The sequence below is a fragment of the Oleiharenicola lentus genome (assembly GCF_004118375.1).
Classification (GTDB): Bacteria; Verrucomicrobiota; Verrucomicrobiia; order Opitutales; family Opitutaceae; genus Lacunisphaera; species Lacunisphaera lenta.
This window is the reverse complement of sequence record NZ_SDHX01000001.1, coordinates 2,637,193-2,752,535: the sequence shown is the minus strand read 5'-3', so window position 1 is coordinate 2,752,535 and position 115,343 is coordinate 2,637,193. Positions and strand designations below refer to the sequence as shown.

Genomic DNA, 115,343 nt, shown 5'->3' with positions numbered 1-115,343 from the left:
CGCGTTTGCCCTCGGTGCCCGGCGCGCCGTCGGTCCAAATGGGGACGACTTCAGATGCGGTCGCAGAAGCCGGGAGGGAAATTGCGACTGCTTGGAACAGAAGGAGGGCGGAAGTGAGACGTTTCATGATTGGGGAGGACCGGTCAGGCGGATTCGAGGGCACCGGCAAAGGGGCCGGTGCTGTCGCCGAATTCCTTCACGGGGCAGCCGGCTGCCTGGAGCATGGAGACATAGACGTTGGCCAGCGGCGTGTGTTTTTCGGCGAACACATGGCGACCGGGTTGGAAGGCGCCGCCGCCGTGGCCCGCGACGACACAGGGCATGTTCATCTGATTGTGATTGCGACCATCGCTCACGTCGGAGCCGTAGGCGATGAGGCAGTTGTCGAGGAGCGAGGCGCCGTCGTCGCCGTCGGGTGTGGCCTTGAGCTTGGCGACGAAGCGGGCGAATTCCTCGGCCATGAAACGGTCGATCTTCTGGATGTCCGCCTCCAGGCCCGTGCTGTGGGTCAGCTGGTGATGACCGGAGGTGAGGCCGAGGTGTTCGTAGACCTGGTTCGTCTGTCCGTCGGCGAGCATCAGCGTGGCCACACGGGTCGCATCGGTCTGGAAGGAGAGGGCCATCAGGTCATACATGATGCGCATGTGATGGACCACGTTCTCGGGATCACCGGGCGGACGCAGGGAGAGCGGCACCGGAATCGGGGGCAGGTTGGCGACCTTGTCGATGTAGAGTTCCACCTCGCGGACGCTGGTGAAATATTCGTCGAGCTTGCGCCGGTCGGTGGACCCGACCGTGCGGAGGAGTGACTTGGCCTCCGTGCCGACAAAATCGAGGACGCTCTGGCGCTTGGCGGCGCGCTGGCGGAAAGCGTCGCCTTCAGGACCGGCGACTCCGAACAGGCGGTCGAAGGCGCGGCGCGGGTTGATCTCGACACCGCAGGGTTGGGTCGGCGAGCGCCAGGAGATGTTGGAGAGGTAGACGCAGCTGTAGCCGTTGTCGCAGCGGCCTTCCTGTTTGCCCTCTTCGACGCCGAGCTCAATCGACGGCAGGCGGGTTTCCGCGCCGATGTGGCGGGCGGCGACCTGATCGGCGGAGACGCCGATGTAGATGTCGTTGCCGTTGGTTTTGCGGGCGGATGCGGCTGTAAGGAAGCTGGAAGTGCCACGCGCGTGGGCTCCGGCGACGTCCTCGACCTTCGTGGCCGCTTCCCGCTGCGCGAGATTGGAGACGAAGAGCACGTCGTCGCGCACGGCCTGCAAGGGCGCGTTGGAGACGTTGAGAGAGAAGTCGCGGCCGGTGCCGCAGATTTCCCAGCCCTCCTTGACCACGCCGTTGGGATAGAAGAGCCAGCCCAGGCGCACCGGGCGGCGGCGGGCGGCGGCGGTGGCGGCGCGGGCGACCGAGCCGAAGCCGGTCGGGATCATGGCTTCGAGCAGCGGGAGCGCCATGAGGGCGCCAGTGCTGCGGAGAAAATGGCGGCGGGACAGGGGTTTCATGGGTTCAGGGGTGGGTGGCGGTAAGGGGGGGATGCACGGGATCACCGCGGGTGAGACGGAAAGGACGGCTAAGGACAGCCTCGGTCACGATATCCAGGATGCGGTGGTCACCGGCCTGGGTGCGGGCGAGGATCTCGTCGACAGCGACGCGGTCGTAGAATTCGAGGCCGCGGCCGAGCGCGAAGGTCAGGAGCTTCTGGGTGAAGCACCGGACGAAATCCTCGTCGCGCTCCTGGAGCAGGCCGAGGAGTTCCAAGGGGCCGTCGAACTTGTTTCCGTCGGGCAGAACGCCGCTCGCGTTGATCGGTGCGCCCGCGTCGGTGGTGCGCCAGCGGCCGATGGCGTCGAAGTTCTCGAGGCCGAGACCGATGGGGTCCATGGTGGCGTGGCAGGAGGCGCAAGTCTGGTTGGTGCGGTGGAGTTCGAGCTGTTCGCGGAGAGGCAGGGCCGCGCTGTTGGCGACCGCTTCCTCCAGCTGCGGGACGTTGGCTGGCGGGGGAGGTGGCTCGTCGCCCAGGATCGCCTCAAGAATCCAGTTGCCGCGCTTGGTGGGCGAGGTGCGGTTTGGGTAGGAGGTGAGCATGAGGATGCTCGGTTGGGTCAGCAGCCCGCGGCGCGGCAGGCCCTCGAGGGAGACGCGGCGGAAACTGCGGTCCTTTTCCTTCTTTTCAGCCTCGGCCAGAGGCAGGCCGTAGAGTTCGGCCAGCGCGTCGTTGACGAAGGTGTGGTCGGCGCGGAGGAGATCTTGGACGCTGCGGTTCTCCGCGATGATGGAGCCGATGAAGAGGAGTGTCTCCTGCTCGACGTCGGCACGAAGATCCTCGGTGAAGACGGGAAAGCGGGCCTTGTCGATGGACAGGGTGCGGAGCTTGCGGAGGTCGAGCCACTGGCGGAAGAAGCCTTCCTTGAAGGCGACGGCCCGCGGGTCCGCGAGCAGGCGCGCGACCTGGGCGCGAAGCACATCGTCGTTGTCCAGCCGGCCCTCGGCCGCGAGGGCAAAGAGCGTGTCGTCCGGCATGCTATTCCACAGGAAGTAGGAGAGGCGCGAGGCGAGGGCGTAGTCGCCGACGGGACGAATGCGGTCGGGGGCGGTAGCATCGGGGCCAAGCTCAAGGCGGTAGAGGAAATGCGGCGAGACGAGGATGGCCTGCAGGGCGCCGTCGAGGGCCGACTCGAACGACTCGCCGTTGGCCAGGAGCGATTCCATCAGGCCCACGAACGATTCGATTTCACCCGGGGCGGCGGGGCGACGGAAAGCACGCGGCAGCAGTTCGGCCAAGATTTCCCGGGCGGCGGCGGCGGGCGGACGGTCCGGACCGGGGCGGATTTCAATCAAGCGGCGGTGCAGCGGGCTGAGCGCGGAGCGGTCAACGGCATGGGGTCCGGTCATGCGAGCTTCCTTGACGCCGAGCCGCGGCGGGTCGGCAATCCAGGCATCGCGTGCCTCGCCGGTGAGGGTGGCGGGGGTGCCGAGCTTAAAGGTCACTTGATGCGGCCCCATACCGAGGGGGAACCGGTTCGTGGTGTAGGTTTTCCAGTCGGTGGAACTGAGACCTTGGGCGATATGCAGGGTGTCCACCAGCTGACCATCCACCCAGACCTCGAGCGGCACGATCGGCTCGGAGTCGCCGGGCTGGAAGGCGTTGGGAAATTGGGGCCAGCCGTTCAGTTCGTCGATCTGCCTGGCTTTGAAAACCGAATCGGGCATGAGCCCCCAGGCGCGGATCGATAGTTCGTAGGTGCCCGGTAGCGGCGTCTCATACTCGACGGACATCCAGCCCTTTTGATCCAGCACGACGCCGGCATCGCTGCTTTTAACGACCTTGATGCGGTCGAAGAAGACGCCTTGCTCGTTGCGATTCATTTCCAGGCGCCGGCCGGTGTTGAGCAGGAAGTCGCTGACGGTTTCGGCGGCCTCGAGGAAGAGCTGGAGACGCAGGGGCGATACACTGTGGACGTCGCCGATGTTGTCGAAGCCGTAGCCCACATCGTCGCCTGGAAAGGTGTTGGCGACCGACAGCCTGATGCCGAAAAGATCGTGAATGGTGTTGTCGTATTCGGTGCGGTTGAACCGGCGGGCGGTGACGCGTCCGCTGTCCACCGGCTTGGAGAGATCGATGTGGGTCAGGCGTTGCCTGAGATGCGAGACAACTTCGGCGCGTTCTTCCGGGGTGGGCTGGTCCTCCCGATCGGGCGGCATCGCGCCGGCGCGGAGCTGGCGGTGGACCAGTTCCCAGATCCGGCGGCCGTCGTGATCGGCGCGGCCGACATCGACAAGGTCCTCCAGATTGATGTCACCCTTGCGCGTGTCGGTGTTGTGGCAATCGAAGCAGTAGTTGTCCAAGAACGGCTGGATAACCTGCGAGTAAGCCAGCGGATCAGGGGTTGAAGGCGCGTTGGCGCCGGCCGCTGCCGGAAGACAAACGGACAGCAACAGGCCGGCCAGAAGGGCGTGGGCGGAGCGTGGGTTCACGACAGGGGGCGGAGGGGGGGCCGAAAGGGGTGAGATAAGAGAATCAACCGGCGTGGGTGTTTCCATGCGCCGGTCGTGTTTTCGTAATACAACGCGGCAGGGGGATGGCAGTGGCCGATCGTCGCGGGGGCTCCGGTTTTCCCGGCGGCGATCCGGGGTAAGCACGAAGGAAGACGAATGAGGGGCAGATTCCGGATGTGTTACCGTCCTAGCTTGGACGCGGTTGTCAGGGAGGGGATCGCGACCAAGATCGGGGCATGCGTTTCATCATTTCCCTGATTTCACTGGGAGTTACCGGGCTGATCGTGCCGGGGATCGCCTCGCCGACGGCAAAGGGCAGCCGCGACATGAACATCCTTATGATCATGGTGGAGGATTGGTCGGCCTTCGCGATTGGGGCGTATGGCAATTCGGTCGTGCAGACGCCCAACATTGACCGGCTGGCGAAAGAGGGCGTGCGGTTTGACCGGGCTTACTGCCAAGGCACGGTGTGCAACCCCTCACGGGCCTCGCTGGTGACGGGGCTGCGGCCGGACTCGACCCGGGTCTATGGCAACGGCGAAGCGATGGACCGAGTCGTGCCCGCCGACGCACCCTCGCTGGCGCGGGTGTTGAAGGCGCGCGACGGCGCGTGGCTGGGCAACATTGGCAAGCTCGTGCACCGGTGGGACGAGGCACAGCGCTTCGGGGTGGGTTTCGATCTCAACGAATACACGCACCACTACGACATCCTGGAAAACTTTGCCGGAGAGCAGCGTCCGGTGCCTGCTCCGCCCGGCGTGTCGGTGTGGGCGGAGGATGAGGCGCTGTTGCTGCCCGAACCGCACGGCACGCGGTTGCGCGAACTGCAGGCGGAGCGCGAGGCGCGCAAGGCCGCCGGCGAGGCAGACACCTGGGAGCTACGCAAGCGCTTCCAGCAGTATCATGCCGAGATGATCGGTTACTCGGGCCTACCGGAGGAAGAGATGGAGGATGGCCGCATCGCCCGGCGCACGGTGGACCTGCTCGGTCAGCTCGCCCGCCGGCAAGACGGGAAACCCTTTTTCCTGTCGGTGGGCTTCTACGCCACGCACACACCCCTGCTCGCGCCGAAGCAGTATGTGGACCTCTACGATCCCGCCGCGATGGAGCTGTCGCCCGCGCAGCCGGAGAAGGACGTCGGTGTGCCCGCCGTCGCGCGGCGCATGGGGCGCAACTACGATATTTTCAACGGCCTGTATCCGCAGTTTGCCCAGACGCCCGAACGGGAGCGCGAGGCGCTGGCGGCCTACTATGCCTGTGCGACCTACGTGGACGCGCAGATCGGTCTCGTGCTCGAAGGGCTGGAGGCGGCGGGACTGGCAGACAACACGATCGTGGTGTTCTTCTCCGACCATGGATTCCAACTCGGCGAGCATGGGATGTGGAGCAAGTTCAGCCTGTTCGAGCAATCCTCGCGCGTGCCGCTGATCGTGCGGATGCCCGGCGCCGCCGGCAACGGCCGGGTCACCGACGCGATGGTCGAGCTGGTGGACGTGCTGCCCACGCTGGCCGAGTGGTGGGGATTGCCCCGCGATCCGCGCTGGGAAGGCGACAGTTTCGCCCCGCTCGTGCAGCAGCCCGCCCAGCCTTGGAAAGAAGCGGTGTTTGCCACGATCCCGATCAGCGGCCTGGGCCGCATGGTGCGGACGCCCGGCTGGCGATACAGCGAATGGCGCAAAGATACGGGCCTGCCCGGGAAATCGGCGCCGGTGGCCCGCGAACTCTACGACCTGCGGAAAGACCCCTTGGAACAGATCAACCTCGCCGAGGACCCCGCCCACGCCCCGCAAGCCGCGGCCATGGCCGCCCGTCTGCAAGCCGGTTGGCTAGCGGCTCGCCCGCCGGGCAAAGGGAGGTGAGAGCAGGGGGGAGTGCGGGAGAGTGCTCATACCCAATTCGCGCAGAGCAGCCCCCTACTTCCCTTTCTCAGTCTTCGCGTAATTGGGTTTCGCATTCGTGCCATGGTGCGGGGAGCCAGTAGCGAGCAGCGGGTGTGTTACTGTCATCAGTCGAGGCGGTTTCGGTTCGAGTGAACCAAGTCACATTCGGTCGATTTCACCCCGCTCATGGACGGCCCGGAGGCCAGCCGTGACAAACGCCACCCGCTCCGGTGAATCAGTGCTCCATGACACCCATCGTCCTCGAAATCAACCGCCGCACCTACTCGGTGGATATGCCGGAGAGCATGCCGTTGCTGTGGGTGCTGCGCGACAAGCTCGACCTGACGGGAACGAAGTTCGGGTGCGGCAAGGGCCTGTGCGGGACCTGCACGGTCATGATCGACGGTGTCGCGATGCGTTCCTGCACATTGCCGGCCGCCGCTGCCGCCGGGATGAGCATCACCACCATCGAGGGGCTTGATCCCGCCGGGCAACATCCTGTGCAACGGGCCTGGCATGAACTCGACGTGCCGCAGTGCGGCTACTGCCAAGGCGGACAAATGCTTTGCGCGGCCTCGTTGCTCAAACAGAACCCCCGGCCCGACGATATCGCGATCGATGCCGCGCTGGCCGGGAACATTTGCCGGTGCGGCACCTATCCGCGGATTCGCAGCGCCGTCAAACTGGCCGCCGACTACACGGCGACAGCGGGAGGGACCGCCTCATGAATCCCGTGCCCCTCTCTCGTCGCGCGTTTCTCAAAGTCAGTTCGCTCGCCTCCGGTGCCTTCCTCATCGGTCTCGGTGCTCCGCACGAGGCCCGGGCCGAGGCGCCGGCCACCGATCAGCCGTGGACGCCCAATCTCTACCTCCGCATCGACCCGAGTGGCCGGATAACCATCGTGAGCAAGAATCCCGAGACCGGACAGGGAGTCAAAACCTCCCTGCCCATGATCGTGGCGGAATGCCTCAACGCCGATTGGACCACCGTGCAGGTCGAGCAGGCGCCGTTGGATGATCGCTATGGTCGCCAACTGGTCGCCGCCAGCGGATCGACGCCGGATGGATGGGACGACCTGCGCGTCGCCGGCACCGCCGCTTGCCAGATGCTGATCGCCGCCGCCGCCGAAAAATGGGGAGTGCCCGTGAACGAGTGTTCGGCGGAAAACAGTCAGGTCATTCACTCCGGCTCGGGACGCAGCCTGGGCTACGGCGAGCTCGCGAGCCTCGCCGCGAAGCAGGCGGTGCCCGAGGTGGGCACGCTCCGGCTGAAAAGCCGCCCCGACGAATTCAAGCTGCTGGGGAAGTTCGTGCGCGGCATCGACAATCCGAAAATCCTCACCGGCCAGCCGCTCTACGGGAGCGACGTTCGGCTCCCGGGGATGCTTTACGCGGTTTACCTGAAATGCCCGGCTTTTGGCGGGAAGGTGCGATCGGCAAACCTCGACGCGCTCAAGCGGGAGGGCGGCGTGCACGACGCCTTCGTGGTTGAGGGCACGAGTGATCTGAAGGGCCTGCTCCCCGGCGTGGCCATTGTGGCTGACACGTGGTGGCAGGCCGAGGCTGCGCGGCAAAAAGCGGTCGTCGCGTGGGACAGCCCGAATCAGGATTCATCCGCGGGCTACGCCGACCAGGCCGCCGCGCTGAAGGATGCGGCGCAAAGCACGCTTCAGCGCGAGGACGGCGATGTCGTGCGGACGCTGGAGCGGGCGCATCGCGTGGTCGAGGGCAGCTACCATTATCCGTTCATCGCCCATGCGACGATGGAGCCGCAAAACTGCACCGCGCATCTGGACAGTGCGGGCAACCTGGAACTGTGGGCACCGACCCAGAATCCGCTGGAGGGCCGCAAGCTCATCGCCGAGACCCTCGCGATTCCCGCCGATCGGATACGGGTCAATGTCACGCGGTCGGGCGGCGGATTTGGCCGGCGCCTGAGCGTTGATTACATGGTCGAAGCCGCGGCAATCACCCAGAAAATTCGCCGGCCGGTTCAGTTGCATTGGACGCGGGAGGACGACATCCAGCACGACTTCTACCGTCCCGCCGCGTGGCATCACTTCAAGGCGGGGCTCGACCAACAGGGCCGGTTGCTCGCGTGGGATCATCACTTCGTAACCTTCAGCCGGGAAGGGAATCTCGCTCCCGCGGCATGGTTCGCCAAGGATTACTATCCGGCAAGCCTGACCCCGAATTTCCGTCTGCGTCAGTCGATGATTCCCTGCTCCGTGCCCACGGGCCCCTGGCGTGCTCCCGGGCACTCCGCCCACTGTTGGGCCCACCAGAGTTTTTTCGACGAGCTCGCCCAGGCCGCGGCGCTCGATCCCGTGCAATTCCGGCTGCAACTCCTCGAGCAGGCCTATGGCAAACCCCCGCTGGACCTCGAGCGCACCCGCAACACCCTGAAGGCGGCGAGCAAGCTGGCCGGCTGGGGCCGCACTCTTGGCGCCGGCCGCGGGCTGGGCGTGGCGTTTCATTACGATCACGATGGCTACATGACCTACGTCGCGGAGGTCTCGAGCGACCGACCGGGGCAGATCAAGGTTGAGAAAGTTTATGCCGGAATCGACGTCGGACCGATTCTCAACCGTAGCGGCGCGGATCACCAGGTCGTAGGCTGCGTGATGGATGCGCTCAGCGCCGCGCAGGGCGAGATAACCTTCGCGGAAGGGCGGACGCAGCAGAGCAATTTCCACGATTATCCCCTCTTGCGCATCGACCAGGCTCCGGAGGTGGAGATCACCTACCTGCAGGGGGTCGAACGCCCGGCAGGTCTCGGGGAGATCATCGCGGCCGTGACCCCGGCCATCACCAACGCCATCTTTGCCGCGACGGGGATCCGGGTTCGTCAGCTGCCGCTGAAGGCTTCGGGCATCACCGTATCGTCGTTGCGGATTTAGAGTGAGTCTTCAAATCCTCGAAGCGGGTCAGATTTTGTCGCGAAGGTGATTTCGCTGCCGCAAAATTTACTGGATGCGGCTCCGGCTGATCGAAATGGATGTCGCCCAATTCCCCACCCCCCCGCCCTGCGGACATCCCTCTTCCTAGAGGGAATTTTAAGATCGGTTGATTGGATCCCCTCTTGATCCGGAACCATGTAATTGAATGAAGGGCCGCCGCTTGTCGGCGGGCCATTTCAGGAGCGAAAACCGGCCCGGCGACAAGCGCCGGCCCTACAATCGATCTCATGATAGCCTCTTCGCTCAGGAACGCTTTCCAACTGCATGGTTCGGGCTTGAGAGAGGATTCCGGTAACGTTGTCCGGGGACCGGCCGGAGCGGCGTGGCGCGGTTACGGGGCGCCGGGGGTGAGCTCTTCGATCCGGATGTTGCGGTAGAACAGCTCGGCGCCTTCGGCTAGGAGCAAGATGAGGCCGCGGTCGTAGGGGGCGAATGCTTGGACTGATTTCTAAATCCAGGCCGACCGCTTGGACGGTACCGCGGCGTGTGCGGTCAACTAGTCGACTGTCCTTTTGAGATGGAAAGGATTCCCATGTTACGGTGATATGATAAAGTTCGTGAGTCGCCTGCACTGTCCCGCAAGCCTCTTTCCCATGCGAGCCACACCTGTTAGCACCTTAGGTCGTGTGCTGGTTTCGGCCACGAGTATGGTCATCGCCGGGAGTGAACTGCCCGCCGCTGCTGAAACCAGGGCGCCGGTTGAGGGGGTTTTTGCCTGGGCTAATCCAATCACTGACGGCCTCAACCGTTACGGCCAGAAGGATGTCCATATCCTGGCCGACGCCGGCAACTGGTATCTGGTGGCTACGGAGATGCGTGTGCCAGCACAGGAGAAGCGTGGGCTAGTACTTTATCGTTCTCCGGACCTGGTGCATTGGCGGGAGGTGTCGCTGCTTTTTGACCGGGAGACCATTCCGGCGGATTCGTGGTATCGCGACGAATGGCTGGCGCCGGAGATCCATCAGATCAACGGCAAGTATTTCGCGCTCTTTCACTGCCGGAACAACCGGCAGCGGCCTTACCGGCTGCCAGGTTTCGGTTTGGCTGTGGCCGACCATATAGAGGGACCTTACCGCAACCTCACGCCGGACCGGCCGCTCTATTGGGGAAACAACACCAACCTCTTCGCCGCCCCGGACGGCCGCATTCATCTCTATTGGGATCGCGACGGACGGATCTATTCCGCCGAGCTTGATCCCGAGAAGGGGTCGCTGAAGACGGAACCAGGGGAAATCCTCGGACCGGCTACACTGGGCAAACAGTTCCGCTTTCTGGACGCGCCGTTTGTGACGGAACGGAACGGACGATACTACATGATCACCTCTTCCTTCTACGCTGGTTACATCATCCGGGTGCGCTACCTGACAGCGTCATCGGCCGACGGCCCCTGGACGATGGCTGCGGAACCGCTGCTGACCTTTATCGAGAGTGAGGCGGACTCGACTCTCCGCATGCCATATCCGCCGGGATACTCATTCGCCCCGCCGACCCAGGTGATCTTTCATCACCAGATATTCCGCGGACCAGGCGGCCTGGACTACTTAGCCTATCACAGCTCGGAGAAATACTCCGAGCCGCACCTGGTCATTGAGCCAATCAAGTTTGACGGCGCCGGTGGCCTGGTGGTTCCGGCGCCCAAGCAGCCCCAGCACAGCGTTTCCCTCCCATGACGCGAATTCCCCTGCTTACTCTCGGACTGATGCTGGGTGGATACACGGCCGCGGCCGCCGGCGTCATGGTTTACCCTGTCCCGCCCAACGTGTATCCCGGTGACAAGTTCATCGCGCCGTCGCATCAATACAAAGTCGAGGTGCTCCAAAATGGCCGAATGCAGGAATCGTTTGTGTATCTGATGCATGCGCAGCACTACACAAACAAGAGTGAGACCGCCTCGTTCACCGGCTTTGACTTCACGGGCCGGGTCACGGTGCGGGTTACGCGACTGACGGAGGACATCGGGTTCTGCCAGGTATTGCCGCGCTCGCGAGGCATTGCGGTCCGCCTGGCGGGCCGCACGGTCGAATTTGAACTGGACCGGCCGGGTCAGTTTTCGGTCGAGTTCGAGCGGGGACTGAGGATCCGGCATCCGCTGTTCATCTTTGCCAATCCACCCGACGTAGACGTGCCGCGGCCGGATGACCCACGCGTCACGTGGTTCGGTCCGGGCGTGCACGAGATCGGAGAGAAATTCGTGATTCCCTCCGGGCAAACCGTGTATCTGGCCGGAGGGGCATACGTGAAAGGTCAATTCTTCTCGGAGAACGCGCAGAAGATCACCATTCGCGGCCGTGGTATTCTCTCCGGGGAACAATTTCCCGTGCGGACGGCCCATTACATGATCACGTTCCGCAACGTGGAGCAGGCGCTCGTTGAGGGCATCACGCTGATCCATCCGCCCACCCACAACATCCGCCTGACCGGGCGCGACCATGTGGTCCGCAATGTGAAGCTGTTCGGCTGGCATTTCAGCACCGACGGTGCCTCGACCGGGTCCGACGGTATGATCGAGGACTCGTTCATGCATGTGAACGACGACTCCATCATGCTCTATGAAAACAACACCTCGGCCCGGCGCTGCGTCATCTGGCAGATGGAGAACGGGGCGCCATTTCAGTTCGGCTGGGGCGGGGAGGAGGACCGGTCTGGGCACCATGCGTCGGATATCGATGTCATCCGCGTCGAATCAGAATGGGACAACGAGAACGAAGCAGTCTTTTGCGCCATTCACGGGGGCGGCGGCACCAAGTCCGATTACCTCTTCGAGAACATCCGCATCGACAACGCGGACTGGCGGATGTTCAGCATCATAACAAAGCCCAACCGCTGGGGCCAGTGGAATCCGGAGGCAGGCGCGATTCGCCGGGTGGTCTTCCGCAACATCGAGTTCTACGGCACGCCGCGTATCGCCAGTCTCATCATGGGTCACGACGAGAAGCATCCGGTCACGGACGTTACCTTCGACAACGTGATCGTGGGCGGGAAGAAGCTCGCGGGCGCTGATCCGGACGTGATCGCGGTCGATCCCGAGACCACGCGCAACATTGTGTTCAAGTAGGCCGCCTCGCGGACCGGGTGGGAACATACGCCCCGACCGAACCGGCTACCGGTGGGCTTATTGCAAGCGCGCCGGGATCATGGCCTGTCAGTGCGAGGTTCCCGCCTTAGTGGGAGGAAAAGTAGTTCATCCGTTTCGAAAGGCTCAAGACGTTCGCTAAACCCATCTATGGGCCCACTGTACTGACCAATGACGAACCACTCAGCTCCTGAGCCTAAGGCGATGGGGCTCAAGGCACGCGCCAGTCGATGGTGCGCGCGTGAGGCGAATACCAGGGACGCGCCGTGATTTTGCCGGACTGATGGCGGCCGAGAATGCGCACGATCTTGGTTTGACCGGGTAGGAGGTCGAAATAATTGTCGTCGAAAAACCAGCCGAACTCGTCGCCCCCGGCGTCGCCGCTGAGCTCAATGGAGCGGGCGAATTTGTCGGTCGTGAGTTCGAGCGAGCCATCGGGAAGTAGGCGCATCTCAAGCGTGGCGGCGGGGAACGCGACATTGCGTTCGATATCAGCGAGCGCGACGGTGCGGGCGAGTTCGCGCCCATCGGCCGTGGTGAGAGTGGCGGACAAAATGTGCTCGCGACGAAAGGAACCGATGCCGGCCTGGTCGAGCCGCACGACGACTTGGGAGCGGCCCGGCGCCAGTTGCACCGGGCGCGTGATCGTCTTACGAACCCGATTCTGTTCGAGGTGGAAGAGCTCGATGCTGATGGTGCCGCTGACGGGTGAGGGACTGTCGTTGACGGCCCATAACCAGACGTAAGTGCCGATCTCGAAGGACAGCATCACGGGCGCGAAAGCGCGGCGCAGCCCATAATAAGCGTGATAGGGTTCGAGGAAGTAGTCGACCTTGCCGCTGTAGATCTGAGGCCAAGAGTCGTTGAATTTCCAGACGAGGTAGCCTCCGCATCGGCGCCGGTCGGTGGGGTCGTCGGCTGCGCGGCCCCGGCGTTGGCGTTCGACGGTCTCGGTGTAATACTGCGATTCGGCCATGCCGAGTCGGTGTACGAGCGAGGCGGCGTCGGTGGCGTCATAATATTGCTCGATGGGTCCCGTTTTTTTCCAGCTAAAGCTGGTGGTATATTTCAGCCACTCCTGCGGGAAGGGATAAACGGTGCCGGGCTTGAAGAGGGCAGAGTAGCCGGCGGGCCAGACGTCCGCGGGATGCATCATACGTTTGACGGTGGCGAGAGTGGGTGCGGCGATGCGCGTGTCCTCGCTCGCGAAGTTCAGATAATCGTAGCCAGGCACGTACCAGAGATTTGTATAGCCATGGGTGTTGATTTGCTGCGGGTCGTTGGGATCAATGCCGCCATAGGGCGAGGTCGGCTGGAAATAGCGGTCGGGATCGAGACGTCGGCATAGTTCCCCGACCTCCTCGGCAGTGGCCTGGCCGGGCCAAGGACCGCGGTCCTCAAGCTTGCCGTTGTATTCGGGGTGATGCCACAGGGCGTTTTCGTTGCCGCCACACCATGAGAGGATCGACGGATGATGCTGGAGGCGTTTGAGCATGAACTCGGCATCAGCCAGGCTTTGGGCGCGGTTGGTCGGACTGGGCCCGAGCGGCAGCGAGGGGAAATCTTGCCAGATCAGGAAGCCGCGGGTGTCGGCCAGTTCGTAGAACTCATCTCGCGGCGGCTCGACGACTCCCCAAACCCGGAACGCATTAAAGTGGGCGTTCTCAGCGAGGGCGAACAGGCGGTCGGCGCGAGTGGGATCCCACACGGCGGTGTGGCAATCGGGCGTGACCCAGCAGCCACCCCAGAGGCGGACCGGCACGTTGTTCACCACGAAGTGCAGGGGCGAGGATTGGGTGATGCGTCGGAAGCCGACCTTCTTGCGCACCACTTGATGATCGTGCCCATCGACGACGAGAGCTGTTTCCACGGTGTAGAGCGGCTGGTCGCCATACCCGCGGGGCCACCACAATCGCGGCTGGGCAATGGACAACAGCAGCTGGACGGTGAAGTTCCCCTCGGGATCGACCGTGATCGCAGTTGATTGGGTGTCGAGCGTTTGGCCACTGGCATCGAGCAGGCGCGTGGTGACTTGGGTGGGGCGGGCGCCAGTCACGCCACTGACGTCGACGGTCAGACGTCCATGCTGGAGGGTTTCGTCCACCGAGGCTGCGACGATGGTTTCAGAGAGTTCGGAGCCTTCGGTTGTTTGCAAGGCGATGCGGTCAAACACGCCGACCCGCGACAGGAGTTGGTCGGGGCCGAGATAGTTGAGATAGTTTTGATCCGAGCGGCGGACCGGCTGGCCGCGATATTGGCTGAGTGGCTTCAGTTTGCCGTCGGCGGGCGCGAACACCGAGCGGAAATGTAGGACGAGAGTGTTATCTTTTTGCAGGTGACCGGCCAACGGGAGGCGGTGGGCGACAAACATGTTCTGGGTCTCCGCGATTTTTTTGCCGTTGAGCCAAATGGCCACGATCGTATCGAGGCCATCGAAGCGCAGATACGCCGGCGAAGCTGGATCCGGAGCGGTGAAGCGCGTGGCGTAGACCCAATCGCGCTCAGCCACCCAAGCGCAGGCAGCGGTTTTACCGGGCAGCCAGGGAGCTTCGATCTGCTTATGGTCGAGCAACACTTCGTGGACCATGCGGGGCATCTGGTTAACGGAGAGCCAATCGGCGCCTTGTCCGGTGGCCGCTTCGGTGAGCAGCGCGATGGGGACCTCACCGCCGGGAGCGAGCGACTTTATCCGCCAACCGGCCGAGAGTTCGGTGGTGGTCCATGCGGCTTTGGCGGCCATACAGTGAAAAAACAGCAGACCGGCGAGAAGAGCCAGCCGGCCGGGGTGAAGAAGCGGGGAGTTGATAGTCATGGCGTTTGCCCTGGAGAGGCTTAATTGGCGATCAACCGCACCAATTCGACGCCGGTGTCCTTGCCGAGATTGCGGGAGTATTGTTTGTCTACCGGATTGTTCCAATGTTCATGGACACCGAGGCTATTCAAAGGCATGCCGTCGGCCTCGGGATCGTAAACGACGCCGGAGGGCGGATGATCGGCGAGAGCGGCTTCGTGCAGGTAGCCGTCGATGTTGCCGTTAAAGCTCGGGTTGGGCTTGCCATCGGGCTGCATGGTGAGGTTGGGCTCGGTGGTGATCAGGTCGAGGGCGACCGAATCAAGCGCCACGGGATCGCAGGAGGCGAGCACGCTGGAAAACCAGCGGTTGCCGAGAGTCTGCCATCGAACAACCGTCGTGATGGTGCCCTGGTTGGGCGAGGTATAGAGGCCCTCGGCCAGATAGAGGATGGTCTTGCCATCGACGTCCTTGTGGCCGAGGAGCGGCACGAGGCCGTTGTAGTGGCCGTGCGAGTAAGGTGTCGGGTAGTCCCAGATGGCGAAGCTGTGGAGGATGTCAGGGGTGAAGCGCTTGCGCTGGGCGTTGTAGACGGAGCCGAAGTGATTCTTGAATGACAGGGTGAGGCCAAATACGCGGTGGGGGCGCACGACGCAGTAGTCGATGAGGTAATCGGCCTGCGTGTAGACCTTGGGCAGATAGAGGTCGGTTTTTTCGATCGTGCCGTCGGCGTGGGGAATCTGGAAGTTCACGGGCACGGTCAAGTCGGGCTCGGCCAGGATGCGGCGTGCGGTGGTGCCTTCGCGGTCGGCCACGACGATGTCCTGGTAGTCGGGTCGGACGTCCGCGCGGATCTGGGATAGGAGCATATCCTTGATGGGGCGGGAGGGATCAGTGATGACGATGCAGTTACCCGGGATGCCGGCGTGCTCGATGAGCTGCTGCATCAAGGCGTAGGTCATGTGGGGGCTCGGAAAACCGGCGTTGGTCCACTCGCCCGGCTTTTCGTCGGGATTCATGTTGACCTTGATCGTGACCATTTCGCCCGGCCGGTATCCGCGATCCCCGCGACCGTGGGTTCGGTTGTAGTAGCGGAACAGTTGCTCCCAAGCGGCGGTGTCGGTGGACGCGCCGGTGAGGGTGCGCAGTGTGTCGGAGAGCATGCGCTCGACGATGGGCTGGTCGATGTTGGGGGCTTCCCACCATTTGCCCGTGACGCCGTCCCATTTGGTGGCCTTGAAATCCTGCGCCCAGACAACGCGTCCGGGGTAGAGCCCCCGGCCGATTCCCATGGGTTGATTGGGGCCTTCGGGCGAAGTGAAAACCTGAGCATACGTCGGGAAGGCTTTTTGGCCAGGACGTTCGGCGGGCAACTGCGCCCAGGTGATGCAGGGAACGATAAGAGTCGCCAAGGTGAGACCACAGAGGCGGCGCCGAATGGATGGAGGGAGGCGAAGGCTGCGGTGCATGGGGATATGGGCCGAAATTACCCCCAGCGATGAGGTATCGCTGTGGGCCGAAGCAGTCGGAGATGCCCAGGCGTGGCTGAGGTCGGCGTCCTACCTCTATGTTCCAGCGTGACAAACCGGTGGTCAGCGGCACAACACCGGCCAAGTATGACGTAACATTGGCGGATGCCCCGGTCTCCGGATAATTGCAATATGACCGGAGTGCATGGCCCGGCTGATGCTTCGGCTCCCTCGTCTTGCTGAAGGTTTACCAGGCCATCTGATGGACGCTTTGGCCTCATGCGCGCTATTGAGACAAAATGAGCTGGCACGAAATCAGTGAATGCCAATGGGGACGCTTACGGCCGCTCAATCCGGTCCGCCGCTGGCAATGCCGAGTGCCCCGTCCGGCAGAATGCGAATGGCGCGGGGAATTTCAGCGGCCTGATGCCCATGCCGCCCTCGGTTAGCGCAGCACGCCGCAGTCTTTCAGCTGCCGCGTGTCTCCCGCGGCGCGTCCGGGCTGAGCTCTTCGATCCGGATGTTTCGGTAGAACAGCTCGGCGCCTTCGGCCTGGAGCAGGATGGGACCGCGGTCGAGGGGAACCCATTGCTTGCGGGCCTCGTCCCAATGCCTCATGTCGCGTGCCTCGTTGACGAGCTGGCCGTTGACGAAGAACCGGGCCTGATCGCCGCGAACTTCGACCACCACTGTGTTCCATCCAGGGGTTTCCCAGCAATAGGCGCGGTGGAAGCGGGCGAAGCGCGGCTGGCGGCCGCCGCGGGTCTCGATTTTGCCGCGCGGGGAATGATTGCGGATGACGTCCTGCACGGGGGAGCTGGCTTGGGCGCCGACGATCCAGAGGTCGCCGGTATCGCCTTCCTGAATCTGGCATTCGACGCTGTCGGGCCACATTGTCACGGGGCCGTGGAGATGAAACATGATGCCGGCATCGCGCACCATGTCGAAGCGTGGGTGAAACTTGTTCTCGCCCCACTTGTATTCCATACTCAGCCGGTAGTGACTATACGTTTGCTCCGTCACGAGCCCCGCGTAGGGCTGTTTACTACCGTGCTTCTGGGTCGGATACACATGGATAAGTCCGTCGTGGACGACGAAAATGTCCTGTTGGTCGAGGAAGCCCTGGTCGGCGACGGCGACTTTCCACCCATTGAGGTTATGGCCGTTGAAGAGGGATTGGGGCTCGGCCCGGACGGCGGGGAGGAGGGCGAGGCAGAGTGCGGCGAGTGGGATGGGAAGTTTCATGGGGTGGTTGTGTTGGACGGTTGTTGAGGACCGGAATCGGGAGATCAGTAGGACTGTTTCGGCCTGGCTGAGCAGCGACTCGTTCAGCGTCACGCCGAAGTCAGGCGCGGCGGGGGGCATGGCAGTGGTCGTTGCCGATCTGGCAGCCGTCCGTGATCATCACCTCGATGGTCGGGGTGCCGGCGTCGTGTTCGGCGCCGTTTGAGTGCGGGAGGACGTGGCTGAGGTGGATCATGACATGCCGGACTTGGTTGCACCCCCAGTTGTGCGGCGATGCAGGCGCCCTGGTCTGGGAGGTTCAGCGGGTCCCGAACTTGTAGAGAGTCGATGTGCGATACTCCTTGCCGGGCCGCAGGATGGTGGAGGGGAAGGTTGGTTGATTCGGGGAATCGGGATAATGCTGGGTCTCAAGGCAGAAGCCGTTGCGATAGTGATAGGGTCGGCCGCTCTTCCCGACCTTGGAGGAGTCGAGGAAGTTGCCGCTGTAGAATTGCAGGCCCGGTTCCTCGGTCCAGACCTCGAGGGTGCGGCCGGAGAGCGGCTCGAACACAGTCGCGGCGAGGGCCAGGGCGCCATTCTGGGAATCGAGCACCCAGTTGTGATCGTAGCCTCCGCCGAATTTCAACTGTTCATCTCCGGCCTGGTCGATGCGTTCGCCGATGGCGTGGGGCGTGGTGAAATCGAAGGGTGTGTCCGCGACCGGCGCCAACGTGCCGGTCGGGATCAATCCCGCGTTCACTGAAGTCGTGTGTGCGGCCTTGATTGTGAGAACGTGGCCGAGAATGTCACCGCGCCCCTCACCCTTCAGATTGAAGTAGGAGTGCTGCGTGAGATTGACCGGGGTCGCCTCGTCGGTTGTGGCCAGGTAGTCGATCCGCAGCGTGTTGTCATTGCCGAGGGTGTAGGTGACGGTGACCTCGAGGTTGCCGGGGTAGCCTTCCTCGCCGTTGGCGCTGCGGTAGCGCAGGCGGAGGGACGGGACGTTTCCGGCGATGGCCGGTGTGGCGGACCAGAGCACCTTATCGAAGCCGACCTTGCCGCCGTGCAGGTGGCAGGGAATGTCCGCGGGAGCATTGTTGGTGGCTAGCGAGTAGGTGCGCCCGTCGAGGGAAAATTTCCCGTTGGCGATCCGGTTGCCGTAGCGGCCGACGATGGCGCCAAAATAGGGCGTGGCCTTCACGTAGTCTTCCAGCGAGTTGTAGCCGAGCACCACGTCGTCGAGCCGGCCGGCGCGATCAGGTGTGAAGAGGCGCACGATGATCGCGCCGTAGTCGGTGATGTCGGCCCGGATGCCGTGGGCATTGACGAGCGAATAGAGGGTGGCTTCTTGGCCGTCGGGCAGGCGCCCAAACGTCGTGGTGGTGATCGCAGCCGGCGCGGCAGCGTTCGCGTGAAGCGCAGTGAGACCAAGCAAGGCGATCGGCAGGAAGATTCGGAGTTTCATGGGTATTGGGGGAGGGGCGGAGTTGCCTGAAGCGACGATCAGCGCCGGCCGTCAGCGGCGCGGGCGCGGCGGAGTAGTTCCTCGTGGAGGGCGCGGGCCTGGGCGCGGAACTTGTCCTCGTTGGCCTGCTCGCGGGCGGCGGTGTTGGTGCCGTCGGCGGGAATGTCGGCGAGGGTGACTCCCATGGTCCCGAGCAGGACCCAGTAGGTCGCGGAGTCGGAATGATCGACGCTGCCGTTGACAAACTTGCCCTCGGCGAAAATCCGGCCGAGGCGGCTGACCTTGAAGGCCTCGTAGTATTCCGCGCCGCGCGGCGCGCCGCCGACGATGCCGTGCTGCCCGATGGCGCCGCATTCGCGGTAGTCGATCCGGCCGGCGGCGGCGGTTTGCTTCAGGAAGGCGCAGGCGGCGGCGTCCTCGCGGCAGTTGGCGACGTGCTCGGGATTTTCCGGCGTGCCCTGGTGCAGGGGGGAATTGGTCCAATGGGCGATGAAGCGGAGTTTTTTCAGCACGTCGGCGCGACCGGTGGCGAGGCAGTGGTTGACGAGGATGGCGGGCTCGGTGGTCGAGCCCCAGATGAGGACGTTGATCAGGCCGCCAGCGGGTTCGCGCGCCGCCACGTCGAAGAGGGCGCGCACGGTGGGATAGGCGTTGAGCGAAGCGTAGGTCCTGGCAGGGTCGTAGCGCTCGGCGGATTCCTTGATGGAGGATTGGGTGAAGGTGATGTCGGCGGGAAACCCGCCGCCGAGGTTGGCGTTGAGATTGGCGACCTCGGCGCGATAGGCGTCGCCGATGAAGCGATCGGCCCACGCCGCCTGGTCGGGCGTGGTGGCGTGCTCGGGACGATGGGTGCTCGCGACGATGATGGCGCGGGTGTCGAATTCGTTCGCCAGCAGGAGGTAGCCGGCCATGGCGGAGATGTCGTCCGGGTCGTTGACGGTGCCCATGTGGTTTTTGCCCGGGATGGTTTTGTCGGACATGTCGGTGTAGATCCAGACAACAGGTTTGGGCACGTCGCCGAATGTCGTGGCGGCGGCCAGGAGGAGTCCAGAGGCGAGCAGGACGAAGGAGGATTTCATGAGAAGGCGTTGCTTGGGGCTGATTTCAAGCGAGGCGCGTGTGCCTCAGGGTGAAAAACCAGCGGCTCGGGCCAGATTATCGGGAAACCGGGTGATGGGGCGGAGCTTGATGTCGCGGTAGTAAACCTCGGCGCCCTCGGACTGGATCTGGATCTGGCCGGAGGAGAGCGAACCTGACTGGTTCACGCGGATATTTTCGATCGCCATGACGACGTGGCCGTTGACGAGGTGGATGGCGCGGTGGCCGACGGTGTAGATCTCGAGCGTGCTCCATTCGCCGTGGGGGCTCTCGTGGTCAGCCGAGCGTTGGACACGGCCGAGGGGACGGAGGGGCTGGGTGGGATCCCAGATGCCCTTGGGGTCGTATTGGGCCTTCACTTCAAGGTCGCGGTAGCGGACGTCGCCGCCGGTGCCCGCGAGCATGAAGAGATCGCCGAAGTCCTTTTCCTGAACCTGAAACTCGACGCACCGTTTCCAGACGTTCCAGAAAGCGCCGTGCGGGCCGGTGCAGTGGTAGAGCAGGCCGGAGTCGCGGCGGAGATTTTCGCGGGGCGGCCATTTCTTTTCACCCCAGCGGACCTGGCAGGAGAAGTGATAGTCGCCGTAACTGGCGAGGGTGGTGAGACCGCCGTAGATTTCTCCGGTGATCTTCAGGACGAGCTGACCGTCCTGCTCGATGACGGAGAAGACTTTCTTGGGATCGTGGTTGAGGCCGAGGGGTGTGCCCTTGGTGACGTTGTCCGACTGCGGCGTATCCGACGGCAGGCCGGTGACGCTGGAGTGGGGGACGCCGATCCAGACCTCCCACCGGGAGAGTTGGGCATCGAGCAGCTGTTGCCAGGCGGGGGCGTCAGCCGCCCGGAGCAAAGCAGTCAGGACGGAGGAGAGCAGGAGCAGGCAGGTGGGGAGGGAGCGGTGCATGGGGTCAGGGTTGGAATTTTTGGACCTCTTCCGGACCGGGGGAGGCGTAGCGGGGATCCTTGGCGCGAACGCTCACTTCGCCGTCTGGGGCGATGGTGACGTCAAGCGGGACTAGCGTGGTGCCTTGGCGGTTAAGGGTGTAGGCGTTGTCGGAGAACTCCGCGTGGGCCTGCTCATCGGCGATCGGGGGCACATTGGCGTTGTAGAAGGCGGTGCACCACCAGCGGCCCTGTTTGTCTTGGAACGGCGTGCCATGGCCGAGGAAGCGGCCGGCGAAACGGCGCGGGCCGTAGGGTCCGGTGAGTTTATCGGCGGTGGCGTAGTAGAGGTTGTAGGTGCCTTTGCGCATCTGGTCGGTGGACCAGGCGGTGCCAAACCAGACATATTTGGTTCCGATTTTTATGATGTAGGAACCCTCATGGCCCATCCTGCGATCGCTGGGTGCCAGATTGATCTGTGGGCCGGCGTAGCCGCTGAGGTCGGGCTTGAGGGGCTGCAGGGAAAGGACGCCCCAGACAAGCCAGGGCGTGCCATCCTCATGCACGAAGATCGAGGGATCGTGGCGACCGCCGAAGCTTGCGCCCATCGGCTCGTCCAGCGGTGTGTTCAGTTCGGGACCGGCGGTGCGCAGGAGGTTGGCGAAGCCGTTGTTGGTGGTGTGGACGACGGCCCAGCGATCACCGACCCGATGCAGTTCGGGCGCCCACACGAGCAGCTTTCCAGCACGGTGTTTGACGGGTTGGGAAAGATTGATCCACGACGAGTCTTCGAATCGCCACAGGCGGGGCAGGGGCTCCCAGTTGGCGAGGTCAAGACTCCGCCAGAGATAGATGCCGACGATGCCATCCATGCCGGCTTCGAGCGTGGTGCCTGTGAGGTAATACCAACCGTCGGGCTGAAGGGTGATGAAAGGGTCGCGGATCCAATTATCGTGGATGTGGACGGCGCGGTCGTGGCTCTCGAGAGCCTCACGGAGAGCGGTTGGATCCAGACTGGCGGCAGCCCGGATGGGTGCGAACAGAGTGAGCAGAAAGGTGACGAGAGCTAGTTGGCGAGCGAACGAATTCATGGATTTACGAGGGGGATTTTTGACGACCCGGGGAGTGGTCCATCCTAGTGTTGGGGAAATGACTGAGCTTCGTCGGGTCCGGGATTGCGGTAGCGGGGATCCTTGGCGCGAATTAATGGTTCGCCGTCTTCGAGGAGTCGGACCTCAAGCGGCACGAGCGTAACCCCCTGCTCGTTGATGGTCTGGGCGTTATCCGCCAGATCGCGTGTCTCGATGTTGTCGTCGGACACGGGTGGCACATTTGCGTTGTAGAAGGCGGTGCACCACCAGCGGCCCTGTTTGTCTTGGAACGGCGTGCCGTGACCGAGGAAGCGGCCCGCAAATTGGCGCGGACCGTAGGGGCCCAAGGGGTGGTCGGCGGTGCAGTAGTAGAGATTGTAGGTGCCTTTACGCAGCTGGTCGGTGGACCAGGCGGTGCCGAAGTGAACGTATTTGTTGCCGATCTTGCGCAGGGTGGCTCCTTCGTGACCGATCCGGCGGTCGGAAGGATCGATGCGCACGGGTGCGCGCGCGAAGTCGGAGAAGTCGGGCAGTAGGGGTGCGATCCAAGTGTTGCCCCAGAGTAGGTAGATGGTGCCGTCGTAATCCTGAAAGAGGGACGGGTCGTGGCGTCCGCGCATTTTGTCTTTCAGCGGATGGGCGAAGGGACCCGCGAAACCGGGGCCGGCGGCGATGGCGAGGTTGGCTCCTTGGTTAATGGGTGTGGGACTGGTGTGGACGATCATCCACTTGCCTTGGAGGAAGTGGACCTCAGGGGCCCAGAGGCGCCAGTCCTTGGCCGGCACGGTGGCGAAGGCCGCCGACTCAACTTTTGGCCAGTAGCCGTCCGTGAGCGCGAAGGGCGAGGGCAATTCGTCCCAGTGGAGCAAGTCGTCGCTTTTCCAGAGGCGGACGGTGGTGCCGACAATTGCGGGAACGGTGGTGCCGGTGATATCCGGCCTGTCGAGGCCGCTGTTGTAGCGGTCTACCGGCCAGCGAGGATCGCCCTGGTTCGCGGTGGTGCCGGTGAGGTAGTAGGCACCGTCGGGTCCGGTGGTGACATAGGGATCGCGCATCCACACATCAAGGACGTGGATGGCGCGGTCGTTAGCGTCGATGGCGGCGCGAAGCGAAGCGGGATCATGTGGGGCCGAAAGCAATGGGCCCGCGACAAGCACAAACGGTAGCAGGACTCGGGGGAAAGCCGGCATCGGTAAGGCCACGACATGCTGCGAGGTGTGCCGCGGCAAACAGGCCGCCGTATTGCCGTAATGCGTGCCCCGCTCCTGCTGCGATCCCCCCTGCAACCGCCGTCTGTAGCAGACTGCAAGCCAGCCGAATGATCGTGGGAGACACCCAGCAAAAGGCCCGACCGACCGGAACCACCGGAGAGTCGGGCCTCGGGCACACCCGTTCCAACAAGAACGGCGCCGCGTCGAACCATTCAGGTGTGGAATGATATCAACCGTTGATTGCAGCCCCGGCGCTTGATGCCGGGGCCGCGAGCCGCACGAACAATCCATTTATTCGCGCTGAATTTCTAAGCGCAGTTTCAGAACTCCAGAGTGTTGGTGATGGACCAAGTCTGGGGCTCGGCGATGCGCACGGAATCATAGGTGCCATCGATCTGGGCGCTGATCGGGATGAGTTCGTTGCCGACGCCGATGCTGCGGACATTGAGCTGAATCCGCCAGGTCATGTTTTGACCAATCTTTCGCCGGTAGCCGACCCATGCGTCGTAGTTGGTCTCGGCCGGCCCGAAGTAGGGGCTGGTGACATCGTATTGGGCGGACCCATCGGCGAGGATCGTGACCGGGTAGCCGATCGCGACTTTGTCCTGCCAGCGGATAGCACCGCCAATGTTCAAACCGCTCAAGCGTCCACTGCTGAAGGTGTAGTTGTTCACCAGGTTGAAACGCCATTTCCGGACTTCGGGGTTGGAAGAGCCGTCGAGCAGGATCTGCTTCTGCACATTGGCCTTAATCGTGCCCCATTGATTGCCGAGCGTGGAGGTGCTCGTCACCGAGTCAGGCAGTGCCGCGGCTGAGCCACCCCAGACAGGATCAAGAATAGTGATCATCTTCTGATAGCTGGAGGCCGTGTTACTGAGCACCGCCTGCTGCCGCGCCGCATTGAGAGCAATCCGCCAGTTTTTCGTCGGATTGTAGGTGAGATCATACTCGGTGCCGGTGGCAACGGTGTCCGAGGTCTGGGCCACGATGTCGATGCGGTCGTCGTGATTGACGATCGTCGTGCCGTTGGGACCGGGGGCGAAGGAAAACGTGAAGGTCTCCATGAGTTGCTTGGCATCCGCCCCCTGCTGCCATTGTGTCCAGGCACTGAGGGCAGCGGCCGGTGCGACGGCTTGGTAAGCGGCGTTGGAATTCAACTCGATTTGGTCGTCGAGCCGGCGGACAAGTTGATTCGTGAGCTCACGGAACGCGGTATTGGTGGAAAGAGCGGAACTCGTTTCGTATTTGGTCGCCCGAAGATCGAGCCTGCCATCCAGCAGCGTGAGGATGATGCCGTATTCCTTCGTCGTACCGGTGGGGGGCGAGATGCTCTGGTTGAAGAGGTCGACGCGCTGGCCGCTGACCTTGAAGTTGTCCGACTTGTTGTAAGTCAGCGAAAGGTTGGCGCCCCAAGGCAGCTTGCCGCGCAAGAAGGGAGGTTCGTGAAGGACCGCGCCATAATTAAAGGAAGAGGCCGAACTGTCGATCCTGAGCCGGTTAGGCCAGGCGGCATCGGTCAGAATGCGAAGGCCGCTCGCTGGATCGATCGGCGGGGCGCCGGCGTCGAAGGTCTTGAACGCGTCGTTGCGCCAGCCGAGGGTGCTGACGAGGGTGTTGTCCCACCAGTAGCTGTTGGCGACAAAGACCGTGGACTTGATGTCTTCACCGTTACGACTGGTAAAGGTGGCGTTGTTGCTGAGATCGTATTTCGTTCCTTGGATCACGCTGAAGGTGCGGGTTTGCCAAGGGGCGAGAGCCACCGGAGAGGTGGGTGGCGTTTGATAAAAGAGGGTGGTGAGATTTTGGATGCCATCGAGTCCGTTATGCACCCGGATGCTTTGCACTCCGGCATTCACGGGACTGGAGGCTCCGACCAAACTGGGGCCGACGTAGGTCAGGCGCTGGATGGTGCGGTTGCTGCCGACGTCGATGGTCCGGGGATCGTTCAGGCTGTCGGCCTGCCACCAATCGTAGCCGGCGTAGTAGGCGCGTCCGCCGTAACCACTGCTGAAGCGCTTCTGTCCGGTGTAAGCACCGGTAAACACATGACGGCCCAAGAGCGTGCCGAGCCAGCCTGGCTTCAGTATTTTTTGCAGGTTGAGGTTGTAGTAGGCGGTGGCGCGGAAGGCTTCGCGATCGGTGTAGCCAGAAGACTGGAAGCTAGCCCCGGTGACCATAGGACGGCCAAGATTGGGGTTGGGCAGGCCATTGGGCAGCTTGGTGTTGATATCGATATTGATGGCGTGGGATCGGAAGTCGAAGGGGTTGACATAGCCGCTGTCCAAAGACTGCTTGTCGAAGGCAATCTCAATGCCGGCATTTCCGCCGAGGCGCTGCTCAAAACTCAGGTTGTAGCTTTTCCAGAAGGACCATTCGCGCTTGTTGGGCCCCTCGAGCATCTCGTCGTAGAAATTGAAAATCGCCGGGTCGGTTAAGCGGAAATCACGCCAGAAATTATTGAGCGCGGGACTGGCCGTCAGGTTGATGCGCTGGAGGTAGTTCTTGCCCGCCTGCAGCCGGCGCATGGCATCGTTGGCAAAGGCGGTGCCGGCGGGGTTTAGCCTTACCCGGTTGTTGTTGCCCTCGATCGCCCAGATGGCGGGATCGAGACCAGTCACACCGAACTTGGTCACGTTCGGATTCTCCATGATCAGGTTGGGCGTGCCGCTCCAGGTGGAGAGCAGGTTGCCGTTGGCGGAACCGTTGGTATTGATCGCGCGAAGATTGGGATCGGTCGGCGGGGTGCCGAGGTAGCTGCCGATGCCGGTGGTCGGATCATAGACGGGTTTGCCCAGCGCGAACCACCAGGTGAACTGGTCGTGGGGCGGCTGGGTCTGCACCTTGTTAGAGTGCTGCTTGGCCGATTCCGCGCTGAGCTTGAGGGTGCCGCTGTTCCAGGGTTTCCAAGTGACCGTGCCATAGAAGCGGGCGTCGCGGACGTAAGCCGGCTCTTGCTGATACCGCTTGTCGCCGTAAAGGGCCGCGACACGCAACGCCAGCTTGTCCTTAATGAGGACCTGGTTGTGGTCGAGGGTGGCGCGGCTAGAGCCGTTCTGGTCGAACTGGGCCTCCAATTTAGTCTTGGTGTTGTTGGTCAGCGCCTTGATCAGACCCGTGTTGATGATGCCGGCCGGGCTGCCCAAGCCGAAAAGCATGGAGTTGGGGCCGCGGTTGACCTCGACGCGATCGATGTTGTAGCCGTCGGTGGGCAAGCTGGTGATAAAATAGTCGCGGGTCTGGTCGGCGGAGCCAAGACCGCGCACGCGGTTTGAACCCTGCGGTGAGCGAATGGAGCCGAAAGCACTGACGGTGTCGGCGTTGGCGCTGGAGTCGCTGTAGTTGCCGCCGATGCCGGCGGCCTCAGTTCCGACCGTGTACACGAGCAGGTCGTCGAGAGTGTTGGCGCCGATGTCCTGCATGAACTCCTTGGTGACGACTTGGATTGAGGCCGCCACGTCCTTGAGGTCGGTGCGCAGACGGGTTCCGGCCAGTGTGTTGCTGGCTGCGTATCCATTATTGTTTTCGCCTGTGACCTCAAAAGGGGAAAGCACGAGAACGTCCTCTTTTTCGGAGACGGAGGGCGCAGCGGGGCCGGTGGTCGGGGAGGTTTGGCCAACAACAGACGCCGTGAGCAACACGGCGACGCATAGACTAATCAGATAGGATGCTTGGGTTTTCATGGGGCAGGAAACGAAGGGGCGTGCTGAAAGCGGAAGGCGGGCTCCAGCAAGAGACGGGCGGGTAGGTTCAGGGGTAGGCGTGGATGCCTTAGTGACGCCAAGAGGCTACGTGCGGCGACCCACGCGATGAAGCTTGCCGTTACTAAACAGTTTAGTAAGCAGGGCTCACTCCCATCGGTTCATGCACCCCAAACGATTGCAGAAGGAAAAGATGGTCCGGCGGCCGAGCATGAACGATGTCGCCCGGCAGGCGGGGGTGTGCAAGGCGACAGTCTCGCTCGCGCTTCGGGGCAGCCGGCAGATACCGGTTAAGACCCGCGATCGGGTGCAGCGGGCCGCCCAGAAATTGGGGTATGCGCAGAACCCGGTGGTGGCGCATTTGCTGAGCGAGCTGCGGCGAGATCATCGAATGCCACGCCGACACACTCTGGCTCTCTTCAATGCCCATGGAAACCGCGATGCCTTCACGGCCAACGATACGATTCCGACCTGGGTCCAGGGCTGCCGGCGGCGGGCCGAGGTGATGGGATATGGCACGGACGAGTTTTGGCTGCATGACCCCGGTTTTCAGCCCCGACGCTTGGGACAAATTCTGCGCGCTCGCGGGATACAGGGCGGGATTATCCTAGGAGGTTTCAACAGCAACGTTCTCCCGGAGAGCCATGCAGAAATCTGGGCGGGATTCGCGTGTGTGGTGGCGGGCGTTCGGACCCACCGTCCAACGCTCTCCTTTTGCTGCGTTGATCACCACGAGCTGGTGGTGGAGGCCGTGCAGAAGACCATGGAACTGGGCTACAAGCGTCCAGCTCTGGTGATCGATCAGCGGATCGACCGACTGGTGGACGGGCGGCTGAGCAGTGCGATGTGGCTGGCTCAGAGCGGCCTGCCGATGGAGGCCCGCGTGCCGGCGTTCATGCGCGGGGAGGCCGCTCAAAAGGATCCACGGGAATTTCAGGCATGGTTTCAGCAGTTCCGTCCGGATGTTCTGCTGACTTACTACAAGCAGGTCAAAAAGTGGCTGGGGGCCTGCGGGACCAGGGTTCCGGCCGACGTGGGGGTGGTCATGCTGGAGCGACTCGCGTCCGATGAAGGATGGGCGGGCATGGATCAACGCAACGATCTGGCCGGGGAGGCCGCCGTGGACCGGGTGATTGGCATGATCCACAACCGCGAAATTGGGCCGCCCGAAATTCCCTGCGCGACCCTGGTGGCAGCCCACTGGGTGCATGGCGACTCCGTTCGCAAGATGGCGACCTGAATTTTCGGAGGCGAGAGGCGTCGCGGCGCGGTTTATTTTCATGTCGGGTCCGGGGAGGGCTGGAATGCGGCGGCATGAGTGACGATAAAACACGGCGGCGGTTGTCGGAGTCCGGGGAGCGGATTCGTTCGAAGCCGTGCACCCCGAGGACACCCCGCTTCCCTGTGCCACCAGCCGCGTGCGGTATTGGCATTGGCACCGGCACTGTCACGGTCCGATCCACGCGCTGGTTTGGATGAGTGTCTGGGGAAGCATGATGGCGATGCCCGACAACGGGGGAGAGGCCCGGGTCATGGAGCAGCGCTTTCTCCAAGAGGTGCGACCCTTCGTCGAAACCTACTGCCTCGACTGTCACGCCGGCGCCAAGGCCAAGGCGGATTTCGACCTCAAGCCCTACACCACCGGGGCATTGGCCCTGGCGGACCACGGGCATTGGCGGTTGGTGCGGGAGATGCTGGAGGACGGCGACATGCCGCCGGACGATGCGGAGCGGCTGCCCACGCTGGTGGAGCGGGCGGCGGTGCTCGCGTGGATCAAGGATGCCTTCCAGGCGGAGGCCGCGAAAAGCGCCGGCGACCCGGGGATCGTGCTGCCGCGGCGACTGAGCAACCGGGAGTATGACTACACGGTGCGTGACCTCACGGCAGTCGATCTCCGGCCGACGAAGGAGTTCCCGATCGACCCGGCGAACACGGCGGGTTTCGACAACTCGGGCGAGACCCTGATCATGTCACCAACCCTGCTGCGGAAGTATCTGGCGGCCGCGCGCGATGTGGCGAGCCACCTGTATCTGCAGCCCGACGGCTTTGCCTTCGCGCCCTTTCCGATGCTCGCCGACACGGACCGCGACAAGTTCTGGGTTCATCGGATCATTGATTTCTACCGCCGCCAGAACACGGATCTGGCCGCCTATTTTTCCGCCGCCTGGCATTTCCGGCACCGGGCCGCGTTCGGAAAGCCGGCGGCGACGCTGGCCGACGTGGCGCGGGAGCAGGGGGTGAGCGCGAAGTATCTCTCCACCGTTCACGCGCTGATGGAAGAGGAACTGGATGAAGTTGGACCGCTGGCCGGTTTGCGGGAGCGTTGGCGGCAACTGCCCGCGCCCGGCATGGCCGGCCCGGAGGCGGTTCGGGTGGGTTGCGAGGCGATGCGGGACTACGTCGTGCGCGTGCGCAGCAAGATTGAACATCGGTTTCTCAACCTTGAGGCCGGCAAGATCGCGGCGGACAGCTATCCGCTTCTGATCTGGAAGAACGTGCAGTATGCCACGCACCGGCGGTCCTATGACCGCGCCCAACTGCAGGTGGAGGGCGAGGCCCGGCCGTACAGCGAGCCGGTGGTCGAGCCGGGCACCAAGAATCCCTTTGGTCCCGGCAAGACGCCCCTGATCGAGAACCTGCCCGGTGATCCCGACCTGCACGTGCCGGCCGGGCAGCGCGCGCGTTACGAGGCGGCGTTCGCCCGGTTCAGCAGCGTGTTTCCCGACCTGTTCTACAAGGCCGAGCGGGGTCGCAATTATTTCGAAACCAAGAAGGACACGGGGCGCTACCTGAGTTCGGGCGTGCACAGCCGCCTCGGTTATTTCCGGGATGACCAACCGCTTTATGAACTGATCCTCGACGAGGCGGGCCAGGCGGAGCTCGACGCCCTGTGGTGGGATAGCGAGTTTGTCGCCAACGCGACGCTGCGCACGTTGCGGCAGAACGCCGGCAACAAGAGCATGACCGCGGCGAATCCCGATGCGGACGTGAAGGACATTGAACCGCCGGCCGCGGCCACCGACACCGTTTCGGAGACCGAGATCCGGCGAATGCAGGCGCGGCTTATCGACCTGACGGAGGGAAAAAGCGAACTGGTCAGCGCGGCGATCAGTAACTTTTTCAACGTCACCAACGCCACGATCCGGGCGGTGGAGGCGGCCCGCATCGCGGCTGAGCTCGCGCACCTGGATGCCCTGCTGAAATTCACGGAGCGGGCCTACCGACGTCCCCTGTCGCCTGCCGAGCGGGAGGTCACGCTGGCCTTTTACCGGACGACCCGGCAGGAAGGGCTAACCCATGAGGAGGCGATCCGGGAGTGTGTCACGGCCGTGCTGGTGGCGCCGGATATGAATTACCGCCTCGACCTGCTGGCGGAGGGACCGGGGATCGAACCGTATTCCGATCATGCCCTGGCCAGCCGGCTGAGCTATTTCCTGTGGTCGAGCATGCCGGACGAGGCGTTGCTCGCGCGGGCCGCCGCGGGGGAACTCAGGCGGCCAGAGGTCATCGCCGCCGAGGCCCGGCGGATGCTGCGCGATCCGCGCGCCCGGGCGCTGGCGGTGGAGTTTGGCGGAAACTGGCTAGAATTCCGCCGCTTCGAGGAGATCGCGACGGTGGACCTGGCGCACTTCACGACGTTCACGCCCGAGTTGCGGCAGGCGATGTATGAGGAGCCGGTGCGGTTCATGCTCGATGTGTTCCAGCGCGACCGGTCGATCCTGGATTTCCTGCATGCGGGGGACACGTTCGTGAACTCAGTGCTGGCGGCCCATTATGGGATTACGCCCGGGCCGGCCGGTGCGGACGGGTGGAGTCACGCGCCCGAGGCCTACCGGCAGGAGAGGGGAGGACTGCTGCCGATGGCGGCCTTCCTGACACTGCACGCGCCCGGGTTGCGCACGAGCCCGGTTAAGCGAGGGAACTGGGTGGTGAAGAACCTGCTCGGAGAACGCGTGCCACCGCCGCCGGCCGATGTGCCGGTGCTGCCCAGCAGCGAGGCGGAGAGTGATCTGCCCTTGCGGGAGATGCTGGCGCGTCACCGGGAGGACCCGAGCTGCTATTCCTGCCACGCCCGGATCGATTCTTTCGGGCTGGTCTTCGAAGGTTTTGGCCCCATCGGCGAGCGACGGACTAAAGACATGGCCGGCCGGCCGGTGGATACGCGGGCGGAGTTTCCCGACGGCGGCCATGGCGAGGGGCTGGCGGGCGTGCGCGAGCACATCCGCGCGCACCGGCAGGACGACTTTGTGGCGAACTTTTGCCGGAAGCTCCTGGCCTACGCCCTGAACCGCAGCCCGATCCTGTCGGACGATCTGCTGGTCGAGGACATGCAGGCCAGGTTGGCGGCCAACGATCACCGCTTCAGCGCGGTCATCGAGAGCATCGTCACGAGTCACCAGTTTTTGCACAAGCGCGGCACCCCCCGCGAACCATGAACCCCCTCGCGTCATGAACCCCATGAGCCATCGTTCCGCTTCCCCCCGCCACACCCTTAGCCGCCGCACGTTCCTCAAGGGCGTGGGGGTGACCATGGCGCTGCCCTGGCTCGAATCACTCGCCGGACCGCTCGTCACCACTGCCGGCGAGACGGCGGGCGCGGCGGCCGTGGCGCCCAAGCGTTTTGGGGTGATGTTCATGGGCAACGGCATCTGTCCGCCGCACTGGTGGGCGAAGGAGACGCCCGTCGGCCTCGAACTCGGACGGTCGCTGGAGCCGCTGGAGCCGCTCAAGCACAAGATCAACGTGATCGAAGGGCTCTTCAACCGTCAGGCCACGGGACAAGGCATCCATCCGGCGCAGACCGGCAACCTGCTCTCCGGCACGCCCATCGCCAAGGGCTCGATCATCCAGGGTGGCATCAGCATGGACCAGGTTCTGGCCAACCACATCGGGCAGGAGACCGTCCAGCCCAGCATGGTGCTCGCCTGTGAGCAGCCGATGACGGGTTACCACGAGACCAATTTCTCCAACGCCTACAGCTCGCACATCTCCTGGCGCAACGCGGATTCCCCGGTGCCCAACGAGCTGTATCCCGCCCTGGCCTTCGACAGCCTGTTCGAGAACCGTGGAAGCCTGCGCAACCTCAGCGTGCTGGACCGTATCGCCGACCGGGCCAAGGAACTGAGCCGCCGCATCAGCGCGGCGGACAAGGGCAAGCTAGACGAATACCTCACCAGCGTGCGCGAGGTGGAACGCGGCATCGAACGCATGCGCTCCGGCATGGACAAGGCCGCAGATCGTGCCAAGCACACCGGCCGGCCCCTCTTCTCGATGCAGCGGCCCGAGAACGGGCTCCCGGAAGGCCTGCGCGAGCACACGCGGCTGATGTGCGACATCATCGCCCTTGGATTCCAGACGGACAAGACCCGCGTGGCCTCGCTGCTGCTCGCGCGGGATTTGTCGGGGTTGTATTATCCCTGGCTAAACGCCCCCGACCCGCATCACAAGACATCGCACAGCGACACCTCGGACCACTACGAGCGCATGACCCGGTTTCATGTGAGCCAACTCGCCTACCTGTCCAAGCGGCTGGACGAGATGCCCGAGGGGGACGGCACGGTGTTGGACAACACATGCCTCATGTTCCTTTCCAACATGTGGTCGGGGTCGCGGCACGACAACTCCAAGGTGCCGCTCGTGACCGTCGGCGGTTTGGGCCGGACGCTCAAGACCGGCCGGGTGCTCGACTACACCGGGGCGGGCGACGACAATCGTAAACTATGCAGTCTCTACCTGAGCCTGATGGACCGCATGGACGTGAAGCTCGACCACTTCGGTGACGCTGACGAGCGGCTGGCGGGAGTTTGAGGCGCGGTTCCGATCATCGCCGCACATGGCCGGGCTATCGCTCGAGGACGTCGATCAGTATGCGATTGCAGCGCTAGGGGCCGTGAACCGGGGAAGGAGAGAGGAGGGGCAGGATGTTCCCAAGCCACGAGCGGCTCAGGGCGACTTGTTGAAGCGGACGACAGCGTGGGGGCGATGTGAGCTGGTCATGAGGGCGCGCAGGCGGGCGGCAATCTCAGGCTCCTCGGTGGCGAGGTCGCGCGTTTCAGAGGAATCGGAGGCTAGGTTGTAGAGCTCGAGTTTTTCGGGTTTTTCGTTGGCGAGGTTGAGCCGCACGGCTTTCCAATCACCCGCACGGACAGCCTGCGAGCCGACGCCTTCGTAGAATTCCCAGTAGAGGTGGTCGTGCCTTCTCTGTCCGGGTTTTCCGAGCAGGGTGGGCAGGAAGGAAATGCCGTCGAGGTCGGCGGGGACGGGGGCACCGGCGATTTCGGCAAAGGTGGGAAAGAGATCCCAAGCAGCGTTGATATGTTCGCTCACGGTGCCGGGTTGGATGCGGCCGGGCCAGCGGGCGATCATGGGGGCGCGGATGCCGCCTTCGTAGAGGTCTCGTTTAAAGCCGCGGAAAGGGCCGTTGGAGTCGAAGAACTCCACGTTGTGGCCGCCGCCGCCGTAAGCGCCGTTGTCGCTGTCGAAGATGACGAGGGTGTTTTCGTCGAGGCCGAGCTCGCGCAGTCGGGCCATGATCTGGCCGACGGTGAGATCAACATACTGCACCATTCGGGCATAGCTACGCTCGACAGACGGCCAGTCGCGGTCGGCAAATTCACCGAGGTCGAAGACTTCAGTGCCGTCGCCGGTGGCCCTGGCTTTTTCGCCGTTGTTGTGCGGGAGGTTGAGAGCGAGGTAGAGGAAGAAGGGGCGGTCGCGGTGCGTGACGATGAAGTTCATTGCGTCCTGCTCGATGAGGTGGGGCGCGTAGGTGCCTTTGACCTTGGCGACACCGGTGCCCTCGGGCAGGTGAGGGAAGGGGTGGGCGGGGTCGAGGACGTTGGCGGGGAGCGTTTCCTTCACCCCGTTGCGGTAGAGAAACTCGGGGAAAAAATTGTGGGCGTGAAACATGTTCACGTAGCCGTAGGCGTGGTCGAAGCCGTGGCGTAGGGGATCGTCGACGGGGAGAGGTTCGCCCACGCCCCATTTCCCGATGATGGCGGTGGTGTAGCCGGCGGCTTTGAGGGCTTCGGGGAGCGTGACACGCGCAGGGTCGAGCTGCTGGCCCTTGCCGTTGCCGCGCACGGAGGTGCGGCCGGTGTGGAGACCCTCGAGGAGGCTGGAGCGCGAGGGGCCGCAGACGGTGGAGCCGGAGTAGTGTTGGGTGAAACGCATCCCCTCGGTGGCGAGCCGGTCGAGGTGTGGTGTCTTCAGTTTTTTTTGGCCGTAAGAGCCAAGGTCGCCGAGGCCGAGGTCGTCGGCGAGGATGTAGATGATGTTGGGGCGGCCCGCGGCGGCGGGTGATGCGGCTGCACGAAGAGGGGAAAAAACGCCGAGGCAGAGAAGGAGCGAGCAAAGGGAGGCGGCGAGCGGGCGCGAGCAGGGGTGATTCATAAATTAGAGGGAGTTAGAGAAAATATGGAGGAGAGCTTTAAGCTCGCGGATTTTTTCGGGGTGGGCTGAAGCGAGGTTGGTTTTTTCGCCAGGATCATCAGTGAGGTTATAAAGTTCGGGAGGGGTTTCGGGGGAAAGGTTTCGCTTGCCGCCATGAGGGAGGAGTTTCCATGGGCCGGAGATGACGCCGACGGGCTGGCCATCGTTCATGCAGAAATAGGGCTGCGAGGCGAAGGGAGCTGAGGGGGTGAGCAGATGGGCCGAGAGGTCATGGCCGTCGAGCGCGCGGTCGGGGAGGGGCGTGCGGGTGAAACGGGCGAGGGTGGGGAAGAGATCAATGGTCGAGACGAGGGCGTCGCTGGTCTGGCCGGCGGGGATGCGGGTGGGCCAGCGGATGATGGCGGGGACGCGGAGGCCGCCTTCGTAGGTAGAGAATTTGCCATCGCGGAAAGTGCCCGCGCTGCCGGTGGCGTCGCCTTTGCCGAGCCAGGGGCCGTTGTCGGAGGCGAAGAGGACGAGGGTGTTCTCGTCGAGCCCGCGGGCGGCGAGGTGATCGAGGAGGCGGCCGACGTGGTAATCGATTTCCTCGACGGTGTCGCCGTAGAGGCCGCGCGGGCTTTGGCCGAGAAACTCTGACGAGGCAAAGAGCGGGACGTGCGGCATGGCGGGCGTGAGGTAGACGAAGAAGGGTTTTTTGTCGGCGGAGGCGCGGTCGATGAAGTCGAGGGCGCGGTCGAAGTAGCGACGGGTGAGCGATGCTTGGTCGGCGGGGAATTCGACGATCTGTTGTCCCTCCATGAGTGGGACGAGGTCGCGGAGGCCCTTGGCTTCGATGGCGGCGCGGTTGGCGACATTATTTTTCACGAAGGATTGTGCTTCGAGGGCGCGCTCGCGGGTCCAGCCATCGCGAAAGGTGGCGTTGTCGGCCCACGCTTGGGAGGGGCCGACATACATGTCATTGCTGTAGGGGATGCCCAAATAGGTGTCGAAGCCCTGGGCGGTGGGTAGGAATTGCGGGGCATCGCCGAGGTGCCATTTGCCGATGCAGGCGGTGGCGTAACCGCGGGGGCGGAGAAATTCGGCGAGGGTGAGTTCACCGGGCGACAGGCCGTTGTTGCCGGGGACGAAGACGCCGCGCACGCCGTGGCGCGAAGAGTAGCGGCCCGTCAACAGACTCGCGCGCGAGGCGGAGCAGACGGAGGCGGCAACGTGGAAGTTGGTGAAGCGGACACCCTCGGCGGCCATGCGGTCGAGGCGGGGGGTGCGGATGCTTTCGGAGCCGTAGCAGCCAAGGTCGGCGTAGCCTTGGTCGTCGGTGAAGATGATTACGATGTTGGGCGGGCGCTCGGTGGCGCCAATCGCGGAAACCGCCGCGAAGATCAGGAGTCCGAGGAGAGTCAGGACGGGCATGAAGACGAGGCGTGGGTTCATAACAGGAGGACGACGACGGGGGATCAGGTTGTGCCGGGTGGGATGAGGCTAGTGGTCCGGCGGGACTGGGAAACGCGCCGCAGTGCCAACAGGCTCAGGGTGGAGAGGAACCAGACGCTGGGGGCGCCTCCTCCTCCGCCACCACCACCGCCAGTCGTGGGGGGCGACGGTGGCGGTAGTGTCGGCGTGGTCGCGGTTGTCGAGCCGCTCACGGGACCGGCGTAATCAGACAGGCCGAATGTGTTCAGTGCGGCGACGCGGAAGTAATATGTCGTGCTGTCGTTGAGTCCGGTGACGGTGGTGCCGGTGGCGTTGGCGGCGAGGTCGGTGAGATCGGTCCATGGGCCGGCCGAGGCCGGGCTGCGTTGGACGCGGTAGGCGGTCTCATTGCTGGCGTTGTCGGTCCAGGAGAGTGTGATGCTCGATGCTGTGGCGGTGCCGACCGCCAAGCCGCCGGGGGCAGAGGGAAGGGTGGCGGCGGTACCGAAGCGGATGTCTGTGGTGGTGGTGGTTTCGATGTCGAGGTAGGTGGCCTTGTTGGCGTCGGTGATCGTGGTGCCACCGATGGTGACGTTGTTTAACTCTACGTTTTTCACTCGGAAGGTGGCGGTACCGTTGGAGGCGGCGTTGGTCTGGCCGCGGATCCGGCCTTTGCCGAATTGGGCGTCGACCGTGATGTTACTGAGCAAAAGATCCCCGAGATAGCCGACGTTCGCCAACGGCACTTGCTGGGCGCCGGGCACACCGTTGCTGCTGGAACGCGGTTTCAAGTTCACCAAGCCGGGGATGGTGCCCTCGATGCGGATGTTTTGCAGAATGGTCAGCGTGTTGCCGCCGTAGCCGAAGGGGCGGTAGTCGAGGCCGATCTGGGCGGCGACGAGTCCGTTGTTGTTGCCGAGGCCGATCCACTCGGGGTGGATAATGTCGATGTTTTCGAGCAGCGAGGAACCGGAGTTGTAGGTGTTACCGCCATCTCCACCCCAACCGTAGGTGAGGATGGCGCCGTTGTGGCCGGCCCAGAGCACGCAGTCGTGGACCCAGATGTCGAAGTTGTAGAAGTGGTCGTCGACGGCGCGCAGGAAACTGTGACTGATCTCGGAGCCGGAACCGACGCGGACTGCGTCGTTGTTGGAATGCCAGCCGAGGAATTTCAGGTTCTTGATCGTGGCGCGGTTGCCGACGATGCCGTGCTCGGGGGACTCCATCATGGTGACGCCCTCGACGGTGGCGTTGTTGTTGCCGATAAGGACGAGCTGACCGTAGTCGGTGCCGGAGAAGCCCGGGGTGCCGTGCCAAGTGTATTGACGGCCGGTGAGGAGTCCGCGGCCGAAGATTTTTTGGTTGGAGTTGCTCTGAGCTTGGCGAGTGAGGATACCTTCGACGAAGGCGCCGCCTTCGAGGTAAAGCGCTTGGCCGTTTTGCAGGGCGAGGACGCCGTCGCTGCTGATGAGACCGGTGCCGCCGGCGTAGTTTTTCAGGTTATGATAGCCGGCCGGGAAGAAGATGGTGGAGGCGGCGGCGAGGCTGGCGGGGCTGACGGTGGGGCCGTAAACAACGACACCGGCGTCGGTGCGGCCGGGCTGGCCGGTCTCGGTCGGATCGACGAAGATGCCGAGCATGTGTTTGATCCACAGGTTCGGTGAGGTCTGGTTGTCGGCGGCGATGAAATTGACCGAGAGGTAGCGGTTGGCGGCGTTGACGGTGAAGGTTGTTTCCGTGCCGGAGGTGGACGTGGGAGTGTAGCCGTAGCTGCGCGGCGAGAGCGTGATGGATGTGGCGTCGGTGCCGAATTTCTTGACGACGCGGAAAGTGAGAACGGAGCCGGCGGCGGGGTTGTAGCTGACGTTGACGAAGGAGAACGTGCGGCCCTGCAATTCGGTGGCGCGGAAATCGCCGGCATAGATTGCCTCGGACATGAGAACCTCAACCTTTTGCTCGGGGCCGTTGCCGAGGCGGACGTAGACGTCGTATCTATCGGAGAGCTTCGCCTGTCCGGTCGCGTCGGGCCAGTCGTAGCTGATGAGCTGGGCTGAGGCGGGGGCCAGCAGCGTGCTAAGAGCGAGGAACAGTGAGGAAAAATGCTTCATCGCATGAAGAAAAGCTTTTGGAGGGGGCGAGCTCAGTCACAGTCGATCACGACGCGGCGATAGGCAGTAAGCGGAACGCCGGAGTTTTTGTCCTGAACTTCGAGGATGAGGTGCAGCTGTCCGCGATGGGGCGGAGTCGTCACGGTGAAGCGGGCAAGCGGTCCGTTGCTTTCGATGATCGGCAACGGTCCGAGGTGGGTGCCGGCTTCGGGGTAGAAATACCAACGGAATGTGAGAGTGTCGCCATCGGGGTCGGAGGAGGCGGAGGCGTCGAAGCGGAGAGTCTGGCCCGGGAGGGCGTCGACGCGGGCGATGCGTTCGCTGCGGTCACCATTGAGCGCGGCGACGGGAGGATGGTTGGCCTGGGCGTAGGGTTGCACGCACCAGTCCATGCGGGCCTGGAATTCGTTCTGGTAGGCGCGGCGCCAGCGGAAGATGGGGACGCCGATGCCGTGGTAGTGGATGCCGGTTTGAGGGTCGGTCCAGCAGTCGGCGGCTTCGGGGACCATGGCGAAGGGCATGAATTTTTCCTCGGTAGCGACGAGATCCGCCCACTTGAGTTGGTCGGCGCGGACGTTGAGCCGTTTTTGAGTGGCGAAGCGGCCGCCCCAGCCGCCCCACGTCGGTTCTTCGGGGACGTAGAGACCGGGGTTGGCGTGGCCGAGCCACGTGCTCGTGCCGCCGCCTTCGAGAGTGTGATCGATTTCCGGCTGCTGCCATTTTTCGCGGCGCGGGTAGAGGGCGCCGAGCGGGCCGTGGTTGGTCTGAACGTGTTCGCGGGCCCAGTCGTGCTGGCCTTTGCCGGGGTAGGCGGCGGACGGATTCCAAGTCACGGGGCCGTCGTTGTTCATGAGATTAAAAACCTGCAACTGGCTGCGGAGGTAGCGCACATGGGGGAAACTGCGCGCGATCCATGCACCGGCGTCGTCCTGGCCGGCGTCGTCGTAGATGCGGAGCTTGGCGAGCGCGGCGTCGAAGGCAGCAGCGTTGAGCCGGGCGCGGAGATCCCACAGCGCCTGCGCGAGGCAGTTGGCTCCGGCGTTGATGCAAAGGTAGAGAGGCCTCGGGTCGCCGTTGGTCAGGGCACGCACGATCAATTCCGAGCCGTCAGTGCTGCGGCCGTCGCCGACACCGAGCATGCCGTATTCGCGGGGACCGCTGCCGGTGCGGCTGAGGAGGTGTTCAACAGTCGGCCAGCCGTCAGCGTGGAGCAGGAGATTATCGCGCACGCGCCCGTAGGCGTGGATGCGCTCGGTAATCATCGTCGGCTGGACGTCGTTGCGGACCAGGTCGGAGTCGTTTTTGCCGGCGTATTGATGGCACGACGACACAGCGATGAGGCCTTCGACGTCGAACTGGTTGGCGTGAACGAGCAGGCGCACCATGGTCTGCGAGTCGTCGGCCTCGTTGCCCATGTCGGTGAGGACGACGATGCGGCTGCGGGGTATTTCGACGAAGCGCAGGGTGGCGGTTTCTTCGCCGGCGGAGGTGGCGGCGAAAGTGACGGTCGCAGCGAAGATTGCCGCGAGGGGCAGCAAAAGGCGAAGGCGCCGTTTCACGAGGACATCAGCGGGCACCGGGCATCTTGAGGCCGAGGCTGGCCATGTAGGGTGCGATTTCCATGACCATGACGCCGTAGCCGTAACCGGTTTCGTCGGTGGTCTTGGAGAGCTGGAAGGTCATGTATTTGCCGTCGTCGGAGATGACGCCCTGCGTGCATTTGAAGACGGGGTCATCATTGAAGAACGTGAGGCGTTGGGTGGCGCCGGTGCCGTCGAGGGCGACGATGTAGTGGTCGATACCGTCGTAATTTTTCTTGCCGGGCACGTTATGGCGGTGGCGGCTGCTCTCAACGAGCGTGTAGCGGCCATCGGGGAAAATGCCCTCGGGTTCGCTGTAACGGTCGGGGAGTTTGGTGTAGTCGGTGAGCTTGCCGGTGTTGAGGTCGAGGCCGTAGGTTTCGGAAAGGTAGTTGTCGCGTTTGGTGTAGATGTTGAAAATCAGTTCGTGCTCGGCGCCGGGGCGGAAGTTTTGGGCTTCCATGAGGCTCTCGGGGCGGGGCAGGTCGACTTCCTTGAGGACGGTGCGTCGGTTGACGAGCGAGGGGATGCCGTTGGCGTCGTAAGCGATGTCGGCGAGGTCGAGGCCTTTGTTCACGGCCCAGAAGATTTTCATCTGGGTGCGGGAGACGGCGGGGCCTTCCTTGCAATGCGCGCCGAGCGCCACGGGTGGTTTGCCGGAGCCGGGGCGCAGCACCCAGAGCTCGGCGCCCACTTCCTGCCGCGAGGGGCCGGGATTGGCGGGGTCAAAGAAGCGGGCACCGGAGAGGAGAATGTCACCGTTGGCGAGGTAGAGTGCGCGGGTGTAACCGGCGTGCGGGTAGTGATGCGTGAGCGGGGTGATTTCGCGGGTGGCGAGATCGACCTCGAAGACGTCGCCACAGGTTTTCTCGAGGAAGACGATGCGTTTGCCGTCGTGCGACCAGTCGGGACGTTCGCCGAAAGTCGTCACCGCTGTGATGAAGGGCGGCATCAAGTGAGGATATTTCAATTCCTTGATGCTTTTGGCGGGCGCGTAAGGTGCGGTGACGAGTAGCAGAGCTGTCAGGGGGAGGAGGGTGTTTTTCATGGACGGGGAATAATAGGAGTTTGCGTGAAGATGCGGGGCGGAGGGACGCGTTTCATGGGGTGGCTGGCGTCGGGACAGCGGTGCCCGCGGCGGAGCGTTCGCGGTCGTCAAGACGGACCTTGATACGGTCGAAGCGCACTTCGCCGAATTTCCCGGGCATCACGCGGTCGTGGTGCTTGAGAAAATAGACGTAGAATTCCTGTCCGGTGATCTCGTTGTCGTCGCCCGTGGAGACGATCGTGGGATAGTCGTTGAGATGCGGATCCTGGAACAGGATCTGCCAGTCGCTCCACACGAGACCGTCGACGGAAGTGGTCAGTTGGAGTTCGCTCTGGCGCACGTCCTCCCATTTGCTTCCGCGGGTGACGATGATGAAGCGGCCCAGGAAGGTGTTGTAGGCGGCGTCGCCGTGCATCAAGCCGCGCGTGGGGATATTGAGCGGGGTGAAGCGTCCGCCGAGACCGGGCTCGCGCCAATCGCCCTCGTGGTACTTGTGCCAGACGCCGACGCGTCCTGCCTGCGCGCTGCGGACAACGTCGTCCACCCGGGCGCGCATGACGGCCACGCCGTCTTCGAGGCGGTCGCCGACCACGCGGTTGTCGCGGTAGTAGAGGCGGAACCAGCCGTCGTGGACTATCACGTTGGCATAGCCAACGTTGAGATTGCCTTTGGCGCCGGTGTACCAGTCGCGGAACGAGGCGTTGGGTTCCATAATGTAGCCGAGCCACTTCCAGTGGCGGCCGCCGTCGCCTGACAAGGCGAGGCCGAAGCGGAAATAGACGCCGCGCCGTCCTTGGTCGCCGCGGGCGACGACACTTTCCTCGGTGTGGATGAAAGCCAGCACCTGCCCGTTGCCGAGATCATGAATGCCAGCGAACCAGCCGAAGTTGCCCGGCTGGTCGCGGTCGAGGCGGCGGTTGGGCAAACCGACAAACTCCACGCCGCGTTCGGCGACGAGCGCGAAGGGTTCGTCTAGCGTGCCAACGGCTAGTGTCTGCCCCTCGGGTACCTTGGAACAGGTGCTGAACCACTTGCTCTGCTCGCGTTCGGCGATCCGGTAGATGCCGGTGTCGAATTCACGGATACCGAGATCCTTCATACGGGCGGAAGACATCACCGTCTCCGGTGCGGCTACCGTGAAGGCGACGGTGGCGGGCGTTCCTTGGGCGGCGTGGGCGTTGTCGCCGAAGAGGGCACAGGCCAGGGCGGCGAGGCGGAGGAGGGGTAGACGGGGTGGCTTCATGAAGGTGATGGATCAGGCGATAATGTCATGGACCACATTGCCGTGGACATCGGTGAGACGGAAATCCCGCCCTTGGAACCGGAACGTGAGCCGGGTGTGGTCGAGCCCCAGCAGATGCAGGATGGTGGCTTGGAAATCGTGGACGTGAACGGGGTCCTTGATGACATTGAAGCCCAGATCGTCGGTCTCGCCGTAGCAAAAGCCCGGCTTAACTCCTCCGCCGGCGAGCCAGCTGGTGAAGGCGTAGGGGTGGTGGTCGCGCCCCCAGCGGTGGCGTTCACCGAGATTGCCCTGGATGAAAGGCGTGCGACCAAACTCGCCGCCCCAGATGACCAGGGTGTCGTCCAGTAGTCCCAGGCGCTTGAGGTCGCTGACGAGGGCGGCGGAAGGTTGGTCCGTGTCGCGACACTGGTCATAGAGTTCGGTCGTTACCGAATTGTGCTGGTCCCAGCCCGCGTGCATCAGCTGGATGTAGCGTGAGCCACGCTCGATGAGGCGGCGCGCCATCACGCAGTTGTGGGCAAAGCTTCCGGGCCGGTTAACCTCGGGGCCGTAGCTGGCCAGCACCTCCGGCGGTTCCGCCGAAAAATCAGCCAGCTCCGGCACGCTCATCTGCATGCGTGCCGCCATCTCGTATTGGGCGATCCTGGTCGTGATTTCCGGGTCGCCGAGCAGGTGGTGCTGTTGCGAATTGATCTGGGCGATCGCATTCAGGACCTCGCGCTTCATCCGCGGGCTGATGCCGGGGGCGTTCTCCAGGTAGAGCACCGGCTCCCGGCCGCCGCGGAATTTCACCCCTTGGAAACGGGAGGGAAGAAACCCGTTGCCCCAATAAAATTCGTTGAAGGTCTGACCGCAGGTGGTGGCATGGTTTACCGAAGTCAGCACGACGAAGGCCGGCAGTTCCTCGGTTTCGGAACCCAGGCCGTAGCTCAGCCAGGCGCCCAAGGTGGGCCGGCCGGGCAACTGGGCGCCGGTCAGCATGAACGTGACGGCGGGGGCGTGGTTTACCGAATCCGTGCGGAGCGACTTGATGAAACACAGCTCGTCGACGATCTTTGCCGTGTGGGGGAGAAAGTTGCTGACCCAGGCTCCGCTTTGGCCGTGCTGACGGAAAGGTTCGATGGGGGCCAGCATCACCTTGCCGTTCGCTTCGCCTGTCATGGTACTGAAGATCTTGTCCCCGACGTAAGACGGCGGGACAACCTCGCCGTGCATCTGCTGCAAACGCGGTTTCCAGTCGAATAGATCGACGTGGGTGGGGCCGCCGCTCATGAACAGGTGGATCACGCGCTTGGCCTTCGGGGCGAAGTTGGGCAGTCCGGGAAGTCCTCCGAAGCGTTGGGATGGGGCGGCCGTAGCAGCGGAGAGCCCGTTGCGCGCCAGAAGGTAAGCGAGCGCGGCAGTGCCGAGCCCGGCGGCGCTGTGGCTGATAAACTGGCGCCGGGAGAGGTGCTGCTGGCGGGCGTGGATCGGGTTCATAGATCAGCTCTTTGTGAGGGTTTCATCCAGATTGAGCACAGCCAGGCAGAGCATGGCCCAGGCGGCGTGCTCGGCGGGGTCGGTTGAAAGAGCCGCACGCCAGTCGCCGACGTTGAGGAGCGCCCGCGCATCTTCCGGACTGGCGGCGAAGGCGGCCTCGTGGCGGGCCAGTCCGGCGAGCAGAATGCTGGCCTCGGCGGCGCTCGGTGAACGAGACAGCAGTCGTTGGAAGACAAAGTGCAGGCGGTCTCCCGGCAAAGTCCCGGCGGCCAGCGCGTGCCCGGCTAGGACACGGGCCGCCTCGACATAGGTCGGATCGTTCAGCGTGGCGAGGGCGTGCAGAGGAATGTTGGTGCGCGTGGGCTTCACAGAGCAGACGAAGCGCGCGGGGGTGTCGAAAAACACGGTGGGCCCGACGCTCCGCCGCCAAAAGGTGTAGAGACTGCGACGGTAGAGGGATTCCCCCGTGTCGGCCTGATAGTGTAGTTTTCCGAAGGATGATTCCTCCCAGATGCCGGGTGGCTGGTAAGGGAAAACGCCGGGACCCCCCATCGTGCGCACCAGCAAGCCGCTTGCAGCCAGCGCCTGGTCGCGGATCATCCATGAAGGCAGGCGAAACCGGGGGCCGCGGGCGAGATGACGGTTTTCCGGGTCCCGATCCAACAGCTCCGGCGTGAGCCGGTTATCCTGCCGGTAGGTCGCGCTGGTGACGATGGTGCGCACGAGGTGTTTCATGTCCCAGCCGGAGTCGCGGAAGTCGGCGGCGAGCCAGTCCAGCAGATCGGCATGCAACGGGACTTCGCTCTGAACCCCGAAATCCTCGACTGTCTTCACGAGCCCGACGCCGAAGAACATCTGCCAGATGCGATTCACGGTGACCCGGGCCGTCAGTGGGTTCTCCGCGGAGAACAGCCAGCGGGCCAGGTCGAGCCGGTTGGCGGGTGCCCCGGACGAAAGTCCGGGCAAAAAAACAGGCACGCCGGGCGCCACCTCGGCGAGGGGACGGTTGTAAAGGCCGCGATCGAGCACGTGGGCGGGGCGCGGCTTGGGGGCATCGGCCATGATCATCACCCGGACCATGGCACCCAGGAGCTTATCCCGGGCGGCGACGGCGGCGTGCAGCCGTCTCACTGCGGCGGCGTAGGCGGGCTGGGCGCCTTCGATGGCCTCGGCGAGGGCGAGGAGCTTCTCGGCGGAGCGGGTGTGGGCGGCCTTGTCGAGCGCGCCCAGGATCTCTCCGTTGAAGCCGAGGGCGGCGGGGGATTTGGAGGCAGGCTCGCCGGGCGGACGAGGAAATACGGCCAGCTCCAACTCGTCCACCGCCGCTTGCAGCGGTGCGAGCCGGTCTTCGCAGGCGGCCAGCTCGGCGCGCTGCGCGGTCGTTGAGAGATCGAGGACCGGCTTGGTTTGCGGGTCGCCTCCGGAGCCGTCGACCGGTGTGCGGTTGAAGAACGCGGAGAACGCATAGTAGTCGCGTTGGGTGACGGGATCGAACTTGTGGTCGTGACAGCGGGCGCAACCAAGGGTCAGCCCGAGCCAGGCCGTGCTCGTCGTCTCAGTCATGTCGAGAACGTAGTCGATGCGGTTTTCCTCCGCGATGCGGCCGGCTTCGCCATTGATGGCATGGTTGCGCAGGAATGCGGTGGCCAAGATCTGCTCGGTGGTGGCATGCGGAAGCAGATCCCCCGCGAGCTGCCAGAGGGTAAACCGGTCGTAGGCGAGGTTTTCGTTGAACGCTTTGACGACCCAATCCCGCCAGGGCCACATGGTGCGCGTCAGATCGCCGCGGTAGCCATTGGTGTCTGCGTAGCGGGCGAGTTCGAGCCAGTCCCAGGCCATGCGTTCGCCGTAAGCCGGCGAGGCGAGCAGTCGGTCGACGACGCGCTCAAAGGCGCCGGCCTCGCGATCAGCGAGGAACTCCGCCACCTCGGCCGGAGTGGGTGGCAGGCCGGTGAGATCCAAGGTAACCCGACGGATGAGGGCCGAGCGGCTTGCCTCCGCCGCCGGAGCAAGCCGGACAGCCGCGAGGTGCTGGCGCACGAATGCATCAACGGGATGCCCCGCGGTCGATGACCGGCCGTCCGAGGACACTTCCGGACGAGTGAGGGGGGTGAATGACCAATGGCGACCCCATCGGGCGCCGCTCGCGACCCAGCGTGTCAGCAGGTCCTTTTGGTGGGGGGAGAGGCGCTTGTTCGAATCAGCCGGCGGCATCAACTCGTCGTCGAACGACGAGTTGATGCGGTTGATGAGCTCGCTCTCGGCGCTGTCACCGGGCTTGATGATGAAGTATCCTTGGCGCGGGGCCTTCGCGTCCGGCTCCTCGTCCAACCGCAATTTGGCCTTGCGATGGCTGGCGTCGGGGCCGTGGCAGTGAAAGCAATTGTCGGAAAGAATCGGGAGGATTTCGCGGCTGAAATCCGGATCACGGTCCGTGGCACTGGCCTCCCCCCCGGCGACGAGCGTCGCCGCGAGCGCAGCGAAAACATGCGACGGCCGCAGACGGACGCGGGAAGACGAAGGATACCCGCTGCCGGCTTTCACTGGGGGGCTTGGTGTTGTTTGCGCACGAGGATGACCCAGTCGCGGTCCGGGTCGGAGGGCGGCTGGCCAAGGAATTGGCGGGCGTTGTTGTCGCCGTCGCCATCTTCGCCGGTATTGCCGGTGTTGGTGATGGTGGTGATCGAGCCGGAGCGGGGATCGCCGCCGTTGCGGGGGTCGAACCAGCGGATCTCGTAGGTGCCGAGGAAGCGCTCTTTGCCGAGCCCGGTGTAGAGGCCGCCGGCGCTGCCGAGGTTTAGGATGGTTTTGGTGCCGCCGGATTTGAGGAAGATGACGTAGGTGTCGCCGGGGAGTGCGAGGCAGTAGCCGTTGCGATGAGAGATTAGCTCGTTGGCAGGGTTCATGCGCCAGAAGGGAATTTTGTTCTTCCCGAAGAAGTCCAAGGCGTGCCGGGCCTGGTCCCAGAATTTGTCGCGGGTGCGCCAGTCCTGACAGGTGAGGTCGGAGTGCGGATTTTTGTATCCGAAATACCATTCGTTGCCCCAAGCTCCGGCGAGGAGGGCGCCCCAGAGGGAGCCTTGGCGGGAGAGGTCGTGGGCGGGATCAATGTCGTCGGGCGGCAGCGCGAAGTTGGCCGGGCCTTGTTCGTCGTTGGCGATGATCCAGGGGCGGCCGGCGGCGACGGAGAGGCGGCGCCAGTGTTGAACCACCTCGTTGCAGGAGTGGGAGTCGATCTGGATGGAAAGGCCGGTGAGGCCGACGTCTGGGCCGAGCAGATCGGTAAAGGGGAGGCCGTTGTGGATGACGATGGGGTGTTGGTAGGGGTCGTTGCGGCGGAACCAGGAGACCATGGCGCGGCGTTGGTCGGGGTTCATGGGGGTGGTGGGATGGTTGGTGACCCATTCGCCGTTTTCTTCGCCGAGGTTCCAGTTGAGAGCGAGGTGGTGGCCGAAACGGGCGAGCATTTCGCGGTAGTAGACCATGGTCTTCAGGCCGACGGAACCGTGGTCGAGGAGTCCCTGGCTTTCCATCTCGGTGAGTTTGAAATGGAGGAAAAGGCCGAGGCGTTGGGCGTGGGTGAACACGATCTCCCACTGGTCGAGTTTGGAAACATCGTAGCGGTCGTGGGTGTGATAGTCGGTGAAGGGGAAGACGTTCTGGTCGTCGCCCTCGATGTTCATGGTGAGCATCGAGACGGAGTTGAGACCCTTGCTCGCGATGTAGTTGAGGGCGCCGATCATGGCTTTGCCCTTGCCGCCTTGCCACATGGGGTCGCCGTTTTGCCAGTCGCGCAGGTGGGCCGCCCAGGTTTTGACGAGGTTGTCCTTCTTGCCGTCCTGATGGAAGGTGCCATCGAAGTCGGCGTAGGAGAGGAAATTCTCCGGGGCGTCTGGGCCTTGCTTGAGGAAGTAGACGCCGGATCCGGCAAAGCGGAGATAATGGCCGCCGTCGTGCTGGAGACGTCCGTGGGCGCGGAAGTCGCGCCCGGTCTTGTTGGACGGGGCGATGGTGAAGGTGCCGGACTTGCCGTCCATGAAACCGGCGGGTTCGCCGGCGAGCAGCATGGTGCTGGCGGCGACGAAGCGACCCTTGCGGAACTGGGCAGACCAAGTCCACTCGCCGGGGGCATCGGGGGCGAAGTGGGCGCGCCAGACGGAGCCACTCACGGCGGAAGTCTCGCCCGCGTTGCCATCGGCGGCGAAGTAGCCGGGAACCAGGAAGGTGCGGCCGCTGGCGGCATGGGTAAACGTGACGTTGAGGCGGTAGTGTGTGAAGGGGTTGTAGGCGTCAGTTTCGCTGGTTTCAGGTCCGGCAAAATCGAGGGTGACCTTGTGCCAGGTTTTTAGCTCCCCGCTCACAGGGGTGGCGGTGGCGACCGTCGGGGCGGACGCCAGCAAAAGGCAGGAGGACAACAGGAGCAGGAGGGGTTTCATGAAGAGGATGAGGATAATTTGGGCGGGAAATTACGTGGGGGCGTCGGTGAGGCGGGTAATGGCCGGTCCGGCATCTCGGACGACCAAGCAGGTGATCACTGAGGTTTGGCCGCGGTGCTTTGGCGGGCGATGTCGACGTCGCGGCGGGCGTCGTCGGTGAGTCGGACCCAGTCGATGGTGCGGGTTTTGGCGAGGAACTGCGGGCGATAGTTGGCGGTGGCGGAGGCGGCGTAGGCTTTCCAGTGGGCGAGCGCGCTTTCGAGGGCGTTGACGGCAGCGGCTTGTTCGCCCGGAACCCCGGTCGTGCGAAACGCATGCAGGTGCGTGGCGCCACGGATTTTCGCGGCGTAGTAATTGGCGAGATGGGCGAAGGACTCGATGTCGTAGAGAAGTTCACTGAGTTCCTTGGCAATCGGACGACGGGCGGCGCGCACCGAACGCACATAGTCGAGGCCGGAGGCGGCGTCGGATTCTAACTGGTTCGCCACGGCGGGCGGCGCGATCTTGTCCTTTCGGGGATCAGCGACGCGTGTCGCGAGATATTCCGGAATCGTGAGCAGACCGGAGCCGGGCATCGTCTTGGTGGCGATGAAATCGTCGACGGTATGGAAGCCTTTGCGGAGGTCGAGGCAGCCCTCGACGGCCCACATGTAATCCCAGTCACGCCAGTGGAATTGGTTGACGAGTGCAACGGTGCGGGAGGCGGCGGTCCAGGCGGCGAGCAGGCGCGGGGCGTCGGCGTCGGGGAAGTGATGCTGGAGGATGGCCGTGAGGCGGGCCGGCGGCAGGTCGGGGTCGTAGCCGAGGCGGCCCCAGAGGAGGAAATTGAACCAGTGTTTCCGGATCTCGAGGTCGCGCGGGTGGTTGGGGCGGGTGCTGATGAATTCACGGCCCCAGACGTAGCTGTCGGAACCCAGGTAATAACCGGCGGTGAGATCGGGGCCGGGTAGGGCTTTCATGAAGGCGGAGACGTAGGCGGGGTCGGCCCAGCGGAAGTGGAAGAGGTCGTCGTTGCGGAGATTCCACCAGGATTTCACACCGTATTTTTTGAGGTCGGGGATGATTTCCTGTGCGGCCCAGTGCGGGGCGGGGGTGGAGTGGATGCGGGCGCGGGTGTATTTGTAGCTGAGGTTGATGGGACCGGGATAGCGGCGGACGAAGTCATTGATGATTTTCGGCATGCCGGCCTGCCATACACGGTGGATGACCTCGACGGAGCGTTCGGGCTGGAGCTTTTTCGCGTCAAGGATGCCTTCGCCGTAGGTGGCCCAGAGCCACTTCTCCCGGTCGAACTCATCATCGCGGTCCTGCATGTTTTCACCGGGGGTGAAACCGATCCCGGCGAGGTCGGGGTAGGTAAGGATGAATTCACGCACGCATGCGCGAAGGTAGGCGATCGTCCGGGGGTTGGTCTGGTCGTTATTGATGCCGTAGAGGCCGGCGTCGCCCTGGAGGTTTTCCTGCGAGCGATACCAGCCGGCAGGAGCGAGGCTGTTCATCCAGATGTTCCAGGTGACGAAGTAGACGTCGATACCTCGGTCCTTCGCGTGGCGCATGACGCGGCGCCAGAAATCTATTTTTTCATCAATCGTCATCGGCTTGAGGACGATCAGGTGGTCGAGCACGGGTTGGGAGATGCCGCAGCCGGCGATGAATTTCGCGACAGGTTCGTCGGCCCGTTCGGTGTCGAGGGGAAGTGCGGTGCCGCAAACATCTCGGAGAGCCGCGTCGGGATAATCGGCGAGCTTCACCATCGAGGGGAACGGATGAGGGTTCCAGAGCGTGAGGGTGTTGTAGCGGTGGCGAGCCATGCTATCGAGGAACTCGCGCCAGAACTCGAAATTCCACATCTCCGCGATGTTGGCTTGGGCGGCGTCACCGGCGTCCTGATAGGACGGGTTGCGGATATCCAGGGGGATGTTGAACTTCAGGCCGCGGCGGGCGACATGGGGTCGACCGTTGGCCGGTTGCACGCGGGTGGCGTCGCCGGAGGCGAGGCGAAGTTGTTCGGCGAGCTCGAGGCCGCCGTAGAGCAAGCCGCGGGCATCGCCGCCGCGAACGGTCAGGGTTTCGCCGGTATGCTCGATGGCGTAGGACTGGGCGTCGAGGGATCCGTCGATTTGGAGAACAATGGGGTGGGAGGGCTGGTTGGCGCGGGCGAGCGCGGACTGGATTTCGGCGGCCGCAAAGGCGGCCTGAGGCAGATTGGGGTCAAAACGAAGGGTCGCAGCGCTGACGGTTAGCGAGATGAGGGCGAAGACCAGGATGCGAACAAATGGCATGGTAAGGGGCGGTTGGTGCCTTTCAGCGAGAGAGCTTGAACAGGGCGGAGCCGTGGGGTGGCAGCAAGCGGGTCAGCCGGTCCTCGACCGGATTTTCGTCGGCACGGGTCCACAGGTTGCGAACCCGCCACGGGCCGCGCATTTCCTCGGCGATCAGATCAAAGGTCACCGCAGCATCCGCATCGCGCAGGTTGAAGAGGGCGACGTAGCGGGCGTCCGCGTCGGGCACGTCTGAGACCCAGACCCGGAGCGAGTCATCCTTGTGGTTGTTGCCGACCACTTGGCGCGGGCTGACGCCGTGGGTGTTGACGGCAAGCACTTCCGGGTTGGTCAGCAACGCGTAGGTTGCTTCATCGGAGGTGAGCGGATCCCCGCCCCACATCAGCGGGCTGCGGGCGATGCACCAGAGGGTCATGAGAGTCTGGCGTTCGGCGGGCGTGAAGTTGTCGTGGCGTTCGTTGCGGCCTTTGGTGCGGTTGAGATTTTCGGCGCCGGCGAATTCCCAGCCGGTGAGCATGAGTTTGCCGATCGGGATCATGTCGGCGTCGGGCCAGGTGCCGCGGCCGATGAAGGGGGACCAGGCGTCGAGCAGGTCGAAGTTGCGGCGGAGGTCCGCCCAGCGATCCCAAAAGTCGGCGGATACGCGCCACATGTTGGCGTTGGCCACGAGGTGGGCGGCCCGGCTGGGCGACACTTCGCCATAAGAGAGGCTGAAGACCATGGCCCGTCCGGTCTTGTCGATGGCGCGCCGCATCATGCTGATTTCTCGCTCGTGGTAGGCGGGGCGGAGCATGTCGTCGGCTTTGATGAAATCGACGCCCCAGTCGGCGAACATTTGGAAGAGTTGTTCGTAGTAGATTTGCGCGCCGGGGTGATCGACGTTCACGCCGGTGAAGATGCCGCCTTGAAAGGAGCTGGTGTCGCCGGGTTCAGCGATGTCCTGCATGCGATAGGGCGTGCCGCGCACAGGAAGATTGGCTTCGACGGCCTGCGTGGGGATGCCGCGCATGATGTGGAGGCCGAACTTAAGTCCCTTGGCGTGGGTATAGTCGGCGAGGGCTTTGAGGCCGACGCCGTGGGCGGCGGAGGGGAAGCGGTTGAGCGCGGGCAGGGGGATGCCGTGTGCGTCGACGGTGAGCTGAGGCAGGAGCAGGCCGGTGGCGGAGTCGCGTTGTTGCTTGGGTTGCCAGGTGTGCCAGCGGTTGTCGGGGTCCCATCCGGCAGGTCCCGGGTGGAACCACATGTAGTCGAGGACGGCGTAGTCGTAGCCGTGGGGGAGGAGTTTTTGGGCGAGGACGTCGACGGCGGCCTTGAATTGTTTTTCGGTGATGGCGGCGTGATAGGCGTCGTAGCTGTTCCAGCCGCGCGGCGGCGTGGATGACCAATTCGCGAAGGGGCGGGGCGCGAAGGGGGCGGGGTTGGCCGGCGGAAGACTGGCGCCTAGTGAAAACCCGCAAAGGGCGACGAGAAGAGCCCGGATAACAGGAACGTGGGGACAAGACATGGGGAAAGCTGTCCCCAGCGTGACTGACAAATCCGCGGCGGCGAAGACCTCAGGGTTTGACCGTAATCAGCCGGCCCGGAGCGGCGGAAGATTCAAAGCCGGCGCAGGAGCACGCGGCGGAATTTGACGAGGCCGGATCCGTATTGGAGCGCGATGGGGCCGGCAGCGTGTTTGGTGTCGTGGACGGCATCGACGGTGCGCACGCCGTTGAGTGTCACCGTGAGCACATTGCCGCGCGCGCTGATCTCGTAAGTGTTCCAGCGGCCGCCGGCCTTGGGCATGGGATCAACGGCAGCGACCCCGACAATGGCGCCGGTGCCGTAGCGGGGCTCCGGGCGCCGGTCGAATATGTTCACCTCGTAGGCGTTGGCGTCGGTAACGACCCGGCGGTCCTCGCAACGAAGGAACACGCCGCTGTTGGCCGGTTCATCGACCCAGAACTCCACGAGAAGTTCAAAGTCGACGAAGGATTCCTTGGTCACGAGGAATCCCTTGCCCGCGGTGGCTTGGACGATCCCGTCTGCGATGTTCCAGTTTGCATTGCCGAGTTGGTCCCAGCCGTCGAGGCCGGTGCCGTCGAACAGGGTGATCCATTTTTCGTCGGCGCGGACGGCGCATGCGGCCAGCAAGGAGGCGAGGAGCAGAGGGATGATGTTTCTCATGACCGATTGTGGGGCGAAGAATCCGTGAGGTTGGGTGCGAATGATGCGGAGCAATTCGTGCGCTTGTGAGAATCAGCGCGGCAGCGGCGCGCCGGCGAAAAATCGCGGGGAGATGAGCGCAACGCCTTCGCTGCTGAAGCCGGGCGCCGGTCTCAGCACCAGAAAGACATCGCGGGTCTGTTTGGCGTCGCGGATGAACGTGTCGATGAGCCCCGAGCGCTTCGCCAGAAGCTCGGGTGAGATCAGGCAGGTGCCGACGAGGGGACCATCAACGCGATCGAGGCGGATCTCGAGTTTGCCGGAAAAGCCGGCTGGCGCCCGGAGGGTGGCATCAAAGTAGTAATAGCCGGTCCCGAGCGGGATCTTCCCGAGCTGGGCATGGTTGCCGGTCAGTGCGGTCGGGGATGCGAGTTTAATTTCGTAGGGCTGGTTGACTCTCACCGGTTTCACGCCCCCGATGGTTTGTTGGACGGGCATAACTGCGCCGTCAGGCGCGTAGTGCAGGTAATCGATGCAGACCGAACGCTGAGTCCAGGTTCCTGGGCCTTGGAAGGAATCCTGGCGCCAGGATGAGAGGGCGGAAGTGTGGTAAAACAGGTAGTCCTGACCGTGATACTCTACAATGCCGCCATGGTTTGATTGCGTGAGGCGCCATGGCACGTAGTTGCGGCCTGGAAGTGCGGGGCCTCCCGTCACGCCCGCGCCGAGTTCGTGGTTGAGAATGCCGCCATGTTGCAGTGGACCGCGCGGCGAGTCGCCCCAGCTCCAGTCGAGGTGGGATTTGGCGCGGGCTGGATCGTCGGGATGGGCGGGGTTGAGCTTGTTGCCGTATTTGGTGTGGTAGCTGAAGTAATAGCGCCCGTTGCGTTTGTGCATCCAGGCGGCCTCCATGAAGTTCTTCGCGCCAACGTCCAGCTTGAAGGCGGCGCCCTCGACGTCGCGCATGTCGCTGCGGAGAACGCCCATGAAGTTCTGATTCCAGTAAAGGTAGGCGGTGCCATCGTCGTCCACGAAGACGGCAGGATCGAGACCTGCGGTGGGCACACCGCGCATGCGGGGGTTGGTGACGGTGAAACGGCGGTCCATCCGGTCGCTTTCGGCCACGGCAACATAGCGGTCGATCGTGCCGTCGGCCCGCAGGTTGCGCATGGGAAAATAAAGATAGTAGGTGCCGTGGCGGTAGATGATATCGGGTGCCCAGATGGCCCAGTCCTCGCCAGGGGTTTCGTTCAAGTCGGCCAGGCCGAGGATTTCTCCGTGGTCGGTCCAGTGGACCATGTCGGCCGAGGAAAAAGCGCGCACGGCATGCATGGTGGCGTAGCCGCCGCCGTCCTCGTGGTCCACCGACGTGACCATCCAGACCCGGCCATCAGGCATGACCTTGGGGGCGGCATCGGCGGTGTATAGATGCCGGATGACCGGATTGCCGAGGGGGTAGGGGGCGGGGTTAACGTTGGGCTTGGAGTAAGATTGTGTCCAGAGGGCCGTGGAGACCAGGAGCGCGGGCAACGTTAGTTTGGGCAGCATCATGGTGTGGATAACTGGCTGGTTTACGGAGAAGCCTCGGGACCGGGCAGGTATTCGAACCAGTCAAACGTCGCAGTGTTGGTCGATGGCTGGCCTTCGCTGCTGGCATACATGCCGACAAAAGGTCCGATGAAGCCGCCTGCGCGGGAGGTGCCGCAAACGCGGGCATCCTGCGTGGGACCAATGGGGCGAAGGTCTTCTAGGCTGGAGCCGACAAGGAAAGTGTAGGCGAGCATGTTGCCCTCAAGGGCAAGGACTACCTCGGGTGAGGGCCACGGATGCGAGGCGACTTCGGTCTCAACCCCAGCCTCCATTTTCCGCAAGGAGATCACGTTTTGGCCATCGTGCTGGCAGAGCAGCAGGCGGTAATGGAACCGGTCGTTCTGCATGGCGACCAATCCCGCGGTTTCTGATGGGGCGGCCGGGGAAAGGGTCAGGCGGGTTGCGGCACGGAAACGAAAGTGCTGGATGCGACGGGCCACGAGCGAAGGGTTCTCCGGCTTGGTCACCGATTGCGGGCGAAGTTGGAGCGAGAGCGAGCCAGGTTGTTTTTCGAGGCTCCACCAGGTTTCGAACGGGGTGCGAAGAAAGTTCCACTGAAGTCCAAGTTTGGGCGTGGCGAATTCGTCTCGCGGGGTCGGGGAGGGCACGGGGGACCACACCAGGGCGGGGCGGCGGTCACTTTCGAGGACGCGGCCGATGCCGGGATTGTAGACGAGGGTCTGATCTTGCCATGCGACGGGCGTAAGAAACGTTTCGCGGCCGAGGAGGTTGTTGCGGTGACGGGTGCGGACGCCGAGCATGACGGACCACCATTCGCCGTTTTGGGTTTCGACGAGATCGGCGTGGCCGGTGGTGCTGATAGGTGCATCGAGGCCGAGGTGGCGGTGAGTGAGGACGGGATTGCCGTGATCGGGCACGTAGGGCCCGGTGATCTTGTCGGCGTGGTGAATGGTGACGGCGTGGTGGTGTCCGGTTCCGCCCTCGGCCACGAGCAGAACATATTTTCCGTTGCGCTTGAACAGGTGGGGCCCCTCGGTCCAGCGGGCGTTGGCCGCGTGACCGCTGGTGAGATTAAGGCGGGGGCCGACGAGCCGGCCTTTCCCGGTATCAAGTTGCTGGAGATAGATGCGGTTTTCGTTGGGCCAGCGTTGCCCGCCTTCGATCCAGCCGGCACCGGTATACCAGCAGGTGCCGTCATCATCCCAGAAGAGTGAAGGATCTATACCCGGAGCGTCCTTCAGCCAGATGGGATCGGACCACGGGCCGGCCGGATCGCTGGCCGTGACGTAGAAATTCCCGCCGGAGTTCTGGGCGGTGGTGATCATGTAGAAAAGCCCATCGTGATACCGGATGGTGGGCGCCCAAATTCCTTGGGAGGCTTTCATTCCGTCTTTCATCGCGAGCTGCGAGGGTCGGTCCAGCACGTGGCCGATTTGCTCCCAGTTGACCAGGTCCTTGGAGCGATAGACTGGCACGCCGGGAAACCATTCGAATGAGGACGTAACCAGATAGTAGGTGTCTCCCACACGGCAAACCGAAGGGTCTGGATGGAAGCCGGGCAGGATTGGGTTGTTAAACGTAGCCGGAGCCTCATGGGGCGGGGTCACGGAGGCGTCGATGGTCGAGGTCAGGACGAAGCAGAGGCAGGTGATCGATATTAGTTTCACTTGGAATTGCGCTGCGGTGAACAAACGGCAGGCGGGCCGAGGCCGAAGGGGTTGCACGATTTACGGCAATCCACGCCAGCCGAACTGGCGAAACGACTGACGTATTGCCGTAATGCAGCCGAGCTGGCGGCGGGGAGGCGGGCCTTGACGGAGGGCGAGAGTGACCACGCGGCGCGTGGCCGATCTGCGCAGTGTATTACGGTGCGGCAATGTCGCGATTGAATGTAGCGCGCCGAGCCGGGTTTATGCTTTACAGATGAGGCGCTGTATCCCCGCCGGCGATCAATCTCGTATCCATCGTTACCTCATGGAATATCGATGGGGAAACAGGCTGCTGTTGGCAGCCGAGCGCCTTTGGATTTGGAGTGTCGGTTGGGGATTGGTCACGACGATTTCAGCGGCGGAATCTAGTCCGGCTGGCCACACCGGTCTGGACTCCGTCCGGCCCGCGGCGGCGGCATGGGTGAGGGTCAGGAGCGAAATGGTGGCGGCCGAGGCGGAGTGGGCCCGAGAAAAGACTTGGTTGCTTTCGTGGGCCCCGGTCCTCGAGGCCCGGGCGGCGCAGCTCGAGAACCGCACGCAACTGCTCGAGGTGCAACAAGCACGCGCGGAAAGCGGGCTGGCGGAGTTGAGAGAGAGTGCCGTTGGTCTCCAGAAAGCGCTTGCGGCGGAAGAAACGGCGCTCCTCGCCGCGGTCGGGGAATTGCAGCGGTTGAGTCCGAGGCTGCCGCCGCGCCTTGGGGAGTCCCTCACTCAGGCCTTCACGAGTCTCGGCGAGCAACAACGCCCTGCCGCCGAGCGACTGCAGTTTGCTGTGAACGTCCTGGCCCGGGCCCTGCAGTTCAACCGGGAAATCGTGGGAGGAGAGGAGAAGCTGCTCCTCGCGGGTGAATCGGCCCCCTGTCTGGTGGAAGTGGTGTATCTTGGCCTCAGCCGGGCCTACGCGCTCGACCGTCCGAAGCGGCGCGCCTTTGTTGGCGCACCCGGACGAGCGGCTTGGGAGTGGCAGCTCTTGCCGGGAGCGGCCGACGCCGTGGATCGTTTGATCGCAGTGCAGCGCGGCGAGCGGGATCCGGAATTCGTGCGTGTGCCGGGGCCGCGCGGGGAGGGGGCGACGCCATGAGGCTTCGGGCGATTATTCTGGGGGGAGCCCTTGGTCTGGCCGCTGCGCACGCAGCCGATGAGCCAACGGCAGCCCGCATTGACTACGAGGCCCGGCTGGCTGCGGCCGTTGCGGAATTGTCCGCCCTACATGCGCAGATCGATCGGGAACGGGGGCCGCTTGCCGCGGAGGTGCAGCGGCTGGAGCGTTTGATCGCGGCCCGCGAAGAGTCGATCAGGGAGCGGGAATTATCCGCCGCCCAATTCGACAATAGGCGTGAAGCGGCGGACGCTGAGCTCAAGGCATTGCGTCAGCAAAAGGCCTACGCCGAAGTGCAGTCAGACCTTTTATCCAAGGAATTGGTCTCTTCGCTTCGGCCCGGAGAAGGCGCCGTCGTGCCGGTCAGTGATACGCCCGATATTGTCGCCGCTCTGCGGAATGGAGTGACACGCCTTCAAACCCTGCTCGACGGAGAGGTCGCCGAGACCGAAGCCTACCTCCCGCATGACGGTTCGCTGGCACGAGTGCGTTACCGGGCCTTGGGCGGACAGGTATACTTTGTCACCACAGATGGCAGGCAGGCCGGAGTCCTGCAGCAGCGGGCCGGGGCACCCATCCCTGCGGGCGTGGCGGTCACTGGCTGGGATGCGAAGGAGGCGGCGGAGACGCTGGCGGGCGCGGGAGCCTGGCCGGTGGATGCCAGCGGAGGGCGCGCATTATCATTGCAGCAGACCCGCGGAAGTCTGGTTGCCCATGTCGCAAAGGGTGGGGTCGTCGGCCTGTCCATCCTCGCATTGGGTGCGGGCGCACTGGTATTCACCATCCTCAAGGCTGGGCAACTTCGGGGGCTTAGAATGGACGAACCGTCGCGGTTTGAACCGCTGATTGCGGCGGTGGCGGCCGCTCCGACTGAAGTAATCACCCGGCGGGCCAGCGGGCTCCGACCGGCGACTCGTGAATTGGTGGCCGAGGGAATGGCCCGGCTGGACTCCGGCCGGGAGGTGCTGGAGGAGCATCTTTTCGCCTTCATCCTGCGACAGCGGCAGCTGCATGAATCGAAACTCGGTTTCCTGGCGATGGCGGCGGGCATGGCGCCGCTGCTGGGTTTGCTTGGCACTGTTACGGGCATGGTGCGGACATTCGATTTGATCTCGGTTTTCGGAACCGGCCAGGCCGGTCGGCTGGCCGGTGGCATCTCTGAGGCGCTCGTGACCACCGAACTCGGCCTGGTGGTCGCCATCCCTGTGCTCATGGCCCACGGTTGGCTCAGCCACCTATCTCGCCGGAATCTCGCCTTGGTCGAAGGCTATGCCACCCGGTTCGTGGCCCAGGCGGAGGTGCGCGCCCAGCGCTATTCCTCACCAGAGTTTCCAGCATGAGCGCGAGCGTGATCCAGTTTGTCCGGCAGGGAGGCGTCGTGGCGGTTGCGCTGCTGCTGCTCGCCGCCTGGTTGTATGCGCAGGGCCTCCTGACGCTATTTTGGGTGCGCGGGTTGCGCCTCCGGCTGAATGCCGTCGTGCCGCAAGCCGGGCTCGCCGGGGCGTTGCGCCAGTGGCGGGCCGAGGCCGCTGCGGCGTTCTCGCGGCGTCAGGAACTGACTCGCCTGGGCATCGCGGTTGCTCCCTTGTTGGGATTGTTCGGCACGGTTCTCGGCATGACCGAACTTTTCTCCGTGATCGCGGCGGAGGGCGGCCGGCGCACGGTGGCCGACATGGCCGACGGGCTCGCCCTAGCGCTCTACACGACAGAATTGGGACTCGGTGTGGCGATCACGGGCCTCATCCTCCTGCAAGGGGCTGAGCGCCAGATGCGACGCCGGATGCGCGAAGCCGTAGAAATTGAGGAGCGCTCGCTCCGGGCTGTATGAGAATCCTCCGCCAACATCAGGCTGCCACCTCCACGGCACCGGCGATCGACCTGACGCCGATGCTCGACTGCATGTTCATCCTCCTGATCTTCTTTGTGGTCTCGAGTGTGTTTGTTCAGGAACCCGGTATCGACGTTGAGAAGCCGGATGTGCGCGGGGTCACCCGCCCCGAGAGCGATGCGCTCTTGGTCGCTGTAACATCGGACAACCATATCTACTACGACGGGCAGCCAGTCAGTGCGGCGCAACTTGCGACGGTGCTTCGCCGGGCTGCTGTCCGGCCTGAACAGCTGCTGGTTATCCGTGCCGACCGGGCCGCGACGCACGGGAGCTTTGCAACGGTTTACGCTGCGGCGCGGGAGGCAGGCCTGACCCGCGTGCGATTTGCGACCGTGGAGGAAGGATCGCCATGAAGCCGGTTTCTGACGCGGTGGAACTGGGATCGCCGGACAACCTGGCGCGCGGCCACCGGCTGCTCGCGGTTGCAGGTGGAGTGGGCGGCAGCGGCTTGATTCTGCTGGGGTTTGCCTGGTTGAACCAGCGGGATGTGGATCCGGTGCCCGATCCCGCGATTCCCTGGGCCGTTGAGATGGCGATGCCGCCACCGCCGCCACCGCCCGTGCCGCCCATCCCTGAACCGCCGGCAGGGGGAGCGACGGTGCCGAGGGAAATCGCACCGGTCCGTGCGCCCGCGCCGGAAGCGCCAGCCTTCGTGTCGCTGCAGGATATCAGATTGGCGGCGCCCCGGCCCGAATCCCGTGTGGATCTGCACTTCGCCCGGGAGGCTTTCATGCCCGAGGTGCAACCAGGCGGCTTGCAGTGGGAGCGCACCTTCACTGCCGGCGAGGTGGAGCGAGTCCCGGTGGCGCTCGATCCGCGGATTCCCCAAGTGGACTACTCACTCCTCCCACGCGACCGCCGGTCGGCCGTCGTTCTGCTCTTTGTGGTCACGGCCAAGGGCAAGGTGAGCAAGCTCCAACTGGTGCAGGGCGTGCATCGCCGGATCGATCCCGTGGTGATCGATGCCGTTCGCCGCTGGAATTTCCAGCCGGCCGTCAAGCAGGGACGTGCGGTGGATTGTTGGGTGCAGCAGCCGATTGTGCTCCAGCGTCCAGGAGTAGCCAATCCTTACGCCCTGTGATCATGCGCCACCTGCTGCAGTGTTTCGCGTGTCTGGGGATCCTTGGCTCGCTGTGCGCGGGTCCGCTGGCGCAGAAGGCCAAGCCCGCGGTCGGGACGACGGTCATCAACAGCAGTTACAATCTTCTGCGCAACCGTGAACCCGAAATGACCGCCGACGAGCACGCGCTTTACACGCAGGTCGTGCAGATGATTCCATTGCAGCCGGAGTTTGCCCTGCAATTGCTCGAATCGCTCGTGGCTGACGACAAGCCGGAGAGCCCGGCCTTTGAGTTCGTTTTGGGCAGCCTTTACCTCGAGCGACAGCGTTATGAAGACGCCGCCAAGCGGCTGCGATCCGCCACCGAGCGGTTCCCGGAGTTTGTCCGCGCTTGGCTCAACCTGGGGATACTGCACTACACCCGGGGTCACTTTCGCGAGGCTGAGCCCTGTTTTGCCCGCGCCCTAGCCTTGGGCGACCGGGCGGCACGCACCTACGGCTGGCTGGGCTACTGCCTGGAGTCCACGGGCCGCGGCCGATTGGCGGAGGCGGCCTACGAGCAGGCCTATCTGCTTGACCGGAGCAATGTGGACTGGGCCGCGGGCCTGATGCGGGTGGCGCTCGAGGCCGGCGAATGGCGCAAGGCCGAGTTGTTGCTGGAAGAGATGATCCGCCTGCAACCGGCGGTGGTGCAGCCCTGGCTACTGCTGGCCAGCGTCCAACAGCATCAGGGCCGGGCCATCGAGGCGCTGGCTACGTTGGAAACCGCGGCCCGACTCGAAGGAGCCGGAGGCGACGTTCGGTTGCAGCTGGCCCGCGCGCAGGCGGCCGCCGGGCTCCGGAGCGAGGCGCTGGAGAACTATGCGGAACTGAGACGGACACATCCGGCGCTGGGCGCGGAGCACTCGCTGGCTTTCGCCCGGAGTCTTGTCGCGGCCGGCCGGCTTGATGAAGCCGGGGGACTCTTGGAGGAACTGGAGCGCAACCCCGGGGAAGGCCGTGCGGATGTCGTCGCGCGGGTGCGCGCAATGTGGCTGGAGGCTACCGGTCGCCGAAACGAGGCGGTGGTTGCTTGGGATAAACTCGTCCAGCGGCATCCCCTTGACGGCGAGGCATTGCTGCAGCTGGGCCGTTTGCAGCGGCGGGCCGGACGCCCCGGCTTGGCCGCACTCGCTCTGGAGCGGGCCATGCGAATCGAGACCGTGCAGCTCGAAGCTACCATCGAACAGGCCAATCTCGCGCTCGACCAACACGATTTCGCCGCCTGCGCCGGGCACTTGCGCGCAGCCCTGGCGCTGCAGCCTTCACCGGTGCTGCAGGCCCAATTGGACCGCGTCACCCTTCTGTTGGAGTCTCATGAAAACACCGCCTCGAAACACTAGATTCCTACGTCTGACGGGTGTGGCCTGCTTTGCCCTGCTGCTGGCCGGCCGTCTGCCGGCGCAGCCCCCGCCACCGCCTCGCCTGCTGTTTCTCGGTTCAACCTTGGAGCTGAGCCGGGATGGAAACCGATTCGCAGCGCTGGTCGGGGCCGACGAGAACCAAGTGAGGGTGCGGACCGATGACGGGCTCGCGACCTGGAAACTGGATTCGATCAGGACGGTGCGCCAGCAGCGTGAACTGCAATTCGGGGTGGAGGAGTTGAAAGTCGAAAATACAGTCGCACTCCGCTGCTACAGCCCGAAGGCGGACCCTCGCACCCGCTGGGCGGAGGTGCAGGACATGCTGCTAAGCGCGCAGGCGGTGCAGCAGCAAATGCAGCAGATGGAGGAGTCCGGAGCCCTCGCCAATCAGGACGACGAGATCGGCTTCGCCTCGTCGGCGTTGCGGGGCACCGGGCAATCGGCCATGGCGGCAAGTGCGAGCGCCTCGTCCCTGCTGGCAAACGTGCGCAGCGGGGCGGCCTCAGCGGGCCCCGCCGATCTCAGCATAGCGGAGCAGGAATACGAGAAGGCTCTGGCCGAAGAAAAATACGATGCAATCAAGCTAGATTTCAGCGTCTCGTCACCGGTGTCGGTCAGCGACGTGTATGTCGTGCTGTTTGTGGAATATCAGGCCGCCGACGCGGAGGAGACGCAACAGCAGGTCGTGGTGAAAAGCCTGGGCGACTTGGGATCAACGCCTCGCCGGGTAACCATCCGGCGAGGCGGACTCCCTCCGGGTTACTTGCTCAAGGCGACTCGGATTCACTTCTACACTGGTGGAGAGGAAATGCCATCCAGCCTTTCGGATCGTCGAATGGAGATCGACGAGGAGAAAGCGTTCACCTATCTGCTCGTGCAACGGCGGCTAAAGTTTCCCGATGGCACCCACAAGCCGGCCATCATGTGGCGCGATCCCCGTCCGGTGCAGCTTGCTGGTTTGTCCGCCGGGGAATGGGATCGGAAACGGCGGTTTGTTGTCGACGCCAACGGGCGATTGAGCCTCGAAGCCGGCGATCCACAGGAAGCGTATGCAGAGTTGCTGGCCGAAGTGCGTTATTACCCGGCACTGCGCAACGGGGAGCCCGTCCGGGCGGTGCTCGATGGGACTCTGCGGCTAGTCCTCGGCGAACCTTGAGCAGACGAGGAATTTTCACACAGACTCATCTGGTCAGCACCGGTCTTGGGCGACGTGAAGGCGAGCCCCAACTGGTCGAGTTCGGGGTCGGCGACAAGGCGATCGGGGTTCGGCGCGCGAGCCGGCCTCCGCAGACGGTGGTGTCGGTGAAGGTGCAGTCGTCGGTCACGATGGGCAGGAGGTTCGGTCGGGTCGCAGCTTCCGCATAAGCGGACCAAGGCGAAGCGGCAGCGGAAGCAGGCGAAGGAACTTTATCGGTCAAGAGTGAAGAAAACGAGGTTCAGGGGGCGGCGCACAGGAATGGTGTCGCCGTGGGGTTGGAGGCGGCCGGTGGCCGGATCCAATGAGAACAGCTCCAGCCGGTCCGACTCGCGGGCAGCGACGAGCAACCAACGCCCGGTGGGGTCGAGCGTGAAGTGTCGCGGGTGGTGACCGGTGGGCACCCGCTCGATCAAGGTCAGCCGGCCGTCGGCCGGGTCCACGGCAAACACCGTGATGCTATCCAGCCTAGGTTCCTCGTGGCCGCGGTTGGAGGCGTAGAGAAAGCGTCCGTTGGGGTGGAGGCGGACCTCCGCGGCGGTGTGTGGCCCCTTGAAATCCGCGGGCAGCAGAGGGACGGTCTGGATCTCATCGAGGGCGGCGCGCGCGGGATCGTGGGCGTAGACCGAGAGGGTGTTGGCCAGTTCGTTGACCACATAGGCGTGGCGGCCGTCGGCGGAAAAGCGGAGATGACGCGGACCGGCGCCGGGAGCGGTGGCGCGGACCGGCGGATCAAGCCGCTGCAGGCTTCCCGCGTCGCTGAGCGTGAAGCGAACGATCGTGTCGGCACCGAGGTCGCACACAAAGACATGGCGGCCGGTGGGATCGGCGTTGATGGAATGGGGGAAGGCGCGTTGCTGACGCTCGGGATGCACGCTGGACCCGGAAAAACGCTCGACGGGGCCGGGCGCCCCGGGTCCGCCGTCAGGGGTGAGGGGAAGCGCCGCGGCGGCGGCGCCGCCATAGCTGCAGGTGAGCAGGTATCGGGTGTCGGGCGTCAGCGAGAGATGGACAGGAAAGGCCGTGCCGGTGGCGCGGCGGCCGAGTTCGGCAAGTTTTCCCGTGGCCGGATCAATTGTGAATGCAACCACGGCCCCGGCGGCGTCGCCCGGGGCGCCGGTTTGGATCGTCGAGTAGAGGATGGGGCGCGTCGGATGCAGGGCGAAGAAGCCGGGTTGAACCACGGTGGCCGCTAGGCGGAGTTCGCCGACGGTGCCAGTGTCGGCATCGAATGTGGCGGTGAGAATGCCGGGGCCGCCCTCGCTCGTGGATGTGCCGAGATAGAGATGCATGGGTGCGGCGGCCGGGGCCAGGGTGAGGGTCGAAGAGAGAAGGGCCGGGAGGAAGGATCCTTTCATGGGGCCGCGGGATCGAAGCGGATGGCGGTGACGTCACCGGTGGTGGACCAGAGGCCTTCGTCGGCTGCGGTGAGAATTCGCCCGTTGATGGAAACCTGGCGCAGCGTGATGCCCTCGATGCGGCCGTCGCCCTCGGTGCGGAGAAAGTTCTTCCCGCGCTGGACGCCACGGACGGTGACTTCGTCGAGCAGGATATTGCGGACGCGGCCCTTGGTCTCGATGAAACCAAGGAGCATGGGCACGTCGGTGTCGATGCGGATGCGGCGGAGCGTGACGCCATCGATCACACTGTCGGACGACTGCCGCCGCAGGTTGAGGAAGGCCTGGTTGGTTTCGCGTGCGGTCTTGTCGGCCGCCTCGTTGGCGATGAGGTCGATGTCCTCGACCAGGCAGTTGGTCGCGCGCTGTCCGGCGCCACCCCAGCCGAGTTGAAAGGGTGCGCCGTTGACCTGCTGCCAGATGACGAGACGGCGCGCGATCTGATCGCGGCCATAGAGTTTAACGGAGTCGTCGTTCACTTTGAGGAAACTGTCCTCGATGATGGATCCGTCGCCGCCGCCCCAGCCGTCGGTCTGGTGCCACCAGCCGAAGAGCTTGACGTGGCGGGTGGTGAGCCGGCCGCGGGAGAGCAGGCAGAAGTGGGTGGGGTTGGTGACGGTGATGCCCTCGATGAGCTGACGGTCGCCACTGCCGTTGAACATGACGGTGTTGAAGGGTATGCCGGCCGTGCCGGGACGGCGGGCATAGCCAAGGCCGGAGAGAATGCCGCGTCCGCGCACGGTGATGTCGGATGCATTCTCGGCGGTGATAGAGCCTTTCACGTAGGCACCGCCGGGAATATAGACGGTCTGGCCGGACTTGATGGTGAACTTCTCCCCGATGTCGTGCACCTTGCCGGCCTCGAACCAGATGACCTGCGGGTCGGCGCGGTCGGGGATGCCTTCCTCCGGCGGATCCGCAAAGATGAACAGCGGATCCTCGTCCGCGCCGGGAAACCTGATGTAGAGTTTTTCCGGACGATCGAGAGTGAAGGTGAGGGTGTGGCCCGAGACGGACGGCATGAGGCCGCGTGCCAGGGGAAGAATTTCGCCGCCGTCCGCGGGGCCGGACAGGCGGGCGACCTCGACGGTGATTGGGCCGGCGAAGGAGAAGGTTGTCCAGTGGTTGAAGTCCGTGCCCCGGTCGCGCAGGTGCTCGTCCTGATGGGCATGGTGATAGACGAAGGATTCCTGGGTGCGGCCGTCCTGGGTGACGCGCACCGTGTAGGCAGGGGAGCGGAATTCCTCGGCGGGGGCCGGGTAGGTCCAGACAGTCGCGAACGCGACCGGGGGCAAGGCGAGGGCGAAGGTGGAAGCGAGCAGCGCCAGGCGCATGGGCTGAGGTCAGTCGTTGGTGCGGACGTTGCGGGTGAGGTCGGCGGGAGGCGTCACTGGCAGGTGCGGACGGAGCAGAGCTGTGATTTTCTCGGCGACGGGCTTGCCCATGAGGTTGGTGTATTCGGCGGGATCCACCGTGTGGTTGTAGAGTTCCTCGCTGCCGTCTGCATAGCGGATGTAGTTCCAGTCCTCGAAGACGACGGAGTTGTTGCCGGGCAGATAGGTGACCACGGCTGGTTTTTCCCTCTTGGCGGCGGGATCGCGCAGCTGGGGCGTGAGGCTGGTGCCCTCGAGTTCCGCGGGAACGGAGGTGCCGGCTAGTTCCAACACCGTCGGGGTCACATCGAGAAAGGAGACGGCGCGGGCGGAGGGGCCGGGGGTGAAGCCGCGGGCGCGGATGATGAGCGGGGAATGGGTGCCCTGCTTCCAGAGGGAGAACTTCTCCCAGCGGTCCTTGTGGCCGAGTTGCCAGCCGTGGTCGCCCCAGAGAATGACGATGGTGTTGTCGCGGTCGGGGCTGCGATCGATGGCATCGAGGATGCGGCCGACGCAGGCATCCGCGTAGCTGATGCAGGCGAGGTAGGCCTGGACAGCGCGTTGCCACTCACCCTCCTGCTGCATGGCGCGGACCAGCGGGGTGGACCAGTTTTCGCGGGCGATGCCGGGGATATCAGCGAACTCATCGGGCGGCACGTAGGGCACAAGCACCTTGTCCAACGGATAGAGGTCGAAGAATTCCTTGGGTGCGAGCAACGGCGCATGGGGGCGGAAAATGCCGGCGGCGAGGAAGTAAGGTTGGTCGTGTTTCCGGGCGATCACCTCGGCGCAAAAACCGGCCATCTTCCAGTCGGCGGTGTCCTCCTTGCGTTCATCGATTGGTCCCCAGAGAGGGGATCGGAGCCCGTAGGGATTGCTGATGCCGTGGTCGTCACCATGAAGCCATTTGGCCCAGCCTTTCTCATCGAGGTAGGCTTGGGCGCCACCGGTGCCCGTGCCGCCGACATATTGTTCATTCCAGGAAACAGGATCGGACAAGTCGTTGGGTTTCGGGCCGGTCCCGCGGCCCTGGTGGAAGATCTTGCCGGCGGAGACCGTGTGATAGCCAAGTTGCTGCAGGCGCTGGGGCAGGGTGAGGAGCTGGTCGTTCCCCTGTCGTTTACGGCGAAAATTGCCTTCGTTCTCGTATTGGCCGGTCGTTTCCGGACGCAAGCCGGTCAGGAGCGCCACTCGCGAGGGATTGCAAGCGGGAGTGACGCAGTAGGCATTGGTGAAAAGCCGGCCGGAAGCGGCGAGGCGGTCGATATTGGGGGTGTGGGCAGGTCCACCGAGCGCGCCGATCCAATTGTTGAGATCGTCGAGTGCGATCATGACGATGTGCGGCTGGCGCTCGGAGGCAGCGGCGGAAAGCGGGAGGGTAACTGCGAGGGCCAGAAGGCAGAAAGTGCGCATGGTCAAAGGACCCGGACGGCCGGAGTGCGAGTGGAGTCGTGGCGGAGGGGATTGCGGAGCGGCCGCGTGAAAGGGGCGGCGGCGATCTCGAACACGTCGCCGTCCTGGGCCTGCACGCCGGCCGCGAAGCTCAGGAGCGAGGTGCCAAAGAAATGGCAATGCACGTCACCGGGTCGGCGGAAGCCGGCATATTTGAAATGGTGGTGCTCGAGGCCGGCCAGTCGGTAGCTCATGTTGTCCTCGCCGGTGTGGAAAGCGCCGGACCAGACCTCGACACCGCTACGGAGCAGGCGGGCGTTGCCGGTGATCGAAGCGGGCAGTTCTCCGATCAACAGTTCGGGACCGAAAGAGGAGGTGCGCAGCTTGGAGTGCGCGAGGTAGAGGTAGTTCTTCCGTTCCATCACGTGGTCGGAAAATTCGTTGCCGAGAGCGTACCCGACGCGGCAGGGCGTGCCATCAACGTCAATGAGGTAGAGGCCGACAATCTCGGCCTCTTCGCCGCCGTCTTCGGCGAACGCCGGTCGCACGAGGGGTCCGCCGGGCGGCACAAGCCAGGAGCCGTCGCCCTTGTAGAACCACTCGGGTTGCACCGGCGGCGAACCGTCGGCGGGTTTGCCACCCTCGACGCCCCAGCGGAAGATCCGCATCGAGTCGGTGAGCGTGGACTCGGCGCCGGCGATCTTTGCGTGCATGGCATCGCGGGTCTGGGCGCTGCCGAGGTGGGTGAGCCCGGTGCCGGTGACAGAACAGTGAGCGGGATCGGGATGATTGAACGGAAGCAGCACCCGTTGCTCCGCGAGCAGCTGGTCAAAATCGTGAGGGATTCCGCGTCCGGAGAGACCGATCAGGGCGCTCAGGCTCAAACCTCGCGCAAGCGCGGCCTGGGCGAGGGCGTAGGTGGTGGACCACTCGGGCAATTCGCGCACAGTGTCGCCCTCGACGAGGCCAACCCGCCGGGAGCCGGCTGGATCGAGGAATTGGATGAGGCGAATCATGATTTTTTGGTGTCGCGCTTGTGCCAGTCGTTTTTGAACAGGTTGAAATGAACGCGCTTCGTGGGATGCGCGGCGAGGAGCGCCTCGTCGACCTGCACGCCGAGCCCGGGACCGGCGGGAAGGGCGACGCAGCCGTCGCCGTCGGGTGCCAGGGCCGGCACGCCCGGGGCGGCCTGCATCACGTAGGACTCGTCGAAGTCGTTGAAGTTTTCCTGGATCATCGCGTTGGGGGTGCAGGCGTTGAAATGCAGGGCGGCAGCGGTGGAGACGGGGCCGCCGACGTTGTGCGGGGCGATGCGCATGTAGGCATACTCGGCCTGGGCCGCGATTTTCTTGGCGTTGGCGAGGCCGCCGAAGTGGGTGATGTCGGTCTGTAGAATGTCGGCAGCCTGGAGTTCGAACAACTCGCGCACGTCGCAGGGAGTGTGGATCCGCTCCCCGGTGGCGACGGGGATGCCGAGCGGCGCGATGGCGTCCATGACCTTCTTGAGGGCCTTCAGGTTCTCGGGCGGGACGGGTTCTTCGAACCAGGCGGGCTTGAGCGGGGCGAGATCGCGGGCCATCTCGATGGCCCCGATCGGGGTGAAGCGGCCGTGCATCTCGACGAGCAGGTCTATGTCGGGGCCGACGGCGTCGCGCACCGCCTCGACCAAGCGGATGGACAGGCGCTTTTCGGCGGAGGAAAAATCAAAGAACGAGTTTCCGAAGGGATCGAACTTGAGCGCGCGGTAGCCCTTGGCGACGGCGGCACGGGCAGCTTGGGCAAACGCGGCCGGCGTGCGTTCGACCCGATACCAACCATTGGCGTAAAGCTTGATGCGGTCGCGCACTGCGCCACCAAGCAGACGATAGACCGGCTGATTGAGCGCCTTGCCCTTGATGTCCCAGCAAGCGATCTCAAGGCAGGCGAGCGCCGACATGGCTACTTCTCCCGGGCGACCGAAGTCGCCCATCATCATCTCGTAAACGAGGCGTTCGGTTTCAAAAGGGTCGCGGCCGATGGCGTAGCGCGGTGCGGCCTCGCGCAGGTAGCCGATGACAGCCTCAGTCTTGTTGAGCGGGCGAACCTCGCCCCAACCGGTGAGGCCATCGTCGGTCTCTACCTTGACAAAGAGGAGTTCGCGCCAAGCGGTACCCAGGACTAGCGGAGTGACAGCGGTGATCTTCATAAGCGGAAAAAGGGGGACGGCGGAAAGCAGACGGGGGGCCGTGGGTTGATGTCAGGCGGCCCGGCCGCCTGAGGCGACCGGACACAAATTTTATCGTAATACAGAGGACGAGTGGAATTCAGCGGGGGCGGGGCATATGATTTTTCAGCCAGGCCTCGAGTTCCTGCACCGCGGAGACCTGGGCTTGGGTGCGGGCGGAGGCGAGGGCAGTCAAGATCGTGGCCCGGGCCGCCGCGTGTTCCCCTTTTCGATCCAAGGCATCAGCCAGAAGGACGGCCCCTGACGCACCGGGCAGGAATTCCAGCAGGGTTGAGTGGGGAAATTGACGTTCCGTGGGAAGCTCGAGCAAACGGTCCAGCAGTTGGCGCTGGTTGGGATGATCGCCCCGGGCCCCGGCCACGGCCAAGGACATCAGGAGGGAGTCAGGATGCTCCGGCCAAAGGGAGAGGGCGGTTTCCAGTTCTGCGGAGACCGCGGCGATACTGCCCGTGTCTTGGGCGAGGATGGCCAGATTGTAGCGGGCTTCCGCGTGGCATTCCCGGGTGAGTCGGTCAATATGCTCATCGTCGAAGACAGGGGCAACGGCGGCTTGTGCGAGGACCGCACGGGCCTTGGCCGCCTCTCCAGCCAAGGCCAAAAGCTTGCCCCGGCGCAGCAGCACGCGGGCATCACCGGCAAGATCGACCGGAGTGGTGTCGAGGAGACTGCGGGCGGTGGCCGCATTGCGAGCGGCAACCAGGAGGTCAGCCAGCGTGAGCCGGACGCGAAGGTTCCTGGGCTGGTCACGCAGGGCGTCCTGAAGCAGCGGACGCGCCTCCGCGATCCCGCCCTGGCGGGCGAGGAGGCGGGCGAGGTTCAGGCGGGTTTCGATGGCCTGAGGATCGGCCACCCGGGCCGCCTGATAGTGGCGCAGCGCAGCGGTGTGATCACCGCGCTGTTCGGCGAGCACGCCGAGATTGTTGACCGCCTTCGCCAGCGTGGGGTCCAGAGTGAGAGCACGGGTATAGGCTGCCTCGGCCTCGGCGTTGCGGTCCTGATAGTCGAGTGCGACCGCCAGATTATACCATGAGGTTGCCGTGGTAACGCCACTGGCCAAATCATAGCGGGCTTGGGCCTCGTCAAGAAGCAGGCGGTCCGACTGACGATCGAGCAGGAGCTGGATCGCGACTTCGCCCATTTCGTCGGCAGAGCGCCAACCGGCTTTTACGCGTTGCGGCGGGCGAGAGGGGTTGCGTGGGTTGCTGGCGGAATTGTCGTAGCTGTAGCGCATCACGATGCGGGATCCGGCCGGGAGGCGCAGCGGTTCAACCAAACGGTAGTCGCTCTGCCAGGCGAAATCCCAATCGGGGATACGAATAAGCCCCTGAGGGCGACCGTCGGGCAGCTCGGCGAACACCCGCAGATCCTTGCCGAGGTAGTGGGCGTGGGGATAGAGCCCGAAAACGCGGGCGGACGTGGGAAGGGTGAAAGTCTCCTCAATTTCGTGCGCCACAGCGCCGGCGGGAATATCCAGGTCGTATTCGCGCAATTGGATCACCGTGCTGGTAACGCTGGGAGACTCCTCGGTGAAATACAGGCCGATGCGCGGTCGGATGAATTCGCTTCGGCCGGTTGGAACGAGATGCAGTTGCAGGATCAGGTCAGTGCCGGGAGCGAGTTCCCAGGCGGTGCCCGGAAACACCTCGTAGGGGATTTGACCGGGCGTCCAACCGATGATATGTCCATTGGGATTGATGGCTTGGCCGAGATCCATCGAATCGAAACCTGGTCCGGGATCGGCGGCATCACGCGCGCGGGAGCCCGGTGTCGGGTCCAATGCGATGACGGCATGGTGAATCGCATTTCGCGATTCGGGGAGAAACTCCACAGTGCGGACGTAACGACGGCGATCGAGCGGCAGCGGCAGCACGAAGTTGCGGAAAACATCGGAGCCCGCGGCTCCGAGTTGATAGGCCTCGGTGGCTTGGAGCACGAGGTCGGGCTCGCCCAGAGTCCAGCCGTCGTGCGGCGGGGATGGGGGCTCGGGGGTGAGGGATAGGTCGCCGGAGGGTGCTCCAGTATCGGCCCAGGAGCGCAGGACGGCGAGTTCGGTTGCGGAGAGACCTCGCGAGCCTACCAGCGCCGGTCCGTAATTTGGCTCAGGTTTCCAGGGAGGCATGTAACGGTCGGCAGCCACGTCTGCCATAAGACGGGCACGGCGGCGTGCGGCCTCATAGCCGAGCAGGCTGAAGGGGGCACTGCCCTCCGGCCGGTGGCAAGCGACGCAGTGTTGGTTCAGGATGGGTGCGATTCCCGTCGCGTAATCGGTGCGCGGAACGGCCTTGCACGAACCCAGGCCGACAATCAGGAGGCCGAATATAATCCGAGGACGAGTCATTCAATGTAGCAGCCCACAGCACGGGTGGTGTGGAGTTCGAGGGGCGTGCCGTTGACGATAGCCTTGAGAACCTCGCGAAGATCGTCCTGGGTTGCGTTGGGACGGGACCGTCCAATGTCTTCGTGGCGGTTATCGATACGTCCGCGATAGACCAAACGCGGACTTTTACCGGCTTCTGCCGATATGCTGAATACAGCGACCTCGGGTGTTACAGTGGCTCCGGCCCGCCTGACCAGCGTATGTTCCGGATCCATCAGGGTTGGGAGCGTGTAGCCATAGTCCCATTGATGTTTTCGGATCGCGGCGGGCGTGGTGGCGGGGTCGGGATATACGGCGAAAAACCGCAGGGTTGGAGACGCGAACACCTTGACCAGATCATTCACCACCGGAGCGTAGCGGTTCGAAATCGGACAATCAGTGGCCATGAACAACAGAATCACCGTGCCGGCCGGGGCATGGTCGAGCGGATCAAAGGCGTGTCCCGTGAGATCGCGCGACGGGGTATCTGCGCCCGGAAGCCTGAGAATCAGGACGACCAGTACCAATAGTATCCACCGAAGGCCGGCGACAGGCGGCTTGGTGCGGGACCACAGAAAAGGTGGAACAGGGGAGATCATGCGGAAGAAGTGGGCAAGGAAAAGGCGCCCACTTGCGCGGGCGCCTCGACTGTTCATAACCCCATGGAACAGAAGATCACAGATCGAAGCCCATGCTGAGGATGAAAGTGCGACCCTCAAAAGGCTTGGCCCGGCGGACCGCGACGCCGCTGACGTTGATCAGTTTGTCGTAGAGGTCGGAATCGTCGAGCACGTTCCGGATGTTTAAGCCAATGTTGTAGCCCTTCACGCCCCAGAAGGAGTCGTTGAGCTTGCGACGGTAGTTGAAGCTGAGGTCCACCAAGTTCTCCTCCTTGCCATAGAAGGGATTCTCGATGTCGAGAGCACCGATACCGTTCACCAGCTTTTTGTTAAAGGAGAGCACGGGGGCGGCGCGGTGGCGGAAGGCACCGCCGACGCTCAGACCCTTGAGCCGTCCTTCGGAGAAGCGATACATCCAGTTGACGTTGTACCGATTCTCACGGACGAACTCGTTGGGGCGGCCATCCAGCGATTGAATGATATCCTTACCGTTGGCGCCGCGGATGACGACTTCATCATATCGCTGGGCGACGGTGCGTTGGTCGGAGTCACTGATCCAAGCTGTGTTCCAATTCCAAGTGTCAATGACGCCGTTGCTGTTGAGGTCGCGCGGATTGCTGATACCACCCTCCGGGAAGGTGAGGGCCTGATACTTCGGGATTTCCAAGTCGAGCCACTCCCACCAGGGCAGGCCGATGTCGCTTTCGGTCACATCCTGAGTGTTCATGTTGAAGCGCAGCTGGAAGTTTTTCGTGACCTGCCAGTCCATGCCCCATTCTTTGCCGCTTGCGACGCGGAAGCTTGCCACCCAATAGGGATCGCCGCTGCCGAGCGTATTGAATCCCTGGTTGTTCGTGTAGCCGGTGATCGGGGTGTTGCCACTGCCGTTGGCCAGAGTCATCACACGGTTAAGGATGCTGGAGAGATCAAATCGGAAGCGGTTGAACGGCACATTTCCGGCACGGGCGGGGCCATCCGAGTTCTCGAATTCGGTATAGCGGACGGAGAATTTTCCTTCCATCAGATCAAGGCGAATACTCTTGTCCTCGCCCTCGCCGGTAGCGCCCTTCACGCGGTTGCCGAAAGGATCAAGGTTGGAGACGTCGGGCTGGAAAGTGTTGGAGCGATTCCAGGCGACTGAGATGTCGGCGTTGAGCGGAAGGCGAACGAAGTCGCGCAAGGGGCGGGCCACGAAGCCGCGGGTGCGGGTCGTTCCGGACTGTTCGTTGGCGGAGTTGTACGGCGCAAAGGCGACATCTTGCAGCAGCGGCAGGAGTCCAGTACGGGTGTCTGCAACAAGGGCGCTTACCGGCACAGTGGGATTCGGGCGGAAGGGGTCGAGTTTGGTCACAGCACCCGTGGAATTGGCCGAGTCTTCGCGCCAGCCAAGCGTTGCGACTAGACGATTGTTCCAGAAGAAGCCCTGATAAGAGAGTTGCTTGGTATCGAACTTCGATTTGATAAACGAATTAGTGCGACCATTACCAAGGCGGCGACCCTCCGGATCGGTCAAACCTGTGTTCAACATATCCACCACATGAGTCTTGCCGTTGGCATCGACCAAATAACTTGGTCCAAACAAATCATAGTAAGATTTGGGTGAATAGTCACCGGCGGCCGTATCCAGATAGTAGCGCTGGTTGAAGATGCGCGAAGAGTTGTTGGCCCAGCCGTTAACCGTGGTGGCGGTAAAGGTATGCCCGGTGATGACGGGATCCACACCGTTCACTGGTATGATGCGCGGAAAGAACTCCTGTTGGCGGTTAGAAGATTCACGTGAAGAAATGAGAGCGGCGAGGCGCTGGCGGCCCAGGACATTGCGCCACCAGGAATGGTCTTTCTTGAGAAAGTCGAACTCGTAGGAGGCAGAGACGCGCCAGTCTTCGGACTCGCGCAGGGTCTGGGTGCGGAACGGGTCGCCCTGGATATACATTTTGCCCGCGTTGGGGTTGGCCGTGACGCCGTCAGCCATGAACTTGTTGGAGTCGAGATGGACCGTGTAGGCACCGATGTAGCCACCCATACCAACATTCCAGTCCTCAACAGACTCCTTCGAAGCGGCGGCCTCGATGAAGAGGTTGTCGCCGATTTGCTGGGTGATGAAAATATTGTAGATGTCAGCGTCGAATTTCTGGCCTTTGGCCGCGCCGGCGATGTCAACGTCCACAGGGATGTAAGTGCCATCAAGGAAGGTGTAGCCGTCAGCCTCATTGTTGAGCGGATCAACACCCGGCAGATCCTTGGGGGACTTGATCTGAACGGTGTTGTTGAAGTCGTAAGCTTTGCCGGCCATCGAGCCTGCCGTGGCGCCGTGCACGAAGACGACGTTGTTGTTGTGGCGCTCCCAGATGGTATTGTTTATCACGGCATTGTTCCAGGTGGCACCGGCGGCTGGATTGTGAAAGATCGGATTGTTCACCCCGTGCGTATAGCTGGTGATACTTCCGGCTTTGCTCCAAGCACTGACCTTGTCGAAAGGCAGAAGGAGCTGCGGCCGAATATTCTGAACCTTCACCTTTTCAGCGTGGAGCGAGATGGTGGTCTTTTTAAACGGCCGCAGCATCAGGGCTCCATAATAGCGCTCGTGATCATATCCGGCGGGTTCGTATTCGTAATTCTTCTTTTCGGTCACGTGAGAAACGCGAAGGGCAATCTTATCCTTGATGATATCCTGATTCACGTCGAAGGCGTAACGCTGGGACTTGTTCGAGTCGAACTGCAGGTCAACGCGGGCGAAGTCGCGGAACTGCGCCCGTTTCAGGGTCGAGTCAATCGTGCCGGCCGGACTGCCGGAACCGAACAGCAGGTTGTTCGGACCGGAAGCGATTGTTACGCGGTCAAGGTTGTAATTGTCGGAGGGAATGAAACTCTCGAAGAATTCGCGGGAGTTGGTCGCGTCGCGCAGACCGCGGACGCGGGTGGGCGGAGGGAAACCGGTGCCGAAACCTGCGCCAGGCCCTAGTTCCAGATTGTCGCCCGCGCCTTCGACATTGGTCGTGTAGATGGCAGCATCGGCGGCAGAGGTCAGAGCAAAGTCGTTCATGAACTCCATCGTCAGCACTTCGACAGGGGCGGCGATGTCCTTGAGTTCAGTCTTCAGGCGGGAGCCGGCGAGCGACTTGGTGGCTACCCAGCCCTCTTCTTCGGTGGCTGTCACCGTAAAGGGCGAAAGTTCGAGAACGGATTCCTCCTTCTCGGCAGCAGCCTTGGCGGCTTCCGGGGTTAGCTTGGAGGCTTCTTCAGATTGCCCAGCCGCGGGGGCGGGGGCGGTTTGGGCGATCAGGCTGGCCGACTGAGCCAGCAGTGCGAGTGCCGCCAATAAGGCGACGGGATACGCACGACGACGATTATGCTTCAGGTGCATGCTAGTATTCGGGGCTAGGGTTGGGGGCGTGGCGGCACAACACCGAGAGGTGCCGTGGGCTTTGGGGTCGCCGGGACTTTACCTGTGTGCGCATCTTCAAAAAGCATTGGCCTGAATGACCGTAATACATGTCGCAACCCGGATCTGTGGCCGGTTGATGGCGGTTTGGCGATCGTGTGCAGACGATCGCGCTGGTTGCGCATGGCTTGAACCGCTATCATGGCCAGCGAATGAGGTGGACAGTAGGACCGTAACCTATTCGCTTGGCCAACCGTCTGCGACGCGATGACAACCCCGCCCAAAGTTCCTGTGACCATGACCATGCTCGCCGAGCAATCGGGAGTTTCAAAAAACACGGTTTCACTGGCGCTTAAGAATGACCGCCGTATTTCTGTGGAAACACGGCGGCGGGTGCAGCAGTTGGCGGAGAAGCTGGGCTATCAACGCAATCCTGTGTTGTCCCATCTCATGGCCGAATTGCGAAAGACCAAGGTGCCCAAGTTTCGGTATACGATCGCGCTGTTAAACGCCCACCCCGATTCCCTGGCGATGAAGCGCCACCCCACGATTGCCGCCTGGCTGACCGGTTGTCGCCGCCGGGGTGAATCGCAAGGTTATCACTTCGACACCTTTTGGCTGCATGATCCCGAGATCAACGGTGCGCGCTTGGCTCGTATTCTGCGTTCCCGCGGCATCCGGGGCGCGATTGTTGTGGGGTTGTTCAATCAGAACCGGCTGCCTCCGCAGTTTGACAGCCTGTGGCCGCAAATCGCCTGTGTCGTGACCGGCGTGCGAACGCATGAACCAACCTTGTCCTTCTGCTGCGTTGATCACCATGCCTTGATGCTGGAGGCGGTCAAACAGGTGCTCGCCTTGGGCTACAAGCGCCCCGCCCTTGTTCTCAGCCATACGGTGGACCATCTGGTCGAGGGAAGGTTTTCCGCCGGTATGTGGTTCGGACAGCAGGCACTGCCGACGGCTCAACGGGTGCCTACCTTCGACAAGGCCGACGGTTCCGATAGCTGTTTCCAGCGGTTCAAAAAGTGGCTGGAGAGACACAAGCCAGACGTGATTCTTACCCTGCACCGCGACATCAAAATCTGGCTGGAAGACCTGGGTTATAAGATTCCGCGGGATATCGGGTTGGTTGACCTTGAGCACAACCCATCAGCGCAGGAGTGGGCCGCCATGGAGCAGCGCAACGATCTGTCCGGCGAGGCGGCCGTGGATATGCTCATTTCGATGCTATACAACAATGAGAGCGGAATCCCGGAATCGCCGCGCGCCACCTTGGGCAGTTCTCATTGGGTTCCGGGTGTGACGGTCAGGAAACAGCGGTAAGTCACGCGGTCACCACGCGGTCACATCCACACCCATCTCCCGGAACTGTGCCGCAGCCACAAGGAAGTGGGCGCTGATCCAGTAGACGTTCCACTGCTCGACGTAGTCGCCTCGCACTCCGGTGAGATGGTCGTAGTCATAATGCTGGGCATAGTTTGTTTGGTGAATCTGCTCTCCCTGTCCGCCGCGGGGATCGAGTAGCTGCCCACAGGCGACATAGAGCAGCCGGGCCACGCGCTGATACTCTTCCCGCCCGGTGAGCTTGCCCAGGCGCCAGAAGGCAGGCGCGCAGAGCACGCCATAAACGTCGAGGTGCATGTTCTGCACCGACACCGCCGTCCACCCGCGCGTTTTGAATCCATGGTCGGCCAAGCGCCCGGGCGGCAGTGGGACGTCCCAGACATACATGTAACTCAGCACCACATCGGCGGCATGAGTCGCGGCTTCCAGGTAACGGGCCTCGCGCGTGACTTCATGCATCGCGAGGAATCCCTGGAAGGCGGCCCAGGCCCCCTCCTTGTCCTCGCAGCGCGCATCGAGCGTTCCGCCCCAATACGGTTCGGCCATGTCTTGGTGACGGTCGATGTAGTGTTCAGCCGCCTTGCGTGCCGCGTCGAGGTATCGGGGCTCGGCCAAGATTGTTGAGGCATGGACCAGTGGAGCGATGAGGAATCCTTCGTTGGTCGAGATGGGACGCCAAGCCGGAGCAAGCACACGTGCTGCGTGCAGATCAGCCGCGCGGCGGAGAAAGGTTTCCCAGCGTGAAACATCAAGCCCCGGTTTGCCGCGCGCCACGCGAAGGGCATGCAGCATATTCTCCATGGCCTGGGCCTGAGACAGCGGGTTGGTGCGATCGAGCCACGCGCCCGTGTCCAAGTTGAACCGAACAGGAAAACCGTTCGGCCCGAAGGGTGCGCTGGCAATGAAATCCAGCCCGCTCTGCACATAGCGCTTCGCCTCCCTTAAATCGAAGACATCGCCGAGCACGAGGAAGGGATACGCGAATGCTTCGGATTGACCTGCCCAGCCGAGATCAATCCAGCGACGGTGCTCCGGAAAAGCCTGAATGCCTATCGCGTGCGGAGTTTCACGCCAGCGGGCCAGGGTATCGGCAAACTTTCTCTCAAGAACATCGCGAACTGGCGGGAATCCGTCGGGATTCAGCGCTGCGTTGAGGCGGACCGCGGTATGCATGGGCCCGCGGAAGCCGTGACCGGGGCGGGGCACTGGTGCGGTCTCGACGAGGAATTTCTTTTCCACGATGGCCCCGGGCGGCAGCGTGCACCAAGCCTCCGGGTAGGCGAACCAGCGACGCTGATGACCCTTAAGAATACCGGTGCGCCCGTTGCTGGCTACTGCACCGGAATGCAGCGCGAGCTCGACGCCGTCAGCAGTGTAATCAACACCAAGCGACCACCACTGGTCGGGCTGGCAGCCGAAGCGGACCGGGCTGGGGGTGCTGTGCAGAGCGACCACGGTCGGGCCCGAAGCAGTGTCGCCTTCGGCGGCGGCGAAAGGCAGGGGAAAACGATGTTCCTCATAAAAGCCCCGACGCAAGGGACGGGCGGCCGCGATCACCGGAATCGGGGCGGGGTCCACGGATTGTCCCGCAGGATTGTCGTAGTAGCTGATGCCGGGCAGAAACGGTTTTGCCGAGCCGGCCAAACCGGTCCTGATGCGGACGGAGAGCGAAACGCGGGCCAGCGGTTCCGATGCGGTCCACTGCCAGCGGCGATGAACCTCGACCAGACCGTCGCGCACCGTGCGCTCGCTGTCCCGGACGACCAGTTTGCCTCCCGGTAGCACAAATTCGCCGTGGTGCTGGGTCCACTCTCCGGACTGCTCGCTTCGGACAGGGGCAAGGTGCTGCCAGTTTACCGGCCATCCGTCGGCCCAACCGGTGGCGATGGACCAACGGCCCTCGGGAGGGACCCAATCGGCCGAGGCCAGCCGGGTAGCGAAAAGCAATGCAACCAGCCACAGACTGGCGATGCGAAGGCGGGGAGGGCGGGGCATGCGGCGGGCATCTGAAACGGATTGCCGAGGTGCGACAACGCCGCGCCTGCGTGACCGTAAGCACCGGCTCAGGGCCGGCTTTTCGGGCGGGGTGAGTCTGGCGCGCTGACGTCGCTTTCGATCACTTGGATGTCGCCCATCTTCACCTCGACCTTGCGCCGCAGAGTGTCGTCCACGAAAACCGGCCGGGCCTCGTTGCGGCCGAAGTAAGGTGCGGCGCTGGCCAGCATCACGCCCATGGATTCCGCCAGGGTGGTGCGGCGGGCGGCGATGCTGATGCGGGTGCGCCAGACGAGCTTTTTCTCTCGCCGGAGCAGGGCCTTGGCGTCGAGGGCGGCGACAAAGATATAGAAGCGCTCGGAAAGCAATGCGTCGTTCAAGTCTCCCGCAACTGCCGACGACATAAGGCGCTGGCCGGCCTTGTTGATGCCCACCAGGCGCGCCATCTCGCGGCCGTTGAAGTCCACGAGTCGGTTCGAGTCTGTGCCCGTTTCGCTATCGACCTCAATCTGCTCGAAAGTGTCGAGATTCGCGGTGCCCCAGGTGTAGAAAATGACGATCGCCGGCATTGGCCCGCCCACCTTGGTCTCGATAAAGTGCGCCCGCGCCAGCGCGCCGACCAGAAGCCGGCGCATTTCTTCGGCCGGCGTCGGGGGCAAACCGCCGACGGATGCACCGATGTCCTGCTCGAGTCCGCCCAGGAAAACAAAGGGCACCGGTTGCTCGGCTGTCGGGACCGGCAAGGTTTCAGGCGGGGCCAACATATCCGCCACGACCAGAACCTCGGGTCCGGCCGCTGGAGCCGATACGACCCAAGGCAGAAAAAGGAAACAACAGGCGACTCGTTTCATGGGCCGACCTTTCAACCATCGCGTCCTCCGAGGGACGGCGCCCAGGTCTCCGGCCAGAGCGTGCGGAATCGTTGCAACACTTCATGGTGGACCGGGCTGGGGGCCAAATTGTGCCATTCATGCGGGTCCACGGTATGGTCGTAGAGTTCCTCGGTGTCGTCGGGATAACGGATGTAGCGCCAGCGCTCGTCACGCCAGGCCGCGGAGCGGTCGCGGTGTGCCGTGAAAGCCGGGTAGGGCCAGGCTGAGGACGGGTCCTCCAGCAGCGGAGCAAGAGTGCGCCCGTCGTAGGCATGTCCGGGCGCAGGGAGTTCACAAAGCTGCGCCAGGGTTGGGAGCACATCGATCAGTCCGATCACACGGGGGCTGATCTGGCCGGCGTGCCGGCCTCCCGGCAGGCGCACGGCGAGCGGCGTGCGGGCCGACGCCTCCCACAGCGTGGACTTCTCGAAGTGGTCTTTCTCGCCGAGGTGATAACCGTTGTCGGTGGTCACGATGACGAGGGTGTTGGCGTAATCGGCGCGCTGGCGCAAACCATCGAGAACCTCTCCGATGGCCCAGTCGGCAAAGCTCGTGCAGGCGAGGTAGCCGTGCAGGATGCGTCGCCAAGCCTCAGGGTGATCGACACCGGAAGTGGTCCAGCGCTGGCCCCAGACGCCGGCGAGACGTTGTCCCTCGGGCGGAACGTCGTCGAGGTCGCCGTGCCGCCACCCGGCGGGTGGCAGGCGGAGCCTGGCGGGATCGTAGAGATCGAAAAAGCGTTTCGGGGCGGTGAATGGCGTATGAGGGCGCCACAGGCCGACGAACATGAAGAAGGGTTTGCCATCCTCGTGACGGGCGAGGAATTCACGCGCCTGGGTGAGGGTGCGCACGTCGGGGAAGTCGGAGTCGGGTCCGGTCCAGGACGTGGCGCCCCACCACTGGCCGTCGATCTGGTCGGCGGGCAGGACGTGCGGGCCGAACCCGCCGTTGGCACCTGCATCCACGGTCCAGGCGGCCGAGCGGCGAGCCTCGGTGATCTTGGCATGAAACACCTTGCCGCCGCCCCAGGTTGCATAGCCGCGCCGGCGGAAAAGTTCGGGCATGGACTCATAACGGTCGAACCCCGGTTTGTCCCAAGGATCGCTGCCATTGAGATAGGCGCCGGTGCGATGGGGGTTGAGTCCCGTGAAGAACGCAGCGCGCGAAGGCACGCAGGCCGGGGCGGGGCAGTAGGTCCGGGGAAAGGTCAGGGCTTCCCGGCGGAAGGCGTCGAGCCGCGGCGTCAGGGCGTCGGGATGAGCCCCGAGAAACCCGTAGTCGTTCATGTCGTCGGCCATGATGATGACGACGTTGGGCGGACGGTTGGCAGCGAACAGTGCCATCGCCGCGGGGAAAAACGAAAGGATGAGAAGTGCGAGCAGGCGCATTAGCGTTAGGGAGCGGATTGGGCGGAGCGCTCGCGGCGACGCTGCTCGCGCCGGGCTTCCGCGCCGGCTTCACCGGTTTTGGGTTCGCCGCCGAATACGCGCGAGCCTTCTTCAGGGGTGCGATTGACCTGCGGAAAGTGGGCGGCGAGTTCGGCCTTGATCCGGGCAAGATCGAGATCCTTGGCCCGGTCGGCGTTCAACGGGGAGAGCAGGTTGTGCCATTCGTAGGGATCGACGGAGTGGTCGTAGAGCTCTTCGTTGCCATTGTTCCAACGCAGATATCGCCAGCGGTCGGTGCGCACGCTGTGGTTGTTGAACTGCCAGGTCGTGAGCGCCGGGGTGCCATCCCAGGCGGACGCCGGGTCGTGAAGGTAGCGGGTGATTGACGCGCCCTCGACGTGAGCGGGGCGAGCAAGGCCGGCCAACTCGACGAGGGTAGGATATAGGCTCATCGTGTCCACCGGCTGCGCGGCGCGGCCGCCGCGCGATATGCCCGGTCCGGCCCAGATGTAGGGCATGCGCGTGGCCTCCTCCCACAGGCCGGTCTTGCGCCACTTCTGCTTCTCGCCGAGATGCCAGCCATGGTCGCCGAGAACGACGACGATGGTTTTGTCCCGATGCGGACTCTTGTCCAAGGCGTCGAGCACGCGCCCGATCTGCACGTCGGCATAGGTGATGCAGGCGAGATAGGCGCGGATTGCTTTCTTCCACGATCCTTCCGCCAGGATCTTCAGGTGCTCCTCGGATGCCTTGCCGCCCGGTACGTCCTCGAGGTCATCCTGCCGGTAGGGTGGAAGCTCGATGGTTTCCTCGAGGTAGAGATCGAAGTATTTCTGCGGAACATGCCACGGCAGGTGGGGACGGAATATCCCGCAGGCAATGAAGAACGGTCCGTCGCGTGGCTCCGCGAGGGCTGAGATCGCGGCACTGGCGGTCCAGTAGTCCCCGACGCTGTCGTCGCCGCCACTTAGTTCCGCGATGGAAAGATCGCCGGCCGTGTAGCGCAGAGTGGGCACGGAGGCATCGCTGCGTGCGGTGCGGGCGGAGGAATTTTCATTTTGGGCGAGAGAATCATCGCCGCGCGGATTCTGCGGGTAGTCATCCCAGTCGCCCGGCCGGATATGCCGGGCGGTGTGGAAGAGTTTGCCTACGCCGAAAGTGTAGTATCCCTGTCGGCGGAGAAAGCCCGGCAGTGCGTAGCCATCGCCGATCACCGTGCGCCAGTCGGTGGCATTGCCATACACGCCCGAGGTCGAGGGCCGTAGGCCGGTGAGAAAGGCAGCGCGGCTGGGATTGCAGACGGAGGAAGCGGTGTGGGCGTTCGTGAACGTGACGCCTCGGGCGGCAAGACGGTCGAGATTCGGGGTAATGACCTGCGGGTTGCGGCCGAGGTGGTTGACCCAGTGGTTCAGATCATCGACGGCGATGACCAGAATATTGGGCCGGTCGGCGGCGGACAAAAATGGGGCAAGGGCAAACAGAAGTACCAAGCACGCGTGGGTGAATTTCATCGGTAGTGGAGGTGGTTCCAAAACGCTGGGGGACGTTGTGAAACTAAGGGAAAAGCAGGACTGGATTGGCGATTCGTGCTCACTTGCCTTTGGCCTGAGGGATACTGCACGGTATCAGCGCGCGGGAGCAGGCCAGACACAAGCAGGGGGAAGGGGTGGCATCGCACGGCGAATTAAATGGATTTGAGGCGGTACGCTAATGCGATTGATGTGTGACCGTCATCAGCCGCTCTGGGGGCGGCTCCGAATGGGCCCGACTCGCGCTGCGTCCGAGGCCAACGCCGTTTCGGGCTTGGCATGCCGAGCATATTACGGGCCGCGCAAAATACACCGGCCCGGGCTTGGCAATCGTCAGCTGCTTGGGTGGACTTCCCCGATTGTTTTCAATGGGCTTACTTCTCACACGGCGGTCGCGCTCTTGCACGAGAGGAGGAGCGTGGATGTTGCTGGTTGGCCTGACTCTTTCCACCGGTTGCCGGCGGGTTGACGTGCCGGTCGAGCGTCTCCGGGTGGAGCAGGCCGTGGCCCAGACCTCGGAGTCTTGCCGCGAGTGCCATGCGGAGATTCACGCCGCCTGGGCGCCGACCGATCATGCGCAGGCCAATCGGCCGGTTGATCCCGTGCGAGATGCCGAAGCGCTCCGGTTATTCGCACTCGTCACGCCGGGCTCGGTCCGGCCTGAGTTCGTATTGGGACAGAAGCCCTCGTGGCAGCCACTGGTGCCCGCGCCCGGTGGTCGCTGGCAGCCGCATGAGCAGGCCTTTGACCCGGCGAAGCACGAGTTCTTCAACGTATTCGGCGCGGAGAATCGCCGTGCCGGCGAGTGGGGCCACTGGACCGGCCGGGGCATGAACTGGAACTCGATGTGCGCGCACTGCCACATGACGGGCTACCAGCGACGCTATGACCCAGCCACCGACACCTACACCTCGACGTGGATCGAGCACGGCGTGGGCTGCATCCAATGTCACGGCCCGACTGCGCCGGGTCATGGCGACAAGAACAGGCCCCTATCGGCCGGTCCCAAGCCGCCCTTTCTCGGTGACCGGGCAAAGATGATGCAGACCTGCGCCCCTTGTCATGCTCGCAACGAGAAGCTCACCGAGGATTTTCAGCCCGGGGACAGTTATCACGATCACTACCGGGTGACGCTGCCAGTAGAGCCTGAAATTTTTTATCCCGATGGCCAGCAGCGCGACGAGGACTTCAACTGGACCTCCGTGCTGCTCAGCCGGATGGGCCATGCCGGCGTCACCTGTCTCGACTGCCACGATCCTCACACGACGAAAACAATTCTGCCGACTACGGACAACCAGTTGTGCCAGCAGTGCCACGCTGCGCCGGGCCGAGAGATGCCCGGCGGCCGACGCGCCACGCCGATCGACCCGCTGGTGCATTCTCGGCATCAGCCTGGCAGCACCGGCAACAGTTGTGTGGCCTGTCACATGCCGACGACAACTTACATGCAGCGTTCGCCGCGCCATGATCACGGCTGGCTCAAACCGGACCCGTTGCTCACGAAGGAACTCGGCATTCCCAATGCGTGCAGTAGGTGTCACGAGAGGGAGGGACTCGATTGGGTGGTCGCTAAAGCAGATGAATGGTATGGTTCGAGGCTGGACTCCAGACAGCGCGCGCGCGCGCGCTGTGGCCGCGGCGCAGGCGGGTGCACCGGAGGCGGCCGGCCGTTTGCTGGAGTTGATGCGCGACGAGGACATTCCGGCGTGGCGGGCGACCTATCTGTCGCTACTGCCCGCCCTGCCCGACGCCCGCGTCGCGATGCCGGCGGCGGAGGCGGCCTTGCTCGCGGGGGACCCGATGGAGCGCGCCGCCGCAGCCCGTTTCTTTGCCGGCAGCGCCGAGGCAGCACGTCTGCTCACGCCGTTGCTGACCGATCCAGTTAGGCTGGTGCGGCTCGATGCCGCCTGGGCTCTATCGGCGGCATTGCCACCCGGTTCGGACATTCGGCACGAGCTCGATTCCTATCTTGCGCTGACACTTGATCAACCCGCGGGCCGGCTGCGTATCGGGCAGGATCTGGCCAACCGGGGAGATCTGGCCGGCGCGGAGCGTGAAATTGCCCGGGCCGTTGACTGGGATCCGTATTCCGCCGGCATTCGCGAATCGCAGGGCCTGGTGCTGGCCGGGCTGGGCCGGCTCACGGAGGCGGGAAATGCATTTTATCGCGCTGCGGAACTGGCCGGCCGCGACCGGGGTGCGCAGCTGGCCTTGCGCGCGGGACTCGCCTTTGCCGAGGGGGGGCGGCTTAAGGAGGCCGAAAACGGATTCAGGTTGGCTTTACGCCTCGACCAGCAGGCCCACCGGGCCCGCTACAACCTCGGGCTGCTATTGGCTCAGGCCGATCGCTTGTCGGAAGCCGGAGCCGAACTGGCAGGGGCCGAGGCGAACGCGCCGGCCGAGTCCGACTATCCGTTTGCGTTGGCGACCGTGCTGCTGCGCCAGGGCGACCGTGCGGGAGCCCGCGCCGCGGCCGAGCGCACACTGCGGATCGATCCGGCGCATGCCGGAGCCCAACAGGTGCTACAGGCGACGCGCTGAGCTCAGCTCACGCCCGAGCCGCCGTGGTATTCGACCTGGCGCTGGAAAGGATCGGTTTGGGGGGCGTCGATGAAACGCGGCTCTTTTTCGCCGATGGCGGTCATGCGGCGGACCATCCGGGCGCGCAAATCTGCGACGACATTCTTAAAGGTGGGCATGCCGATCAGGTTGGTCTGCTCCCAGGGATCGGCCTGTAGGTCGTAAAGGAAATCATCCTCATAGACATCGGAAGCGGCTTGGGAGACGGGTTTGCCGGTGGTGTCGTTGCCGGGGGCGCGCACGGAATATTTCCAGCGGGCGGTGCGGATGCAGCGGCCGGTGTGGCTTTCGGAAATCTGCACGAAGACCTCCTCGGGCCACGCGCCCTCGAGGCGTTTCTGTGCCAGGGGTTTGATTGAGCGGCCGGGCATCTCCCTGGGCACGGCGATGCCCGCGGCATCGAGCAGAGTCGGCGGCAGGTCCACCAGGGAGACGAGGTTCTCGAGACGGCCGCCGCCGTTGAAGCCCGGGCCTACGAGGGCGGTGGGCACGCGGATGGAGGCGTCGTGGCAGGAGCGTTTGTATTCCCCGTTGCGCGTCTTGAAGTGGCAGCCGTGGTCGCAGGTGTAGAGCACGATGGTGTTGTCCAGCTGGCCCAGGCTGCGCAGGGAGTCGAACAGTCGGCCGAGGGACTCGTCGAGGCGCTTGATCATGCCGCAATAGCCGGGCCAGTGCTGCGGTGCGGTGCCCTTGAGTGCGGCCAGGTCGGGCGGGAGCGGGGCGGCGGCGTATTGCTGCTCGTAGCCGACCGGCGCGGGGTAGTCGTCGCGGTGGTTCTGGTGGTGCGGCTCAATGTAGGAAAGAAAGAGGAAGAAGGGTTTGTCCTCCTTGGTGCGCGCATCGACGTGGCGGATGGCGGCGTCGGTGATGGCATCGACGCGGTAGCCGGGCAGCTTGTGTTCCTTGCCGTCCTGATCCCACAGGTGCGTGTCGTAGGCGTCGGAGACGAACTCGAGCAGGTTGGCGCCGAGCCAGGTCTGGTAGCCGCCCTGCAGCTCACGTGGCACGGCGCCGTGGTACTTGTGCTCGGCGAGGTGCCATTTGCCGATGTAGCCCGTGTGGTAGCCGGCGGCGTTGAAATGCTGGGCTAGGGTCGGCAGCTTCGGATCGGGACGGAAACCGTTTTTCCAGACCCCGGTTTGCGTGGCGTAGTAGCCGGTCTGGAGGCAGGAGCGCGCGGGGCCGCACACCGGCTGGCAGGTGTAGCTGTGCGCGACGTGCGTGCCGGTCGCCGCCATGCGGTCGAAGTTCGGGGTCAGCCCGAGCGGGTAGCCGTGGGCACCGGTGGTGTCGGCGCGCTGCTGGTCGGTGAAGAAGACGATGACGTTGGGACGGTTGGAGGCGGACATGGGGAGGAATTACAGGCTGCGGAGGCAGATAGCCGGATCGAGCCGGCGAAACCGATTCAGGCTTGGCAAACATGCGACGGCGGTCAACGCGAGCATGCCGGCACCGACCGAGATATATGTCGCACCGTCCCACGGTTGGACGCCGTAGAGAAGGCTGCCCAGGGCGCCGGCGAGCGATGCAGCGATGGCAAGCCCAAGCGTCGCTCCGAGCATGGCGCAACCGAGATAGCCGCGGGCAAAGTGTCGCCAGAGTCCGCCGGGGACCCCACCCAAAGCGAGGCGGATGCCAAATTCGCGTGTGCGTTGCGCGAAAGCGGAGACGGTGAGGCCGTAGATGCCGAACAGGCAAAGCGCGCCGGCGAAGGCGGCGAAGATCGAGGTGAGCCGCGAGGTCAGGGCTACGATCTGCAACTGACGTTCGAGCTTCTCGCTCCAAGCGCCGGGGTAGTATTGAGCGACGTTGGGCGCGGCGCGGCGTAGAGCGGCCGAGACTTCGGGCAATGAAGGCACCGAGCGTTCGCCGCGGACCAGCAGGTTGAAGTAGAGCGGAGCGGGCTTCGCGTAGTGTGTGAGCACGGCGTCGCGCTGGTCAGCGAAGCCGGAGCCCGATTGGAAATCAGAGATGATACCGCGCACGACAATGAGAATAGGCGGCGCGGTGACGTTGAAGCCGCGGCGCACCCACAACTCGCGTCCCAGCGCGCTCTGGCCGGGCCACAGGCGGGCAGCGAGGGATTTCGTGACCAACGCATAGTTGGGCGAGTCAGGCTCTGGTGTCTGCGGAAGTGCCTCACCTTCTATTATTAGCAGGCGGGCCACGGCGGGAAAGTCCTCGGAAATGTAGGTCATCTTGGACTGATCCTGCGCAGCGCCCTGGTCCAGTTGGGCGCGTTGCGTGGCGAGGAAACCGTTCGGCGTGTCGTAGTAGTCGAGATCCTCGTGAATAAGGCTCGCGGCGGTGACGCCCGGCAGTTCGCGTGCGGTGGTGAGCAGGCGTTCGAGCACGGTGATGCGTGAAGCGGGGGACTTGAAATCCTCGGCGTTGAGCGCGATGCGGATGTCGAGCACGTTGGTGGCGTCGAACCCCAGTGTGCGGCGCGCGAGGTGCCATTGCGAGTTGACCAGCAGGCCGGCGAATATCGCGAGCAACGTGAGCACGGCGACTTGAGCGGTGACCAGCGCGTGACGCCAAGGCGCGCGTCGCGAGCCGCGAAGGCCGGAAGCACCGTCGCGCATCAGCGTCTCGGGAGAGGAGCGCAGGAGCAGCAGCGCCGGACCGATTGCGGCGGCGAGAGTCGCGAGCAATCCGAGCGCTGCGCCGATGCCGACGAGTGGCAGATCGACGACAAAGGCGAGCCAGTAGGGCACGGGATTCAGGGTCACGGCGAGGGAGGCAAAGAGGATGGGGCCCGCGATGCTGACGATCCACAATGCGAGGGCCGTGGACGCGAGGGCGAGCAGGCCGATCTGACAGAGCAATTGTCGCACGAGCGCGGCGCGCGAGAGGCCGAGGGAAGAAGCGACGCCAAACTCGCCGGTGCGGCCGAGGAAATCGATGAGCACGAGGTTGGCGGCGTTAAGGCAACTGCCGGCAACGAAGAGCAACGCCAGGGCGAACAGCACGCGGGCACTCAGGCGGATATTTTCGGGTATGAAGGAGTCGCGCAGCGGCACGACGCGTGGCGAGAGGCCGGCGCGGGCGGAGCCGGCGGCGCGCGACTCGGCGGCGATGCGGGCGAGTTCGGCAGTGGCGATCGCGCGTGTCGCGCCGGGTTTCAGGCGGCCGATGATCTCGAGAAAAGGCGACGAGGCGTAGTCAGTGGCCCATTGGGGCGCGAAGCCGATGGGCAGCCAGAGCTGCTGGTCGTTGGGAAACCGAAAGGTGTCGGGCATCACGCCGACGACGGTCGCGAGCTTGGCTTCGACGCGCAGCGCACGACCGACAATGGAGGGGTCAGCGCCAAAGCGCGTGCGCCAGAACTTTTCGCTGAGAATGACCGTGGTGCTGCCGGGCTGGTCATCGCCGGCGGTGAAGAGGCGGCCGAGAAGCGGCTGGGCCCCGAGCAGGCGCATCGCGTCGGAAGAGAGCGTGGCGCCGTAGCAGCGCTCGGTGGCACCGCCCTCGGTGAGCATGGTGGTGCGAAAGAGGCTGACGGGGGCGAAAGACTCGAACTGCGTTTGGTGTTGGCGCCAATAGTCGAGCTCTGTCGGCGTGGAGAAAGAGACGTTGGCGCCGGTGTTGGCGGTGACCTGCTGCACGAGCAGGAGGCGGCTGCCGGGATCAAACGAGAGGTCGGTGAGGAAGATCGAGCGGAAGAGCGCGAAGCTCAGTAAGGCCAGCGCGACGGAGGCCGCGAAGGTGACGAGGATGATCGCGCTCTGGGCGCGACGTCGAAAAATCCGACGCGCGGCGAGGCGAATCTCGTAGGTGAAAAGGTCCATGTGAAACAAAGTTCAGACGGGTCGCGTAAGAAATAGATGGGCTGGGGCGAAAAAGAGGATCGGATCGACGATTCGTGCTCAGCCCTTCATGCCGGTCGTGGCGATGCCGCGGATGAAGGTTTTTTGGGTGAAGAAAAAGAGGAGGATGACGGGCACGATGACGATGGTGCTGGCGGCCATGAGGAAGTGCCAGGGGGTGCCGCCGTTCTGCGTCTGGTAGTTCTGGAGAGCCACCGCGAGGGTAAAGGTGGAGCGCTTGGTCAGGTAAAGCAGCGGGCCCATGAAATCGTTCCACGTGTGCAGAAAGTGAAAGAGTGCGACGACGGCGAGCACTGGTTTGGAAAGAGGGAGGATGACCTTCCAGAAGATCTGCCATTCGCTGCAGCCGTCGATGCGCGCGGCCTCGCTGAGATCCTCGGGGATGGTGCGGAAGAACTGCCGCATGAGAAAGATGTTGAAGGCGCTGCCGAACCACGCCGGCACCCAGAGGGGAAGCAGCGTGCCGATCCAGCCGAGCTCCTTGAAGACACCATAGAGCGGAACCATGAGCACAGGGAAGGGCACCATCATCGTGCCGAGGGTGATCGCAAAGAGGAGATCGCGACCGGGCCACTGCAGGCGGGCGAATCCGTAGGCGATGAGCGCGTTGGAAAGGACCGCCCCGATGGTGCCGAGCACGCAGACCAGCAGGGTGTTGGTGAGAAAGTCCCAGAAGGTAACCTCTGAGTCGGCTCCGTGCGAATGAACGGTGCTGACGGTGCCCTGGACCTCCTCCACGCTGCGCCCGCCGATGGTGGCGATGGCGAGGGAGAAATTTTCCCAGCGCGGCTTGACGCGCGCGTCGATGGCCGACTCCGGCACGATGTCCCAGGCGAGGCTCCCGGCGCGGCCGAAGCCCTCAGCGCGTTCGGTCACGCGCCAGTCGCCGGCCTGCACGCGCCTGAGCAGGCGGGCGGGCAGCGGCGGCGCGTCGGGGGCGAGGCGCGCGGTGCCGGCGGCCTCGTCAAACTGAGCGAGTGACACGACATGGCGCAGGCCGGCGGCCTCGACGATGACGGCATCCTGCGTGAGGACATAATCCTTGGTCACCTCGACCGAGCGTCCGTCGAGCTCGGCATGGTAGGCGCGCGGGATGAAGACGGGCGGAAACTTCGTGGTTTGCTCGACCGGCTTCAACGCCGTCAGCACCAGCCACACGAAGGGCGTGGCGAAGAGCGAGCCGAGCGTGAACAGCAGGCCGTAGACGACGAAGCGGGTGGAGGCGGGTCGCGGCATGGTCAGCGGTTGTAGTGCACGTGCCGGGCCGAGAGTTTGGTCGCGAGCCAGGTGAGGCTGACGATGATCACGAAGAGGATCCAGGCCATGGCGGAAGCATAGCCCATGCGCAGCTGGTAGAAAGCCTGGCCGAAGAGGTAGAGGGCGTAGAAAAGCGTCGAGCGGGCGGGGCTGCCGTCATCGGTGCCGCCCGACATGATAAAGGCCTGGGTGAAGACTTGGAGCGCGCCGATGGTGCCCATGAGGACGTTGAAGTAGATGACCGGCGAGATGCAGGGTAGAGTGATATGCCAGAACTTGCGCCAAGGGCCGGCCCCGTCGATTTCCGCGGACTCGTAGAGCTCCTTGGGCACGTCCTGTAGGCCGGCCAGGTAGATGATCATGGAGTTGCCGACACCCCAAAGGCTCATCATGACCAGCGCGGGTTTCGCCCAGTTGGGATCGGCGAGCCAGATGGGCGGCTGGAGGCCGACCACGCCGAGGATCGGCGTGAGCACGAAGTTGAGCAGTCCGTATTGGCCGTTGAAGATCCAGAGCCAGAGCATGGAGCTGGCCACGGCCGGGACGATGGAAGGCAGGTAGAAGAGGGCGCGGAAAAACGGCCGACCGCGGACGTCCTGGTTGAGCAGGAGTGCAAGTGAGAGCGAGACGATGGCGCCGAGCGGCACGGAAAACACGGCGAAATACAGCGTGTTGCGCAGCGCGCGCCAGAAAAGGTCGTCGTGCCAGAGGCGCTGGTAATTTTCCGTGCCGATCCACACCGGGGAGGTGAGCACGGAATAGTCGCAGAAGCTATAGTAGACGGAGGCGAGCACCGGGTAGGCGGTGAACACGCCGAGGCCGACCACCCAGAGGGCGGTGTAGCCGAGGCCGGCGCGGAGTTGACGTCGTGATTGCGTCATGGGTCAGGCCAGCAGGCCGTGCCGGCGAAGGCTGCGTTGGTGGGTGGCCCAGCTTTCGCTGAGCCGGCCGTGGACGTAGCGCAGCGCGTCCTCGGGTTTCTGGCTGAGATTGCGCACGCGTTCGAACATCGCGAGGTTTTCGCCGATATACTCGCGAGCGATGCCGAGGGGTATGATCCGGGCGGCATTGGGACTGTCGGAAAGTCGGCGAAAGACCTCGATCTGCGGGTTGGGGTGGTTTTCTGCCAGGAACGGGCTCCATGCCCGCAGTGAGGACGGACGGCGCTGCAGCCAGCCAAGTTTTTCGACGCCGCGCAGTTCGGCCTCGCTGCGGGCGGCGAGATTGGCGCTTGTGACGTAGCGAAGAAATTTCCAGGCGGCTTCCGGGTGGCGGCAGCCGCGGGGCACAACCAGGATGTCGGACTCCACGTAGGTGTAGTCCCGGATGCCCGGCACGACCTCGGGCCAGGGAGCGCAGCCCCAGTCAAGACCCGGGGCAAAACGACGGAGATAGCTGTAGAACCACACCCCGTAGAAAGTCATGCCGAGTTTGCCCGTGTAGAAGGGGTTGTTGGGCGAGGAGAAGCTAAGCGAGGAAGAGCCCGCGGCTCCGCTGGCAAAGATGCGGAATTCCTGCAGGCCGACCTCCTCGGTCTTGGCACGGATCCACTGCAGGGCGGCGAGGTTGCCGGGGTCGGTGGCAATGGTGATTTTCTCGCCGTCCCAGGACTGGCCGCCGAACCAGTTCAGGTATTGCCAGTTAACAAAATTCGGTTCGCTCGAGAGGAAGCCCGCCTGTTTTAGACGCCCGGTGTGCGGGTCCTTGCGTGTGAGGAGGCGGTTGAACTCGTCGAATTCCCGTAGCGTCTGTGGCGGACGCTCGGGATCGAGGCCAGCCTCGCGGAACATGGTCTTGTTCCAGAAGAGGGCGGAAACCATATGCATGCTCGGCAGGCCGTAGACTTGCCCGCGATGCCGCATCAGCCCGGCGACGGCCGGGTAGAAGCGGTTCATCCATGCGGGGCCCTCCGGCTCGGCGGCCATCAGCTCGTCGAGCGGCATGAGTGCATTGAGATCCGCCAAAGTGGAAAGAGTATGGCTCCAGACGCCGGCGATGTCGGGCCCCATGCCTCCGGCGGTCGCGATGATGACCTTCCGGTCAATGTGCGACATGTTCAGGTATTCGACGTAGATACGGTCCTGTGAGCGGTTGAAGTCGTCCACGACCTTGCGGATCGCCTCGCCCTCTTCCCCGGTCCATTTCTCCCAATAAGTGAGGTGGATCCGGCCCCGTAGGGCGGAGTCGTCGCGCCGACAGCCCGAGCCGAACAAGGCCGCAGCCGAGCCGGCGGCGGAAAGACGGAGAAACTCGCGGCGGTTGAGCGCGGGCATGCGGGGTTGAGGCGATGATGCCGGCTGGAACGGAGCCGACGAGTCAGGATTCAGGGAAATTGTCGCCCGGACAGGCAACGGACAGCCCGTATGCCCGTAATGCAACCCAGGGGTCAGCGCCCGGGTGCGATGACATCCGGATGATCCCGCCAGAGCCAGCGGAGGGTGTCGGAGAAGATGCTGCCGGCATGGCGGGGGTTGTGGCCGCCATCGCCCCAGACGGTCCGCAGATCGTAGCCCTTCGCTTCGAGGGTGGCGGCCATGGCGAGATTGGCGGGAAACCAGCGGCCGAATTCGTTCTCGAGGTCGTTCACGCCGCTTTGGAGGAAAATACGCAAAGGCTTGGCGGGGCTGCCGCGAACGATGTCGGGATAGATGTGGCCGCCGCGCAGGTTGACGAAGCTCCCGACGTGCGAGACGACCTTCCGGAAAGCATCGGGGCGCTGCCAGGCGACGGTGAAGGCGCAGATGCCGCCTGAGCTGTTGCCGCAGATGGCGCGTTCTTCAGCGTTATCGGTCAGGCGGTAGCGCGACCCGACGAAGGGCAATATTTCCTCGATCAGGAAGCGAGAGTAGTCGTCGGTCAGGCGGTCATATTCGTAGCGGCGATTGAGCGGCAGATTGATGTTGGGTGGGGCGCCGATTTTGTCCTCGTCGTTCGGCGGCCGCTGGCCGGGGTTGATCAGGATGGCGATGGTCACGGGCATTTCGCCCCGGGCGATGAGGTTGTCGAACACGGCCGGCACGTGCAGAAAGCGTTCCGGGTTCAGCGCGGCCTGCCCGTCCTGAAACACCATCACGGCGGCGGGGCGGTTTGGCGTGTATTGGGCCGGCACATAGATCCAGAACTTGCGCGTGGTGCCCGGAAAGATCCGCGAGTCGTTCCAGTCATGCTCCTCGATGCGGCCTCGCGGCACGCCGTCGCGGTAGGTGGCGTCGGGATTGGACGGATAGTCGTCGGGCGTGCGGGTGTAGGGCGCCAGGCCGCGGGCAGGGGCGGGGATGGTGACGCTGGCGGCCGAAACGGAGATGGTAAGCAGGCCCGAGAGGCCAAGCGCCGCGAGGAAAGGGTAGGATATCATTGCTGGTTCAGCAGGCGGAGCGTGTCGCCGGTGTCCTCCAGCGGGTAAAACCGCATGCGCTCATCCGGCCGGGTGTTGGGCTGATGGAAGCAGAGCGTAAGCTGACCCTCGAAGGTCGTGAAGATCATGCCGTGTCCGCCATCGGCCTTGAAGAGTGGTTCCGGGTGTTGCACCCACGGTCCGGTCACCTTGCCCGAGACGGACTCGGCGATGCCAATGGCATATCTCTGCGTGCCGAAACTGGACCAGATCATGAGGAGCTTGCCGATCTTTGTGCGGAAGAGAAACGGGCCGTCGGTGACGTAGCCATGATGACCGCCGATGGATTCCTTCATGCTCTTCACCCAAGGGGCCGCCGTCGCGGGAAACAATACCCGGGGTTCGCCGACCGGAGCGCTGAGATCAGGTTTGAGCTGCACGAGGTCCATCGTGCCGTCGGTGATCTGGTGCCATTCGTGGCAGAAGATCATCCAGGGCACACCGTCTTCGATCCAGAGCGTGCCGTCGAGCGACATCCAGCCCGCGGGCGTGTGGGCTTGGTTGGCAAAGGGCCGGAACGGGCCGGTGGGTTGGTCGGCCACGAGGATCTGGGTGCCGCGCGGGCGCATCGGCGGGGCACCCGCGGCGCTATCTCCCGGGAGGGGGCGGTTGGCGGTGAAAGTTACGAAGAGATGATATTTCTCCTGATATTTATGGACCTCGGGGGCCCAGACCTCGGCGTCGGCCCAAAAGCCGGGCGGCTGGGCGAACACGGTCTGCGGACCGGTCCACGTGCGGAGATCCTTGCTCTGGAAGACCTCGACGCCTCGGACGCCCTCGGTCGTGTCGCGCCGGCCGTTAGCGATCTGGCGGTAGAGATAGTAGGTCTTGGTCGCTGGGTCGGGAAGAATGAACGGATCGCGCACGCGGAGATCGGTGGCGGCGATGGATTCACCGCCGGAGAGCAGGGTGGTGGCGGCAACGAAGAGCATGGCGTAAGGCAGGAAGATTTTCATGGGTGGGGAAGAAGCCTGTCAGTCGCGGAAAGCCTCGGCGGGGCCGAAGGGCGCGAGGCCGATGGTGAAGTAGTTGCTGAGGAGCTCATCGCCTTCTGCCCGGGCAAACTTCCACAGGCGGCGACACATCGCGCGCACGACGTCGCGGTGCTCGGGGCGCGCGGCGAGGTTGGTCATCTCGTGCGGATCGTTGACGAGGTCGTAGAGCTCATCGCGGTCGAAGCCGTTGTAGATGTATTTCCACTCCTTGGTGAATACGATGCGCTGGGTGTAGGCGAGTTCGACACCGTTGCATTGTGTGACAAGCGCATCGCGCCAGTCAGCCGGCGTGACGCTACGGAGGACCGGCACGAGGCTGCGGCCGGTGAAACCGAAGGCCGGCACGGGCAGCCCCGCGAGTTCGAGGAAGGTGGGGCCGAAGTCGGCGAGGGACACGAGGGCCTCCTGGGTCGTGCCGGTCGCGAGTTTTCCGGCCGGCCAGCGCACGTAACAGGGCACATGATAGGCCGCGCGAAAGCCGGCGATGCCTTTGCAGAACAGGCCGTGGTCCCCGGCGTAGTCACCGTGATCGGAGAGGAAAATCACGATGGTGTTTTCCCTCTGGCCGATGGAGTCTAGTTTGGCAAGGAGCCGGCCGAGGAGATGGTCGGTATAGGCGCAGTAGGCGAGGTAATGGCGGCGCGCTTCGCGGACTTCATTGGGAGAAAGCTGATCCCAGAGTTGCTCGCGCAGGCGCTGATAGATCACGGGCTTGTCGCGAAGGTCGTCAGCGTAACTGGGTGGCAACTCGCATGCAAAGTCCGGGATTTTCGCGAGCCATTCGGGTGGGACGGCATACGGATCATGCGGCCCGATAAAGCCTGCATAGAGCATCCAGGGCTTCGCTCCATTTTTCACCTGCTCGAGCGCGCGCAAGGCGCCGGCGAAAGCGTCGTCGTCGTGGACCATTTTGCCGCCCGAGGGCAGTGTCTCGTAGATCCTCTGGTCGCCGTAGCCGGGGCGGCGAATCAGGCCGGGCGGGCGCGGCCCGGAGGATGCGGGCTCGCGGGCGAGCTTTTCGTAGAAGTCCCACTTCGGGCCATGGTGGTCCTGGCCATGGGCGGCGGAGGTGTGGTGCTCGGTCCAGCCGTGGTCTTCGGGATCGGAGTCCGCGTCCACGTGCCACTTGCCCGAAAAGTGCAGGTCGTAGCCGGCGGTGGCGAGTGACGTGCTCCATTGTCTCACGCCGGGACGTGGACCGCGGCTGAGGGCGTGCTGGTTGAGCACGTTGTTCCAAACACCATGGCGCGAGGGATAGAGACCGGTGAAGAAGGTGGCGCGGGAGGGGCAGCAGTGCGGCGACGGGCAGTAGGTCTGCGAGAGGTTGACGGCTTCGCGAGCGAAGGAGGCGAGGTGGGGTGTCCAGCCGGCAGTATCGAGCGACACCGAATCGGCCCTCTGCTGGTCGGTCATGATGACCAGAAAATTGGGCCGGGTATCGCTCATGGCCGAATTGGGAACAGGTCGGTCAGATCGAGCATCTCGACGGAATCGAGTTCCGGTGAGCCGCCGCGGTTGCCTGATCCGGACGCCACGCAGAGTCCTTTGCCGAGTCGGATGACGCCGCTACCGTGCCGACCGCGAGCGAATGGGGGCCAAGCCACCCAAGTGCCGGTCACGGTGTCGAGCGCATGGTTGTCGGCGTGGGCCGTGCTTTGCGCCAGGCTTTCTCCTCCGGCGACAATAAGGTGGCGACCGACGGCGATGCTCATGGTTCCGGCACGGGGCACGGGAAGATCTCCGGCGGGTGACGGCAGCGTGACCCAGATACCGGCCTTGAAGTCGTAGACATCCACGCGGGCCTCGACGTGGTTGAAAGTCTCCTTGCGCGCGGCCCACGAGCGTCGGCCACCGGCGGCGTAGAGTTTATCGCCCACGATGGCGGCTTGGAAGTGATCGCGGGCACGGGGAGCATCGGGCAGTTCCCGCCAGATGCCGGTGGAGAGATCGAGTTCGTCGAGCCAGGCCACGTGGCCATCCCAGTGGCCATTGATGATGCCGCACACGACGTAGAGTTTCCCCTCATGGATGACGGCTCCGGCACCGCCGCGGCGGCGGTGTTCAGGCAGGCTGGGACCGCGGGACCAGGAGTCGGTGGCGGGATCGTAAACCGGGATGTGGTCGAGGGCGCGTTCCTGCGGGTAGCGGCCGGTCATGGCGCCGACGAGCCAGATTTTGTTTTCCCAGACGACTGCCTGAAAGTGGTGCACTTCGACTGGCGGGGTGGCGCCTTGCGTCCAGACCCCGGTGGCGGGGTCGAGGATGTCCACCGGTTGGAGGCGCCGCCCACCGAGCAGGTAGGCTTTTCCGCCAACAGCGACGAAAGCGGCCTCGTGCCGCGGGTGCATCGTTCCCTGGACCGGCTCCGGGGTCCATTCTGCGGCCGTGGCCGTCGCGCCAACCGTGAGCAAAATAAGGCAGAAGCAGAGACAGTGACGCAGGGTCATGGCGATCAGTCGGTGGGGTGTTCGGGCGAGACCACGGCCGACTCGTGACGAGCCCCGGCGTATTCCAGAAATACGCAACCGAGCGGAGGCAACATCAAGTGAGGACGCGCGGCCAAGGTGCCGAGGTCGGAGCCGGCCCAGATGTTGTGCAGGCGGGTGTGAGCCGGAAGATTAAGCCGGTCCGCAGTGAGGACGAGCGACTCCTCGCGACGTGCGGGATTGCGGTTGAACACCCCGAGCCAGCCATGGCCTAGTTTGGAGCGATGCGGGACATGCCAGACCTGCACGTCCCCACGCATGTAGCGGACGGTGCCGGCGATGCCGTTCTGGTTGCAGGCCAGCAGGCGCGGGTCGGTGAGCAGCCGGAGGTCCTCCACCGCCATCGTGGTGAGGTCGCCTCCGACGAAGAGGGGCGAGGCCGCCAAGGCGCGCTGGGTCATGAAGGTGCGGCGCTGGTCCGGGGTCAACTGGCAGGTGCGTTTGAAGCCCTTTCCGCAGAGAGAGGGATTTTTCCCCTCGGGAAGTTCCCCGGGTGCCGGCTCCGGACTCATGGTCTGCAGGTCACCGAATGGGATCATGTCGAGGTCGGGCCAGAATCCGGGCCGAGCGTGCGGCGCCCAATGTTCCCAGGCGTTGAACGAACGTTCGATGGATTCCGGATCGTCCCAGATGTCCTTGGTAATGCGGACGAGGTCGGACTGGCGATAAACGGGGAGCAAAGCGGGATCGGCTTCGCCGCCGTGCGAGAGGGAGAGCACGATGGGGCGGCCGCACTTGGCGATGGCCTTGACGAATGCCTCAATCTCGAGCGGGTAGCCGGTGATGTCGTCGGCCTTGATAAAATCCACACCCCACGCAGCGAGGTGTGCGACCAGCGAGTCGTGCCATTCCTGGGCGCCGGGTTTGTCCATGTTAACGCCGTAGTTGTAGTGGCACCATGGGCAGGTCGAGGTGGGGTCGGCGATGTCTGCGGCGGTCACACCGGCCGGGGCACCCTTGATCGGGAGACGCAGTTGGACGGCCTTGCGCGGGATGCCGCGCATGAGATGCACACCGAATTTCAGCCCAAGCTGGTGGGTTCGCGCAATGAGCCCGCCGAAACCGTTGGGAAAATAGCACGTTGAAGGCAGGGGCAGGCCGTGAGGGTCGAGATGGATGTCGAGGGCGTGCTTGGTGGTTGGTGACGGGTAGTTGGTGCCGGGCTTGAAGGCATATTCGCCATACCATCCGATATCGACGACGAAGGTGTCGTAGCCGGCTGGCGCGAGTTTTTCTGCGAATGCCTCCAACTGGGCGAAGGCAGCCTGCTCGTGCAGGTAGCCGCCAAAACTGTCGAAGCTGTTCCAGCCGAGTGGAGGGATGGGGCAAAGGATGCGCATGGATCTCCATGGAATTCATCATGGACCATTGGCCGGGTCACGCGATGGGGTGTATGACCGTCACGATAAACTTTGGCGGACATCGTCCCATTGTAGGTCTACTTTTCTTACGAGTCTTCCCTTTCTTGGGGCGGACAAAACCCACCTCTGCTATGAATGCCTTCAGTATGTTACCCCAAATCAACCGACTCTTCCTCATGGTCATTAGTCTCGTGGCGGCTGCGCAAGTCGCCGCCGCCGGTAAACCATTGCGCGTTGGCTTTGCCCAGACCGGGGCGGAGAGCGCCTGGCGCACGGCCAATACGAACTCGATGAAGTCCGAGGCGGAAAAGCGCGGAATTGAGCTCAAGTTTGCCGACGGGCAGGGCAAACAAGAAAACCAGATCCGGGCCATCCGGTCCTTCGTGGCGCAGCGAGTTGATGCCATCGTCCTCGCGCCGATCGTCGAGACAGGCTGGGACCCTGTCCTGAGAGAGGCGAAGCGAGCAGGAATACCGGTCATCCTCACGGATCGCTCCATTCAGACCGCCGATGAGTCCCTGTATGTGTGTTTCATCGGATCAGATTTTTATGAAGAGGGCCGCATGGCGGCCGACTGGGTGGCCAGGGCAGTCAATGGTCAGGGCAATATCATTGAATTGCAGGGCACGCCGGGTTCTGCTCCGGCCAACGAGCGTCGTCGGGCCTTTGCCGACGGGATCGCGAAGCATCCTGGTCTTAAAATAATAGACTCGCAGAGCGGCGACTTCCGGCGCGCCGGCGGCAAGGAGGTGATGGAGGCGATGCTGAAGAAGCACGGTCGTGCCATCAACATCGTTTATGCACACAACGACGACATGGCGCTGGGTGCGACGCTGGCCATTGAGGAGGCCGGCCTCAAGCCGGGCCGGGACATCATCATGGTGTCGATCGACGGCATCAAAGAGGCCATCCAGGCGATCATCGACGGAAGGCTGAACTGCACGGTGGAGTGCAATCCCATGTTCGGTCCCAAGGTTTACGACACGATTGAGCGCCTGAAGCGCGGAGAAAAGGTCGAGCGCAAGGCCTATAACAAGGACCTGCTGTTCGACGCGACAAACGCCCGAGAGATGATTGCTTCCCGCGAGTATTGAGCCGCAGCGATCCCGCCCTTTGGGTGTGCATGCCGGCGGGATCTCTCGGTTCGGATTACCCTATGTGCCGGTCCTAGGGTGTGCGCTCATCGCATTCCTTCACCACGTAGTCCGGGGAAATAAGCGCGGGACGGTGCCCTGAATTGCACCGTCCCGCTTATCTGGTTTTAGTGGCGATTGAGCCGCCACACCCCAAAAATCTCAATCCGCAGTTCGCTGTGGATGAGAGTTTGCCAGAATCAGAACTTAAATGTGTTGGTTAGAATAAACGCCCGAGGCTCTGGTATAGTGTAGAAACGGGTCGTTCCATCTGAGAGTACGCGCTGGACGACCGGATCGTTATCGTCGAGGGCGTTGCGGATGTTCAGCTGGACACTCCAATCGACCCGGTCCTTGAAGAGACGACGGCCGTAGCCGGCGAACAAATCAATCGTGGTCGTGGCGCGGCCGTAAACGGGCTGGGCAAGATCGGGCACGACGATCTGAGCATCAATACCCGGAAAGGGATACTGGTTGGCGATGGTCTTGTTCTTGTAGCCGAGCACGCTCTTCCCTCTCCAACTGTAGACTCCGCCAACGTGAAAACGCTTGAAGAGTCCCTCGGTGAACGAGTAGCGGGTGACGAGATTCATGCGCCAAGTGCGCAGTTGCTGCGTGGCCGTGCCGTCCGACTCCTTCATGGTATTTAGGCTGTTCAGACGATCACGGAATTCGTCCCGCACCGTGCGGGTGGTGCTACCCTCGAGAAGCTCGTTCCCATACTTGGACCACACGGGGAGGCGTCGGTCCAGGGCTTCGAGCCAATGCGCCCCGATACCAGATTCGACGGAGTCGGGTTTGCTGGCGTTGAGCGTGAGGCGCCACTGGGGAGTCGGATTGGCGGTCAATTCAAACTCGTAGCCCTCGGCGACCTGGTCGGAGGTGACATTGTAGTAGTCGCGGGGAAGGTTGGGATCGTAGATCCCGTCCTTGTCGGCCGGGAAGCGGGCGTGGATGACGCGTTCAATGTTGATGAACAAATCGCGCACGCTGTCACGGAAGGCGGATGAGTTGGGCGCATTGGTATTACGGTATTTGTTGGCGCGGAAATGGAGGCGGTCATCAAAGAGGGAGAGAGTAAAGCCGTAGTCACGGCCTTCGCCGCGCGTGCCCGGGATCACGGAGTTGTCGGGCTGATGAAAATTGCCCGAAGGCCCGAAGGTGTCGGCGTCGCTGTAGAAGAGCGACAGCCACTTCTTGGGATGGAACACGATACCGCGGGAACGGGAATGATCGACGACATGGTCGGCGGGGTTCCAGTTTTCACCCGGATCCACCTCCCAGAAGTGCTGGAAGAGTCCGGTGTAGGCGGTGGTGGGCGTGGGGGTGGGCACGCCCACGCGTGCGGTGGTCACGTTGGCGCGACGTTGCTTGTCCTTTCGGAATCCGAATGTGGTGACAATCCGGCCATCCCAAAAATAGCTTTGGACCGCAACGACGTTGCTGTCGATCCGGGTGAGGCTGCGGGTGGCGGAGGCGGTGGCACCGTAGGGATTGCCAATGGTGGCGATCTGGGTGCCATCCGGGAGGGTGGTGTTGCCCAAAGCATAAAAGGGCAGATTGGCGTGGTATACGCCATCGGCCCCGGTAGTCTTGGGGTCGTCCAGGTAAGCTCGGAAGCGGAGCTGGCGGGTGCGGTTTGTATTGTCCTGCGGCCGACCGACCGTGAGGGGTGTGTCGTTGATGATGTAGGCATCATGGCCCTGCAGGGTCTGGGTGGGGTTGGTGCCGCCGTGCAGATCCTCGCGGGAGAGGAGGCCGGAAATTCGGTGGCGGCCGAGCAGGCCGGAAAGCCATTTCCTCGGGGTTCGATCGCTGAGGTCCAGTTCGTAGGAGGCGCTCAGGCGCAGGTCGTCGCGGGCGCCCCACCAGATGCCGGCGCGGCCGCTGCCCTCGATGAAGTATCGTCCGTAGTTGGGATTGGGGGTCGTGGTCCCGGGCAAAAACTGGTTGGCATCGACGTAGAGTTCGGTTTCGACGCCACGGATGAGGTCGGAGAAGTTGGCCTGATAGACCTCCTTGTTGAAGGCGGCCTCGACAAAGAGCTTGTCAAAAAATGTCTGTTCAATGGCGGCGCCGGCAATGTGACCGAAGGTATCGTTGTTGGTGGCGTTGCCCTGGTAATTCACGTCGATCGGGAAGAGCGATGGGTCCGTGAGCGTGACATCCACGTTGTCCGGCGATGGACGGATGGCTTCGACACCGCGGGTCAGGATGGTGGTGTTGCGGAGATTCTGCACCGGGATCGTGCCGGGCGCGGTTTGGCCGAAGAGGTAGGTCATCCCCTGGTTGCCGTTGAGGGCGAAAATGAGGTTGTTGGCTGCAGGAGGAGTGAAGCCGGGCGCATTGTTGAAGGCGGGACGGCCGGCGCTGATCCAAGGGGTGGCGCGGTCAACAATGATGGCATTGCGGGCCAGTTGGCGCAGCAACTCGGCATCCTCATACCAGCCGCGGATGCGGGTATTCTTGAACGGCTGGAACGTGACCGCGGTGAACAAGCGGGTTGCCTCGTTGTTGTTGGGCTTGCGGAAGGTGTGCAGGTTCTGGCCCAGGCCGACGAAGCGCACGGCAAGCTTGTCCTTCCAGAGGACCTTGTTGACGTCGAGAATCGTGCGCCAGGAGTCCTCGTTGTCGACGCGAAGGGAAAATTCGTAGGCATCCTTGGCGAGTTGGGCCCGCTTGTAGGTGCTGTCCACGGCGCCAGCAGCGCTGCCGAGACCGAACAGGATGGCGTTGGGACCGCTGGCCACTGTAAAGCGTTCGGTGTTGTAGGTGTCCATCGGCATGTAGGTCACGAAGAAATCGTGCATGTAAACGGACTCCGAGAGGCTGCGAGTGCGGGTGGCGGCATTGTCCTGAATAATGCCGCGGTGGAAATCGCCGTTGTTGGCGGTGGCATTGGTGAACTCCCAAGGGTTTTCATAGTTGAGGGAGTAGCGCATCGCATCATCTAGGGTGGTGGCGCTGACGTCGGCCAGAAACTCCGGCGTCATGACGCTGATCTGAGAGGCAACGTCGCGCAGATCCGTATTTAGCCGGGAACCGGCCAGGGTGCTGCGGGCAAGGTAGCCGAGATCAGTGCTGGCCGTGACCTGAAAGGGCGAGAGGCGCAGCGTTTCTTGCGATCCGGTTGAAACTCCGCTTGAGGGAGCGGATTGTTGAGCGAAGGATGGAACCGTGAGGAGTGCGGCGAGTGAGGCCAACCGGGTCAGCCGAGAAGCCTTCCTGGGCAAACCAACAGGGATTCGGAGGGAGTGTGGGGTGGTCATGGCGTGGGTTAAAGGCCAGCCCGAATGGCCGGACCGGTGATGGGGTGCCGGCAGGATTTCGATTTGCCGCCCGAAGAAAAGCCCCTCAGCATTTAACTGTTTAATGAAACGGAAGAAAACCAGGAGCGTTGCCAAACTTTCGGCGAATGGTGCGATCACGATGGCAATGATCGCGACTAAGGCGAAATGCAGCAAAGCCACAGTCTCGCTGGCGCTACGGGAGGATGAGCGCATCCCCCCGGACACCCGAAGCCGGGTGCATAGCGTGGCCAAAGCGCTCGGCTATGTGAAGAATCCGGTTATGGCGGAACTGTTATCAGAGATACAGCGATGCCGGCCGGTGCGCTACAAGCGCACGCTTGCCCTGCTGAATGCTCACGAGGACAGACTTGCCTTTGAGCGTCATGCTACAATTCCCGCCTGGGTAAAAGGGTGCAGGCTGCGCGGGGAGGCGCAGGGATATCGCTTCGACGAATTCTGGCTGCGTGATCCCGATCTCACGGCGGAAAGACTCGAGGGCATCTTCCAAGCCAGGGGGATTCGCGGCGTGATCGTGTTTGGCTTGTTTAAGCAAAACTGGCTTCCGCGGGAATATGATCCCATCTGGCGCCGATATCCGGCAATCGTCGCTGGTGTCCGGACACACGCACCGACCCTTTCTTTTTGCTCGGTCGATCATCACGAATGTGTGCTTGAAGCAGTGGCGCGAGTGCGTGCCTTGGGGTATCGTCGCCCTGGCTTATTTTTGGACGGTGCAATCGATCGCTTGGTTGATGGAAGGTTTACCGCGGGCTTCATGACCGGAGTGGCAGATTTACCGCAATCCGACCGTGTGCGCCCTCTCGACGCATCGGTCAAACATGAGAGATTTCTAGAAACACTGGAGAGCTGGATGAGGCGTGAGACCCCTGACGTAGTCCTTACCATCCACAATGAGACCTTCGGATGGCTAGAGAATCTTGGATACCGGGTTCCGCGAGACCTTGGACTGGTGCATTTGGAGCGAAATCGCACAGTGATGCACTGGGCAGGAATGGAGCAGCACAATGACATCGCGGGTGAATGCGCTCTCGACATGCTAATCACCATGCTTCTCAACCGCGAATCCGGTGTGCCGGTCTATGCCCGCGCGATGCAGGTTAGTGCCACATGGACTGATGGGACGACAGTCCGTGTGCAAACGGTGAACCGGACCGGCTAAGTGCCGGGAAAGTGCGCGACTCAGGGGGTCAAAGGGGTGATTGTGATGTTCCGATAGAAAACCTCCGCTCCTTCAGCCTGTAGAAGGATACGGCCGAAAGTCAGCGGAACGTAGGTTTGAGTAGCGGCGTCCCACCTTTCCATGGAGGTGACCGCGTTGACGACATAGCCATTAACACGAAAAACGGCGGTAGCGCCATCGACGGTCAGCTCCAGCTTGTTCCATCCCGGCTGCTCGTGGCAATAGGAGCGGTGGAAGCGGGCGAAACGTGCATCCTTGCCTCCACGTGTTTCCGGCGTGCCACGTTCGCTGTAATTCCGGATGACGTTTTGCACGGGTGAGGTGACACGAGTCTGGATGGCCCAAAGGTCTCCCGTGTCGCCTTCCTGTATCTGGCATTCCACACTGGCAGGCCAAATAACGTTGGTCTCGTGCAGGTGAAACAACACGCCGGCGTCGCGCACCGCTTCGGCCCGAGGTGCAAACTTGTGTTCGCCCCAACGATACTCGAGCTGCAAGACATAGCGGGAATAACTTTGCTTGGTGACCAACCCGCCGAAGGGTTGGCGCGCCCCCGCCTTCGCTTGTGGATACACGTGGATCACGCCGTCGGCCACGGTGAAAATCTTGGCTGCCTCCGTGGGCTCTACGCCCTTTTCGAGCCAGATCTCCCAGTCGGTGAGATCCCGACCATTAAAAAGGGGCGTGGGTGCAGGAGCTGCCGACATGACCGCTACGAAGAGTGCGGAGAAGGTGATGAATCGGATCAATTTCATGGGTGTTTGGGGTGGCTGCCTAATTCTGGGGCGGGTGTTCTCAGGGAAAGTTGGCTGGTTTGTATCGCCGAACGAGGACGACTGGCGTTTGCATGCGGTCGGGAAATCCCGATCAGGCCAGCACCTTTCCCGTGTCGCGGGCGAACAAATGGGCGCGGCCCAGGTCGAGATGCAAGGTCTGGAGTTGCCCGATCCCATAGGTGTGGTCGGCCCGATGGCGGGCTATAAGCGGGGTGGTATTGACTGAGAAGTGGAGATAGGTCTCTGCCCCCATCGGTTCCGCATGTTCCACGATGGCCGTGAACGCAAAGGTGTCGGGACCGGGAATTGCGCCGCAGTCCTCGGGGCGGAAACCGAAAAGAACCTCGCGGCCCGGGTGGGCGTCGGCAAGGGCGCGAATTCTCCCGCCGAGCGGAATGACCAGACCGGCACCATCGTCCTGTCGGGCGATGAAGCACAGCCGGTCCCCCAAGGTCTGCAGGCGGCCGGGCAGGAGATTCATTGGCGGCGAACCGATGAAGCCCGCCACATAGGCGTTGGCCGGCTTGTTATAGAGGCTTAGCGGGTCGGCCACCTGCTGGATTTCGCCTTCACGCATCACACAGATGCGGTCTCCCATGGTCATGGCTTCGACCTGGTCATGCGTCACGTAGATCATGGTCGCCCCGATGCGGTCGTGGAGCTTGGCGATCTCCGTGCGCATGACCACGCGCATCTTCGCATCCAGATTCGAGAGTGGCTCATCGAAGAGAAATACCTTGGGCTTGCGCACGATGGCGCGACCCACGGCCACACGCTGGCGCTGACCGCCGGAGAGCGCCTTGGGTTTGCGTTCGAGCATGGATTCGAGGCCGAGCAACTGCGCGGCGTCACGGACACGGTGTTCAATCTCGGCCTTGGGCAGGCCTTGAAGTCGCAGACCGAAGGACATGTTTTCACCGACAGACATATGCGGGTAGAGAGCGTAGTTTTGGAAGACCATCGCAATGTCGCGGTCCTTGGGGTGCAGGTCATTTACGACCCGATCCCCGATGATGATCTGTCCGGCGGTGACTTCTTCGAGCCCGGCGATCATGCGGAGAGTGGTGCTTTTGCCGCAGCCGGAGGGACCAACGAGCACCATAAATTCGCCGTCACGGATAGTAAGATCAATGCCCTTGACTGCAGTGAAGGCAGGATTCTTGTCGGCAGGGGAATAGGTTTTGACGAGCTGTTGAAGGACGACTTGGGCCATGTGGGGTGGTCAGTTGGGCAGCCAGTGAGAGCGGGGAAGTAGCATGATATCGGCGGGAGGCCGGCCGTTGCCGATAAGTGCGGCCATGGTGTTCATGGCGGGCGTGATGTGGGTGAAGAATTTCTTGTAGGCCGCGCAGAGATAGTTGAGACCGGATTCGCCGTCTGGTGTGCGCACGAAGCGGTGCTTTGGGCACTCACCGTGACAAGCAAAACGCACGGGGCATTCACGGCAATAGCGCGGGAGATCGGCCTTGGCGCTCCCGAAGGCTTCCTGAGGAGGGGAGTCCACCAACGCTGCCAGGTCTTCGTTGAGGAGGTTGCCGAGCCTATAGCGTGGGTAAACGTAGTGGTCGCAGCTATAAACATCGCCGTTGTGCTCGATGGCGAGGGCGCGACCGCAAGTGGGGGAAAATATGCAGATACCAGGAGATTGACCGAGCCAATTTGCGAGTGCGCTGTCAAAGTGCTGGACGAAAACCCGACCGACATCGGCTTTGATCCATTCATCAAAAACACCGGTGAGGAATTTGCCGTAGTCGCCGGGGCGGACGCTCCATGGTGTGACCTGTGAGTCGAGATTGGCGGCGTCATCGTGATTCGGGGGCGGCGCCAGCCATAGGCCGTCGGCGGTGTGCGCCGGGGCGTTGCGCTCAACAATGGGGATAAACTGGAGGTAGCCCGAACCTTGCGCGCGCAAAAACTGATAGACCTCGCGCGGCTGCTTGGCATTGGCCCGATGGACGGTGGTGAGGGTGTTGAACTCTACGCCGTGGCGCTTGAGCACCTCGAGCCCGGCCATGACCCGGTCGAAGGTGGGCTGACCGCCCTTGTCCACGCGATATGCGTCGTGAAGGTGTCTGGGACCATCGACGCTAACGCCTACCAGGAAATTGTGGGCCTTGAGAAAGGCACCCCATTGGTCGTCGAGCAGGATGCCGTTGGTTTGGAAGGCATTTTCGATCCGTTTGCCGGCCGCGTATTGCTGCTGTAATGCTACCACGCGTTCGAAAAAACCGACTCCGAGCAGGGTAGGCTCGCCGCCTTGCCAGGCGAAGGATACGTTGTCTAAAGGCTGTGCAGAGATATAGGTGCGGATGTAGATTTCCAGCAGTTCTGGCGACATGCGCCACTTGGGGTCCTGATAAAGCGCTTCTTTTTCCAAATAGAAGCAGTATTTGCAGTCGAGGTTGCAGATCGGCCCGATGGGTTTGGTCATCAGGTGAAATGGTCTGCGGGCGACGCCCGGTTTGTTGGTGACCGCGTGCATGGCTTACTTCCCGGCAATTTGCTGATAAAACACGCGAAGATCGGGTTTGACCCCGATAAGCTCCTGGGCGCGCTGCAGGGCCTTTTTGGTGGCAAGCGTCGGGTTTTCCTCGGCGGGAAACAGATTGTCCCAACCGATGCGCGCTGCCAAGCCGCTGCGTTTGAGGACTTGGGCGACATCACCGTGGACGCCGGAGACGAGCAGGTGTCGATCCTGAGAGCGCAGATAATCGAGCAACTGCCCGAGGGCCATTACGGTGGTGGCGTCGAGATGGCGGGCGTTTTTCAAGCGCAGGATGAATACCCGGATTTTGGGGTCTTCGGCAAGACGGCGGACACCATCCTGAAATAGGTCGGCGGCGCCGAAAAACAGGTCGCCCTCCACATGGACAATAGACACCTGCGGATTGTTGCGCTCTGCCGGGGCGGCGATCTCGGTCAACTGCCCTTGGTCGTCGAATGCATGCTCGGTCAGAGTGGGTGTGCCTGCCTTTTGAAGGAACAGTATCAACGACAGGCCGATGCCGGTGAAGATGGCGGTGTCCAGATCCAGGAAGAGCGCAGCGGTTAACGTCAGCCAGAAAACGAGTGCATCGGAACGAGTGGCCCGTCGCACCACGAAGATCTGAGCTGGTTGGATCAGGCGCACAGCAATCATGATCAGGTAAGCGGCGATGGCGGCAATGGGTATGTAGGCCAGAAGTGGAGCAAGCACTACAACTAGCAGGAGCACATAACCACTCCCGAAGACGACGGCCCACTGGCTGAGGGCACCGGCTTGCTGACCGGCGGCGCTGCGCAGAAAAGAGGCCGAACCGGGCATGGCGCCGAAGCCGGCCCCGAGCAGGTTGCCCAAGCCCATGCCGATCAGTTCCTGATCCGGGTCGATGCGCTGGCCGGAACGGGTGGCCAGGCTCTTTGCGATGGTGACCGCCTCGAGCATTCCGAGGATCGCCGCGGCCAGCGCAACGCTGGTGATCTGAGGCAGCAAAGCCAGACCTTCGGCGTTGAGTGGAAACCCGGTGAAGAGGGGAATGCCGCCGGAAATGGCCCCGAGATCCCGCACCAAGTGCACGCCGCGTGCGCCCAAGTCAAACGACCAGCTGGCGAGCCCAGCGATTACGAGCATGAGCAGACCGTCGGGCCAGCGCGGTCGCCAGCGGTGCACCCAGATGATCAGAAGCAAGCCCCCCAGACCGGTTACGGCGGTAAGTGGGTTGAGCTGAAAAGTCGCCACGCTGGCTACGAGATGCCGAAGTGTTCCGGCAAGGCTGACGCTGGAGCCGCGTTCAATGCCGGCGAGGTTGCCCAACTGTCCCACTGCGATGAGCAGGCCGACCGCGGTCGAGTATCCCACGATGACCGCGCGGGACACAAACTGAGTGATCTTGCCAAGACTTGCGATGCCGGCGACCAGCTGCGCCACGCCCATGACTAAACCGATCAACAGAACTTTCTGTAGCGGATCGAGTGGCCGATCAGCCAGAGCAAGGAGGGCGCCTGCCAGGATGATACTTATGGTGTTGGTTGGTCCGAAAACCAAGTGTCTAGAGGAACAATACAGCGAACACAACACGGTGCCGACAATGGCGCTGCCGACGACCGCAGGCACCGGAATACCGATCAACAAGGCGAAGGCCACCGCCTGCGGAATGGTGAGTGCTGCAATTGGTAACCCTGCCAGTAGGTCTGCCCGCCAATCCGCCTGAGTGCGGTTCCGGCTGGCTCGCAGAAGCGGCGGCACGAGGTTCGCGCGGAGTTTCGCTCCCATGCCTGTCAGCCGCTGTTCGGCTACTGCGGTGAAATCTCCTAGTTCTTCGATCGTAGCAGACTTGATGAGTTTGCGCACCATGACTCAGCGCTGGGGATGGACTACGGATTTCAGCACGCCGTCCGCATAGCGTGCGTTCTGCGAGAAAGCGCGGGCGGTTTGATCCAATCGCCATTCATGAGTGACCAGTTCATCCAAGTTCACGCCTTCGTGTGACAGCGAAGCCAGTCTGATTGCCAATGGCATTTCTGCGCCCATGCGGCGGCTGAAAAGCAGGGTCAGTCCTTTGCGGCGCGCTACAGAGTGGGGAAGGGAAAATGTGTCGTCCGCAGGGATGCCGACCAACACCACGCGTGCCCCGGGCGCCGCGGCATGCACACAATCCGAAATGGCAGTTCCCGCCCAGGCGGTTTCAAAAACGGTCGGCGAGCCATGTGGGCCACTCGCTCGGCGCATGCGCTCGGGCATGCTGTTGAGTGTGCCGGTGTGGGTGTGGGTCGCACCCCAGTGTCGCGCGAACTTGGCACGCCAAGGCAGCGGATCGACCGCGATTAACGGAGCAGCACCAATCAGGGCGGCGAGTCGGACCAGCATGAGTCCGATTGAACCCAAGCCGACCACCACGACCGCCTCATTTGCGCGGATGCGAGCCAGGCTGGCCGCATGCATCGCGACGCCGAGCGCCTCAAGCAGTGCTCCAGCGTTATCGCTTATACTATCCGGCAATGGGTAGCATTGGCGGCCCGGAACAATCACTTGCTCGGCCAGTGCGCCGTCGCAGCCGGGCAGTCCGAGGAAAATGTGGTGAGGGCATAGATTGGACTGGCCGCACATGCACCAAGTGCAGTTCCCGCAGGCTATGTGTGGTTCGATGGCCACACGTTGACCGAGCCGCAGTGACTGGCCTAAGGCGTCGCTAGACGCGGGGCCCGCAGCAACCACTGTGCCCATGAATTCGTGTCCAGGAATGAACGGCTCTGCGAGCTTGGTGGTGCCAATGCGAGCCTCGTTGTAGAGATGAAGGTCTGATCCACACACTCCTACTGCACCCACGGATACGATTACATCGTTGTCGCCAGGCGTGCGTAATTGTCGGGTTTCAAGTCGCAAATCACATGGGCCGTGCAAGCGCACAACACGGTGTAGTTTCTGTTCTTTCATTTTCCGCGCAGCCTCCAATCCGACGAAGCTGTGCCTGTGGCTGGAGTGAATGGCACGCGATGTGGATGGAATAGGGGTGGAACGCATGGCTACAGGAGTATCCGAAAATCGTGCGGAATCCTGCTTGCCCGTTAATGATGTGCGTGCGTGACCGTTCGACTGTTGTTGAGAGGCAGAAAGGAGTTGGTCCGCCTTGGCAGGGTCATCCCGTCGTGATATTTTCCAGCCAATTGAAAAACGATTGGATCATCCGGCACCCCGCGTTGGTTTTGCTGGATATATTCGATTAGCAGACGGCTTGCGGTGCGGCCCAATATTTCGGTTCGTTCGTCCACCACAGCCATGTCGAATTCCTTGCGATGGGCCATGATGACGAGGCCTTGCCGGCCACCTATGTCGTATCCGTGATGGCGTAGCCGGTTGATCAGCGCGGGCGGTTCAAATTGGGCCGAATATCCTCCGCCGGCTTGGACGATGGCATCCACCTGATGTTGCCGAGCCCACACTGATATATCTTCCGGATCAAGTTCGCGCACCGTGTGCGGTGGAACGGCGTGGAGCCGGTGCGCCTCATCCATGGCGGCCTGGTATGCGCCGAGGATCAGCCGGCCGTATTCATAGTGGGTGTCGGGATGGTCACGGAGGACCAGACCAACGCGCTCGTAGCCGAGTTCACGGCAGCGGCGGCAGACCTGGATCATGGACTGGAAATGGTTGCTCACCAATTGGTGAAAGCGGGGAATCACCTTGGAGGGACCGTAGTGCAACGAGATCACGGCGAATTTTTCCCAATCCAGATTGAAAGTGAGCGGCGCCTCATGCTCAGGCGCTAGAATCAGTCCTTGGATTCCACGGGCCAGCAGCATGCGTGTGAAAGCGGCAGAGGCGGATTCGTTGTGTTCGGCCCAGAACACCTCGAGAGAATAGCCGGCATGCTCCGCCTGCTCTTTGGCGCCTCCGAAAACCTCCCAGATCCACGAGCGCGGCCGCCAGGCCTGTTTGCGCGACTCTGAGACAATGAAACCCAGGTTGGCCTTGTGTGAGGCGGGACGCCCCAGCCGGCGCGAGCGCATCAATGCGGCGGTGAGCGGGTCAATCCGGTAGCCCATTGCCGTGGCGATGGAAAGAATTCGGTTCCGTGTTTCCGTCGGGACCGAAGCTTGGGCATTCAGCGCCCGAGATACAGTGGATACATGCACGCCGGCGCGGAGAGCTATGTCAGCCATAGTGGGGCGTTGCTCCATACTGCATTCCTCTAGGCATCGCGACTGGCCGATGGGAGGCGGTCGTTGTAGGACCGAAATACAAAGAAAAAGGCATCCAGGGATACTGGATGCCTTTGACGACGACGTGATGCCGTCATACCCCCTGACGAGAAACTCAGAAGCGCAGATTGTTCACGATCTCCCAGACCTGCGATTCGGCGATGCGGGCTTCATAGATCGTGCCATCGGGATTGGCGCGGGAGGGAATCAGCTCGTCGCCGACTCCGATGTTCCGGATGCGGAACTTGATGGACCAATCCGCCTTGATGAAGTCCAGTTTGCGTTGATACCCCGCCCATGCATCGAAGTTCGTCTCCGCCGGACCATAGTAGGGCTTCGACGGATCGGGGCCGTAGGTTCCGCTGCCAGCAGCCAATTCGCGGAGGGCGTTACCGATCGAGATTTTGCTTTGGTAACGGACACCGGCGCCGACACTGAAACCGGCGAGGCGCCCCTCTCGGGCAAAATCATAGTTGGTGAGCAGGTTGAAACGATAGCGGCGGGCATCCGTCACCGGGGTGCCGTCGCGGGCCTGGGCGGAGCGGATCTGGTTCAGCAAGCCGGTCGAACGGGCGCCGAACAGATTGTCCGGGTTGTTGAGCGCACCGCGATCGGCCGAATAGAGGGCTTTGCCAATCTTCGGGTCGTTCCACATCGGAATCATGACACGTTCGACAAACTCGGACAAATAGGGTGCCGTGTTGGAGGTGATGGAGTTCACCCTGGCCAGATTGGCCGCAATCCGCCACTGCTTGGTCGGGCTGTAGGTCGCCTCGATCTCAAAGCCCTTGCTGGTGTAGTCCTGGGTTTCCTTGATGTTGGCTTGGACCGGATTCGTCTGGATATATTCGGGATTGCCGTTGGCGTAGATGACGCCTGTTTTTCGGAAGTTAACGGACTCGATGATCTCGGCCGGCACTTGGAAGCCAGAGGCGGCGATCTCGGCCGGAGTATTCCACTGATAGATGTTGGCCATTTCCTGCCACAGCGTCGTCTGGCCAGGGAAGTTGATCGTCGCGGCCAGCTGGTCGGTCTCGAAATGGGCAAAGCGCAGACTGAATTTATCGTTATAGAGGCTGAAACCCCATTCTTCCGTCTTGCCGGAAGGGAAGGGCAGGGCCTTGGCGTAGAGGTTGCGGCCGGCCGCGGCGGCATTGAAGTTCTCCGAACTGTTGTAGTGGGCGCTCAGCTGCATGCCCCAGGGCAGTTGTTTGTTCACGAAATCGGGCGCGTGGCCTACGAGTCCGTAGGACCAGTTGCTCGACTTGGTGTCGATGATCGGGGTTGCGCTGTAGGTGGGCTGGCCAGGCAGCTGCACCAGATTCGTGGCGGGATTCATCGGGGCACTGCCGACGAACTGTGTCACGGAGTCGGAACGCCATGAAACGGTGCTTACAAGCTTGTTGCTTAGGAGGAAACTCTGGAGCACGAACGCGATCGAATCCACGCTTTCTTTGGTGCCGTTGTTGCCCCAAGTCCAAACGTCGTCACGTTGGGTCGCATTATTGAAATTATACAGCCCCTGTTTCTGGCCGGTGTCGAAAGTGTTGGTGATCGGATTCCAGAGCAGGGCGTTGTCCGTGGACTGGGGGTTCTGCACCGCCGTGATGCCGGGAATATTCAGCCCGGCGATGCCGTTGGCGCCGGCGATGGACGGTGAAAGATAAGTTACCCAGGCAGCACGTTCGGTGGCGCGCGCCACGGCGGCGGCATTGGCGTAGCTGCCGGGCTTGCGCACCGCCAGGTCGTTGGACGCACGCAGATTCATATACGTTTTGTTGTGGTTCTCACGATCCGCGGTGCTGTAGAGGCCGGTGAGAACGTGACGGCCAAGCTTGGCGAGCCAGTTGTCGTCAAACCGCTTCTTGAAGTCGAACTCCGCGAAACCGGTCAGACGGAACGCGTCGCGCTCACGGTAGTAGCTCTCGGCGTAGCCGTTGCCACCGGTGTAGATGCGCCCGAAGTTCGGGTTGACTGCGCCGTTGGGCAGATGGGTGTTGATGTCCACGCTCAGGGCGTCGGTGTTCCACTGGGAGGAGTGGGTGGTGAAGCCGTCATTGTAAACCTGACGGCTGAAGGCGGCCTCGAAGCCGACCTGATTGTTGAAGAAGGTCTGTTCGACGGCGGCGTTGATCACCCGAAAGTTCTTGAACCCGCCGTAGTTCGGACCCTCGACGTTGTCCTCATAAAAGTTGAACACGGAGGGATCCATGATGCGCATGGCCTGGTAGAAACTGGCCTGGCCGGCGTTGAGGCCAAAGGCGGCGGGATTGCCACGGATCACCTGGGCGGTGGTATTGATGGTAAGCAGGCGCCAGTTGTTGAAGGCGGCGGTGTTGGTGTCGGGATCGAAGTTCTTGTTCCACTGCGGGACGATGCCGTCGATGCTGCCGTTGACGCTCGCCGTGCTGTTGTTGGGCTGATTGTAGAGAATTGTGAACGTGGTGCCGTCACCAAAGGTGCCCACAATGTTTTGATTGTTGCCGTTGGCGGCGACAAAAGCACTCAGACCGTTGAGGGCGCTGCTGGTGATGGAGGCATCGAAACCGGGTTTACCGTAGGTGAACCAGGGCGAAATGCGGTCGATGGGAGGCAGGAGTTTGGGGAGACGGTTCTTCTCCGCACCCCACTCGCCGTTGATCGTGATCTTGGTGTTCGCAAAGGGCTTGATGACGAGGTCGGCATAGAGCCGCTCGTTGCGGTTCATCGCCACGGTCTGCTCGTAGTTGCGGTCGTCCTTGAGACCGACGAGGCGCAGTGCGACCCGGTCCTTTAGGATCACCTGGTTGTGGTCAACCACGTTGCGGAGGCTACCGAATTGATCCACCTTCGTTTCGACGCTGGTCGCGTTCCGGAATGTGGCATGCTTCAATCCTGAGTTGATCACGCCGCCCGGGCTGCCAAGCCCGAAGAGGGCGGCATTTGGTCCGCGGTTGATGTCAACGCGATCCACGTTGTATGAATCGAGCGGAACATCCGTGATGAAATAGTCGCGGGTCAGATCCGCGGCGGACAGGCCACGCACGCGGGTGTTGAACTGCGGGCGTGCATCGGAGCGTTCCGTTCGGGCGAGATTCGCGTCCTCGCTGGTGTTGGCTCCGGTAAAATTGCCGCCAATGCCTGACGCCTCCGTGCTGGTGGTATAGACCAATAGGCTGGTCAGATCGGTTGCCGACGCATCATTCAGAAATTCGCGGGTGATGACGGAGATGGAGGCAGCCACGTCATTCAGCCCCGTTTTGAGTCGGGTGCCGGCGAGGGTATTGTTGGCACGGTAACCGGTGTCGTCTTCAGCGCCCACCTGAAAGGGAGAGAGCTCAATGACCTCGGGATCGGCAGGCTCCGAGGTGGCGCGGGCTTGCTGAGCGGCCAAACGAGGACTGAACAGGGAGACGAACAGGCAGGCCAGACCGGTCTGCCGCAGAGTCGGGCGCAAGCTGCGCCACGACGAAGGAATCATGGAATCCATAGTTGGTGTGGTTTGGGGTCACGCCGGTAAATTCCGGCAATGATGAACTGCGGCGGCGAAGTGCCGCACGCAGAGCTAGGGCAAGCCGAAGAATCCTCATGCGGTCGGAGACTCAAGATTGCCCGCATGCAAATCGTTGCGTGTGCCATCACGGCTTGCGTATCGCCAACGTCACCATCCGCAGACCTTGAGTTAAGCGGTCATGCTTTCGGTAATATTTCCCGTGCTACAATTGCAATAGGCAGGCCATTCGGGTTGCTGACCGTTAGCTCATAAGCACGAGCTTTCACATCGGCTATATTGCCGTTTTCCGGTTCAACCGTGCAGATACTGCATGAGGAGATTCTCGAGATACTCCTGCTTGCCGGACTTGGGGGTGGGTTCGCCGAGCTTGGTGAGGACGAGTTTCTCGAGGGACTTGAAGGTGGCCTTGCCCTTCTCGATGTCCTTGCCGTAGCCGGTGTCGTAAGACGAGTAGCGGTCGGCCACGAACTGCTCGAACTTGCCCTCGGCGAGGATGCGGCGGGCGATCTTGAAAGCCAGGGCGTAGGCATCCATGCCGCCGATGTGGGCGTGGAAGAGGTCGTCGAGGTCGGTCGAGGGCCGGCGGAGCTTGGCGTCGAAGTTGAAGCCACCGGAGCCGAGGCCGCCGGCCTTGAGGATGGAGATCATCGCCAGGGTGAGCGTGCGGACGTCGGTCGAGAACTGGTCGGTGTCCCAGCCCAGCAGTTCGTCGCCGGAGTTGGCGTCGATCGAGCCGAGCATCTGCGCCGAGGCCGCGACCTCGATCTCGTGCTGGAAGGTGTGGCCGGCGAGCGTCGCGTGGTTGGTCTCGATGTTGAATTTGAAGTGCTTCTCCAGGCCGTAGGTGCGCAGGAAGGCGATGCCCGAGGCCACGTCGAAGTCATACTGGTGCTTGGTGGGCTCCTTCGGCTTGGGCTCGATCAGGAACTGGCCGGTGAAGCCGATCTCCTTGGCGTAATCGACCGCCATGTGGAGGAAGCGGGCGAGGTGGTCCTGCTCGCGCTTGAGGTTGGTGTTGAGGAGGGTCTCGTAGCCCTCGCGGCCGCCCCAGAACACGTAGTTCTCGCCGCCGAGTTCGACCGTGCACTCCATGGCCTTCTTTACCTGCGCCGCGGCGTAGGCGAAGACGTGGGC

The 115,343-nt window shown here is 63.2% G+C and carries 77 protein-coding genes and 1 pseudogene (2 of these 78 only partly in view); 20 read left to right on the top strand and 58 right to left on the bottom strand.

What is annotated here, in order from left to right; all coding sequences use genetic code 11:
* The 3 genes in view from ESB00_RS11250 to ESB00_RS11240 are tightly spaced (at most 16 nt apart) and all read right to left on the bottom strand, a layout consistent with a single transcriptional unit that may run on beyond the window.
* Positions 1 to 127, bottom strand: partial view of an alpha/beta hydrolase gene (locus ESB00_RS11250; protein ID WP_129047782.1) — the beginning only. 749 nt of this gene lie to the left of the window's left edge; 127 of the gene's 876 nt are visible here — the first part of the coding sequence; the start codon lies at positions 125 to 127; its stop codon lies beyond the left edge, outside the window.
* Positions 128 to 143: 16 nt separating this feature from the next.
* Complete coding sequence (locus ESB00_RS11245) at positions 144 to 1,499, bottom strand: DUF1552 domain-containing protein (protein WP_129047781.1); 1,356 nt, start codon at positions 1,497 to 1,499, stop codon at positions 144 to 146.
* A gap of 4 nt (positions 1,500 to 1,503) precedes the next feature.
* A complete protein-coding gene (locus ESB00_RS11240; protein WP_164976167.1) occupies positions 1,504 to 3,972 on the bottom strand; it encodes a DUF1592 domain-containing protein in 2,469 nt (822 codons plus the stop codon).
* 257 nt (positions 3,973 to 4,229) lie between these two features.
* On the opposite strand from ESB00_RS11240, the gene ESB00_RS11235 reads away from it, so the two are divergent.
* The 5 genes from ESB00_RS11235 to ESB00_RS11215 all read left to right on the top strand — a co-directional run bounded on the left by ESB00_RS11235 (position 4,230) and on the right by ESB00_RS11215 (position 11,887).
* Complete coding sequence (locus ESB00_RS11235) at positions 4,230 to 5,852, top strand: sulfatase (RefSeq protein ID WP_129047779.1); 1,623 nt, start codon at positions 4,230 to 4,232, stop codon at positions 5,850 to 5,852.
* Positions 5,853 to 6,118: 266 nt separating this feature from the next.
* Complete coding sequence (locus ESB00_RS11230) at positions 6,119 to 6,601, top strand: (2Fe-2S)-binding protein (RefSeq protein ID WP_129047778.1); 483 nt, start codon at positions 6,119 to 6,121, stop codon at positions 6,599 to 6,601.
* Entirely contained in the window at positions 6,598 to 8,772 is a 2,175-nt protein-coding gene (locus ESB00_RS11225; protein WP_129047777.1) for a xanthine dehydrogenase family protein molybdopterin-binding subunit, read from the top strand. Before ESB00_RS11230 ends, ESB00_RS11225 begins: the two co-directional genes overlap by 4 nt.
* A gap of 707 nt (positions 8,773 to 9,479) precedes the next feature.
* Positions 9,480 to 10,502: a glycoside hydrolase family 43 protein gene (locus ESB00_RS11220; RefSeq protein ID WP_164976166.1), complete on the top strand. Its 1,023-nt coding sequence runs from the start codon at positions 9,480 to 9,482 to the stop codon at positions 10,500 to 10,502.
* A gap of 89 nt (positions 10,503 to 10,591) precedes the next feature.
* On the top strand, positions 10,592 to 11,887 hold the full coding sequence (locus tag ESB00_RS11215; RefSeq protein ID WP_164976165.1) for a glycoside hydrolase family protein: 1,296 nt from the start codon (positions 10,592 to 10,594) through the stop codon (positions 11,885 to 11,887).
* Positions 11,888 to 12,116: 229 nt separating this feature from the next.
* Here ESB00_RS11215 and ESB00_RS11210 read toward each other — a convergent pair whose 3' ends face one another.
* The 10 genes from ESB00_RS11210 to ESB00_RS11170 all read right to left on the bottom strand — a co-directional run bounded on the left by ESB00_RS11210 (position 12,117) and on the right by ESB00_RS11170 (position 26,814).
* Positions 12,117 to 14,645, bottom strand: coding sequence for a beta-mannosidase (locus tag ESB00_RS11210; protein ID WP_164976164.1), 2,529 nt, complete (start codon positions 14,643 to 14,645; stop codon positions 12,117 to 12,119).
* 92 nt (positions 14,646 to 14,737) lie between these two features.
* Positions 14,738 to 15,988, bottom strand: a complete 1,251-nt coding sequence (locus ESB00_RS11205; RefSeq protein WP_164976163.1) for a DUF362 domain-containing protein — start codon at positions 15,986 to 15,988, stop codon at positions 14,738 to 14,740.
* A 645-nt stretch (positions 15,989 to 16,633) separates the two neighbouring features.
* Complete coding sequence (locus ESB00_RS11200; RefSeq protein ID WP_164976162.1) at positions 16,634 to 17,410, bottom strand: 3-keto-disaccharide hydrolase; 777 nt, start codon at positions 17,408 to 17,410, stop codon at positions 16,634 to 16,636.
* A 100-nt stretch (positions 17,411 to 17,510) separates the two neighbouring features.
* The gene (locus ESB00_RS20110; protein ID WP_281278161.1) at positions 17,511 to 17,645 is read right to left on the bottom strand and encodes a hypothetical protein; all 135 of its coding nucleotides are present in this window, start codon (positions 17,643 to 17,645) and stop codon (positions 17,511 to 17,513) included.
* A gap of 63 nt (positions 17,646 to 17,708) precedes the next feature.
* Positions 17,709 to 18,854, bottom strand: a complete 1,146-nt coding sequence (locus ESB00_RS11195; RefSeq protein ID WP_129047771.1) for an aldose epimerase family protein — start codon at positions 18,852 to 18,854, stop codon at positions 17,709 to 17,711.
* Between the two features lie 38 nt (positions 18,855 to 18,892).
* Positions 18,893 to 19,933 carry a nucleoside hydrolase-like domain-containing protein gene (locus tag ESB00_RS19665; RefSeq protein WP_164976161.1) on the bottom strand — a complete coding sequence of 347 codons (1,041 nt, stop codon included), beginning with the start codon at positions 19,931 to 19,933 and terminating at the stop codon, positions 18,893 to 18,895.
* A 45-nt stretch (positions 19,934 to 19,978) separates the two neighbouring features.
* Complete coding sequence (locus tag ESB00_RS11185) at positions 19,979 to 20,854, bottom strand: 3-keto-disaccharide hydrolase (protein ID WP_129047770.1); 876 nt, start codon at positions 20,852 to 20,854, stop codon at positions 19,979 to 19,981.
* Positions 20,855 to 20,858: 4 nt separating this feature from the next.
* Positions 20,859 to 21,923 (bottom strand): family 43 glycosylhydrolase, encoded by a 1,065-nt coding sequence (locus tag ESB00_RS11180; protein WP_129047769.1) that lies wholly within the window; start codon positions 21,921 to 21,923, stop codon positions 20,859 to 20,861.
* 44 nt (positions 21,924 to 21,967) lie between these two features.
* Positions 21,968 to 23,062, bottom strand: a complete 1,095-nt coding sequence (locus ESB00_RS11175) for a family 43 glycosylhydrolase (RefSeq protein WP_218938735.1) — start codon at positions 23,060 to 23,062, stop codon at positions 21,968 to 21,970.
* 392 nt (positions 23,063 to 23,454) lie between these two features.
* On the bottom strand, positions 23,455 to 26,814 hold the full coding sequence (locus ESB00_RS11170) for a TonB-dependent receptor plug domain-containing protein (RefSeq protein WP_129047767.1): 3,360 nt from the start codon (positions 26,812 to 26,814) through the stop codon (positions 23,455 to 23,457).
* 181 nt (positions 26,815 to 26,995) lie between these two features.
* Between ESB00_RS11170 and ESB00_RS11165 the strand changes: the two genes are divergently transcribed.
* From ESB00_RS11165 to ESB00_RS11155, 3 genes are all read left to right on the top strand, one after another.
* On the top strand, positions 26,996 to 28,072 hold the full coding sequence (locus tag ESB00_RS11165; protein WP_246026466.1) for a LacI family DNA-binding transcriptional regulator: 1,077 nt from the start codon (positions 26,996 to 26,998) through the stop codon (positions 28,070 to 28,072).
* A gap of 409 nt (positions 28,073 to 28,481) precedes the next feature.
* On the top strand, positions 28,482 to 31,268 hold the full coding sequence (locus tag ESB00_RS11160; RefSeq protein WP_129047766.1) for a DUF1592 domain-containing protein: 2,787 nt from the start codon (positions 28,482 to 28,484) through the stop codon (positions 31,266 to 31,268).
* A gap of 22 nt (positions 31,269 to 31,290) precedes the next feature.
* Positions 31,291 to 32,640, top strand: coding sequence for a DUF1552 domain-containing protein (locus tag ESB00_RS11155; RefSeq protein WP_218938734.1), 1,350 nt, complete (start codon positions 31,291 to 31,293; stop codon positions 32,638 to 32,640).
* A gap of 135 nt (positions 32,641 to 32,775) precedes the next feature.
* Here the strand turns inward: ESB00_RS11155 and ESB00_RS11150 are convergent, their stop codons facing one another.
* From ESB00_RS11150 to ESB00_RS11085, 14 genes are all read right to left on the bottom strand, one after another.
* Positions 32,776 to 34,224, bottom strand: a complete 1,449-nt coding sequence (locus ESB00_RS11150) for an arylsulfatase (RefSeq protein ID WP_129047765.1) — start codon at positions 34,222 to 34,224, stop codon at positions 32,776 to 32,778.
* A gap of 3 nt (positions 34,225 to 34,227) precedes the next feature.
* Positions 34,228 to 35,655 carry a sulfatase family protein gene (locus ESB00_RS11145; protein ID WP_129047764.1) on the bottom strand — a complete coding sequence of 476 codons (1,428 nt, stop codon included), beginning with the start codon at positions 35,653 to 35,655 and terminating at the stop codon, positions 34,228 to 34,230.
* Positions 35,656 to 35,678: 23 nt separating this feature from the next.
* Entirely contained in the window at positions 35,679 to 37,742 is a 2,064-nt protein-coding gene (locus ESB00_RS11140) for a fibronectin type III domain-containing protein (RefSeq protein WP_129047763.1), read from the bottom strand.
* Between the two features lie 32 nt (positions 37,743 to 37,774).
* Complete coding sequence (locus tag ESB00_RS11135) at positions 37,775 to 39,301, bottom strand: nucleoside hydrolase-like domain-containing protein (RefSeq protein WP_129047762.1); 1,527 nt, start codon at positions 39,299 to 39,301, stop codon at positions 37,775 to 37,777.
* 7 nt (positions 39,302 to 39,308) lie between these two features.
* Entirely contained in the window at positions 39,309 to 40,370 is a 1,062-nt protein-coding gene (locus ESB00_RS11130; RefSeq protein WP_129047761.1) for a TolB-like translocation protein, read from the bottom strand.
* 52 nt (positions 40,371 to 40,422) lie between these two features.
* A complete protein-coding gene (locus ESB00_RS11125; RefSeq protein WP_129047760.1) occupies positions 40,423 to 41,613 on the bottom strand; it encodes a hypothetical protein in 1,191 nt (396 codons plus the stop codon).
* A 12-nt stretch (positions 41,614 to 41,625) separates the two neighbouring features.
* Complete coding sequence (locus ESB00_RS11120; protein ID WP_129047759.1) at positions 41,626 to 43,095, bottom strand: DUF1501 domain-containing protein; 1,470 nt, start codon at positions 43,093 to 43,095, stop codon at positions 41,626 to 41,628.
* 3 nt (positions 43,096 to 43,098) lie between these two features.
* Positions 43,099 to 45,639: a DUF1553 domain-containing protein gene (locus tag ESB00_RS11115; protein WP_164976160.1), complete on the bottom strand. Its 2,541-nt coding sequence runs from the start codon at positions 45,637 to 45,639 to the stop codon at positions 43,099 to 43,101.
* On the bottom strand, positions 45,636 to 47,531 hold the full coding sequence (locus tag ESB00_RS11110) for a DUF5060 domain-containing protein (RefSeq protein WP_129047757.1): 1,896 nt from the start codon (positions 47,529 to 47,531) through the stop codon (positions 45,636 to 45,638). The genes ESB00_RS11115 and ESB00_RS11110 overlap by 4 nt, the downstream gene beginning before the upstream one ends.
* 95 nt (positions 47,532 to 47,626) lie before the next feature.
* The gene (locus tag ESB00_RS11105) at positions 47,627 to 49,813 is read right to left on the bottom strand and encodes a hypothetical protein (protein WP_129047756.1); all 2,187 of its coding nucleotides are present in this window, start codon (positions 49,811 to 49,813) and stop codon (positions 47,627 to 47,629) included.
* Positions 49,814 to 49,835: 22 nt separating this feature from the next.
* Positions 49,836 to 51,317, bottom strand: coding sequence for a glycoside hydrolase family 27 protein (locus tag ESB00_RS11100; RefSeq protein ID WP_129047755.1), 1,482 nt, complete (start codon positions 51,315 to 51,317; stop codon positions 49,836 to 49,838).
* A 92-nt stretch (positions 51,318 to 51,409) separates the two neighbouring features.
* Entirely contained in the window at positions 51,410 to 51,979 is a 570-nt protein-coding gene (locus ESB00_RS11095) for a 3-keto-disaccharide hydrolase (protein WP_129047754.1), read from the bottom strand.
* Positions 51,980 to 52,051: 72 nt separating this feature from the next.
* On the bottom strand, positions 52,052 to 53,509 hold the full coding sequence (locus ESB00_RS11090) for a family 43 glycosylhydrolase (RefSeq protein WP_129047753.1): 1,458 nt from the start codon (positions 53,507 to 53,509) through the stop codon (positions 52,052 to 52,054).
* A 20-nt stretch (positions 53,510 to 53,529) separates the two neighbouring features.
* Positions 53,530 to 55,176 carry a glycoside hydrolase family 43 protein gene (locus ESB00_RS11085; protein ID WP_218938733.1) on the bottom strand — a complete coding sequence of 549 codons (1,647 nt, stop codon included), beginning with the start codon at positions 55,174 to 55,176 and terminating at the stop codon, positions 53,530 to 53,532.
* 175 nt (positions 55,177 to 55,351) lie between these two features.
* Here ESB00_RS11085 and ESB00_RS11080 point away from each other — a divergent pair, with 175 nt between their 5' ends.
* The 7 genes from ESB00_RS11080 to ESB00_RS11050 are packed head-to-tail and all read left to right on the top strand — an operon-like array spanning position 55,352 to position 61,824.
* Entirely contained in the window at positions 55,352 to 56,299 is a 948-nt protein-coding gene (locus ESB00_RS11080) for a DUF3450 family protein (RefSeq protein ID WP_129047752.1), read from the top strand.
* Positions 56,296 to 57,657 carry a MotA/TolQ/ExbB proton channel family protein gene (locus ESB00_RS20010; RefSeq protein WP_129047751.1) on the top strand — a complete coding sequence of 454 codons (1,362 nt, stop codon included), beginning with the start codon at positions 56,296 to 56,298 and terminating at the stop codon, positions 57,655 to 57,657. Before ESB00_RS11080 ends, ESB00_RS20010 begins: the two co-directional genes overlap by 4 nt.
* The gene (locus tag ESB00_RS11070; protein ID WP_129047750.1) at positions 57,654 to 58,145 is read left to right on the top strand and encodes a MotA/TolQ/ExbB proton channel family protein; all 492 of its coding nucleotides are present in this window, start codon (positions 57,654 to 57,656) and stop codon (positions 58,143 to 58,145) included. Before ESB00_RS20010 ends, ESB00_RS11070 begins: the two co-directional genes overlap by 4 nt.
* Complete coding sequence (locus tag ESB00_RS11065) at positions 58,142 to 58,558, top strand: ExbD/TolR family protein (protein ID WP_129047749.1); 417 nt, start codon at positions 58,142 to 58,144, stop codon at positions 58,556 to 58,558. Before ESB00_RS11070 ends, ESB00_RS11065 begins: the two co-directional genes overlap by 4 nt.
* On the top strand, positions 58,555 to 59,286 hold the full coding sequence (locus ESB00_RS11060; RefSeq protein WP_129047748.1) for a TonB family protein: 732 nt from the start codon (positions 58,555 to 58,557) through the stop codon (positions 59,284 to 59,286). Before ESB00_RS11065 ends, ESB00_RS11060 begins: the two co-directional genes overlap by 4 nt.
* 2 nt (positions 59,287 to 59,288) lie before the next feature.
* A complete protein-coding gene (locus tag ESB00_RS11055; RefSeq protein ID WP_129047747.1) occupies positions 59,289 to 60,647 on the top strand; it encodes a tetratricopeptide repeat protein in 1,359 nt (452 codons plus the stop codon).
* Complete coding sequence (locus tag ESB00_RS11050) at positions 60,622 to 61,824, top strand: hypothetical protein (RefSeq protein ID WP_164976159.1); 1,203 nt, start codon at positions 60,622 to 60,624, stop codon at positions 61,822 to 61,824. The genes ESB00_RS11055 and ESB00_RS11050 overlap by 26 nt, the downstream gene beginning before the upstream one ends.
* 251 nt (positions 61,825 to 62,075) lie before the next feature.
* On the opposite strand, the gene ESB00_RS11045 is transcribed toward ESB00_RS11050, so the two are convergent.
* The 8 genes from ESB00_RS11045 to ESB00_RS11010 form a co-directional block, all read right to left on the bottom strand.
* The gene (locus ESB00_RS11045) at positions 62,076 to 63,221 is read right to left on the bottom strand and encodes a lactonase family protein (protein ID WP_129047745.1); all 1,146 of its coding nucleotides are present in this window, start codon (positions 63,219 to 63,221) and stop codon (positions 62,076 to 62,078) included.
* Positions 63,218 to 64,594, bottom strand: a complete 1,377-nt coding sequence (locus ESB00_RS11040; RefSeq protein WP_129047744.1) for a hypothetical protein — start codon at positions 64,592 to 64,594, stop codon at positions 63,218 to 63,220. Before ESB00_RS11040 ends, ESB00_RS11045 begins: the two co-directional genes overlap by 4 nt.
* 9 nt (positions 64,595 to 64,603) lie before the next feature.
* On the bottom strand, positions 64,604 to 66,046 hold the full coding sequence (locus tag ESB00_RS11035) for a sulfatase (protein ID WP_129047743.1): 1,443 nt from the start codon (positions 66,044 to 66,046) through the stop codon (positions 64,604 to 64,606).
* A gap of 2 nt (positions 66,047 to 66,048) precedes the next feature.
* Entirely contained in the window at positions 66,049 to 67,038 is a 990-nt protein-coding gene (gene araD1, locus ESB00_RS11030; RefSeq protein WP_129048340.1) for an AraD1 family protein, read from the bottom strand.
* On the bottom strand, positions 67,038 to 68,210 hold the full coding sequence (locus tag ESB00_RS11025) for a mandelate racemase/muconate lactonizing enzyme family protein (protein ID WP_129047742.1): 1,173 nt from the start codon (positions 68,208 to 68,210) through the stop codon (positions 67,038 to 67,040). Before ESB00_RS11025 ends, araD1 begins: the two co-directional genes overlap by 1 nt.
* A 118-nt stretch (positions 68,211 to 68,328) precedes the next feature.
* Entirely contained in the window at positions 68,329 to 70,119 is a 1,791-nt protein-coding gene (locus ESB00_RS11020; RefSeq protein WP_164976158.1) for a tetratricopeptide repeat protein, read from the bottom strand.
* Positions 70,120 to 70,583: 464 nt separating this feature from the next.
* Entirely contained in the window at positions 70,584 to 71,204 is a 621-nt protein-coding gene (locus tag ESB00_RS11015) for a redoxin domain-containing protein (RefSeq protein WP_164976157.1), read from the bottom strand.
* Between the two features lie 76 nt (positions 71,205 to 71,280).
* Positions 71,281 to 74,589: a hypothetical protein gene (locus ESB00_RS11010; protein ID WP_129047739.1), complete on the bottom strand. Its 3,309-nt coding sequence runs from the start codon at positions 74,587 to 74,589 to the stop codon at positions 71,281 to 71,283.
* A 315-nt stretch (positions 74,590 to 74,904) separates the two neighbouring features.
* On the opposite strand from ESB00_RS11010, the gene ESB00_RS11005 reads away from it, so the two are divergent.
* The gene (locus ESB00_RS11005; protein ID WP_129047738.1) at positions 74,905 to 75,930 is read left to right on the top strand and encodes a LacI family DNA-binding transcriptional regulator; all 1,026 of its coding nucleotides are present in this window, start codon (positions 74,905 to 74,907) and stop codon (positions 75,928 to 75,930) included.
* Between the two features lie 9 nt (positions 75,931 to 75,939).
* Here the strand turns inward: ESB00_RS11005 and ESB00_RS11000 are convergent, their stop codons facing one another.
* The 4 genes from ESB00_RS11000 to ESB00_RS10985 all read right to left on the bottom strand — a co-directional run bounded on the left by ESB00_RS11000 (position 75,940) and on the right by ESB00_RS10985 (position 81,717).
* On the bottom strand, positions 75,940 to 77,946 hold the full coding sequence (locus ESB00_RS11000) for a YyaL domain-containing protein (RefSeq protein ID WP_129047737.1): 2,007 nt from the start codon (positions 77,944 to 77,946) through the stop codon (positions 75,940 to 75,942).
* 68 nt (positions 77,947 to 78,014) lie between these two features.
* Positions 78,015 to 78,710 (bottom strand): hypothetical protein, encoded by a 696-nt coding sequence (locus ESB00_RS10995; RefSeq protein ID WP_218938732.1) that lies wholly within the window; start codon positions 78,708 to 78,710, stop codon positions 78,015 to 78,017.
* A 98-nt stretch (positions 78,711 to 78,808) separates the two neighbouring features.
* Complete coding sequence (locus tag ESB00_RS10990) at positions 78,809 to 80,161, bottom strand: sulfatase (RefSeq protein WP_164976155.1); 1,353 nt, start codon at positions 80,159 to 80,161, stop codon at positions 78,809 to 78,811.
* A gap of 50 nt (positions 80,162 to 80,211) precedes the next feature.
* On the bottom strand, positions 80,212 to 81,717 hold the full coding sequence (locus ESB00_RS10985; RefSeq protein WP_129047734.1) for a sulfatase: 1,506 nt from the start codon (positions 81,715 to 81,717) through the stop codon (positions 80,212 to 80,214).
* A 386-nt stretch (positions 81,718 to 82,103) separates the two neighbouring features.
* Between ESB00_RS10985 and ESB00_RS20245 the strand changes: the two are divergent.
* Positions 82,104 to 83,045 (top strand): annotated as a pseudogene (locus tag ESB00_RS20245) (multiheme c-type cytochrome); the annotation flags it as partial.
* 373 nt (positions 83,046 to 83,418) lie between these two features.
* Positions 83,419 to 84,276 carry a tetratricopeptide repeat protein gene (locus ESB00_RS19660; protein WP_246026465.1) on the top strand — a complete coding sequence of 286 codons (858 nt, stop codon included), beginning with the start codon at positions 83,419 to 83,421 and terminating at the stop codon, positions 84,274 to 84,276.
* 2 nt (positions 84,277 to 84,278) lie between these two features.
* On the opposite strand, the gene ESB00_RS10975 is transcribed toward ESB00_RS19660, so the two are convergent.
* The 10 genes from ESB00_RS10975 to ESB00_RS10930 form a co-directional block, all read right to left on the bottom strand.
* Positions 84,279 to 85,664 carry a sulfatase family protein gene (locus ESB00_RS10975; RefSeq protein WP_129047732.1) on the bottom strand — a complete coding sequence of 462 codons (1,386 nt, stop codon included), beginning with the start codon at positions 85,662 to 85,664 and terminating at the stop codon, positions 84,279 to 84,281.
* A 9-nt stretch (positions 85,665 to 85,673) separates the two neighbouring features.
* Entirely contained in the window at positions 85,674 to 88,106 is a 2,433-nt protein-coding gene (locus tag ESB00_RS10970) for an ABC transporter permease (protein WP_129047731.1), read from the bottom strand.
* Positions 88,107 to 88,184: 78 nt separating this feature from the next.
* Positions 88,185 to 89,381, bottom strand: a complete 1,197-nt coding sequence (locus tag ESB00_RS10965; RefSeq protein WP_129047730.1) for a carbohydrate ABC transporter permease — start codon at positions 89,379 to 89,381, stop codon at positions 88,185 to 88,187.
* 2 nt (positions 89,382 to 89,383) lie between these two features.
* Positions 89,384 to 90,283 (bottom strand): carbohydrate ABC transporter permease, encoded by a 900-nt coding sequence (locus tag ESB00_RS10960; protein ID WP_129047729.1) that lies wholly within the window; start codon positions 90,281 to 90,283, stop codon positions 89,384 to 89,386.
* 3 nt (positions 90,284 to 90,286) lie between these two features.
* A complete protein-coding gene (locus tag ESB00_RS10955; protein ID WP_129047728.1) occupies positions 90,287 to 91,675 on the bottom strand; it encodes an ABC transporter substrate-binding protein in 1,389 nt (462 codons plus the stop codon).
* Between the two features lie 113 nt (positions 91,676 to 91,788).
* Positions 91,789 to 92,757 carry an alpha/beta hydrolase gene (locus tag ESB00_RS10950; RefSeq protein WP_129047727.1) on the bottom strand — a complete coding sequence of 323 codons (969 nt, stop codon included), beginning with the start codon at positions 92,755 to 92,757 and terminating at the stop codon, positions 91,789 to 91,791.
* Positions 92,754 to 93,752 (bottom strand): glycoside hydrolase family 43 protein, encoded by a 999-nt coding sequence (locus ESB00_RS10945; protein WP_218938731.1) that lies wholly within the window; start codon positions 93,750 to 93,752, stop codon positions 92,754 to 92,756. Before ESB00_RS10945 ends, ESB00_RS10950 begins: the two co-directional genes overlap by 4 nt.
* 18 nt (positions 93,753 to 93,770) lie before the next feature.
* A complete protein-coding gene (locus ESB00_RS10940) occupies positions 93,771 to 95,237 on the bottom strand; it encodes a sulfatase family protein (protein ID WP_129047726.1) in 1,467 nt (488 codons plus the stop codon).
* Positions 95,234 to 96,238: a Kelch repeat-containing protein gene (locus ESB00_RS10935; protein ID WP_129047725.1), complete on the bottom strand. Its 1,005-nt coding sequence runs from the start codon at positions 96,236 to 96,238 to the stop codon at positions 95,234 to 95,236. The genes ESB00_RS10940 and ESB00_RS10935 overlap by 4 nt, the downstream gene beginning before the upstream one ends.
* A gap of 5 nt (positions 96,239 to 96,243) precedes the next feature.
* Entirely contained in the window at positions 96,244 to 97,617 is a 1,374-nt protein-coding gene (locus tag ESB00_RS10930) for a glycoside hydrolase family 27 protein (RefSeq protein WP_129047724.1), read from the bottom strand.
* Positions 97,618 to 97,814: 197 nt separating this feature from the next.
* Here ESB00_RS10930 and ESB00_RS10925 point away from each other — a divergent pair, with 197 nt between their 5' ends.
* Positions 97,815 to 98,732 (top strand): ABC transporter substrate-binding protein, encoded by a 918-nt coding sequence (locus ESB00_RS10925; RefSeq protein WP_218938730.1) that lies wholly within the window; start codon positions 97,815 to 97,817, stop codon positions 98,730 to 98,732.
* Positions 98,733 to 98,971: 239 nt separating this feature from the next.
* Here ESB00_RS10925 and ESB00_RS10920 read toward each other — a convergent pair whose 3' ends face one another.
* Positions 98,972 to 101,764: a hypothetical protein gene (locus ESB00_RS10920; protein ID WP_129047722.1), complete on the bottom strand. Its 2,793-nt coding sequence runs from the start codon at positions 101,762 to 101,764 to the stop codon at positions 98,972 to 98,974.
* Positions 101,765 to 102,143: 379 nt separating this feature from the next.
* Between ESB00_RS10920 and ESB00_RS10915 the strand changes: the two genes are divergently transcribed.
* On the top strand, positions 102,144 to 103,241 hold the full coding sequence (locus ESB00_RS10915; protein ID WP_246026464.1) for a LacI family DNA-binding transcriptional regulator: 1,098 nt from the start codon (positions 102,144 to 102,146) through the stop codon (positions 103,239 to 103,241).
* Between the two features lie 20 nt (positions 103,242 to 103,261).
* Here the strand turns inward: ESB00_RS10915 and ESB00_RS10910 are convergent, their stop codons facing one another.
* The 8 genes from ESB00_RS10910 to xylA form a co-directional block, all read right to left on the bottom strand.
* Positions 103,262 to 104,017 (bottom strand): 3-keto-disaccharide hydrolase, encoded by a 756-nt coding sequence (locus ESB00_RS10910; protein WP_164976152.1) that lies wholly within the window; start codon positions 104,015 to 104,017, stop codon positions 103,262 to 103,264.
* 112 nt (positions 104,018 to 104,129) lie between these two features.
* Positions 104,130 to 105,251: an ABC transporter ATP-binding protein gene (locus ESB00_RS10905; protein ID WP_129047720.1), complete on the bottom strand. Its 1,122-nt coding sequence runs from the start codon at positions 105,249 to 105,251 to the stop codon at positions 104,130 to 104,132.
* A 9-nt stretch (positions 105,252 to 105,260) separates the two neighbouring features.
* A complete protein-coding gene (locus tag ESB00_RS10900) occupies positions 105,261 to 106,520 on the bottom strand; it encodes an anaerobic sulfatase maturase (protein ID WP_129047719.1) in 1,260 nt (419 codons plus the stop codon).
* Between the two features lie 3 nt (positions 106,521 to 106,523).
* The gene (locus ESB00_RS10895) at positions 106,524 to 108,371 is read right to left on the bottom strand and encodes a SulP family inorganic anion transporter (protein ID WP_129047718.1); all 1,848 of its coding nucleotides are present in this window, start codon (positions 108,369 to 108,371) and stop codon (positions 106,524 to 106,526) included.
* A gap of 3 nt (positions 108,372 to 108,374) precedes the next feature.
* Positions 108,375 to 109,451 (bottom strand): zinc-dependent alcohol dehydrogenase, encoded by a 1,077-nt coding sequence (locus ESB00_RS10890; RefSeq protein ID WP_246026491.1) that lies wholly within the window; start codon positions 109,449 to 109,451, stop codon positions 108,375 to 108,377.
* Positions 109,452 to 109,582: 131 nt separating this feature from the next.
* The gene (locus tag ESB00_RS10885; RefSeq protein ID WP_129047716.1) at positions 109,583 to 110,695 is read right to left on the bottom strand and encodes a LacI family DNA-binding transcriptional regulator; all 1,113 of its coding nucleotides are present in this window, start codon (positions 110,693 to 110,695) and stop codon (positions 109,583 to 109,585) included.
* A 136-nt stretch (positions 110,696 to 110,831) separates the two neighbouring features.
* Positions 110,832 to 114,176, bottom strand: a complete 3,345-nt coding sequence (locus ESB00_RS10880) for a TonB-dependent receptor plug domain-containing protein (RefSeq protein ID WP_164976150.1) — start codon at positions 114,174 to 114,176, stop codon at positions 110,832 to 110,834.
* A gap of 324 nt (positions 114,177 to 114,500) precedes the next feature.
* Positions 114,501 to 115,343, bottom strand: the 3' portion of a protein-coding gene (gene xylA, locus ESB00_RS10875; RefSeq protein WP_129047714.1) for a xylose isomerase. Its footprint extends 486 nt past the window's final position; the window shows 843 of its 1,329 coding nt (coding positions 487–1,329); its start codon lies off the right edge, out of view — the gene reads right to left on this strand; it ends in the stop codon at positions 114,501 to 114,503.

Excerpts from the sequence above, each read along its gene's own strand:
- ESB00_RS11245 (WP_129047781.1), bottom strand. The coding sequence starts at position 1,499 with ATGAAACCCCTGTCCCGCCGCCATTTTCTCCGCAGCACTGGCGCCCTC.
- ESB00_RS11235 (WP_129047779.1), top strand. The coding sequence starts at position 4,230 with ATGCGTTTCATCATTTCCCTGATTTCACTGGGAGTTACCGGGCTGATC.
- ESB00_RS11230 (WP_129047778.1), top strand. The coding sequence starts at position 6,119 with ATGACACCCATCGTCCTCGAAATCAACCGCCGCACCTACTCGGTGGAT.
- ESB00_RS11225 (WP_129047777.1), top strand. The coding sequence starts at position 6,598 with ATGAATCCCGTGCCCCTCTCTCGTCGCGCGTTTCTCAAAGTCAGTTCG.
- ESB00_RS11220 (WP_164976166.1), top strand. The coding sequence starts at position 9,480 with ATGGTCATCGCCGGGAGTGAACTGCCCGCCGCTGCTGAAACCAGGGCG.
- ESB00_RS11210 (WP_164976164.1), bottom strand. The coding sequence starts at position 14,645 with ATGGCCGCCAAAGCCGCATGGACCACCACCGAACTCTCGGCCGGTTGG.
- ESB00_RS11205 (WP_164976163.1), bottom strand. The coding sequence starts at position 15,988 with ATGGGAATCGGCCGGGGGCTCTACCCCGGACGCGTTGTCTGGGCGCAG.
- ESB00_RS11200 (WP_164976162.1), bottom strand. The coding sequence starts at position 17,410 with ATGAAACTTCCCATCCCACTCGCCGCACTCTGCCTCGCCCTCCTCCCC.
- ESB00_RS20110 (WP_281278161.1), bottom strand. The coding sequence starts at position 17,645 with ATGATCCACCTCAGCCACGTCCTCCCGCACTCAAACGGCGCCGAACAC.
- ESB00_RS11195 (WP_129047771.1), bottom strand. The coding sequence starts at position 18,854 with ATGAAACTCCGAATCTTCCTGCCGATCGCCTTGCTTGGTCTCACTGCG.
- ESB00_RS19665 (WP_164976161.1), bottom strand. The coding sequence starts at position 19,933 with ATGAAATCCTCCTTCGTCCTGCTCGCCTCTGGACTCCTCCTGGCCGCC.
- ESB00_RS11185 (WP_129047770.1), bottom strand. The coding sequence starts at position 20,854 with ATGCACCGCTCCCTCCCCACCTGCCTGCTCCTGCTCTCCTCCGTCCTG.
- ESB00_RS11180 (WP_129047769.1), bottom strand. The coding sequence starts at position 21,923 with ATGAATTCGTTCGCTCGCCAACTAGCTCTCGTCACCTTTCTGCTCACT.
- ESB00_RS11170 (WP_129047767.1), bottom strand. The coding sequence starts at position 26,814 with ATGAAAACCCAAGCATCCTATCTGATTAGTCTATGCGTCGCCGTGTTG.
- ESB00_RS11165 (WP_246026466.1), top strand. The coding sequence starts at position 26,996 with ATGCACCCCAAACGATTGCAGAAGGAAAAGATGGTCCGGCGGCCGAGC.
- ESB00_RS11155 (WP_218938734.1), top strand. The coding sequence starts at position 31,291 with ATGAGCCATCGTTCCGCTTCCCCCCGCCACACCCTTAGCCGCCGCACG.
- ESB00_RS11150 (WP_129047765.1), bottom strand. The coding sequence starts at position 34,224 with ATGAATCACCCCTGCTCGCGCCCGCTCGCCGCCTCCCTTTGCTCGCTC.
- ESB00_RS11145 (WP_129047764.1), bottom strand. The coding sequence starts at position 35,655 with ATGAACCCACGCCTCGTCTTCATGCCCGTCCTGACTCTCCTCGGACTC.
- ESB00_RS11140 (WP_129047763.1), bottom strand. The coding sequence starts at position 37,742 with ATGAAGCATTTTTCCTCACTGTTCCTCGCTCTTAGCACGCTGCTGGCC.
- ESB00_RS11130 (WP_129047761.1), bottom strand. The coding sequence starts at position 40,370 with ATGAAAAACACCCTCCTCCCCCTGACAGCTCTGCTACTCGTCACCGCA.
- ESB00_RS11125 (WP_129047760.1), bottom strand. The coding sequence starts at position 41,613 with ATGAAGCCACCCCGTCTACCCCTCCTCCGCCTCGCCGCCCTGGCCTGT.
- ESB00_RS11120 (WP_129047759.1), bottom strand. The coding sequence starts at position 43,095 with ATGAACCCGATCCACGCCCGCCAGCAGCACCTCTCCCGGCGCCAGTTT.
- ESB00_RS11110 (WP_129047757.1), bottom strand. The coding sequence starts at position 47,531 with ATGAAACCCCTCCTGCTCCTGTTGTCCTCCTGCCTTTTGCTGGCGTCC.
- ESB00_RS11105 (WP_129047756.1), bottom strand. The coding sequence starts at position 49,813 with ATGCCATTTGTTCGCATCCTGGTCTTCGCCCTCATCTCGCTAACCGTC.
- ESB00_RS11100 (WP_129047755.1), bottom strand. The coding sequence starts at position 51,317 with ATGTCTTGTCCCCACGTTCCTGTTATCCGGGCTCTTCTCGTCGCCCTT.
- ESB00_RS11095 (WP_129047754.1), bottom strand. The coding sequence starts at position 51,979 with ATGAGAAACATCATCCCTCTGCTCCTCGCCTCCTTGCTGGCCGCATGC.
- ESB00_RS11090 (WP_129047753.1), bottom strand. The coding sequence starts at position 53,509 with ATGATGCTGCCCAAACTAACGTTGCCCGCGCTCCTGGTCTCCACGGCC.
- ESB00_RS20010 (WP_129047751.1), top strand. The coding sequence starts at position 56,296 with ATGAGGCTTCGGGCGATTATTCTGGGGGGAGCCCTTGGTCTGGCCGCT.
- ESB00_RS11070 (WP_129047750.1), top strand. The coding sequence starts at position 57,654 with ATGAGCGCGAGCGTGATCCAGTTTGTCCGGCAGGGAGGCGTCGTGGCG.
- ESB00_RS11065 (WP_129047749.1), top strand. The coding sequence starts at position 58,142 with ATGAGAATCCTCCGCCAACATCAGGCTGCCACCTCCACGGCACCGGCG.
- ESB00_RS11060 (WP_129047748.1), top strand. The coding sequence starts at position 58,555 with ATGAAGCCGGTTTCTGACGCGGTGGAACTGGGATCGCCGGACAACCTG.
- ESB00_RS11055 (WP_129047747.1), top strand. The coding sequence starts at position 59,289 with ATGCGCCACCTGCTGCAGTGTTTCGCGTGTCTGGGGATCCTTGGCTCG.
- ESB00_RS11050 (WP_164976159.1), top strand. The coding sequence starts at position 60,622 with ATGAAAACACCGCCTCGAAACACTAGATTCCTACGTCTGACGGGTGTG.
- ESB00_RS11045 (WP_129047745.1), bottom strand. The coding sequence starts at position 63,221 with ATGAAAGGATCCTTCCTCCCGGCCCTTCTCTCTTCGACCCTCACCCTG.
- ESB00_RS11040 (WP_129047744.1), bottom strand. The coding sequence starts at position 64,594 with ATGCGCCTGGCGCTGCTCGCTTCCACCTTCGCCCTCGCCTTGCCCCCG.
- ESB00_RS11035 (WP_129047743.1), bottom strand. The coding sequence starts at position 66,046 with ATGCGCACTTTCTGCCTTCTGGCCCTCGCAGTTACCCTCCCGCTTTCC.
- ESB00_RS11025 (WP_129047742.1), bottom strand. The coding sequence starts at position 68,210 with ATGAAGATCACCGCTGTCACTCCGCTAGTCCTGGGTACCGCTTGGCGC.
- ESB00_RS11015 (WP_164976157.1), bottom strand. The coding sequence starts at position 71,204 with ATGATCTCCCCTGTTCCACCTTTTCTGTGGTCCCGCACCAAGCCGCCT.
- ESB00_RS11010 (WP_129047739.1), bottom strand. The coding sequence starts at position 74,589 with ATGCACCTGAAGCATAATCGTCGTCGTGCGTATCCCGTCGCCTTATTG.
- ESB00_RS11005 (WP_129047738.1), top strand. The coding sequence starts at position 74,905 with ATGACCATGCTCGCCGAGCAATCGGGAGTTTCAAAAAACACGGTTTCA.
- ESB00_RS11000 (WP_129047737.1), bottom strand. The coding sequence starts at position 77,946 with ATGCCCCGCCCTCCCCGCCTTCGCATCGCCAGTCTGTGGCTGGTTGCA.
- ESB00_RS10995 (WP_218938732.1), bottom strand. The coding sequence starts at position 78,710 with ATGTTGGCCCCGCCTGAAACCTTGCCGGTCCCGACAGCCGAGCAACCG.
- ESB00_RS10990 (WP_164976155.1), bottom strand. The coding sequence starts at position 80,161 with ATGGCACTGTTCGCTGCCAACCGTCCGCCCAACGTCGTCATCATCATG.
- ESB00_RS10985 (WP_129047734.1), bottom strand. The coding sequence starts at position 81,717 with ATGAAATTCACCCACGCGTGCTTGGTACTTCTGTTTGCCCTTGCCCCA.
- ESB00_RS19660 (WP_246026465.1), top strand. The coding sequence starts at position 83,419 with ATGCGCGACGAGGACATTCCGGCGTGGCGGGCGACCTATCTGTCGCTA.
- ESB00_RS10975 (WP_129047732.1), bottom strand. The coding sequence starts at position 85,664 with ATGTCCGCCTCCAACCGTCCCAACGTCATCGTCTTCTTCACCGACCAG.
- ESB00_RS10970 (WP_129047731.1), bottom strand. The coding sequence starts at position 88,106 with ATGGACCTTTTCACCTACGAGATTCGCCTCGCCGCGCGTCGGATTTTT.
- ESB00_RS10965 (WP_129047730.1), bottom strand. The coding sequence starts at position 89,381 with ATGCCGCGACCCGCCTCCACCCGCTTCGTCGTCTACGGCCTGCTGTTC.
- ESB00_RS10960 (WP_129047729.1), bottom strand. The coding sequence starts at position 90,283 with ATGACGCAATCACGACGTCAACTCCGCGCCGGCCTCGGCTACACCGCC.
- ESB00_RS10955 (WP_129047728.1), bottom strand. The coding sequence starts at position 91,675 with ATGCCCGCGCTCAACCGCCGCGAGTTTCTCCGTCTTTCCGCCGCCGGC.
- ESB00_RS10950 (WP_129047727.1), bottom strand. The coding sequence starts at position 92,757 with ATGATATCCTACCCTTTCCTCGCGGCGCTTGGCCTCTCGGGCCTGCTT.
- ESB00_RS10945 (WP_218938731.1), bottom strand. The coding sequence starts at position 93,752 with ATGAAAATCTTCCTGCCTTACGCCATGCTCTTCGTTGCCGCCACCACC.
- ESB00_RS10940 (WP_129047726.1), bottom strand. The coding sequence starts at position 95,237 with ATGAGCGATACCCGGCCCAATTTTCTGGTCATCATGACCGACCAGCAG.
- ESB00_RS10935 (WP_129047725.1), bottom strand. The coding sequence starts at position 96,238 with ATGACCCTGCGTCACTGTCTCTGCTTCTGCCTTATTTTGCTCACGGTT.
- ESB00_RS10930 (WP_129047724.1), bottom strand. The coding sequence starts at position 97,617 with ATGCGCATCCTTTGCCCCATCCCTCCACTCGGCTGGAACAGCTTCGAC.
- ESB00_RS10925 (WP_218938730.1), top strand. The coding sequence starts at position 97,815 with ATGGTCATTAGTCTCGTGGCGGCTGCGCAAGTCGCCGCCGCCGGTAAA.
- ESB00_RS10920 (WP_129047722.1), bottom strand. The coding sequence starts at position 101,764 with ATGACGCCGGAGTTTCTGGCCGACGTCAGCGCCACCACCCTAGATGAT.
- ESB00_RS10915 (WP_246026464.1), top strand. The coding sequence starts at position 102,144 with ATGAAACGGAAGAAAACCAGGAGCGTTGCCAAACTTTCGGCGAATGGT.
- ESB00_RS10910 (WP_164976152.1), bottom strand. The coding sequence starts at position 104,017 with ATGAAATTGATCCGATTCATCACCTTCTCCGCACTCTTCGTAGCGGTC.
- ESB00_RS10905 (WP_129047720.1), bottom strand. The coding sequence starts at position 105,251 with ATGGCCCAAGTCGTCCTTCAACAGCTCGTCAAAACCTATTCCCCTGCC.
- ESB00_RS10900 (WP_129047719.1), bottom strand. The coding sequence starts at position 106,520 with ATGCACGCGGTCACCAACAAACCGGGCGTCGCCCGCAGACCATTTCAC.
- ESB00_RS10895 (WP_129047718.1), bottom strand. The coding sequence starts at position 108,371 with ATGGTGCGCAAACTCATCAAGTCTGCTACGATCGAAGAACTAGGAGAT.
- ESB00_RS10890 (WP_246026491.1), bottom strand. The coding sequence starts at position 109,451 with ATGAAAGAACAGAAACTACACCGTGTTGTGCGCTTGCACGGCCCATGT.
- ESB00_RS10885 (WP_129047716.1), bottom strand. The coding sequence starts at position 110,695 with ATGGAGCAACGCCCCACTATGGCTGACATAGCTCTCCGCGCCGGCGTG.
- ESB00_RS10880 (WP_164976150.1), bottom strand. The coding sequence starts at position 114,176 with ATGATTCCTTCGTCGTGGCGCAGCTTGCGCCCGACTCTGCGGCAGACC.